Source organism: Pseudomonas sp. SDO524_S393, from assembly GCF_054071875.1.
Window position 1 is genome coordinate 227,619 of sequence record NZ_JBSVVZ010000001.1, and the last position, 96,769, is coordinate 324,387.

The following is a 96,769-nucleotide window of genomic DNA, read 5'->3' on the forward strand; positions in this document are numbered from 1 at the left end:
CCTGGACCAGATGAAAGCCCACAACCCCCATGAGCTGATGCGCGCGATGGAAACCAGCGTGATCCGCGACTGCGCCGAAATGGCCGCCCGCGCCTCGCTGTATCGCGCCGAAAGCCGCTGGGGCCTGTACCACCACCGAGTCGATCATCCGCAACGCAATGACGCCGACTGGTTCTGCCATTGCCACCTGAAAAAGGGTGAAGACGGGCAGATGGTCAGCTTCAAGAGACCGGTGGAGCCGTATGTGATCCCGCTGGATGCCGAGGAGTTGCAGGCCTATGACCGTTTGCGGGTCGGGGCGGATGCGGCGTGAAGCATTACATCGATTGGCCGATGGGTTGACAAGCCCGCTCACCACAAAAAATGCCAAGCCTGCGAATTCCAACACCCCGCACAGAGAGCGCACAAAGCGCCAAGGACACCGTGAAATGGCCTACCAGCCCCAGGAAATATTTTTCCGCTCCAACGCGCCGGTGACGATCGACGAAGACAAGTGCATTGCCGAGAAAGGCTGCACGGTGTGCGTCGACGTGTGCCCGATGGACCTGTTGGCGATCAATCCGGCAACGCAGAAGGCCTACATGGCATTCGACGAATGCTGGTACTGCATGCCCTGCGAAAAGGATTGCCCAACCGGCGCAGTCAAGGTCGAGATCCCGTACCTGCTGCGCTGAGCGCTTCGACTCCAAGCCATCCGCCAACCCCGGACGCCACTGCCGTACCCCCTCGTTTCCCACCGTGCCCGATCACGGCGGAGACGACTCTAAAACATGATTCGAGGGGAAACACCCAATGTTCTTGCGCGCAACCTTTGCCAGCCTGGTGCTGGCTTCCTTGAGCCTGTCGGTACAGGCACAAACCATCCGGGTCGCCATCGGCACCCAGGACACCACCATCAACTGTGTCGCCGGCGGCTTGCTGATCCGTGAGCTGGGCCTGCTCGACAAGTACCTGCCCCATGACGGCAAGTACAAGGACGCCACCTATGACATCCAGTGGAAAAACTTCACCAGCGGCGCGCCGCTGACCAACGAGATGGTGGCCGGCAAACTGGACTTCGGTGCCATGGCCGACTTCCCGGGCGCGTTCAACGGCGTGGCGTTCGAAGGCGCCGGCAAGCACAGCCTGTTCATCAGCGTGCTGTCGGGCAATATCAAGGGCAGCGGCAACGGCATCGTGGTGCCGACCGAGTCCACCGCGCAGTCCCTGGCCGACCTCAAGGGCAAGACCATTTCCGTGCCATTCGCCTCCACGGCCCACGGCATGCTGTTGCGCGCAGTGGCCGCCCAGGGCTGGGACCCGCTCAAGGACGTGAACATCATCGCCCAGGCGCCGGAAGTGGCCGGTTCTGCGCTGCAAGCCAACAAGATCGACGCCCATGCCGACTTCGTGCCGTTTGCCGAGCTGTTCCCCAACCGGGGCTTCGCACGCAAGATCTACGACGGTTCGCAGTCCGACACGCCGACCTTCCACGGCGCCCTGGTGGATGAAAGCTACGCCCGCCAGTACCCGGAAATCGTGGTCGCTTACCTGCGTGCGAGTCTGGAAGCCAACCAGTTGCTCAACGCAGAACCCGAGAAATACAGCGAGCTGATCGAGAAAGTCACCGGCGTGGAAGCCGAGGTCAACTACCTGTTCCACGGCCCGCTGGGTGTGCAGACCCGCGACCTGAGCTGGAAGCCGGAATACCGCCAGGCCGTCGGCACCGCCATCGACACCCTCAAGTTGCTGAAAAAGGCCGACCGTGGCCTGGACCTCAACACCTTTATCGACGACCAGTACATCCGCGCCGCCTTCAAGGCGTCGGGCCTGGACTACCAGGCGCAACTGAGCAACTACGCCCAGACCCCGCTCAAGGCCAACGATGCGTTGACCGGCCAACCGATCACCGACTGGAAACACGTGGCGCAGATCTGGGTGAAAGGCGAACCCAAGGTCCGTGACTACGCGTCGGCCGAGTCTGCGTTCAGCGCATTGGCCAGCCTGAAAAAAGACGGCAAGGCCGTGCGCGCGGTGTACGCCCAGGCCGAAGACAGTGGCATCAAGCTGCTCGCCAACCAGGCGTGGTTCGCCACTGACCGTCAGGGCAAGTTGAGCGCGTTCCTGCTCAAGGGCCAGGCACAACAGTTCGCCGACGCCCAAGGCGGCCAGGTGTTCGACTTCACCCGCGCCGGCGCCCAAGCCGTCGCCGGTCGCTGACAGGAAACCCGCCGATGACGACGCCTGCTTATCGCTGGCTGCCGCGTGCCGCTTCGCTGCTGGCATGCCTGCTGTTCTGGCAACTCGCCGCCAGCCATCACTGGAACCTGTGGCTGGTGACCTTCGCCAATGTGCCCACCCCAGGCGCGGTGGTGGAGGCAGCGCTGGGCCTGATGGACTCGGGCAATCTGGCCCGTCACCTGGGGGCCAGCCTGACTCGGGTGTTTGAGGGTTATTTGGCGGCGGTGCTGGTGGGCGTCGGCCTGGGCATTGCCATTGGCCGCTCGAAATGGGCCGAGGATGTGCTGCTGCCGCCGCTGGAAGTGATACGGCCGATTCCGGCGGTGGCATGGATTCCGCTGGCGATCCTGATGTTTCCTTCGTCAGAACTGTCGATGGTGTTCATCACCTTTACCGGCGCGCTGTTTCCGATCCTGCTCAACACCGTCCATGGCGTGGAAGGCGTCGACCCACGGCTGATCGCTTCGGCGCGCAGCCTCGGGGCAGGGCGCCGGGCAATCCTGCAGGAAGTGGTGCTGCCGGGAGCCGGGCCGAGCATCATCACCGGGCTGGCCATCGGCATGGGCACCTCGTGGTTCTGCCTGGTGACGGCGGAGATGATTTCGGGACAGTTCGGCATTGGCTATTACACCTGGGAGTCGTACACCATCCAGAACTATGCCGACATTGTGGTCGGCATGTTGTTGATCGGCGTGCTGGGCATGGGCAGCAGTTGGCTGGTCAAGCGCCTGGGCGCCGTGTTCACCCCTTGGCATCGCCCGCGAGGTAAAGCCTGATGAGTGCACGTGAAGGTCGCGTCGAAATAAGTGACTTGTCCATCGTCCTGGGTGAACACGCCCAGGCGTTCGAGGCGGTCAAGGCGCTCAATTGCAGCATCGAGCCGGGGCAGTTCGTGTGCATTCTAGGCCCGTCGGGCTGTGGCAAGTCGACCCTGCTGGGCGCGCTGGCCGGCCACCTGGTGCCCAGCCAGGGCCGTTTGCAGATGGACGGGCAGGCGGTGGTCGGGCCGTCTCAACAACGCGGCATGGTGTTTCAACAGCACACCCTGTTTCCGTGGCGCAGCGTGCGCGAGAACATTGCCTTCGGCCTGAAGATGCGCGGCGTGGCCAAGGCCGAACGCCTCGCTGCCGCCGATGAAATCCTCGCGCTGGTGGGCCTTGACGGGTTCGCCGACCGCTGGCCGAACCAGCTGTCGGGCGGCATGCAGCAACGGGTAGAGATTGCCCGGGTGTTGGTCAACCGCCCGAGCCTGTTGCTGATGGACGAACCCTTCGGCGCGCTGGACGCCCTGACACGCATGAAGATGCAGAGCCTGTTGCTGGACATCTGGACGAAGATCCGCACCACGGTGGTGTTCGTCACCCATGACATCGACGAGGCGCTGTTCCTCGCCGACCGCATCCTGGTGATGAGCCCGCGACCGGGGCGGATCATCGAAGACTTCCCGCTGACCTTTCCACGGCCACGTCACACCGAGCTGATGACGGCGCCGGAGTTCACCCACCTCAAGCGCCACTGCCTGGAGCTGCTGCACCATGAAGATGGCCGCCAGCTGCCTCGCCTGAACCCGCTCGGGCTGCCCACTGATCATTCCAGACCGCGATTTGCCATATGACCTATAACCCTGAAATAGAAACCCTGCGTCCACGTCTGCAAGCCGCGGACGCGGCCACGCGCCGTATTGCGCTGATCGACCTTGCCGACCTGGAAGACCCCGACGGTCTGGAATGGCTGGTGGACAGCCTGCGCAACGATCCGGCCGTCGACGTACGCGCCCAGGCCGCCGCGTTGCTGGAAGCCTGGGAAGAGGGGGAGGTGGTACAAGCGCTGTGCGAAGCCCTGACCGACGCCGAGCCCTCGGTGCGCGAGGCCGCCGCCCAGAGCTTGAGCGTGTTGAAGACGGCAGAGGCGGGCACGCTGCTGCTGCCGTGGACCGAGCATGCCGAGGTCAGTGTGCGTACCGCGATATTCCGCGCCTTGCGCGAGTTGCGCCTGGCAGCGGCGGCACCGGCGGCACAACGGGCGCTGGACGATGACGATGCGGGTATTCGTCGTGAAGCGGTCGGCGTCCTGGGTTGGCTCAAGCACTTGCCAGCCCTCGACGCCCTGGCGGCCCTGGCCAGCGGCGACCCCGACACCGACGTGCGCCGCGCGGCCACCGGCGCCCTCGGGCTGGCCAGCGATGACCGGGTATTGCCCGCGCTGTTCCAGGCGCTGTCGGACCCGGCCTGGCAAGTGCGTGAAGAGGCCGCGACCACGCTGGGCAAGGTCGGCAGCGCCAGTGCCGGCAGTGCATTGGTGCAGGCGTTGGCGGACGACTACTGGCAAGTACGCCTGCGTGCCACCCGCAGTCTCGGACGTTTGCGCTATGCGCCGGCCCTCGACGCCTTGATCCAGACCCTGGCGCACAGCATCAGCAATCTACGTAAAGAGGCCGCACTGGCCCTCGGTGAGTTGGGTGACCGCCAGGCGCTGGCGGCGTTGCAGGCTGCCGCCGACGATGGTGACCCGGAAGTACGCAAGGCGGTGCGTATTGCCCTGGTGCAACTGCAATGAGCGTCGCCCCGAAAGCCATCGGCAAAAGCGTCGAAGGGCGCCTGCGCCTGGAGTGGGCAGAGGGCACGCAGTGGATTCACCCCGCGCGCCTGCGTCGCGAGTGCCCGTGTTCACAATGCCGGGCATTCCGGCTGCGGGGCAGCCAACCCCGCGTGTCGGACACCGTGCGGGTGGTGGAGATCCACCCGCAGGGTTATGGCGTGCAACTGGTGTTCAGCGACGGACACCAGCGCGGCATTTACCCTTGGGCCTATCTGGCGCAACTGGGCCGCGATCAGGAGGAGGGCGGGGCGCTCGCCGGATGAGCGGGCAAGCGCCGCAGCGTCCACATCACCGTGAGCATCGCGGCGATGGCACACAGTGCGATACCGATCAGCATGGGGGCCGGCGTGTGATCGGCGAACACCCCGACCAGGGTCATGCACACGGCGGCGGTGATCATCTGGATCGCGCCAAGCAGGGCCGAGGCCGAGCCGGCCTCGGCGCCATGTTCTTCCAGGGACAGCACTCCGGCGGCCGGCAACAGCAGGCCGAGGAAGCCGAAGCCGATGAACAATAAGCCCATCATCAGCGCCAGGCTGTCGACCCACAGCGTGGTCAGTGCGAGCAGGGCCATGATCGCCGCCACGGCTTTGACCGACGCACGTATCACCGGGGCCAGGCCATAGCGTGCGCTCAGGCGCGCGGTCAGTTGACTCATGGCGAAGAAAGACGCGGCGTTCAGCGCAAATCCCAGGCTGAACTGGGTGGGCGTCAAGCCGAAGTATTCGATATACACGAAGGGCGCGCTGCCGATGAACACGAAAAAAGTGGCCAAGCCAAACCCGCTGACCACCGCCAGGCCGGTGAATACCGGATCGCGCAGCAACGCGCCGTAGCTGCCGAACGCACTGCCCAGGGTCTTGCCCAGCCGCCGCTCGGGCGGATGGGTTTCCGGCAACTGCACAAAGGTCATCAGCAGGCACAGCAGCGCGACCACGGCGAGTACCCCGAACACTTCGCGCCAACTCCACAACGAAATCACCAGGCTGCCGGCCAGTGGCGCCAGAATCGGCGACACGCTCATCACCAGCATCAGCAAGGCCATCAGACGCGCAGCTTCATGGCCGGTGTACAGGTCACGCACCACCGCACGCGGGATCACCATGCCGGCGCAGGCACCGAACGCCTGCAACGCGCGAAAGCCGATCAGCACTTCAATGGTGGGCGCCAGGGCACAGCCGATACTCGCCAGGATAAAAATCCCCAACCCCGCATAGATCGGCGGCTTGCGCCCGAACACATCGCTGACCGGCCCGTAGAACAGCTGGCACACGCCGATGATCATGAAGAACACCGTGAGGCTCATCTGCACCGCAGACGCCGAAGCATGAAGGCTCGCGCCCAGGGTGGGCAGGGCAGGCAGGTAGATGTCGATGGCGAACGGGCCGATGGCGGTGATCAACCCCAACAGCACGGCAAGGTGGGCAATACTTCGAGACATGAGGGTTCCGGGCCGCGTCTAAGGATCGGCCAGCTTAGAGAGCGGCCCGGAGGTGCACAAGGTGTGGGTTACAGAGAGGCTACATTTGTCATCTTGGGTTGTGGCCTTCGTGTCGTTGCGCTTAGCTGACTGGTAGTACCCCTATGCCTAGCTTCATTGTTGGCAACAAAGCACCCGGCACGATGGTACTGCTGACGACGTTTTTTCAGCCACTACAAGCCCCCTGTGGGAGCTGTCGAGCCCCGGCGAGGCTGCGAAAGCGTTGGGGCAGTCGACATCTCTATCGACTGTGCCGCAGTCATCGCAGGCAAGCCAGCTCCCACATTGGATCTGTATTGTTGGTGGGAAAGTGCCCGGCGCGATGGCCCTGCTGGCAGTGTTTTTTCAACCACTGCCAATCCCCAAGATGACCCAGGCATAGGGCATAACTTTTTTGTACGCCTAGTCGCCCTGGAACGTCGGCAAGTCTTTCTCCTCCGGCGTCAGGTAGCCATAGCCCGTGACGTAGGTGTGTTCCTTGCCCTCGTCATCGATGAATTTGTATTCGAAGCCGCTGGCCCAGCCCACGCCGCGTGACAGCTCGTTCAAGCCGTCGCCGATGTAGTCGTTGTGGGTCTTGTCTTCGCCGGTGAATTCCTTGCGCCGGAAGTCGAAGACGCTCTGGCCCACGGGCGCGTCGCGCTGGCGGTAGTTGGCCAGGTAGGTTTGCAGCCACACGTAGTTTTTCGCGCCGTCGGGCTTGAGCAGTCCATCTTTTTCGAATTGCTTGAGCTGGTCCCATTTCTGCCCGGAAATCTTGTGCAGTTTCTTCGATTTGATGGTGCCCAGGATCGCGCCGATAAAGCCCAGGGTCGCACCAACGACAAACCCCACCGGGCCGAGGGCGCCGATGACGCGGCCGGCGGTACCGCCGATCAAGCCCCAGGCACCGTTGACGCTGGCCACACCGGCAACCACGCCGCTGGCGCCACCGAACACCCCGAGGAACCCCGACGCGGTTTGCAGCGAGTCATGGTTTTTCAGGCCGTCACGGATACCGAAGGCGCCGAGCACGATACCGGTGACCGCGCCGGCGAGGTCGGCGGAAGAGCCAATGAAGCGTGATACCGAACCGGCGATGCGACTGGCGTTACCCGCACCGGCGATGCGGTATTTGGTGTTGTATTCGCCGTTCAGATAACCGGCCTTGAAGGCTTCGGGATCATAGTTGGCGTAGGTGGACGCCTTGTCCAGACCGGTACCGCGAACGGCATTGCCGCCTTTGGCATCGGTAATCCACGACCCACCGCTGTTGCCACCGCCGGACTGAACACGGAAGCCACCTTTGCCGTCCGGTACTCTCATGTCCGGCTTATCCGGCAGGAAGCCCTGGTCGGCCAGATGCGCGGCGAGATCCGACTTGATATCGATCGGCGGCACAGGCGCGCCCGGCGGTTTGCGCCACATGTCAGGAATGGTCTTGCTCAAGCCCAGGTTGTCATAGATGTTGGTCTTGAGGATGAGGTCGGCGGTTTTCGAGCCCAGGGTCATGAAACCGTTGGAGAAACTGGCGAAGGTAATGAAGTCGGCGGCGATACCCAGCCGCCCTTCAGGCGTCGATGCCATGTGGCCCGGATCGCCGTGCAATTGGTAGATGCCCCGCGCCAGGCCGAACATGCCGGACATGGAGCCCAGGGTGCCGGTGTCCTTCATGGTGGTGAACATCTTGGTGAGGCTGTCTTTCTCGGTGGAGGAGAGCGACTTGAACGCGTTTTTCTCGGCAGCGAGTGCGTCCTGGATGTCCGCTTGGGTGATGGTGCCGCTGCGCATGTATTTGTCGCCCAACTCCGCGTAGATCTTGCTGAACGCTGCGGCGTCGGCCTTGTTGTTCATGAACTTCTCGACCGTGGTTTCCCAGGTATTGATCAACTGGGTCGGGATGTCGGTCATGCCCCGCGCAGCGCGCAGCCAGTATTTGGTGGTGTCGATGGCCGCCAGTGCGCTGTTGTCCTCACTGATCTTGCTCGGGTCACCGAGGATCGTGTCGAGGTCCATGATCATGGTGTCGCGGCTCAGGTCGCCCTTGAACTGCTCGGCGGCCTTGGGGTCGATCTGCGCGAGGCCCAGGTAGGTCTGCTGGATTTCCTGCTGGGCTAGCTCGGTCTTGCCGCTATCGTTCAGGGCCTTGATGTAGTTGCGAAAGCCTTCGGAGTTGGCGCTGCTTTTGAGCTTGTCCTCAACCTCGGTGATTTTGCCTTCGCCGCCTTCCACCTTGCTGCGGGCGTCCTTGTCGAAGCGCTCCATGTCGGCGGAGATGGTTTTGTCGGTGCTGAGCTCGGCCAGGGTCTCGTCAATGGCCTTGACGTCGAAAATCTCTTCGCGCACATCGCGGCTGGTAACGTCGATGGGGTCGCTGGCATCGGACTTGTAGCCGCGGCCATGCTCCGGAATGACGGTCATGCCGTTGTCGGCCATGCTCTTGGCTTCCATCGCCCGCAGGAACTTGGCGCGCGGATCGTCGGTGCCGATGCTGCCGTTCTCGATGCCGGCGCGGTACTCCTTGATCATGTTTTGCAGCATCAGGTCCTGGACGCTCAGCGGCTTGCCTTCATCGTCCTTTTCGGTGGTCGGCAAGTCATTGACGTTCAGCTCGCTGGAAGGCGGCAGGCCGTATTGCTTGCGCAGCTCGTCGACGTCGTTGATCTGCGTATTGACATCGCCGCGGTACCCTGCGATCTGCACGAACATTTCCGGATTGTCGGCCTGGCTGACCACGATCTTTTCTTCCTGGCCGCCGGGCTTGCGGTAGGTGAAGGCGATCAGGCCAGGGCCATAATCCCCAACGCCACCGACGCTGGAAATATCCTCGGTGGAGGGCAGGTAGTCGTCCTTGGTCGCCAGGCGATAACCGTCGCCTTGGGCGCGGGTGATGCCATCCAGGGTCTTGCCGGCTTCGCCGTAGGCTTGAAACGATTCGGGTGCCAGGGCTTCGATCACGGTGATGGTCTTGCCGTTTTTCAGGGTGACCACCTGCACGCCGCCCTCGCTGTAGGCGTGGATATTGGCGATGTCGGAGACCGATGTCGGTGCCTCGGTGTCGTGGGCCAGGTAGTCCTTGTTCTTGATCGCGTTGACCAACGCGTCATGGGCCACGGTGCCCTCGGTCTTCTTGAGGGCGTCGAGCAGCTCATACAAACGCGTGCCACGCAGTTCCAGGCTTGGGGATTTGTCGTTGGCGCCGGCCAGGCCGATACGAATGCCCGGCGGCAGGCTGACTTCGGCTTCACTGGCGTCGCCCGGCGGCAACAGGTATTTCTTGCCGTCGTACTGGAACTGGATCACACCGGTCTTCTCATCGATGGACTCGACGCTCAGTTTGGTGATGTCGTAATCGCTGGGGAGCGAGGAGACCAGCTCATAACCGTTGGCCTTGCCCTTATCGAGGAGTTTCTGCACGTCTGTCTGGTAGCCCAGTTGTGCTGACAGCTCGGGGTTTAGCGATTCGGAGATGGCGAAGCGCTTGCCGTCCTTGGTTTCCACCAGGGTCACGCCATTGTCCTTGTGTTCGATGCTTTTGTATTCGCTGCTGCTGGCCGGCAGGGTCTGGGTACCGCCCACCAGCTGATAACCGTCCTTCTTGAACGCCAGCGCGTCCTTGGCATGTTGCAGCCGCTTGAAGGTGTCCGGGGTGAGGGTGCTGTTGACTACCCACTGGTTGGCGCCGAACTTGTAGGTGATCACGCCCTGGTCGGCACGGCTGGTGTCGATGTCGGTGATGTGGTCGGCGTAACTGAGGGTGTCGCCGTTGTCCACGGAAAGGGTGTAGCCGCCAGCCTGAGCCTGTTGGGTGAGCTGGTCCTTGAGTACCTGCTCATACAGCTTGGGTGCCGTGGCTCGGTTGACCTGTACTTCCTGGCCGTCGCGGGTGGTGTAGCGGATCGTGTCTTTGCCGTGTTTGCCCGGGGCTTCGATACTTTTGTAATCGGTGAAGTTGGGCGCTGCGTCACCCTCCTTGGCTTCTTTCGGGGGCGTGGCGTCGGGCTTGCCCTTGGCCAGTACCCGGGCATGCTCCAGCACCGACTCGAAACGCGAGCCAGGGGTGGGATTACCGGAAGAAGAGGGGGTGTCGTTTTGTATCTTCGCCATCGTCTGCGCCTCGGGGGGCGGGTCGGAACTGACACCAGCGTATGACAGTACGACGGTGAAGACGCCGAAGTTCACAAGGGTTCGCAACAATTCGCAGCATGATGTTGTTGTGATGCTACGGCGTTTTCCGGCGGGTATCCGGACGTTTTGATGGAGGGCGGGGCAGGCATTTATATAACTCAACTAAATAGATATTTAGTTGAGTTATGCTATTTTTGCATTAAAGGCTGGGTGAGGGCGGCCATGCGCCGTTCGCTGATACGCTCGACGGCCTGCATATGTTCCGTGCCCCAGGCACACAGCGGGCCCAGGGCCTTGGCCAGCGACACGCCAAAGGGGGTGAGGGCGTACTCGACCCTTGGCGGGATTTCCTGAAAGTCGGTGCGGTCGATCACACCGTCGCGTTCCAGTTCTTTCAGCTGCTGGATCAGCACCTTGTCGGTCACGCTGCCGACAGCACGTCGCAGCGCGCCATAACGGTGAACATCATGGGCCAGGTGAAAAAGAATCAAGGGCTTCCATTTGCCGCCAATCACCGCCAGGGCTGCGTCGAGCCCGCAATTGAAGGTGCCTTTTGCCATGGATTCGCGCTCCAGGTTGGGTACTTACCAAAAGGTGCATACTATTCAAATTAATAGCGCGGATCTAGGCTCTGAACCTCAACTTTTCGAGGACAGGTTCATGAGCAGACTCAACGGCAAAATCGCAGTGGTCACTGGCGGCAACAGCGGCATTGGCCTGGCAACCGCCATTCGTTTCGCAGCCGAAGGTGCCCAAGTCATTATCGTGGGGCGCAGGCAGGAAGAATTGGACAAGGCCGTGGCGCTGATCGGCCACGGTGCGATCGCCATCCAGGGCGACATTGCAAACCTAGACGATCTCGATCGTGTTTATGGGCAAATCCAGCAGGTGGATATTCTGTTTGCCAACGCCGGCCTGGGTGATTTCCAGCCGATAGGCGCCGTGACGGAGGAATCGTTTGATCGTACCTTCGGCGTCAACGTCAAAGGCACGCTGTTCACCGTGCAAAAGGCGCTGCCATTGATGAAGCCTGGCGCCTCGATCATCCTGACCGGCTCGACGACGGCGTCCATGGGCACGCCGGCATTCAGCGTGTACAGCGCGTCGAAAGCTGCATTGCGTAACTTCGCCAGAAGCTGGGCACTGGACCTGAAAGGCAGCGGCATTCGCGTCAACGTCCTTTCACCCGGGCCGATCTCGACACCCGGCCTGGACACAGTACTGTCCAGCACAGGCCAAACGGACGCCATCGTCGACGGCATGATTGCAGCCTTGCCACTGGGCCGCATCGGCCGCCCGGAAGAAGTCGCAGCGGCCGCCGTGTTCCTGGGTTCGGATGAGAGCAGCTTTATGACGGGGAGCGAAATGTTTGTGGATGGTGGGTTTGCGCAGGTTTGAAATGAGGTAGAGAGCCGAATCACCAGGGAAGGTGTTTTGGTGGGTTGTCAGGGATTGAAATGTGATGGGGAGTTGGGCTGATGAGGCTATATGGTGTTACGCATAATGTATATTATGTTAAACCAGATGTCATGTCAGATGTGTTCATGAGCTGCTTAAGCCATTGATTCGACAAACCCGCTTCTGGCGTCCACTCTCTCAACGGGCCATGTCACTTCGTGTTCATGGCGAATCATTGTATGAGGTGGCTGCCGATGAAGCTGATTCAGTGTCGTTTCTCTTCAGGTCAGCGTGTACCGCTGCTCGTGCAAGCTGGTAACGCCGCGCCGTTGCCCAAACTCATTCCGTTCATCTACGTCCAACTCAAGCTCAGACACCGCGCTTACAGCACTGCTGCGGCTCATCTACGCGCGATTCAGGCTTTCTACAGCTATGCCGAAAGTCGAAACCTAGATATCGATGAGGCCATCGTGGCCTGCCACTTCGAGGCGATTCTGGCGCTACTGGACGGTTACGCCATCTGGCTTCAAAGTGGCCGCCAGGCCGATAATCTGGTCGCCCGAATCGGCACAGCTGCAATGGCATATTTTCCACAGATCGATTCTCGCACCCGTGACCAGTACCTGCGGTTGCTGAAGCAGTACCTGTCGTGGTGCGTCACCCGTTACATTCCGCGCGCTCGTCAGAACTCAACCACTATGGCTTACATTGAGGTGGCATTTGCAGATGTCGCCGACGTCATTGAACGACGCTTTGAGAGCCATATCATCAATGTTCGTCCCGACCATGCTCGTTACCGCAGCCTGACAGATACGCAACTCCAGATCATTCGCACAATGATTCGCCCGGGCGCTTTGGAAAATCCCTTCCCGAAGCGATTGCAGTTGCGCAATTGGCTAATGATTGAATTGTTGCTGGAAACCGGTATCCGCCGCGGGGAGCTTCTGAAGCTCTACACCACGGATATTAATCAGGGCTCTCAGCACGCCTATGTCAGCATCAACGATCGCGAACATGACCCCGGCGACCCGCGCGCTGAAGAGCCTGCACTGAAAACACACGGACGAACCGTAGGTATCTCCGTACAGTTGTATGAGGTCTACGAGCACTATATCCAGAGCGAACGGCGACCTCTACGTGACGGCAAACCGATGAAATTGCTGTACCGCTATCTGTTCATCTCTGACAGAGGTCGCCCGCTGTCGATTCGCGCATTGTCTAACGTCCTCGATCGACTGTTTCTGAGCATTGAACTGGCGAATCCGGGGTTGTTGCCTACTCTTTCTGCGCATGACTTTCGTCACACCTTCGCCGACCGTTTCTTGGCTTACCTGGTCGAGCAGCGTGGGCACGACCTGGAGCGCGCCACAGACGAACTCCGGCGAGTCTGCGGTTGGGCTGAGACTTCGGCGATGCCACGTCGTTATGCAAGTCGTTATTTAGCCGAGTCAGCCAACCGCCATAACGCGCAGCGTGCCTCGGCAGCTTGGGGCCGACTTGACAGTTAAGGAGGTTCGTCTTGCCTAAATCAGCCGATCACGAACAGGCATCACCCTCCTCCTCTCTTTCGGCCTACGTGTTCGAGGGCCCGGCTCTGGTTGCGATTCGAACTCGCACCAATGATCAGCCAAAGTACGTCGATACCCGTTTGCCGGTGTGGACGTGGTACGACGGTGGGCTCGCAATGACAATCGATTGGGCTTCGCTCCATCTGAATCCTGACATCATGCAAATTGCCAAAGCGTTCGTAGCATACTCACTCGAAAAGTACGCACCGTTAACGGCATTCAAGGCATCCGGAGTGTTTGGACAGCTAGCTGAAAGCGATATCTCATCCAAATTTCCTTGGACGATGCAAGAAGTGGTCACGACAGTAAGTACATGGCAAAAATTTCGCGAAAGCATCATTTTTTTTAGGACTTTCTATCGCTGGGCCCTTGATCGAGGAATATTAGGCTTCAATAAAGAAACATATCTCGCACTTAAAGAGATAAAGACAAGCCGCGTTGATCCGTATGAACGTATATTCCTATCTCAGTCCGGCTTAGCCCTTGATGAAGAGATTCGACTCCTTAAGCGCATTGAGCGAGAGCTTTTATCTGATTCCTGGGAGGAACTCCAGTTTAACATTGTTCTTCACTTGGGATTCGAACTCGCACCAAGGTCGATTCAATTTCATTCACTAGATATTACGGATTTTGAGTTCGTTGAAAGCGCTGATCATGAGAAGTACTACACCCTATGGCTACCTATGGCTAAAAAGGTCGGCCAGCGCAGACCTGAGCGGCGCCCCCGTAAAATAACCACCCGCCTGGGTGAGAAAATCTCACGGCACGTTGCAGAAGTTCAACGGCGCTTTGGTAGCGACTGCAAACCATTATTTGTCAGCCGTCATGGAAAGCGCCTTTCGGTTCAAAAAATCGGTTTAGGCCTCAAGCATGAGCTTCTTGAAGCAGGGGTAGAAAAGCCGAACCAGGTGAGCATGTTGCTGCGCCATCATCTTGGACAAGGGTTGGCGGATCAGGGAACTCCGGCAGACATGATTGCAGATCTACTGGGCCATAATAGCACTGTTGCAGCGCGTGCTTATGTGACAGCAACTCCCAATATTGCTCGGGTTAAAGAGAAAGCGCTAGGTAAGAGCCCTTCCTATCAGCGCATAATGCGGAGTTTGTTAACCGGGGAAGTCGTGCAACGTAGAGATACGGTTCCCGAAAGGGCGATCCGCGGCGTCATCGATACGCAATACATCGGGGATATAGGTGCTTGCGCCCTCCCTGTCCACACTCACTGCCCCTACAATCCCGTCTATGCCTGCTACACCTGCAAGAAATTTCATCCCTTTGCTGACGGCCGTCATGAGCAAGTGAGAGAGGCACTGCAACGAGAAGCTCAGCGATTCATTGATATGGCAGAACAAGCCGGAGACCTCATCCACAACCGGCCCCTCGCTCAGCATCAGATCACCATCCTGGCGGTAAGCGCTACGATTGAGCGCTGTCGGCAGCACACAGAGGATGACGCAGATGGCGCTGTCTAAGGCGAAGCAGAACCTCGAAAGCTTTATTACACAAGAACAGGCTATTTTTCGGTCATTACCGATTTCAACTCCGTGGTCGGAAGCATTTTGGAGAGTCGAAAATTGGCTACCGCAAAGGGATCCTGGCAAACATACACTTACCTTCGAGACCCACCGACAGTCCCTCGAGAAGACAGGTTATTCTGCCCCGAACAAAGGGCCACTCCCCTTAGCATTTCAAGAATTCAGTAAGGCCTTGATTGTATATCTGCAACGCACGCGAAATCTGAAGTTTTCAATGGTGGCTGCATACAACATTGCCGTCCGCCGACTCTATAATCCATTATTTGAGCGCGGCGTATCTGACCCCGCACTATTGACACAGGGCGATTTCGATCGTGTCGTAGGTTTTCTCCGTGAGAGTGGCTACAAAAATTTTTATGACGCAGTTTCTCATCTGCAAGTAATCGCGGATACGATTGATAGCCACCAGTTAACCGAGATCGCAATACATTTTGAGCATGATGCGAGACCAGAGAAACGCCGCCACGATTATATTTCATTACATGATCCCGATCGTGCAGAAAAACAACGAAAATCTAATGACCGACTACCTTCTCGCGAGGCGATGGAAGCGTATGCCCTATGCTCGAATAACCCCTTCAGTGAGGGCGAGGAAATCTTGCTGCGTGTGATCGATTTATTGATCGCAACAGGGCAGCGGGGTAATGAGGTTGCTGTCATACCCTTTGACTGCTGGGTCGAAAGAGAGATCAAAGATACAGAGGGAAATATTGTAGTTGATGCCCACGGCAAGCCTATACTTGAGTGCGGAGTAAGATATTTTGCAGAAAAGCAATTCCAATCTCGAGTGCATTGGCTAGCAGAGAGCGATATTCCCCTAGCGAAGCGTGCCATTGAGCGATTAAAAGCACTGACTTCTGAACAGAGGGAGATTGCGGCGTGGCAAGAAAACAACCCAGGACGTATATGGAAATATTCGCAAGACGAGCTTTTGACGGACGATCAGGTCATGGAGTGGCTGGGATTCAGTAACGAACAAGAGTACGGAAGAAATCTCTATCTGTATCTGACCCGAAATGGGATTTCCCCCCAAGATGGTGCATCCTCGTCGAAGGCGGGAAAGATAAAACGGCACAGATATTTGGCAGGTGACATTGAGCGCCTTATAGCTCCAAAACTCAAGGAGCACATGGCACTTACGGAGTACAATGCAGGCAAATATACCATTTTACTCAAGACCAGCGAAACACTCGCTATCGCTTTTGATGGTCAGTTTCGTTTCGGGGGGCGCGATGAGAATGTGTTTCGAGCGATTCCGCGGCGTGTTACGCTTATTGATATCAATCGAGCCTTGGGAGCTGAACCTAGGTATCCGTCGATATTTACGCGTCGCTCATTGCTCGAAGCAGATGGATCGCCAATTCGTTTGACCAGCCACCAACCACGCCACTGGCGCAATACCATCTATCAGCTAACAGGGATGAGCGACGTCCAACAAGCTCTGGCGCTGGGCAGGAAGAATTTAAAGCAAAATAAGTATTATCAGCATACGACTATTGAAGAGGATGTCGCTGAGCATCAGGAATTCTTAACGTTTAATAGTTATCGTGACCGCATTGACTTTCTTCATACAGAAATTAGAAGGGGGACGATGCAAGGGGCTCTGACCGATAGCTATCATGCACTCTTACAGAGCAAGGGTATTACTACCGCTGAAGCTTTTTTGACTATCCACGCCACGGCATTGCATGTGACTCCATTTGGTGGTTGTGTCCACGACTTCTCACAGGCTCCCTGCCCTAAGCACCTGCAATGCTGGAATGACTGTTCACATCTCCACCTGCTAGGGACACCATCAGAGAAGAATAATCTTCAACAGCAAGCGGATCGGCTAGCGGAATCCATCATCATTATGCGCGAAGCTGGTAGTGGTGAAGCTGGCAGTGACGTCTGGCTAGAGGATCAGGAGCACAAGCTTAAAAATTTGCAGAAAGCACTTGCAACTGATGTTGGGAAGGGCGTACGCCCGGTTTTTCCTTCAGGTCGCCCTATCACCGCTTCCAGGGTTACCCATCGGCGAAGCTCAGTTTCAGAGGAGTAGAAGCATATGGTAAAGAAGAAATTGTTGAGAGGAGCTCTTCTAGATGAGGCTATTGATGCCCTCCTCGCCGAGATGATCAGTTTGGGACTTGAATTTGCGCCTATATCACGCTCGGAGGTACAAAAGCGCCTAGGTTTAACGAGTCGTGGGACCTTGGTAGGTGAGCGAGGTGAGCGTATAGACCGAGCTAGAATTGCACAGCTTAAGGAGAGCGGAAAGGATCCTGATCACGAACGCCGTCGTAGAACATTTGAAGAGCGGATAAAGCACCTGCAGGCTGAAAATGCTGAATTGGTAAAGCAGCGCGACAAACTCTTTGAAGCCCTATGTTTTATTTCAAATATCTGTCTGGCGAAAGGATTAGATCTAGAGGAGGTTCTCATTCCGCTGCGCAAGAAATTCGACCAGGACTCCCTATAAAACTCGAATTACTGAGCGATGCTGCAAACAATTTTGTGTATGTGGTCTCGCTATTCTGAGTAACCATTTTTTTTGCCTGTAGTTGCTGCAAAGTGCCGGGTCTGATATTCGAGCAGGCTTTTCATCTGTATAGTTATATCTCCTTGAAGCCCCCACTCAAAAGCTTTTTTATCTAACTTATGCTCTCTAAATAGGCGCTCAGCTCTTTTTGAGGGCGCATGAATTTTTAGTCGAGCCTCTTGCAGCTTAACTATGCTCCTTAGTCCTTTTGCCTTACTGCGACTCAAACATGGAAAACTGATCATTCTATCCACCAGATATGTGGCCCTCCTTGCTTGCAAAGGACTCAAATCTTCACTCGACAATTCTTTGTTGACTAGTTTTTCAGTGTCAAGGTCCCCATACCAAAGCTCCAGTGCGAGCTTTTTCAAAAGCTCAACAGAAGCGTTGCTCGGAGGGTTCCTATAAAATTTTCTGAAAAGGGAGAGAAACTCCCCATCTGTTTTGCACCCTACCCCCATAATTCCTCCATTGTTTGGATTAGGCTTTTTTGTATATCACCCTATATTTTATGCGAATTTTCTTTTGGATTTGGCCCTCGCAGTACTTATGACCATTAGCCGTTCCATATACGTACGCTAGATGCTTATCATGATGATCCTGCGCCTCGCTCAAACTAATTAGATCTTCCATTTTCCAGTTCGCACTTAGATTTAACCAACCAGGGCTTACTAGCTGGACGCTATAGATCACCGTACGGACACCGGTATCTTGTCTCAGGAATTCCTCAAACAGATGGATATCCGCAATTAGTAGCATTCTACGCATTGGCAGCTCAGTATCTGGCTCAAGGCAGGATACATATAGCCACGGACAATGAAGAGCCTGCTCAATGTAGCGCCATACCTGGACCCCCTCCCCAGAGAGCGTAGCGACGTCAAATCCGCTTATCTCAGCCTGCTTGTGCGTTCTGAACATGGCCATCGTCGCCCAAAATGAACACTATAGATTGTAGTCCTAAAGGGCGCGAGAGGGCTTTATCACTCATTTTGCGAGATGAGCAAAATGGAGCTGAGGAAGGCCTTTGGCCAGGCTTTGAAACAAATCCGTACCAGCCGCGGCCTGACGCAGGAGGATTTCTCCGAGGTGAGCAGCAGAACCTACCTGAGCACCTTGGAGAGAGGACTAAAAAGTCCAACGCTGGACAAGCTCGACGAGATCGCGAGGGAACTGGATATCCATCCAGCATCCTTGCTGCTTCATACCTATGCTCTCCATCGCCCTGATCAGAGCATTGATCAGATTCTTTGTCGCGTTCGCGAGGAGCTTTCAGAGCTTTCGTGAGCCCAGCGCTGGATGCATTCAACAGCTGTTGTAGAACCGCAGGTATAGGTGCAGGCCTATGATGTCGTTGGCACTGGCCTAGTAAGTCGTAACCGATTTGTATCAGTCCTTTGAGCGAATTCGAGAAGCGATTTCCAACAAGTCGCGGATTTGTGCAGGATAGGCATTCCCGGCAGCACAATGCTCCTGGATGGTCTGCAGGCTTTATCGACCTTCGGATTTGGACTGGATGTGTCCCACGACACGCTCGAGCTCGCTTACTTCCAGCGCTTTCGCAATCAACGCATCAATCGCCAGGTCAGGCAGGCTGGTAAACAACTTGTCCTCCAGGGCACGCCTCTGTCCCCAGGTCATCGCTTGTCCGCCCCGCACCAAGAACGCTTGGGCGACTTCCGGGGTGCACACGGTAACCGAGAGCCAGTAATGCGGGACGCCGATTGTAGACGCTATCCGTGATACCGCCCCCGGCGTTTACATAGGCACACCCCTTGGCCAGAAATGAATCATGGTTAGCGGCGCTTCAGAACTGATCGAGCCCTCGAACCAGACCCACCGCGCTCGCCCCTTCACACGCGATGACTTGCTTCGCCAGAAAGGCCTCAGGGCCAGCTCGCAGGGTGCTCTGTACGTCGTTGCTGGTGCCAGCAACCAATATCAGGTGTCGGCCGGCTACTTTACGCACGACATACAGCTGGTCACCCGAGAGTTCGCGCAGGGCGACTGGGGAATGCGTGGTGATGAAAACCTGCAGGGGTTGCTTTGTATCCTTGGCGCCCATGGAGTCTAGGAATCGCAACAGGCGGTGAGGCTCAAGGGCACCAAAGCTATGGTCGCAGCGCCGGCGGCCATGCGCTGAAGACCCGCAACCAGTAAGCGTGACGAACCCGTGCCACGAGATCGAAGCGGTATGCCTACACTGTCATGCAGCGCAATTGCGCCACCACCGATTGAAACCGCATGGGCATCCAGCAGAGTCTTCATGGCCTCTACGCCATGATCATGACGGGGTCGTCGGGCATGATCATGGCGTCAAGTTTTCGCTTTATAGCAGTTAGTTGTCAGATGGCCTTATAGATGCCCTAAAAGCCTAGCGCGATTAGAAAAATCAGTGAGGTTCTACAAGGATGAAACGTTACACCGCCATTACGGCGAGTTAATCCGTTGCAGGCCGACTCCAGGGACAGGGTGTAAAGGCCAGCAAACACCGCAAAGAACTCGCGAATACAGGCCCGACGAACTGACCGCGCCATGGGTAGTCGGAAAGCCCACCATGTAGTAGCTTTAAGCTATCACGGTAGGTATACATTGTGCCATGTGTATCGCCCTCGTTTGCGCTCTCAACCTGCTGAGCCCCTTGGGATGCGTGTTCCGAAGCTGGGCAGGTAAGCCATCAATTTCATCCGATATGGATATCAAATGCAAAATTTGATTTTAGCTGTAGACGTTGACCGCTCTTTGATTGATCAGTTCTCCTCCGATGGTCTTGGGTTCCCTGACCAAACGATGTTAGATCCCGAGACCGGTGAGGCTGATTCGTCTGTGCTTGAGCATATGATTGGTATGACCCGTGCAGTCCGCCGGCGGGAACAGGCGAATGTGAAGCCTGGCTATCGGGTGATGGACTTCCAGAAGACGTCTATCGGGCGCTTGAAGCTGCTGCTCAAGGACATGTACAACGCTCAGCAGCGCTTGCTAAAGAAATCGAAGAGCATTGATGGTTTCCGAAGCTGGGAAAGGCTGATCTTCAACAAAATCGACGAGACATGGCCCGATCCGAAGGGGCCAGTTGTTGATCGGTTCAACAACCTGTCCCAAGAAGATCAGGAAGCCCTGGAACGCATGCTTGAATCGCGGCTCACGTGGGTTGATAGCGCCAAAAAGTGGGACGCAGCTCTGCGTGAGTTTGTTCAAGGCCGCTCGTATATCAAGCAGTTCGGTGGTCTGGTCGGGCTGCTGCTTGACCAACTGGCGAACTGGAATGCCTTCAGCGAAGAGGAGCGAAGCGCACTTGCCGACGGTGCCTACGCGGTTGCGACGCCGTTCGGAAACGACTTGCTGGGCATCTTCATCACTCTTCAGCCCGAGTTGATGGAGCACTACTCAACGCTGCTCAAAGATGAAGCGAGAGCAAGGCAGATCGGCGAACAACATTTGCTGGATGAAGCGGAGGACGATCAGGCTGTCGGCCCCCCCGAGGTTGACGCCCCGTTAAGTCTGTTTGGACTGTACAGCGAATTGTTCCAGCTAGCTCAGCAGGCGAAGACGGACTCAGGAAATCTCCACTACGCAGAGCAAATCGAGGCGCTCATCACCGCCAATCTTCCCCGCCTCAAGCAGGAGTATGCGCTGAGCGAAGACGCGGTTCGTAGGATTCTCGCTGAATGCATCGATGTTTTGATCAGTATCGGTAGTGATCTCTCACTCCAGTATTTCCAAGACGAATCGTTCCTGAACGCCTTCAGAATGGCTTGGCTGGAATACTTCAACGAGCGGCTTCAGGGAGAGGTCGCTGATAGCTTCCTGGTCGACTTGACCGAGGAGCGAGAAACAGAGTCGACCGACATCAAGACCCGTCTGCAAGAGGCAGAAGTGGTTACTGCCCAAATCGAGAGCGACCTTTCAAATTTCTATGAAAAGCTCAAGGTGGCTAACTTTCGCGAAAAAAGTGAGCTGCGCAGCAACATCGCCGAAGCAGAAGAGTCTCGGGTCAAGATCAACAGGCAACTTCAGGAGGTTGAACAGGAAGGCTGCGACCTGCTGCTGCCACCAGGTTATCGTCTTGAAACACTGGATGTAGACGCCCGTGATGTCTTGCTGACACCGGGGATTTATCACCCGTCGGCCAAGGCAGCGATTGAGGCCTGGTCGAGTCAACGGCCCATCGCAGCGGCTATTGCTGAGCACGCTCGTCCAATTGAGATCGAGCCTGAGCAGCAACCTTACGAAGCCTTGACTTCGCCTACTTCTGCGGAATGCACGCCAGATGTTGAGGCGACGCTCGACTTGCGACTCGGCGAGGCTGCACCGGAGGTAGAAGCGAAGTCGGTAATCGAGCCAGAACCAGAACCGATCTGTGACGGCGGTGATGAAGGCACTCAGCAGCCCGTCCCAATTCAACCAGCTCAAGTTGAAGCTGAGGATGACCACACCTCTGAGCCGGAAGTTGATACTGAATCACTTGCTGAGCCTGACGAACCTATCTCGCCTGATCTGGCGGAGGATGAGGTAAATGTCTCGCGGTTTTTCAATAAACCAACGGAAGCCATAGACCGACTCGAACACTGTCAGCAAACGATGGATGTTCTACCCGCGATCGCCGTTGAGAACATCGCGTTACTCTGGCTCAAGCGTGGTCACCTGCCGCTGGCTAGCAAGACATTGGAAATCGGACGGCGAATGGAGCTTGCTGGTGACCTGCTGTCGCTGTCGCTTGTGCAAGCGGCTTATCATGGCATGCACGTCTGGCGAGGAGACTCGGCAACCGTCACTCGGGTTCAGCAGCAGCTGCACCAGCTGTCTTCAGAGATCATTGAGAGCTGGAGCTATCGGCGCCCTGGAGGCCGCCTAGTTCCCTACTTGGTGCTCGCCGCTACCCTGCAGCCCACGCTGTTCTGCGGGATGATGACTAATGCCTCGCGCTTGCTCGCCTCCGTTGCCGGCAGCTTTGATGGGCCTGTCGCCAAGCTGATTGATGAGGTCGTTAGCTTCTCCAGTCACAATATCCGTTTGGACGTCGACACCCTGCGGGAGCAGCCTGCCAGCAACGACAAGGACGTACGTGAGAAGCTCGCTGCGCGCCTGATTGAGTGGCAAGACCGCATCCAAAACAAACAGACAGGCTGGGCACCTGCTCGTAAAGCGATGAAAGAATGCCTGGCGCGTGACGATTTTGAGTCGACCTATCAAAGTATCGTCAGAGACGATGCATCGCGGCTGGATGAGGTGCGAGCTTTTGCTGACATATACCGCGACAAGGATGAGCAGTCGCGCCTAATGACGGCTGAAATCCATAGGATGATGAACGAAAGCACTGCCGCACCTCAGATCGAAGGCAATGCTCGAAACTGGTTCCTGCGTTCAATCGATGAGATCGTCAACGTCGCTGACCTGTGGGTCGAAAACCACAGCTTACTTGGACAACGCACCAGCGAAGTCACCAAATTCGCACCTCGCCTGCTCACTATGCTCACGGCAGCTTCAGCTCATTTGGAACAACGATTCCAGAGCACCGAAGACCCAGAGCACCAGGCCGGTTTGCTGCTCGCCATTACAGTGCTCCAACGCATCAGCAGAGTTGGAGAACGCCATGAGGAGATCATCTGGGAGGTCTCGCGAATCAATGGCTGGCTACAGTGGCCTACAGAGTGGCTGGCCAGCAGCACTGACGACGACGCCCGTGCCCAACTAACGACGCTCATGGAGTTACTCGACCAGGGCTTGAATGAACTGGCGCTCGCCGACGAGGCGCTGAAACGCAAGAACTTCCGGCACGCCCTTCTTCTGACGCTCAACCACCAAGATGGTAACAAGAGTTCGAAGGCGGACAGCATTGAGGCAATCAAGCGTTTTTTCCTCGAAGAGGTTCATCGTTGCAACATACGAAGCGATCAGATGCGGGGGCTGCTGGACAACGCCAACATTGCATCCTTGATTGATGACGAACGCCACTACCAATTGTGCGGCGAATTGGAGCATCTGCAGGATCAGCTCAAAAGCCTGCGAGCGTTAGACGACCTCAGCGAAATTCACAGCAGCCTGGACGACCTCGAATCCGGCGTAGTGAATAAATTCACGGCCAAAAAAGAGCAGCTTGAAGCTGCATTGGAGGCCTTGGTTAACCAGGCTCTGGTTGACCGCGGCGTGGACTGGGTCCCCGCTACATGGCTGGAGCAGATCCGAGCGGCGCTCAATTCCCACGATACGACCGTAGCAGAGGAGATGCTTGAGCATCTCAAGCACTCCTTGGACAAAGGAGAGCCGCTGCAGAGTGATACCGAGTCTGGAACAGAACTCCTCAAGCGCTTCCTCACGCTTGAGCCCCAGCTCCATAAGCTGTTGAGTGGGAATCACAATCCCCGAGAGGTTGTCCGTCAGCTTTCCGGAGCTACCGTAGAGGGTTTGTCTCTGGACAGCTTACCCAACCACTTCAAGCTAGCCCTTGAAGGTTTGATCGACTTGCGTCGCCGGGTCAAGACACTGGATAAAGCGGCCTACGACGAATTGGTGCACGTCCTAACCGCGCTGGGTTTAGAGGCTGTCAATCCAGTTTTCAGCAATGCTGTTGCTCAACGGGCAGACTTTTCTGCACGCAGCCGCATCGCGCAACTTACCCTGAACGTGAAGCGCCACGACACGGGCCGCGGCATTGTGTTCTTCAGCGAACGATCCGATGAACAGCCCATCAACGTATTGCTTGGGAATGGCGAGTGGACGATGTCGGAACTCAAAGCACTGCTCACCGAGCAGACCCAGTTCCTTCACGACCGCACAGTGTTTATCTCAGCCAAAGAGCTGTCGAACGACGAGCGTAATGAGCTGGCCAAGTTCACCAAGCAGACGAAGCATGTGCTGCTGCATGTTGATCCTGTCTTGTTGACCATACTCGCAGGACTTGGCGTATCGGATCACCAGCGACTCAAGACGTTCCTGCAACTGAGCTTGCCCTGGACGTTCAGCAATCCGTACACCGGCAACCAGATGCAGCCAGCACCGCCCGAAATGCGGTACGGACGCCAGAATGACATCAAATCATTGACCACGATGCGCAACGGCGCCGCCATGATCTTTGGTGGTCGTCAGCTGGGTAAAACGACGTTGCTCAATGAGACGCAACGCCGCTTCAACAACCCTGATCAGCGTCATCATGCGTACCTCTATCAAATCGACGGCGATCTGGATCGGGCAAACCTGTCTGGCAATGAGCTGGACAAGCATCGTTATCGTGTTTGGCAGTTGATCTACCAATCTGCAGTTAGCAGCGGACTGGTGAAGAACTCCTACCCTTCCGATGCTGACCGCATGGTGGATGAACTGAGAGCGTACTTCTCCAGGGACAACTCCGACGCGCTCATGGTATGCCTCGATGAGATCGACCTGATTCTGGGGCTTGATGCGGCGAATGGCTTCCGCATTTTCCGGGAGCTCAGTGGCTTGGTGAACAACAGCAATGGCCGGTTCAAGATTGTCATTGCGGGGCTTGAAAACGTTCGTCGTTTCGCTGATGCGCCAAACTACCCCCTGCACCAACTGGGCAGCGCAATCCAGGTCTCGATCATGAGCCCGGCTGAGGCCCTGCAGCTCATTCGCGAACCGTTGAGCCATCTGGGTTATGAGTTCGAGTCGCCTTTACTGGTAAACCGAATTTTGGTGGAAACGAACCGCCACCCTGGCCTGATCCACATCTACTGCCATGAGCTGATCAAGACATTGAACGCTCGACATAACCGCCGGGTGGGCTCAGTCTCCATCAGCGCCGATGACGTTGAGCAGATCCGCAAGGATCCGGGCATTCGACAACTGATCTGCGACCGCTTCGACATTACGCTGAACCTGGATCTTCGCTACAAGCTGATCGCTTACAGCCTGATTTCTCAGAGCACCAACAGCTACTCAGCCAGTCGGGCGAAAGTGGTGGTACAGGAATGGGCACCGCATATCTTCGGGCCGATGACGGACGCACAGTTTGAAGCGTTCCTGGATGAGCTGTGTGGCCTTGGCGTACTCCAGTACATGCGACGCACCGAAGGTGGTAAGGAATACGCGCTGCGCAATGCCAATATTCTAAATCTCGTGGGTGGCCAGAAGGACATCGAGGATAAGTTGCTCGCCGCGGTGGACGCGATCAACGAGAACGACCCGTTGTCAGCACACGCATTCCCACTCAGCGCGACACGCCCTTCACCACTCACGCTGCGTGATGAGAAGCTGCTCATCAGTGAGGAGATTGGAGAGAAGCCTGCGCTGGGTGCCATTGAAGCGCGCTCCTCCAATTATTCTGTCGGCATCATCACGGGGTCTGAAGCGCTGGGGCTCGACCCTCAGTGGATGGTCGAATCACTCCTGGCCATAGGCGAGGAGGAACCTCCACTGAGCAGCAACCAGAAACCTGGACGCTACTCTCCGTTTCATCGACGTGATACCGACCTCGGCTCGGCCAGTGAGTTCAAGAAACTCCTCGTAGACGTGATCCTAGACGTTCAATCGCTGCGCAAAAACATCATGCTCTTCGTGGAGATCACAGGTACGCAACCTGTCAGTACGATGCTGGATCTGCTCGACATTGCTCACGAAGCGCGACTTAACACCAACGTCAAACGCCATCGCGTTCGCGTCATCTTCCTCATGTCGCCCCGCGCGCTGTGGCAGTGGGAGTCGAACCCACAGCTCACACAAGCTCGCGAAACGATGCAGCCCTTTATCGCCCTGGATATCTGGAAACGGACGGCGCTGGTTCACCTTCTGAACAAGCTCAACCTTGAGAACACGTCGACGTCCACCGACATCTTGGAAAATCACAGTCAAGGCTGGTACTTCTCCTTGGATAGGCTGCTCGCGGCGAAGACTAAGAAAAACGACGTGATGAAGGTAGATGGCTTCGGCCCAGCCTACACCCCCTTGCTTCAAGCCAAAGCCAAGAGCATGGAAGAGTTTCTCGGCAAGACAGGCCTGACCGCAGTCAACTGGGCACGCCCGGTGTTGAGCGCACTCTGTGGGCAAGAGCGTTTCGATGAAGAAGACTTTGCGATTAGCCTCTTGTGCCACCATGCGGACATTGACCCGCAGCAAGCCCTGCAGTGGCTGACCCGCTTGCGGCTCGTCATTCCTTGCCCAGGTGGGATGAAGCAAAACGTCTATCGGCTACCTGAAAGCATCAAGGCGGCCCTGCTGATCAAGGCCCCCCAAGAAGCCAAGGCCTAATCATGACCCAGCATACAACTACTACATTTGGGTGGGTGCAGGCCATGCAGGGCGCTTGGGGCGCGGTACCAGCCAGCGAGCTGCTCCAGCCCGGCGCCGATGCCTGGTCACCGCTCAAGTTATCGCCACCCGACGCAGCAGAATCGGCAAGTTTTGCGCTGGCGGGCCGCGCCCTGAAATACGGGAAGTCCGTGGCGATTGCACTGCCTTTGATGGGCGGTGAAGGACTCACGCGACTGATGGTGTACCTGCATCGCATTCGCTGGGATGCCTTGCAGGGTGGCATCCGCTCGCCCTGGCTCAATCCTGGCAACATGGAGACCTGCCCCGACATCGTGTTCATCTCCAGGCCTCGCGCCGGGTTCAATGATTTGTCGCGCGTCCCCGCTCTACGTGCCCGGGTGCTCCGGGCTTCCGACCAGAAGCGCAACATGAAATCCGCTTCAGAAACCTTGGTGGTTGATGGCTCGCTGGATGTGATGGAGCTGGTTGAGATGATCGGCAGAGCAAGCAAACCTTTCGTTCTTGTCGTCGACGGGACACGGGGGGGTAATGACAACGCTGCTGCCTTGGACAGCGCTCTGTCCGAGAGCTTCCCTGAGATTCCTCGGATCACTCTGCTTTCACTGGGTGACAGTGAATCCTTGGACAAGATCCGATCCAATGGAACACTCAGCCATCTGTGGCTGATGCGGCTGGGTGACAAATCCTCACTCGCCCGAGATGCCAAGGCTGCTACCCAGTTTCAGCTATTGGTCACTGAGGATCGGAGAGCCAATCATGAATTGGCACAGTTGGCAGATCGGTTTTTTGCCTTGCGACGAGATCTTGATCGTAAGGACGTCGTGCTCAAGGAGCGCCTGGCCATCATCGGAAAGGTGTTTCGAAGTCTGAATGAGCTTCCGGTGCCCTTGCCGTTTCTGGAAAGCGCGCTTCAGTCAGCGACCCGTCCAGGCCTCTACCCCGTTCGGTGCTTGGAGCGATGGCTTCAAATCGCCGGCAACGGCAGTTGCTTGTACGGTGAGTCGGATGTTGCTTCGCGCAATTTGATCAAGCAGCTCACCAATGTCCATGAGCTTTTCTCACAATCGGTCACGGGCAAAGCTGGATGGCTGCTGAAACATCTGAGGGCTTCCTTTAGCACGAAGCAGAACACCTTAGTTCTGTGTGGCAGCCCGCATGAGGTTGCTGCACTGGAAAGTTGGTTCGACAACGAGCTGGACGAAGGATGGAACGCGACCGTTCACATCACGGCGATGGACGGGGTGAAGGCTTATCGACAGTTTCGAGGTGCGGTAGACGAAGTCATCATCACCGGCATGCTGTGGCCGAGCCGCCAGCACTGGTTAGCGACGCCCTGCCGCCGAGTGGTCGTTCCTGCATACGATTACGAGAAGCCCTTTGTAGAACGAATGCTTCATCAATGGTGGTCAAAGCATGGAGTGCAGAGCTGTCCTGACGGTGACAAGCTTGCGCAATGGCAGCTCGCCTGGACTGATCGCAGGTACGAGGATTCTGTAACACAGGCGCAAACGCTGGTTTTGGAAGCGGCCAACGTCGCTGACTGCTGCACCTATCCGGCCAAGGAGCGTCAGGTTTCCATTCCACTTGCGATGGAGTTCGATCATTGGCTGGAACTGCTGATGGAAGAGCCAGTGGAGCCTTCCACACCGTTGCACAGCGGCGACCCGCTAATGCCTGACCTGATTTGGGTGACCCTTGAAGGTACGCAGTCCGAGATTCCTTGGAGTAAAAACCGCCCCGTACTTGTGCTCCGCGATGACGAAATTCACCCAACAGTTGCTGAGGAATTGACCGAAGGCGACCAGATCATCCTGCTGCGACATAACGATGAGCGTATAGCTACACAGGAGAAACTCTTCGATATGGTGGCGCTTTCTGAAGGCATGCAGCAGTTCCTGCGCGCAGCTGGGCGCTGGAAAACCATGGTCGACAGCGTCGCAACACGGCTGACGGTAAAGCAAGTGCAAGCACAGCTTCGCAAGGAAAAAGTAGAGGTGTGTGACGCGACAGTTGGTAACTGGTACCGGCACAAGGTTTATGGGCCACGTGACCGAGCGGCAGTTGCAGTTTTCGCACGTCTTTCCGGTGCCAAAAACCCGGAGAGATCCGCTCTACTCATTGCCAATGCCATCGAACAAGTTCGAATCGCACATCAGCAGATTGGCAAGCAGCTTCGTAAAGCGATCCTGGAGCGCGGCAAGGGCGCAACCACCATTGAAATCGGGGAGTTGACTCTCGATGCCAAAACTTTCGACGATATGATCGAGATTGGCGTGGTGACGTCAATCAGGGTTACGGCCACTCATGTGATGGTTGAGAAAGAGGACGGACTCGTTGACATCGCCAATGAGGTTATTGGCGCTCACCCAGGGCGTATCTGCCTGACCAAACCTGCCATCAGGTCGATGCGCGATTCGGTTTATCGTGATCATAGGAAATTCCGCTCCTGCCTCAAGCTCATGGCCACGAGGCTCTACGAGCACTACAACGACAAAGCTGAACGCTTGCATGACGTACTTAAGCATTTCAAGCAGGAGACCATTGAGTTTGAGCCGAAGATGTCCCCCGTCACCATGGGGATGTATGCGGATAAACGCCTGTACAAAGGAAAACCTGCGGACATGAACAGACATTTCTGTCTTGGCAGGGCCCGAGATCCATCACGCACATTGCGTATTCATTTCGATTGGGATGCCGAGGAAAAGCTGCTCGTCATCCACCACGCTGGCAAACACCTGGAAACTACACAATCCTAAGGACGAACCATGGCTCTCAACTACCGAGAAGAAATGGGCCTGACAGCTGCATTTCTAGAAGAGATGCGCCTGCGACTGAGTGACAAGGAAGTCGATGTACTCCCACCAGACGGCAAGCTATATGACGGAATAGAACCTGGCCGTGTCAGCTTGGTTGGCTGTCTCGGCCCAGCTCCTGATCCTAACTATACGGGCCCGCAACCGCCGAATTCGATCGGCATCGTCCTCTTGGTTTCGCCCAATGAAGAGGGTTGGATCGAATGCGAGCTTAGCGGCCAGTTCGACTTGGTGCACCGTTACATTCCTGATCTTTGCAGCGTCGAAGCCAATCTGGTGCTCGATGGGGGCTCACCCAAGAGGGCACAAAACCTGCCGATCGCGTTCAAACGGTACACAGTGAGCTTCTCATCCATCAAGCTCGAACTTGATCCCAGCAAGCCCAATGAATGGGTATCTGCAAAGGCAGCGCTTACCGCGGTACTAAATGCTGAGCAACAGCGTTGGATTGCTGATCCGCGCGTCATGCGCCGCTGCCATACCAATGTGAATGGGAACGCACGGTTCGGCTTCGACTGGAGCGAGACCGCACTTGCCGACCAGGCAAGCCTGAATCGTACCGTCCTTGAGCAGATCGCCAGCGACCGCAATGCGATCCTGAATTACGTCATCAACCTCAGAGCACGTCTACGCCCTACCCCGTCCGCCTTCGGCGCCAGCGCCGCTGGGAGTTTCCTCCTCGAAGTGTTCCTGGAAAACCAGACAACTACCGAAGATGCTCGGACCTTCGGCGTCGACGCCCCATACCTGTTGGATGCCCGTCTGATCACCCGGCTCGTTGCGGGTGAAAGCTACAAGGTGCCTCATCGTCTCCAGCCGGAAGAGTATCGATACCGTGATGATGACGGCCTTCCCGGCTATGGCATTAGCTGCGCAGTAGTACAGGTCGAGAAGAAACTGTTCAAGACAGACGGTATGCCAACCTTCGCTCAGCCGCGGGTTGATGCGCCTTCGCCGGCCGAAGTAGACATGGCCTTCGCGCCTAACTACGAAATGCTTGCCCGCGACCCGCTCCTGGTGTGTGACAGCTTCCTGAAAACACAGGAGCGCTACCTTGATGAATGGGCAGTACGCATCAGCGCCCTGGAGTCCGCAGGGCTCATGGCGGATTGGAATGTTGCTATTGCAGACCGTAATGCCTTCCAGGAGGAAACCAGCCGCATACGAGACGGCGTGGAGCTCCTAAGAACACATCACGACCTTCGCCGCTGTTTCCAATGGATGAACGAAGCCATGGGCGAAGCTATCAAGATTCAAGGCAAAAGGTTCACCGGATGGCATCTGTTCCAGCTCGGCTTCATTCTTACCCAGATTCGTTCGGTCTACGAGCGGCACGCGACCTCGGCAGAGCTAAGAGGCAGCATGGAGACGGCGGACGTACTCTGGTTTGCCACCGGCGGAGGTAAGACCGAGGCTTATCTGGGTATCATCAGCATGGCGCTGCTCTATGGCCGGATGAAGGGACGTGATTACGGCACGACTGCTTGGCTCCGGTTTCCCTTGCGGATGCTGTCTGTTCAGCAGTTCCAGCGACTCTCCTACGTGCTGGCCCAGACCAACATGCTGCGCCAGCGTGAACGTCTTGGTGGGTGGCCCTTTACGATTGGCTACTACACTGGCGAAGGCACACCCAACCGCGTCAGCAGCACGTACGGCGAGGACGTGCAGAAAGGCTTCCTGCCTTCATTCAGCGACGAGCGCCTGAAGTCCTACCAGTTCATCTCAGACTGCCCTTACTGCGGCGTCGGCGGCTCTATCCGCATCGCGACCGACATGACACGTGCCCGCATCAAGCATGTCTGTGACAACCCAGAGTGCTGGTCGAACTGCGAGGCCGAACCAGGCGAGCACGGGCAAGGTATCCGGGGTGAGATCGGCATTTATGTTTCGGATGAAGAGTGCTATCGATACCTGCCCTCGGTACTGGTCGGAACAGTGGACAAGCTGGCCGTCATCGGCCACAACCAGCGTTTCGTGAACTTCTTCGGTGGGGCTCGATTCTTTTGTCCTGAGCACGGTTTCACCCAAAAATCCAAGTGCCAGCACCGCCGCATTGAGCAGCGTGGCGAAAAATGGGAAGCCATCGACTGCGGCAACAATACTCGTACCAGCGTGGTCAGGGTGGTGCCCACATCCCCGATGAAAGACCCTGGTTTTTCACTGTTGGTACAGGATGAGCTGCACCTGCTTCGCGAATCCTTGGGCAATTTCGATGCTCATTACGAAACCTTGCTCAGCACCTTGCAGATAAGCCACGGCGGTCGCGCACCCAAGGTGCTTTCTGCCACGGCCACCATCAAGGATTTCGACGACCATATCCATCACCTCTACCTGCGCAATGCTGTTCGATTCCCAGCGCCAGGGGTCAACCAAGGCGAGTCATTCTATGCCCGTAAGGCGAAAGATGATGAAACCGGCTCGCAACTGATCCGCCGCTGGTTTGCCGGCATTCTGCCCATCGGTCGCGGACGCGTGGCCATGAAATCCGTGGCTGAAGCCAGCTCCCGCTTCCTCGATCAGGTCGATGATTGGCGAAGCAAACTCGCCGCCGGCGATGCTCGGTTGCTCAAGGCAATGGGGTTGGCCAGCGGGCAGGCCCAGGAAGCCCTGCGCTACATCGAGAAGAACCTGAACACCGATCTCGTTTACGCGAACAGCAAGCGCAGCATCACGGAAATCATGCGGTACATGGAAGAGGTCAACAGCAAGACTGGAGCTGAGCGCAAAGCTCGTTTGCTGGACGGCGAAACCCGGCTCGACATGATCCTCGATGCCATCCGCCACGTCGAAACCAAGGACGCAGATGACACCTGCCGGCACATCATCGCGACCAGTGTTGTGTCACACGGTGTGGACATCGCGGAGCTGAATTTTATGATCGTTGCAGGTTGGCCGAAGTCGACCGCCGAATACATCCAAGCTTCCGCTCGTAGTGGACGTGTGCACCCTGGCATCGTGCTTTGTATTCTCTCCTCCCACCAGCTGTTCGAGTCGGGCGTTTTCATGAACTTTGGTGACTACCATATCTTCCTGGATCGCCTGGTCGACTCGGTGCCCATCAACCGATTTGCTCCCAACATCATTGACCGAACGCTGCCTGGCGTGATGTCCGCGGTGTTGCTCAATTGGGCGCCGCAGCAGAGCTGGGGCGGCGATCTGAGCCATAGGGTCAACGACCTGGTCACGCTGCTTCGAAGCGACCCCGGTAAAGCCGCCGCCGCAGAGATCAAAAAAATCGTGGTCAATGCGCTGCGGATCCCCTCTGCGCTGAGCAACACGTTCGACTCCCGCGTGATCGCCGGCTTTGACGCCGCCCTGATCTCGCGTGTCGACAACGCGCTCTTCGAATTGGAACGCTGGCCGGGCAGCAAGAACGACCAGACATTGAGCGAGGCTTTGGGTGACATCTTCGGATATGCCCCTTTCCGCTCGTTCCGCGATATTGAAAACCAGATCTTGATCAAGCCCGTCAACAGCTCGGCTGATGAAGTGTTCATGGCATTGGCCAGGTGAGGTTGGAAGAATGGACAAGGAATATGTGAGCCGTAGTCGTCTTTTCAGGGAAGCCTTTCTCCCCGGAGCCTTTACAAGGCTCCGGAACCAGGCCTACGGGCGTGTCATGGGTATCCTGAATAACAGCGGATCGGCGCTCGAGGGCGTTGACAAGGAACAGCTGCGTGAAGCCGTCCTGACGTTTGTGCATGACTGGGAAAGCGCTGGAGGTCAAGTCGACCCGACCTTTTTGACGGCTGCGGAAAAAAAGCGACTGGAGATTCAATCGCCTTCCGAGATATTCGTCTCGCCCGCGCCGCTGATCCTCACGTGCAAGCGATGCCGTGTTCTGGATTTTTATGATTCGAAAGAGCCCGACGACCGGACATTGTCCAAGATGCAAGCTCGAATCCGGATGCACCATGGCCGCAGCTTCATCCCGTGCAAACGCCCAGGTTGCTCAGGCGAGATGATCCAGCTGCCTTACGTTTCAGTGCACCGGTGCGGGTTCGTGAACCCGGTTCACATTCCACACGCTGCGCGTCGCTCAACCAGTATCGGATACCGCGATGCCGGCTCGTTCTTCCATTCATCCTTCATCGACGTTGAGTCGGGCGACAAGCTTTCCGGCACTCACCAGGATGATTGCCCCGCGTGCAGCGCCGCGTTCGAAGCCGAGACTCAAAAACGAGGGACGCCTCTGACCAGCGGTGAGTCCTTCTATGCCCAGAGCACGCAGTACATCGCCCTGAGTGAGGACAGGGGCAAGCTCACTGCTAGCCTGCTGCAGTGTCTGCAAGGTGCTGCAGAAGGCGCTGAGGGCATGGCTCAGGATATCGCCGAGGGCGTAGCACTGACATTGCTCAAAAGAATGTCCGGGCGTGAGCTGGAGCAAAAGCTTTCCCTGATGCTCGCAGCGAACATTGGTGACGCGGATGAGCAGGCAGCGCTGCGCACACTGTTGGAGAGGAAGAAACTCAGCATTACCAAGCTCGAAGCGATGGCTGAAGACAATGAAGACCTGGCCGTCGTGCTCGATTCCGCCCGCAAGGAGGTCGCCCATATCGAGGGTCAGCTGGCAGCGGCTTCTGGCTGCTTCCGTGCAGTTCGCGACTTGGTTCCAGAGCTCACCACGCTGATTGAAATAGTCGGCAATCGGCGCACGCTGGAAGCCGTTTTTCTGCCTCACGATGTGCAAGGCAGGACGATCGAGCAGGAAATCCAGGAAACGGTCGACATCGCCCAGAAAGATCTGCTCGCAGATCAATGGCAAAGCGTTCAGGAGCGTTACGGCATTGACTCGATCACGCACATACCTGACCTGCGGGTGGTATTGGCCACGCTTGGCTATTCACGAGAAAGGAGCGCCCCGTCGATCAATCCTGAAGCTCCTCCGGTAATGCTCAACGCCTTCGCCGACCGTGTCGACGAAGCGATGAAGGGTAAGACCTCCATCTATGCGATGTCCGCGAAGACCGAAGCGCTGTGGGTACGTCTGGATCCGCGCAAGGTGCTCCGCTGGTGTATCGACTCAGCGTTCCTTGAATCCCCCAGTGAAGCGGTGCTACAAGACAAAGCACGTAGCCATGCCTACCTGCTGAGCCACTACCACGTACTGGCAATGCATCCTGGGAAGGCAGCACGGGAAATACCAGCGCGCACGCCTGAAGACGGTGCCCCCTTCAATCTTCTGCATTCGATCAGCCACTCGCTCATGTTGACCGCACGCCGCCATACCGGGTACGACTCCAAGAGCATTCAGGAATACCTGATCCCCATGGATCTATCGGTCGTCCTGTACGTGTCTTCTGTCCAGAACTACACCGCAGGCGGCTTGTTGACGCTGTTCCAGCACTACCTGCAGCCGTGGTTCGATGACGCGAGCATGTTCGCCTTCAACTGCGCGTTTGACCCAGTGTGCACCGACGTCGGTAATGCCTGCAGCGGCTGCGTTCAGATCGAGATTGGTTGCGAAACTTTCAACCAAGGGCTGTCCAGGGCCTATATTCACGGAGGGCCAGCTAACCGCGAAGGCTCGCTGATGATTCGCAAAGGTTACTGGGACAAGGTCTAAGCGATAATTATGATGGGCGCAGCGGCATGCGCCCCTTCCCTTCCCGAATCCCGAGGGCCTAGAGGTACCCTTGCAAATCGCCCCAGGTTTCCTAGACACCTCCAAGCCTCATAGACCGGCCCAGGTGTCGCAGACTCCTCAGTGCGCAAGCCATTGAGACAATTGCAGCGAAACTTTTCACGAGCTTGTCATTGCGTACGACGATGCGGCGGTGCTCTTTCAGCCAGCCAAGCATGCGCTCGATCATGTTACACTGCCGTTACTTTGGGCGGCCGAACAGCTTAGGTAACTTAGGGTTAGGCATATTCCTGATAGTGCTCTGCCGGCGTGTGCAGTCACTGATCGCTGAGTAAAAACCAGGGCACCCGATTCGGGAAAAGCAATGATGCGCAGATGGCACCGATCCGCGTTGCTGGGTCCCGAAGCGATAGGTCGTTATCCATCTGCGGTTTGCACACCTTCGCCCAACGCTCAGCAACATCTGCCACCGTCCAAACCTTGCGGCCGATCTGGAACACATGGTTTATGCCATTAGGAACGAAGGGCTGGCTGAACTCCAGGTAGCTTTGCGGGATGAAAATGTTGAGGTGCGCGTGATCGAGACTCGCCAGGTTGTGATCCAATTCCTCCTCCAGCGAGTGTCGCCCACTAATGAGCAGGACAAGCGCCAATGTTTCAGAGGGTGAGTTGCTCAAGGGTTTCAAAGCAGTTGAATCCTTGTCTGCGCGTGCCTTGAGATACGCGTACACATCCGCTGCCGGCAGCAGGGGCCCGGCAAGCCGACCCTCATGCTCAACGAGCGCATTGATCAGCGTGCTGACGACCAATTCTCCAAGGCCATTAAGGTCATCGGTTTTGATGGCTGTAAGGAACGCTGCCCAGTACGGTGCTTCGTCTTCGCTCATGCCAGCACACGTGCATGCGTAGTGCTCCAGCAGAAGGACGCTCAGTTGCTCCAGTGCTTCTCTAAGTGGAGCGTCACTGATGCCGAGCTCCCGAGCCAGGTGTATCGCTGCGCCGGCCCAACCCAAAATCCGCGATATGCGCTGCGGAAGGTAGAACAGGTCGGGAATGCCATGGCGGCACAACGAGCCGGGGTTCTCACGAAGTTTATGGACGATGTCGCAAAGCAGGTACTCAACCTCTCTTACGATCTCGCGGGCAAGCCCCCCCATACAGTCGCGCGCGGTGCTGTCCTTTTGGGACGACTGAAGGAGCAGAGCCACACACGTCGCGCTCAGCTCTACCCGTGAGAAGCTATTGGCGTGACGCCCCGTGCTCTTCTCCAAGGATTGCCAGATTCCGCCAATGAAAGCCCCGACTGAGTTGGGTATGGCGGCCAAGCGATCAACGAATTTGGTGAGGACAGGAAATAGCTTTTCCGGAGTGAGCTCGTGCTCCGGGGCGAACATGAGCGTGTAGAGCTCGGCAGAATGACTGCTGATGGCTTGTCCAGCTGGGGATGCAGGTAAAATCCCAGTGAGCCACAGCAACGAGGATGTTGGGTTGTCGGTAGCATGCGGATTGCCAAACAGTGGCATGTGACCGTAAAGGTTGACGCCCCATACGGATGGCATTTGCCCTCCGCAGGTCTGCTCTGCCACATACTGTGCAGCGGGTCGGCCTATATCCACCAGATCGAGCATTCTGGCCCGAGAACCCGTGTCGATCTCTCCATCCAGTACCTTGAGTAACGCGAGGGTTCCGTACCCACCATGGCCGGTCTCGCCGGCGTACTGATCTGCCGCAGACGACACAAAAAATGAGACGCCGAATGTCTTGGCCTTACCGATCACTTCAGGCTTCAGCAGGATGCCCAAGTTGGAAACTATGCCGCCGGCGTTGCAGGCATCGATGATGACGTTACAGTGCGCAGCTTTGAGCTCGTTGAAGTATTCGAACAGACGACTGAGGGCAAAGCCAGTGGTTGAAAGTCGATCAACTCGGGTGTCGCTCAGGCACAGGAAATAACTGTCATTGGCTTCTCCGCCATGGCCCGCAAAGAAAAACGTGAAACTCTCAATTTCATCGTACCGGTCTTGGATATCAAGCAGCGCCGCGTCCAGCTGATGCCGGGCCGGAGAGTTAAGCAGATAGGCGTCCGCTGGCTGGATACTGCTCAATGGCCCCTTGGAAAGCGCGGTATGAATAGAAAGCGCGTCACGTTCGGCCCCAGAAAGCCTATTGAGGGACTGATAATCGTCACAACCAATGCACAACAAAACCTTGGCCATCACTGCTCCCTGCTACGAAATTTGGATTTGCGCTCGGCTTCCTTTGCCAACGCCTGGGCGGTTTTGAGCTTCTTGATCTCTTCTACCCTCGCCAGCAGTGCGGGTTCCTGGAGCGAAGGGTCAGAGTGGAGGCGTTTGGCAACGCTGGGGTGCATGCGAAACTCTGGAAGCGATACTTGACCATCCCGATCCACCGAGTATTCGATTTGCTCGATGGCCTTGAGCATCTGCTCGCCCAAGCTCCCTGTGGAGCCATCAATGACATTGCCGCTCTCTTCGCACGTATCTGACATCATCTGGTAAAACGCTTTGGCAAAGCTGTCCGCCATGCTGTTGGAAATCTCATCGACTGTGCGCTCAATGACGTCGAGCCGGCCTTCCATGATGTCCTCGAAGCGCAACCTTGTTTCGTGCTCGATCGTCTGCATCTGGTCGACGCGGTCAGGGGCGTAGCTGTGATGTGACTGCCACGATCCCCCGTGGCTGAAGCGCTGGACCTCATCGCTGCCACCCACTTGTCTACGCGCTTGATCGAGCCTCTCCTTCGTAGCGTTCATGAACGCTTTCATGACGAGCTCGGCCTGCGTATCAAACGGGAAAGGATGCGCTTTATCCTTCATGTGTAACTCCTCATTGATCAAGCTCGTAGCCAGACTGCGTGAGCATTCGCATTGGTTCCTACATCAATTCGCATGCCTACAGGAGATGCACCTAATCGCCAAATAGGCCTTTCATCCATAGCGGATCCCCAGGTTGCACATGGGAGCCTTGAAACATCGGCAGCCCCTCCTCAATCAAAACCTTTTGGCCCTGCCGTTCATCTCGAACACCTGCTCACGGCCAACGCCTTCCTGTGGCAGGAAAAGCCCTTCCTTCCAGAGCGCCAGGATCTCCTGAGCTTGTTCAGGGAGCCAGTCTTCTACCTGCTCAGCTGCAGCGCCAACAACCGCGTCTAAGGGCCTCGCCCGGCCCAAATCCTGAAGCAGCCTGTAGAGCCAGGTAGCAGGCCTTAGCTGGATGCTGTGATCGCGGTTGTACCGAAGCGGGATGCTGATGCCCGTCGGATCGAGATCGCCGAAATATTCGGCACCAGCACCCTCGACTTCAAGCAGAACCTCATCCAGCGCGGTTCCCGTTGACGTGAACGCATTCCCGCTGCCGTACACGACCGCTGCATAGCGGCCCGTTTCGACGTTCCAGGCGCCAAGGCTGGCAAAGGTGTGGTGATTCTCGATCACCAGTACAGGGCGACCAGGAAGGCCTGGGGATGGCCGGTACGCAAGCGGCATATCGACCCTCTCAGCACCTATGACAGCGAGAGACAGACGCCCGCTGAAAAGCGACGAGCCCTTAACCCGGAGGTCGAGGAATTTCTCGTTGCCGAAGATATCCAGGGAGCGCTCCCGCATCGGAACCATCTGAAAGCATCCATCGCGCTGGATCAGCCAATCATTGATCACCTTGGCGGTCGCCTTCTCTGACCCGGTCAGGTTCATCCAAAACCCGAGTTCAGGGCGCCAGGGGATCGCTGCCCAGTCCATTTTGATGGCCGTGATTGTTTCGATATTCATCGTCACGAACCTAGGCATCGCCGGGGAGCCAAAGCTCTCGAAGCTGCGGGGTGCAGGAAGCTTTAGGAGCCCACGGTGCGCGGCTACATGCAGAGCCTTAAGGATCAGGCTGTCGCGGTTAGGGTGTTCCTGTTGCTCAGGATGCAGCTCCAGCCAAAGGGTGCGCAGGTAGAGGAGTTCTACACGCTTACTGCGACTCTTCTTAAGCACCTCAAAAAAGGATTCCACGGTTAAACACTCCAGGCAGGTTGTTGGATTTCCGTGTTGACGGTCGACTTGACCATCTGGAGATGCGTCCGCTTGGTGACTGAGTTAACCCCTCCCTTACGCAGGCGGATGACCTTCTGGAAGCCGGCCAATGTGTTCACCTCTTTAGTCGCCGTGAAGAAGATCAGTTGCACGCCGACAGCTTTAGCCAGCATCAGCTGAACATCGATCAGGGCTCTGGTCTGCACTTTGGCAAACGGATTATCGAGGATCAGCGGGCAACCACCATCCACCCCGGAAGAGACCCTTGAGTCAGCGCGGAGCTTCGAGATCAGCAGGTACAGGAAAATGGCGATCACCACGCTTTGGCCGCCCGACATTTTCAATGAGTTGGCGAACTGGTACTGGTGGCTGACGTTCTGCTCCATCTGCAGGATCTGCAGCCCGAACGCATGTTGCGGCGCGAAGAGGACAAGCCCATCAGACACCAGGTTCGAGCCACTCTCCGGGATGTGGTTATCCTCGATCAGCTTGTTGAGGTAACCGGCGATAATCACCTTGCCCGACTCCTTCACGATGCCCGTGATTTGCTCCTTCAACCGGATGATGGGCTTCCCGCCGATATACGGAGCATCGATAGGCACCGCGACCTTCGCCGCCCGGTTAAGCACCGAGGCGCCCTGCTCGATCAGCTGCTGCAACTCGCCTACGCAGCGGTCAAAATCAGGCACCATTTCACTCAATTGAGACTCGGTGACCTTAATGCGTTCGTCCACGAGCTCCTGCAGATCGTCATAGTCGTTGCAGGCCTGATCGAAGTTGAATTCATAGAGCTTCACCGATAGCTCTGGAGCCAGTGCCCTGAATTCCGGTAATGATGCGACACCTTGATACAACCGGTACCTGGTATTAGCATCCGACCTTTTTGTTTCTACGACGGCACTGATTTCTCGATTGCGCATCAGGAGTTCACCAACCTGGTCTTTGCCGCTGTCGATCAGCTCAATGTACTCGCCGGCCACGGTGTCGACCGCCATGGCATTGCGGAGCATCTTGAGGTTGTCGTTCAGATCCTTGAGTAGAAGTTCTCGCTCTACCTTCTCTCCTCTGGCTTTTTCGTAGTCCACGCTATCAGCATCGACAGTGCGCTGTAGGGTCGAAATATCTTCGGCAAGCGCTTCAATTCGCAGATGCACATCGTCATCTGAGAGCTGCAGCATGGCCTCAGAAATCGGCGCTGGTTTGTGCAACTGAATGAACTGAGCACTGTTACTCTCAGCCACCGCAAATTTACCGTTCAGCTCGCGATTGACCTCCTCAAGCCGATCATTCTCGACCTCCTGGATTTTCCGCTCCTGCACAAGCTCAAGGCCGAGCAATGGCTCAACCTCTGACTTGTCCACGCCGACATGGTCTTGATCGAACGCCTTACGCGCCTCACTTTCCTCGCGGCGATAATTTTCGACACTCGTCAGGCGGACGCCGATTCGGTCTTTTTCCGCATACTCGTAAACCGATTTTCCGCTCTCATAGAGGCTGATCAGCACATCCAGGCTAAAGCCAGGCTCGAGCGCGCTACCCGGCCCACCCTGCGCATAAAACTGAACAGCAGACTTCTGCGTTTCCAGCGTATTTAACCGCTCACTGAGGCGATGAAAATTCGCATGGGCGTCATAGATGATTCGGCTATTGGCTTCGACCAGGTCATCCAGAACCTGCTTGCGGGCTAACAATTCCGCGAGCGCGCCCTGCACAACAACAAGTCGTGCAACCTTCCCTGCAAGGGGCCGCTCCCAATCGTTACGGTAGTCGATCAGCCGGGTGATCAACAGATTGATCTTGGTGATGTCAGCCGGGATTGTCCTCAGCTTCAGGTTAAGCTGGTTAGCGAGCTCCATTTCCTTGGCAGCGTCTTCCACGCATTCCTTTTCACTCGCCCTGAGGGCTTCGACTTGGTCGTGGAGGAGATTCTTCTCGCGACGCATCTCAGCCATACGGGCTTGGCCGTAGAGCTCCAGATAGTGGTCAAGCTTTCGGCGGGCCGTACTGGCTTCCGAAAGGTTGCGCTTATAATCCCCTTGCTCTTCTTCTACCCGGTCGATATTGCGTTCGAAATTCTCCAGAACACTTTTCGCAGCCTCATGGTTGTAGGCGGCATCATCAGCGGCGCCGATGACCAGCAAATCGTCGGTAGTCGCTGTTTGATCCAGCGTCGCGACGGCAACAGCGACCGGAGCAGCAAGGCTAAGATTCGCCTTCGATAGCAGGTTGCGGGTCTTATCCCACTCACCCTGTGCGACACAGACGCCGAGATAACGAGCAGGATCAGACATCACCAGATCGCGAGACTTTTGGGCATCGGGGACAAGCTCGGCCAGGTAGGTGTTGGCCGCTCGGGCTGACTGCACCCGATTCTCCGTCAGAAACCGGACAACAGCCTCGACATCACGGTTATAACCACCCAACCCGGTTTCCGATATCGACTTTTTGGCCACTTCAAGATTAGCCAGGAGGATGTCACACCGACGGATTTCATTCGTCAGTGACTGCTCGTAATCGTTAAGCAGCCTCGGCAGCGTTTCAGCATCCGGGTCGGCAAGATCCAACTCCTGAAGACGGGCCAGGACGCTGGATTGCTCGAGATCCTCCTTTAGACACTCGGCAGAATCCAATCGGCCTGCGACAGCTTGCTCTTCCAACTCCGTAGCCTGAGCTTTAAGGCCCAGGTCTTTTGCTTGTTCAGAAAAGCCCCTGGCCTTGGCCTCATGCTGGGCCTTCTCAGCCTCAAGACGCTCCTGGTTACCGTGCAGGACTTCTACCTGAGCTTCGTGCCTGGTGATGGCTGATTCAGCATCTGGATCATAAGGATCGATGACCCCTTCATTGCGCAGCCGCTTCTGCTGCGCCGCTTCACCCTTAATAAAGGCGGCAAGATCGCTTTCCTCCCGCGTCAGAGCATTTTGCTCGGAACCATTCGCGGTGATCTCTTGCTTGGCTTGCTCGGTGGAGGCTTCGGCAGCCTTGCGTTTGTCTACAAAGCCATCTTTTTCAGTCGTGGCAAGCTCCAGGTGATGGTCGTAGCCGGCGCGCAGAAGTGCTCCCTGCTCATCAACCTTTTCCCGGATCGGCTTAAGACCTTCCTGCTCCTCTTTTAAGGATTCCTCTTCGATACGCAGCTTTTGCTGAGCCTCGAGCACCTTCTTGTGCGCGGTGGCGGCCTGTACCAGGCGCAAGCGTTTACGACCATGCTCAAGGTCAGCGGCAGAAGCCTCATACGCCGATTTGGCGCGTTCGCTGAGGCGGGACAGCTCAAGGGCTTTATAGGTCAGGGACTGCGCCTGGGAGCTTTTGATCATCCCCTCATTTGCAGTGATCGTATCCTTTAGCGATTCGAGGAACAGCTTGAGCTCGCCCAACGCTTTAGAGACCTCGCCCGTCGCGGTCTCGATGGCAAACGCAAGGCCCGAAGCACGGCTAAGCAGCCCTTGTTGCTCAGCCTTCATGGCCAGATAGGATTTCGAGGCATGACCGAATGGCACCATCTGAGCCGACAGCCGATTAAGCAGCGCCAGGGTTTGATCCATTTGCGGCTTGTTCTTCATCTTGTCCGCCACGTTGGCGACCATCTGCCTGACGTCAGCAACACGATCCGAAGGCAGGGTGAGAATCATTAGCTTATTGACCAGGTCGGCCTCATCTTTGAAGGCCAGGAAGCCCTCATCGACACCACCCTCCTGGGAGTTGAATTTGACCTGCATCTTAAGCAGCTCAATGTCGATCTTGCGGACTTCGGTTAGGTGCTTGACCCAGTCGTTATTTTGCCTCGTGTGAAAAAAATCACCCTTGGATCTGCGCGCCGCCTGGTGAAGCCAACCGGTGAACTCCGCGAACGTTTTAATACCAGCGGTCAAGCCCAGACCGGGCGCAGGAACATCCTCGAAGGCGAGACCGGCCAGTGATTCGAAGGCGAAAAATACCCGCTGCAGATTGGCTTCGCGGTCGAGACCTTCTTGAACCGCGACAGCCTGCCCCAAGATCACCTTTATGTTAGGCGCGCCTGGGTGGCGCGAAGGCATCGACCACTCCACTAGGATGAACGACAGCTCGCCACCCTGATCGAAGTAGTCCTGCATCTTGTGGTTCGACTGCTGGATGTGCTGAATAAACCTCGACTTGTGCGGGTCGAAAAGGCTGAACACATAGGACAACAGGGAGGTTTTACCACCCATGTTTTCCAGATTGATGATCGCGTTGACTGCCTCGCGCGTCACCGGATCGGTCAGATCAAAGTCATGTGAGTCATACCAGGCAGTGTTGGTACCGAAACTGCTGACGAAGAAGCGGCTGATGCAGTTCATGGAAAGCCTTCCTTATGCGTTGACCTGGCCGCGGATGTAATCAAAAAGACGCGGCAGCGTGCGCTCGCGCAGATTGATCCTTAACCGGTGAGTTGGGGTGAAATCCCGCGAATCATCATCGTCATCACCGCGTGTGGCGGTGACCAGACCGCTTTCCTTCATTTGCCGCAAGACCATCCTGATGAGCCCATCGACTGAGCTAATCGAATTAGGTCGGTCAGGCTGCATAGGGGCGATTTGCAAGATGTAACCCCAGCCTGGCCGCATCTCTTCAATGACCAGATTGTCATCACCATCCTGCTCCTTCATGCGCTCGGCAAGCACCAGCAGCGAATCGCGAAACTTGGGTACCCTCGCCGGAATTGGGAATCGCGACTCGTCGTCGAGCAACTCCTGGGTGGGATAGAAAACCGCCGAGATGGCCAACATGCATAGGGCCGTTGCAACCTTCTGCTCCTCAGACATCGGTTGTTTACGCAGATCGCTCATGCGCAGGGAGAAGCGACTCTCTTTGCCAGTAGGGGCCACGATCAGCCCGCGCTCTGAAACATCCAGAACCTGCAGCTGTATGCCCTCCGCCACCTCGGCGAGTACCTGCTTTAAAACAGGGTTGCTTCGGTAACGCGCCAGCAACTCGCGATACTCGGCATCATTGGCCGGAGAAAGATTGATCTGCAGGGCCTTGTACAGCAGGCGTGAGGCATCACTGGCGTGGTTATCCATCAGAAGGTTCCTGGGATGCTGATTTAAGATCGAACCGAAGGTTGTCCCCGGACACGACAAAGGTTTCGAAGGTGCCATCGGCAACAGCGTGTCGAGCTGGGAATGCGGACTCGCTGTCCGGGTAGCTGAGGTACATCAGGATCCCGATGCACTGCAGGCGTTTGTGGTCAAAACCTTCTGCCTCCCCAGCGGCAATGAGCTCATCGAGCCTCCAGGGTCGGTTGGCCATGAGCTTCAGCTTGATCCAGGCGAGTACCTCCGCCACCAGCTGCTCTGGGAACGGATCCGGCCAATCCTCGAACTCCTCGATATGCCCATCCTTTTCGGGAGGCGCAGGCTCATTGTTGCTCCGGCGCTCAAGCAGCAGCGCCAGGAGATCAGATAGATCAGGAACCTTGGGAAAGACCGCAGGGAACACACTGAGGTAGATTTCCTCTGCAACCTGGGCGAAGTGCTTGATCGGAGCCTTAAGCACAGTCGGGAGGATGGCGGTTTCCAGATCCGGAAGCCCTGAGTGCTTCTTGGGCCGGAAAGCTGAAATCTGCGCATCCAAAAAATTCTTTTCGGTGCTTGTGATGTCTCTCTGCAGGCGTGCTCGCACGGCGCTTGACGCGCTGATGATTTCTTTAAGCTCAATCAGCTCATCTTTAGATGCCTGGGTCTCAACGACATCCAGCTGTGATTCAACGGCCATCTTCAGCTTTAGGTCTTCACCCTGTCGCTCGCTCACGTGAGAGCGGGCCGAATTGAGGCGCGGTGCCAGGTCACGCTCCCATTTAACGCTGCCCGGCGAGCGGCGCATCTGCAGGAGGAATTCATTGATCTGCTGGGCGTACTCGATGGACAAGACCCGCGCGTTCCGGGCGACTTCCTTGGCCTGCTGAATACGCCCGCGCTCAATCAGGATCTGGAGCATCCGCTCCATCAGAATTTGCTGGTCTTCGACGTCGATGTCGAGCATGCCGATGAGCAGCAGGTAGCCTTCTTTACTAGGCCGGTACCGGTAGACGCTCTCCATGTCTGGCTCAAGGATCACGAGCCGAAAGCGGAAGGTCAGCATGGTCATGCTCGGAGCATGGAAATAGCCTGAAGCGAACTCCTCATGGTTGTTGTGAATGGCCTCAAGCACTACATCGGCTGCTTGTCGGCAGGTCGCATCGCTGTTTTCTGGACGGATCCGGCTAATGGTCGCTGTCAGGGAATCCCGCACATCATCCATAGTGCAGCCGGCGGCCATGGCCGAACCTTCCATGATAAAGTTCAGAGCCCACAGAAACAGGTACTGGGTGTCCAACCCATCGAATAGCGGCGTTTCACCCTCGGAGACGAACCGATTCCGGGAGAAATACAGCTGACTCATGGGCTGGGTCAGCAGCATCTTGCGCTGCTGAGAGCTCAGGTCGGTCAGCTCGCTGATGACTCCTTTGGAGGGAGCCTCGAGCATTTTTTGCGCTAAATCGCTCATAGGGCTGGCTAGTGTCCGTGCCAAGTTTTAAATTTGGTCATCATTTTGATGACAATGCTCGCAGTCTATTGATGATCGTGTAGTATGGCAACTGTCATCACTACCGAATTTTCAGCGCGCATGATTCACGACCTAAGCCAGCCGCAAAGAGACCGCCTAGCCTTCATCGACCTTCGCTTGCGGCTGCTAGGCGAGCTTCGGCGCCAGCACCTGATTGATCGGTTTGAGATCCAGGCTGCCGCGGCGACGCGAGATATCGCCCTGTACAAAGAGCTGGCCGGGGACAACATCGACTACGACACGAGCAGCAAAACCTACGTCGCGAGCGAAACCTTCAAGGCCCTTTTCGACACACCCACGGCGTTGGCCATTAGCTGGCTGATGACGGGATTGGGGGATGGGGAGCCGCGCCAGCAGGCCCCCGGCATACCGATTGATTTCCCCGACCAGCTGTCGTGGCCAAAGATCGACATTCTCAGCGTGGTCACGCAAGCGATTAACAAGCCCTGCCCGGTTTTGATCAACTATGAATCGCTCAATGGCTCGAGCACGCGGGTCATCTCACCCTTTGCCCTGATTGACAACGGTCTGCGCTGGCACGTACGGGGGAACGATAGAAAGACCGGTCAGTTCAGGGACTTTGTGCTGACACGCATCAGCAAGGCCGAGCTTTTACCGGATGCACCTGTCTTGGATCACGAACGCGGCGACCAAGACATCGAGTGGGTGCATATCGTAGAGATCATCCTGGTACCTCACCCCGATCAGCCCAGGCCGGAGGTCACTGTCTTGGACTACGGCATGGTCAACGGCTATCTGAAAGTGAATCTCAGGGCCGCAACCGTCGGCTATACCCTCCGAAAGTGGAGCGTCGACTGTTCGCCAGACCACAGCCTGAGAGGCCACGAGCACCGTCTGTGGATGAAGAATTGGCGGGTGTTGTATGGCGTAAGGAACGCCGTGCTGGCCCCAGGCTTCAAAAAGCCTGAGGACTGACAACGTCAATGCAACCGCCATCACAACGCTTCTCCTGTCTGAGCTTAAACCTGAAAAAGTTCGGATGATGGGGATTGCAGCGGGCCGCCGTAAAAAAACTGAGCCTCAGTGAAGTCATTTTGTCCGAACGCGTTGTGTACTACGAAGGGGCTGCAGCACTCGCCGGTGGCAAGGTTGCAGCGCGACCGGAGTTGCCGCGACCTGGGCTTTCCATCCAGCAAGACCTCAATGCTTACTTCGCGACCGGCTCCCTACCCGATCGCCTGCTAGAGCATGCGAACAGACTCGGTTTTGCAATGCCGACAGAGTCCAATGCAGGCGAAGTTGCTGCCAGGTTGATGGTGTCACCAGCGACCATTGCTTCCGGCGAACTACTGATTCGAGATCGGAAACTCTTCGAAGGATTCCAGGGTCTTCACGGCAAAGCTATTGTCGCAGAGGTGGAGGCTTACGGAGTATTCGACGCTTGTGACAGGCAGAACGTGCTTGTCTTGGTCGTTCGCGACATCAGCGATTACGGGGACACGACCAAGGACATGAAGCCGCAGCCATTGTGCCCCTTGATTACGCCACTTATGGATGGAGCCGAAGACTGGCTCAGTAAATTGGAGGGCAGCACGAGGCTCGCTGCGTAGGATACAAACACTCCCTCGACAGAGGAGGCATGAGCTTGCTTGCCTGATCACCGCATCAAACCCAGAGTGGCACCGCCATGAGGGAGTCCGTTTGCGGAACAAAGAGCGCCGGCGACTGCAGTAGCAACACCTATACTAATTGCAACGAACGGGCCGCGCTCAGGGGAGCCATTGAGAGTTACTCGGGTCCCAGCACCTCATTCTCCTGCTGAAGCAAGCAGAAGCCAGGGGATGCTGAAAGAAACTTGCACCTTCACCACTTGTATAAAGCCCGTCGCATATTAGGATTGGTTAGAAATATCCAAGGACGGTCGAAATGGCTGAATTTTTCGTAGAGCAGGCGGGATCACTAAAGCTTTTTCAGCAAGCTGACGCACCTAATAGCGGCTTTCGGCCGGGCCAGCTTGGCGCAATTCATGCCACATTGGCCCATTTCTCTGTGCAAGACGACCCCGCGATCATCTGCCTGCCCACTGGCTATGGAAAGACATCATTGATGATGTCGCTACCGCTTCTACTTGGAGCAACCCGGATCCTCGTCGTCGAGCCATCAAGTGCTCTGCGCAAACAGGTGCACTCGCATTTTTCCACCCTTTCAACACTCAGGCGCATCGGTGCGCTACCTGAAGACGGGCCGCTACCTTCCGCTCACTTGCATTCGGGGCGGCCGATAACACCCGAGGCTTGGGAACAGTTGCGGGAGTTCGACGTCGTGATCTCAACCCCCGGTAGTTCTTCGCCAATGATTGCCCCGGGCGCTGCGCCCGACCTCTTTGACGTGATAATTTTCGATGAAGCTCACCATGCGCCGGCGGACTCCTGGGCAGCGTATCTTGATCACTACTCGACCGCTCGATTTATATTCTTGACAGCAACACCCTTCCGGCGCGATGACCGCGTTATTCCGGGCAAGCTAGTCTACCGATATCCTGTGATGAGAGCCGTATCTGAAGGGGCGTTCAACCCTATCGTCTTCCGGGAGGCCCCAATAGATAACGAGCTTGATGATGAGCATGTTGATCGGGTGATTGCCCAAACTGCAGTGGCACAGCTCGAAGAAGATATTGCTAACGGTTTTGATCATAGGCTTTTCGTACGCGCCTCGACCATATCTTCCGCGCAAGCGCTCGTCCCGATCTACGAGCAATTGGGCGTTTCCGTCGCCGCCATAAGCAGCCGACTGACCAAACGACAACAGGACTTAATTGAAGCCAAGCTCATTTCTGGTGAATTGAAGGCCATCATCTGCGTAGACATGTTTGGCGAAGGCTATGACTTCCCAAAACTCAAGGTCGCCGCGTTGCACGCACCCCACAAATCACTGGTACCCACAATCCAGTTCATCGGCAGGTTCGCTAGGATCGACAACGCCACGGGACGCCCAACCCTCATTGCACCGGCATTCAGAGTGCGTGAGGCGACCGCGACTCTGCTCAGAGAGGGAGTCGATCTGGCTCAGATGATTGATGATGCCGCGCTTGCTGAGATCCAGGGCGCAGTTGAAGCCCAAGAATTCATCGAAAGCTTGCCGGTGCGTCGGATGACTGAATCTGACTATGAATCCGTGTCTGCGTTGTCCTTCAATTTGTACGCGCACGTCCGAGGGTTTCACTGCAGTCGCAGGCCGGATTTCGACTTGCTGGGAGAAAAGGTCGGTCGAGTGCTTCGGATTGTGAAGCAGTGGGGAACGCCAGATGGCAATCTGTCTCTCGTATTGACAGCAGATGAAGCACCTCCGAACTGGTCGACCTCAAACACGCTCACTGATATTCGGCACGAGGCCTTCTTGCTGATGTATTTTCCTGAATCGAGCTACTGCTTCATCGGCTCAACCCTCAGGACAGAGAAGCTGTACCTGACCATCATGGATATCGTTTGCCGTGCCGGCAGCCGAGGGTTGAGCTATGAAGAAACGAGCCGAGCGAGGGCCGGACTGGAGGGGATGAGATTTTTTGCTGTTGGCTTGCAGAACACGACCTTCAATTCGCAAGTCGAAACTTATCGAACCCTAACTGGCCCTCAAGCCGAGCGCGCGGTCACTGCCGGTGACAGCCGCGCTTACGCTCAGGGTCACTACTTCGGGAGTGGCATGAACGGCCAGGTGCGTGAAACCATCGGAGCCAGTAGCAGCTCTAGAATCTGGAGCAATCAGCGCCTATCCGTTCCTGACTTCTTTGCCTGGGTGCAGACGCTTCATGGGCGCATCGTAGGAGATGCTGCGTTTAGCCAAACACACCTCGACTTGGTCAGAACCACTACGACTCTTCGGGAGCTACCAGAAGCGGTGATGGCAGCCAACTGGTCGCGGCAAGGCCTCACTCGCAATCCTCGTATTCACTTCAGGGCTACGCAGGAACAAGAATTACAAACCTCCAGGCTTGTGGAGTGGGATATCCAGGACTTTGAGTGCGATCCACAAGCCGGGCACTTGGATTTTTCGATCGTTCATGCTGAGGGGCAGATCCGTATGCGCCTGAGTCTTGAGGGTGGCCAACTGATTCGCTGCCTGGAACCAGATGCCACAATGACGATCGAGTCTAGCCAGGATGGCTGGATGCCATTGGCCGATTGGCTTAGTGAGTACCCTCCTATTTTCTATGCAACAGATAAGTCTTCGTTTGAAGGGCTAAACAAAATCGCTGCCCCTCTTCTCAGATCCCTCGCACTTGCTCCAGGTGATGCGGAGTCAATCGATTGGACAGGTTGCGCGATCGAGGTGGAGTTCCTGCCGAACAATCAGGAGCCTCGCACACTGGCGCGACGTGCAGAGCTCGATGGCCAAGCAACTGTGCAGGAGCACTTGGAGCAATACCTTCTGACGCTTCCAGATCTCCGGTGTTTGTATTACGACCATCGCTCAGGCGAGGCCGCCGACTACATCTGCGTTACTGTCAATGCAGCCCATGAAGTGAACGTAACCCTCTATCACTGTAAAGGTGCAGGAGGGCCAGCTAATGGCGGGCGAGTTGGTGATGTGTATGAGGTTGCGGGACAGCTGGTAAAGTCAGCTTACTTCTGCAACGTCGCGACCTTGCTGCATCATATGGAAGATCGCATGCATCGCAGACACACATCTCCTTCGTACTTTGTCAGCGGGGACAGGGATGAAACCTACGAGTTGCTGCGGTCAACACCTGCAACAGCTCTTACCTTCACGGTGGTAGGCGTTCAACCTGGTATTCGGCGCACCATGGTTGATGAGCGCATGAGCGATTTGATGGCGTTCTGCATAGGCTACGCACGTCAGGGGTCGGCAAAAGCTTACTGGCTAGTGAGTGAGTAACTGCAGCGGGTGCTGGAAGATGCGATGTGTCGAGGTTTCGCACCGCTAGGCTTGAGGGTGAACTAAAATTCTACTTGGCACTACCACAGATCGGCGCCCAGCCATTGCATTGCAATGGCCGGCGGATACCAGGAGGCCTCGAGAATTTGCCAAATGCACTCAATGGATCGCTGCCCTCCCCGATTCATCGCTGGTTGCTCGACGCATTTATTCAGTAACCCAGCACCTGATGTCAATCCGATCGTAAATGGCCCAGCATGGTCGAGCCCATCCAATTGATTACACGCTCAAGGACATATGAGCAACGCCCATGAGCGTACAGTCAGATAGATGAATGGTTCTGCTGCGTTGAATTGATGACGATGACTTTTGTGAGCCTACCCTCACTCAGATTCAGGGTGTGCGTTCGAGCATGCTGCTCAAGCTTGGCCAGGGTCAGAGGCGTACCATTGACCCGAATCTGGAATCCGGGGTCATGGATGAACTGTGCTGCAAGCACCGCGACGATCTCCTTCACATCCGGCATCTTGCGGGTACCTGATTGATTTACTCAGCTGAATCCGCGACAAGCACGCGGACGTGCTCACCTTCCCGTGCGTCTTCAATCTGGTAGGCCTGCGCGCCCGGAACCTATCATCTCAACGCACGTGTCCGCTCATGCAGGGCATCTCGGGCTTAGATAAAGGGTGTAAAAAAGCTAATTGACAGTCATAGGCCAGAACTGGCGAGCCCCGACGCTTCTTGGTAGCATCCTGCCATCAGAGGATGAAAATGATTACGGATGATTTTTGAGTGGACGTCAATACGCTATTCAGATTACTGCTGACCTTCAACGCGACGTCCCTGCTGGTGATTGTGTATCTGGTTCAGCGTGAAATCACGTTTGGTGGGTTTATCGCAGATCCGAGCTTGCCCGGGTTGAAAACTGCCATTAGTGGACTCTCCTATGCCCTGTATCTTGCCGTTCCTATCGTACTGACAGGCCTCAGCTTAAGACTATGCAGACGACTGGGAGGTGACACCTTTCAATCTGGGCAGGTTGTGAGCATTGAGCATGCGAATAATAGCTTTTTGCCAAGCTATTTGGGTTATTTCTTCGTGGCGCTCAGCATCAATAGCTTTCAGACTCTAGTGTTTGTGTATTTGATACTATTTATCTTCACATACCGATCGCAAGCGCTGTATTTCAATCCTCTATTCTTGCTATACGGATATGAGTTTTACAACGTGAGCACCTCGTCTCATGTCACGCTTTTCTTGATTAGCAAGGAAAACTTTCGGACTCCTAAGGAGGTCGTGATTGACAAGGTGTACCGCATTAATGACTACACTCTAATCGATAGAGGCTGAAAATGGACTTTGTCCTCGCTAAAATCAAACGTCTCCAAAAGAATGCCATCGTAAAGGTTCTTTCGGACAGTAAACTTTATGCAGAAATCGTTATCGACGCGGCAGCCTGCGTACCTTATGAGCCTGACCATAATCTGGATGAAGACTCCTGGTTTGTGATTCCTGGTTTTTCAGGGCAGCCGTTCTGCATCGATTTTCTGAAAGAGCCGTTCGACAGCAAAAATCATGTCGAACTCAAGAAAAGCCAGTTTGATAAAATCACATGGCTGTGTAGTGTCCAGAATGACTCCTTCTACTTTCAAAAAGTGACACCGTCCCTGCTAGTGTCCCGAAAAAGCATCACTTTCGGAGAGGTCGCGGAGCTAGACGACGGGCAGTTGCGAATTGTGATTAACGCAACGCCGGACGCTATTTACCTGCCCAAAACAGATTCGCTGGTTTTCAAGAGTCTGGCCACGATCTCTAGCATTTTTAAAGGGATCGGCCAGCTGTTCAAAGAAGCAACTCATGAGGAAGTGGAAAAATTCCTTGATGAGCCCTTTATTGAGCTTGCAAACAATTTTGAGGCGGCACGTGTGTCTACACCGAACAGGAAGCGCATTGGATTGGCGATGGCGACCCTTGCAGCGCTTCCGTCTAGCCAGCGAGCTGCGATGGTCAGCTACATCGACGACTACTGCGCCGGCCACCTTGATTTCGACAAAGCCAAAGGCGTCTTCGATATTGGCAGCGATCATCAGTTAAAGCTGCTGATCTACGGCATCGAGCAACGCTTTTATACAACGCTTTTCGGAAATGAGAGGCGCCTGGCAAACTCTGTACAACTGATGTAGGTGAGGTGTAGTGGTCACTAATCCCGGACACGACGTTAAGTTTTTCCTCGGCCCGCGCTGGTGCCAACCCCTCGTTGAATTGGTGAGGCCGAATCCAGTTGTAGCGATGCATCAAAAAATGGCTGATCTCGCGCAGTTCGATAGCCCTCCAATGCCGAGTGAACGGCTGGCTTCGATGTAGCTGCAGTTTTGTTTGAGCACGAGGTCGGCGGCCTCGCGCTTGAATTCAGGAGTAAAGGAGCGCCGTTGTTTGGCTATCTGACACCTCGATCTGGCGAGCACTCTCGCCTAAATGGGTGTCCGGTTTCATTAGACCACTACAGACACAATCGACTGAGAAAAATAAGGTGCTTGCTTCCTTTCATCATCTCGCTATGCTCGTTGAGCTTAACTGACCACCTCAAGGGAACAAAATGCATTACTCCGATAATCAGCAAATCGGTGACATGGGCGAGTTAATTGTAAAGAAGGGATTCATAAAGCTTTTCAAATGGCCGTGCCGTGGCCAGGAAATTGATTTAGGGATAGACGCTGAATTCGAGGTAATGCTCGAGGACAACTCCTCCTCAGGAAAAATCGTCAAAGTTCAAATAAAATCCACTGACACTCCTTTCAAAGATGGGACAAACACCATATACCCAGATCGAGAGCACATTGAATATTGGAAAAAAATAACAACACCAGTAATATTATGCGCAGTAAATGTAGAAAGCGAAGAAATCCTTTGGAAAGTCATAGATGCAGACTTCAACTATGACACGCCCAAAGGAGCAAAAATAGAACTAGATCGCACCACCGACAGACTAACCAAAGCTTCAAAATTAAAGCTCGAAAAGATCGCCGCTGATGGCAACAACGTCCTCGCCTCTCTAGCCAAAACCACAATGAACTCACTTCAAAGTTTTATAGACAGTTCGGGGGTCGCATGGTTATCAATAGACAGTCCAAAATCTTTAGAACAGCATGCCGCTAATGAAGAGGCCATTTTACTTATTCATAGAATGATTGCATTAAGCAATGGCCGACTCCCCGCATCATTCTCAAAAACCGCAGAAACCTTGAATCGTCTTTGGAATCAGATAGACATGTCACTTGATAGGCAAAAAAAGGAAGACCTTTACTAACTTTTGAGTATGCGAAAGCAAGCGGAGCGCGCAGGCCGACCCGGTCGAAGGCGTGCAGGATGAAAGCCCACAGGGCCGAGACCCGCGATGCGGGCTCGGTTCACGACAGCTTGTAGCGCATTTCCGAAATGATGAAAGCTCTGGGCGCGGTTCGGCGGCGCGGTGGTGGCGATCCGATAGCTGAGTCATTGGGAATGCCCGGTCTAAATGGCTGTACCAAACGGCTCGCTCGGTTGCCACCATCGGCCAGTATCAATCCCCCCAACGCGAATGCATGCCCATCTACCGCAGCATCCTCACCGCTGGAGTAGCGGCAAGAGGTAGGATCGACCAGACGAGCGGGAAGCCTAGTCCATGAACATGAATCGATGAACAAGCACATTCATTTAAAGTGTGTTGAACCAAGTGCAATTGGCTTGAGAGCGGCTTATGAACATCTGACATCGCCCACTTGTTAAATATTATATTATGTCAGAGATGCTCGTCATGCCTCGACCACCAAAAACTCTACTTTGCCTTAACTGACCATACACGCTCGAATCAACCCGTTACGCTCCATCCCTTCTCACAGTTCAACCATCTTCGCGGTTAAGCCAATCAGTATTTTTACCCCAACGCTCCCTTCGTCTATTCCGCTTGGCCCGCCTCGTAAAATCCGTGAGAATGTCATCTGGCCATTACCAACTGTTTGGAATACTCATATGCCACGGAAGCGCAAAGGGAGCGACGGCGGACCGATCGCTCTGTACGCCTTGTTATTCGTTGTTGCCCTTTTGGCACAGGTTCCAAAGCAAGTGTGGATCGCCCTTGGAGTCATCGTGGGCGTAAGTGTTTTGGTATGGGGCGTCAGACGCGCCACCCGGGCAAAACCCTACGTCCCTGAAGATAAAACTGTTGTCAAGGTCGCCGCGGCATCTCGACAGGCAACCTCCCCTAGCCTAACCGTCCAGTTCAGCGCCAATGCCCGCGAGCGAGACTTCCATACCGTCCAAGTCGGTTCGTCCAGAGATATTCAGAGCTACGCCATCCCGAAGCCAAGCGCTAAGCCCACAGAGATGCGTTGGCTTTCTAAAGGTGAGTCCATCAACGTGGCTGGGCTGGCCATTCCTGGCGGAATGCTCTACATCACCGAACGAGCAACACAGTTCGGTCAATCTGAACCGTCCTTGATTGATGCTACGCTTCGGGTCGCGCGCTCATCTATGAGTCTTACCGAGCGGCAGATGCCTTATTGGCCAAGCTACCGAAACATCACGCCCGAGGCGCGGCGAGCGTACCTGCAATGGTTGGCAGGAGGTCGTCGCCAGCCTGCTGATGCGGGTTACGTGTTCCTGTTTTTCTATGGGCTTGAACGCCGCGCGCTGATCGATGCACCGAGCGACCCTCAGGCCAAGGCAGAAATCCCGACCATCAAGGCCGAGGTCGAGCGTTTACTTGGTCTTTACGGCGATAACAATTCTTTCCGCGGTTACGCTACCCGTTTCCTCGCCCATATCGACGTGGGCGCTGTTCAGCCTCAGAGCTACCTAAGCGATCCCGGCGATAGCCCCGCAGATGGGTATGAGCTGCCCATGTCCCTGCGCGTTGCGCTGGGACAGATGGCCGTGGACAAGTATCCGCTTAATCCGAGCTGGGCATTGGCCTGGGCTCTTGCAGAGCCCAACATCTCCAGGCGTACACCTGTGACGCGGTGTCCCGAGCAATTCGCAGCGCTCTTCAAACACGAATTCGCGAAGCGCTATCCCAACGGCATTGTGCTTCCCCAGAACAAGACCAAGCTGAAGGTCGCCTATCGACCCGCTTCTGCCGGATTGAACACTCCGGCAGTGGCCGTAGGTGACCTCCCCGATGTCGCGGCAACCTCAGGAACACGTAACAAGCTGCAGGTTATTGTCGAAGAATGCACCACCGTTCTCGACGCTTACAGTCGGTACCTGGGACGCAACCCAGGCGCTGGAGATAGCCTGGAAGCCATCTTGCAGTTGCCAACAGAACTCTGGCCTGCTGAAGCAAAAGCAGAACTCGAACAGTTGGAACAACGCGTCGGCGGTGAAGCCATCTGCATGAGTTTCGCGGAGCTGGCAAGCCGTTTCAAATCCGCCGGCGCGCTTTCCCGCGACAAAGTTGTGGCACTCGCCCTGGCCTTGGAAAGCAAACGAATCGGATTGGAGCCCGATGTACTTTCTGGCAGCCGTACGCCCAAGGCAGAAGACACAATCGCGTTGTTCGCCGCGGACTCTGATGAAGGCACTCTTCGGTCGACCGATGCTTACAGCGCTGCAGCAGTGACTTTAGATCTTGCCAGTGCAGTGGCTGCGGCAGACGGTGACACCTCGCTAGAAGAGGTGAGTCTGCTGTCAGGCCACATTGACTCATGGGATCACCTCTGCGTCGCGCATCGAAAACGCTTGAAAGCGCACCTCCAGATTCAACTGAAGCAACCGCCGACACTGGCAAGCCTCAAGAAGAAGCTTGAGCCGCTGACGATCGAGGCCAAGCGAAAAATTGCAAGCTTCCTGGCCCACCTGGCACAAGCGGATGGCGAGGTGACGCCACAGGAAGTTAAGCTCCTTGAGCGCGTATACAAGTCGCTCGCCCTCGATCCGCAGCTCGTCTACAGCGACCTCCACAGTGTAGCTGTTCATCCCTCCCGTGGAGTGGAAGCATTGACTGCGAATTCCGCGCTGACCACTGCGACACAGACATCAGAAAGCACTGGTTCTGGCTTTGCACTGGACATGGAGAAGGTCGCTCGCTTGCAGCAAGAAACGGCAGAAGTGTCGGCGCTCCTGGCCAGCGTCTTCAATGAAGAGTCGCTGACTGAGACGCCTAGCGCTCTGGAGCCCGAAGCCCCCCAACGGCAGGAAAAAAGTACCGCCGAACAGCTTGCTACCGTTCATGGTTTGGACGTAGAGCACTCTGCGTTCCTCCGTCTGTTGGTTTCACGGCCTGAGTGGAGTCGTGCCGAGCTGGAAGACGCAGCCAGTGACATGGAACTGATGCTGGATGGCGCCTTGGAGCGGATCAACGACACAGCCTTTGAGCTGTTCGACATGCCCGTGACTGAAGGTGATGATCCCATCGAAATCAACCCCGAAATTCTGGATGAATTAGCCCTATGAGTAAGATACGAGCCAAGGATCGCGACGCGGTCATTCAATCGCTGCGTGCGGGCGTAGTGCCCCGTGTTGGGCAGCATCTCATCCAGGTAGGTCGAGCGGGTGAACTCGATTCGCTGCTCAAAGATGTGGATCGTCTCGCGGATGGCGGCTCGGCTTTTCGCGTCGTCGTTGGCGAGTACGGCGCGGGCAAAACCTTCTTCCTAAATCTGGTGCGCGGCATCGCCATGGAGCGCAAGCTCGTTACCATGCACGCCGATTTGAATCCAGACCGCCGGCTTCACGCATCAGGTGGGCAAGCGCGCTCACTTTACTCGGAGCTGGCCAAAAACATGGCCACTCGTACCAAGCCTGAAGGCGGCGCACTCCAGGGTATCGTCGAGAAATTCATCTCCCAGGCTAAAACGGAAGCCAAGACCAAGGGGGTCGAGAGCGAGGCGGTCATTCGTGAGTACCTGGCGGAGCTCACTGAGATGGTCAACGGGTATGATTTTGCCGATGTCATTTCTGCCTACTGCCGCGGCTTCGAGGAAGGTAACGAACAGCTCAAGGCTGACGCTATCCGTTGGCTACGTGGGGAATTTTCCACCAAGACTGACGCGCGCGCTGCACTGGGCGTGCGGACAATCGTCGATGATGCTTCTGTCTACGACCAGTTGAAATTGCTGTCACGGTTCGTACGCCTGGCTGGCTTCGGCGGCTTGATGGTCTGCCTGGATGAACTGGTCAACCTGTACAAACTGGCAAACACCCAGGCCCGGAATGCCAATTACGAACAGATTCTGCGCATCCTCAACGATTCGTTGCAGGGTTCCGCTGAAGGTCTGGGTTTTGTATTGGGCGGCACACCAGAGTTTCTGATGGATACTCGTCGGGGACTCTACAGCTACCCTGCCCTGCAATCGCGTCTCGCGGAAAACAGCTTTGCGAAGTCTGGCATGGTCGATCTTTCTGGGCCTGTCATTCGTCTCAGCAGCCTGACACCTGAAGACTTCTACGTGTTGCTGCAGAAGCTGCGCAACGTATACGCCTACGGTGAGCCTGAGAAGTTTTTGCTGCCGGATGAAGCCATCCCCGCTTTTATGGCGCACTGTAATCAGCGGTTGGGCGAGGCATATTTCCGCACGCCGCGCACGACCATTACAGCATTCATCAACCTGCTCGCGGTGATCGAGCAAAACCCTACCGCGGATTGGCGAACGTTGCTGGGCGCTGTTGAGCTGGCCAAGGATGAGGCCGGGCAGCAAGATCTTGAAGTTGAGGCCGACGATGAGCTCGCCAGCTTCAAGCTCTGACTCTTCTTCATTCGAGCGTCTACACCCGGAGGTTCAGCAATGGATCTGGTCACAGGGGTGGACGTCTTTACGTGATGCCCAGGAGTGGGCTGTACCGGCGTTGGTGGGCGCTGATCGCGATGTGATCATTGCAGCGTCCACAGCGGCAGGCAAAACGGAGGCCGCCTTCCTCCCCATCCTGACCAACCTCCTCAACGACCGCGAGCCCGTCGGCGCAGTGCTGTATATCAGCCCACTCAAGGCACTGATCAATGACCAATGGGACAGGCTCAGCAGGCTGTGCGAGCGGCTAGAGCTGCCCGTCGTTGCCTGGCATGGTGATGTTGCAGCAAGCAAAAAACAACGGTTCCTGAAGTCGCCTGAGGGCATCTTGCTGATCACGCCGGAGTCCCTCGAAGCCCTTTTCGTAAACAGGGGCTCGAGTTTGCCTGGGGCTTTTCAGAATCTGCGCTACATCGTCATCGATGAACTTCATGCCTTCATTGGCAGTGAGCGCGGGAAGCAACTGCAATCGCTCATGCAGCGGGTTGAGATCGTCGTAGGCAGGGCTCTGCCTCGCGTAGGACTTTCCGCGACGCTTGGGGAGATGTCGCTGGCCCGAAAGTTCCTGAGGCCGGTTCGCCCTGATGACATCGTCATCGTCGAGTCGAAATCCTCTGGCCAGGAACTCCAAGTGCAGGTACGCGGCTACCTTGAACAGCCGATGCAACAGATGGTGGCTGAATACCCTGGAAAATCTTCAACAGATGAAGGTGACGAGCAGGAGGAGACCTCTGGCACCAAGGTGGCAATTGCAGGCCACCTTTACAAGGTATTGAGAGGGCACAACAACCTGATCTTCCCCAACAGGCGCCAAGAGGTTGAATGGTTTGCCGACCGTTTGCGCTCGCTATGCGAGAACGATGGAGTGCCAAACGAGTTCTGGCCGCACCACGGTAGCTTGTCCAAGGAGCTGCGCCAGGATGCCGAGCGCGCGTTGAAGGCGGGAAATCCTCCAGCGTCTGCCGTGTGCACTACCACCTTGGAGCTGGGTATCGACATCGGTAACATCAGGACGGTCGCGCAGATCGGCTCCCCACCCTCTGTGGCGAGTCTCAGGCAACGGCTTGGCCGCTCAGGCCGTCGACCCGGTGAGCCTGCCATGCTTAGGGCGTACTGCCGAGAGCGCCCCTTAACGGATCAGTCTGACCTCTCCGATCAGTTACGTGAAGGCCTTGTCCAAACGGTCGCCATGATCCGCTTGCTGATCAGTGGATGGTTTGAACCGCCTCGGTCGGGAGGCTTGCACGCCTCGACACTGGTGCAGCAGTGCTTGTCGTCGATTGCTCAGCTCGGCGGTGCCTCTGCGGCGCAATTATGGGGAAATCTCATAGCAAGTGGCAGTTTTGCGAGCGTCACCAAGCCTGACTTCCTATCTTTGCTCAAAGATATGGGTGAGAAGGAGTTGATCGTCCAGGACAGTTCAGGACTTCTGCTACCAGGCGAACTAGGGGAGCAGTTAATCAACCATTATGAGTTCTACACTGCTTTCACGAGCGATGAAGAGTTTCGTTTGCTCAGGGATGGCAAGCCTCTTGGCTCGCTGCCTGTCAGCAAACCACTGACCAAGGGGCAACGTATCATCTTCGGCGGAAGACGCTGGCAGGTTCAGCATGTTGATCTTGAGGCGAAGGTGATCGTGGTCACGCCAGCGCGGGGCGGCGAGCCTCCTCAATTTGAGGGGCTAGGTGCACAGTTGGATGATCGCGTCAGGCTTGAAATGCGAAACGTGCTGATGGAAACAACCCCCTGTCCCTTTCTGGACAAACACGCTCAATCCCTACTGGAGGAGGCTCGGAGTAACTTCCGTGCCCTCGGCCTGAGTGACACGGCGATTGTTGGCTCCGCCAGTGTCAGCCACGTGGCAACCTGGCGGGGGGATTACACCAACGATGCACTGGCTTTGTTACTAAGGCACGTGGGCATTCAGTGTGAAAACACTGGGCTCTTCCTAGAAGTTGCGTTCAGTGAGGAGGACACGTTGCGGGCGCTACGCGTGGTCGGCGAAATGGACATTTCAGATGTAGAACCCATCTTGGAAAACGTCGAAAACATGATCCGAGAAAAATGGGATTGGGCCCTTCCCCGCTCACTCCTGATGAAGTCGTTTGCCTCGAGCCATCTTGATCTCCAGGCTGCAGTCTTAACAGCACGATTTCTTAGCGAGGAAGCGTAGAGCAAGGCGAATACCCATCGTTTCGCCAAGATCAATTATGACGGCACGCCATTGACTTACCTGCCAGTCATCGAACACGTGGCCCCCAGCGCTTGGTGTTGGCGCAATCCCGAGCGATGCACCCTTCACCAGTAGCCGCAGCGTTTGTCAACTGGGTGGCCAAGGCTTGGGAATGAGAGTGGTAGATCGGGACCCCGCTTGCCAGGAATGACGCGTGGTCAGAGGTTTCCGGGTTCATGGTCGAGACGCATCTGAAGTCGGGCGCCCTGATTTGCGTGCTGGAAGACTGGTCATTGGAACCGAACCCGATCTACATCGTGTACTCACCCAATTGTCATCTCAGCGCGCGGGTGCGGGTGTTCGTCGAATGGCTCGTCGAATTGTTCGAGGCGAAAGGATTACGCTGACACCATCGATCATTCAGTCCCACCGATAGCCGTCCAACGCTCACTCTTCGACGATTGCAGCACCGCTGCGACAATCTGCGCCGAGCGCAGGCCATCGGCAAATGTCGGCAGCCCTTCCCTGAAATGGCCATCGATGGTGGCGTAGGTGTCGCTCACAAAGGCCTCGAAGCAAGCCGCATAGCGTTGGCTATGGCCGACTGGCACGTTATTCGCGCGATGGTGTTCGGCTGAATCCTGGCGCGTGTCATTGGACCGTGATTCGAACCCATCGCGGGTGCCGAGCCACAATGGGTCCGGAGACTCCTGGTCGAACACCAGGCTGCGTTTGGCGCCATCGATTTCGAACCACAATCGGTTCTTCCGCCCTGCTGAAACCTGGCTGATAACCACATTTGCCAGGGTGCCCGAGCCTGTGCGCAGCAGCGCACAGGCAACATCTTCGGTATTCACCGTGCCCAGTGGGCTTGCGGCAGTCGGGCGGTCCTTGATCGTGGTGCGCAGGTCGGCGATCACAGTGGCAAACCGCTCGCCGGTGATCCATTCGACCAGGTCGCACCAGTGTGAACCGATATCGGCAAAGGCCCGCGAAGCCCCGCCCTTGGCCGCGTCGACGCGCCAGTTGTTGTCGAACTGATCCAGCAACCAGCCTTGCAGGTAACTGCCGTGGATCAATTGCAACGGCCCCAGTTCACCTCGTTGGATCAGGGCCCGGGCTTCGCGAACCTCCGGGTGATAGCGGTACACGAACGGTACCGTCGCGACCAGCCCGCGTTCGGTCGCCAGCGCTGCAAGGCGTTCGGCATCGCCGAGGGTGGTCGCCAGTGGCTTCTCGCACACCACATGCTTGCCGGCGAGCAAGGCTGCTTCGGCGGCGGCAAAGTGCGCGGCGTTCGGGGAGCAGATATGCACGACGTCGACAGCCGGATCCGCCATGACTTCTTCGATGGACGCGTAAGCGCAGGTGGCGCCCCATTTTTGCGCCATGTCCCGTGACCGCTCTGGCGACGAGGCCAACACGCCTTGCAAGCGGGCACCGGCCAGGCGTGCAGCGTGCAGGTGGACGCCGCTGATCTTGCCGGTACCGATAATCACAATGGCACGCTGGCCCATAGGCTCTCCCCTTTAACATTATTCAACGGCGTTTTGCGTGGCCTACTAAAGCATATATTTAAAAATAAAACATCGATTGAATCAGGCAGCGGGCACTTCAGTACAATTATGAATAAAAAAGGAATAATGCATTTACAAGGTTATTACTTTATGAAAAATAGGTAGCAAGACAATATCACCTAGATGAAATTTTCTTCGGAAAAACTTGCACCTTCTCTTCTTTCTTATGATGCGCGCCCGCGTGCCTTATAACACCACTATCGTCCTAATTACTGTTTCCTATTGCCAGGATAAATCGAGCGAGATAGCTCGCCGTATAGTTAGCGGTCACTCTTTTTGAATAAACCCAAAAGGAGAACCGCAATGTCTAGAACATTTTCCATGCTGCCACTCTGTGCGTTGATCGCCGGCCTCAGTTCCACGGTGTTCGCCGCTGACAACCTCACGCGTGACTCAGGGGCGCCGGTGGGGGACAACCAGAATTCGCAAACCGCAGGCCCCGAAGGACCTGTGTTGCTTCAAGACAGTCATCTGCTGGAGAAACTGCAACGTTTCGACCGTGAGCGCATCCCCGAGCGCGTGGTACACGCCCGGGGCACCGGCGCGTTCGGTGACTTTCAGGCATCGGCGGACATCAAGAACCTGACCCGCGCCGACGTATTCAACCCCGGAACCAAGACACCGGTTTTCGTGCGTTTCAGTACGGTGATGGGGTATCGCGGCTCGCCGGAACAGGCCCGTGATCCGCGTGGTTTTTCGATCAAGTTCTATACCACCCAAGGCAACTGGGACATGGTCGGGCTGAGTGTCCCGGTATTCTTCATCCGCGACGCCATCAAGTTTCCCGACTTTATCCACTCGAACAAACCCAGTGCAGTCACCGGCGTGCAGGACCCCAACCTGGCGTTCGACTTTTTCGCCCAAACTCCGGAGGCGACCCACATGCTCACTCGCATGTATTCGCTTGAAGGCATGCCCGACTCATACCGGCATATGAACGGCTCGGCGGTACATGCCTTCAAGTTCATCAATGCCCGGGGCGAAGTGCATTACGTCAAGTTCGCCTGGAAGAGCCAACAAGGCGTCCACGGTCTGGAGCCCAAGCAAGTTGCCGAATCCATCGCCAAGGACTGGAACATGATGACCAACGATCTCTACGGGGCGATCAAGCAAGGCGACTATCCGAAGTGGGACCTGTACATCCAGACCCTGACCCCGGGCGAACTCAACAAGTTCGCGTTCAATGCATTGGATGACACCAAGGTCTGGACCGGTGTACCCGAGCAGAAAATCGGCACACTGACCCTGAACAAGGTGCCGGACAATTACTTCGAGTCCACTGAAGAGTCGGCCTTCGCGCCGTCTCGTCTGGTGCCGGGCATCGAAGGTTCCGAAGACCGCATGCTACAGGGACGCTTGTTCTCCTATGCCGATACGCAGATGTATCGCCTGGGCGCCAACTACCAGCAGATTCCGGTCAACCGTCCGGCGGCCCGGGTGAACAACAACTCGCAGGATGGCGCGATGAACACCAGCGGCCGCAGCGGCGAAATCAACTTCGAGCCATCGAGCATTCATGAGATCGCGCAGGACCCGCAATACAAGTACGCCAGCGCTCCGGTCAGTGGCGTGACGCAGCAACTGGCCATTAAACAACCGGCCAACTTTCTGCAGGCCGGTGAGTACTACCGCGCCCTGCCGGTCAAGGAACGGGAGTTCCTGATCGAAGCCTTGAGCGGCGATCTGAATCGCGTGACCAACGAGACCAACAAGTACGCCATGCTTTCGTATTTTTACAAAGCGGACGCGGATTACGGGACTCGCCTGGCCAAAGCGACCCATACCGATTTGAGTCGTATCGAGACCGCCGCCAAGGCGTTTCAGGACTGATCGCAGCGCATGGACAACCCGCCAGGCAAAGCCTGGCGGGTTGCATAAATGGAGACTTTCAAATGACACGTTCACACAACAAGCGCTATGTGGCGACTCTGCTCGTGATCCTGCTATTGGTGGCGGGTTATCGAGCGATACACCTGCTCTTTCCCAATCTGTGGTTGCCGGACTCGGCAACGGCCCTGAAGCTCCCTGACCAGCAGCGAGTCAACCCGCATATCTACGACACCCAATGGTTCGACGCTGCGCGCGCGGGTCGTACCGATATCACCGATGCATTGCTCAACGCCGGTTTTCCGGTCAACTCCCGCACCGGCGCCGGCTACACAGCCTTGGTGCTGGCCACCTATCACGGTGATCTCGAAGAGGTAAACCTGCTGCTCCAGGCTGGCGCCGACCCTTGTATACCCGACAACGGCGGCAATAGCGCGCTGATGGGAGCCTTGTTCAAGGGCGAAATGCAGGTTGCCCAACGCCTGCTGGATCTCTGCCCGGTCGACGCCACCAATGGCAATGGTCAAACCGCACTGTCGTTCGCCGCCCTGTTCGGTCGGCTCGATATCCTCAAGCAACTGGTAGAAAGAGGTGCAGACCCCGAGCATCGTGACAGAAAGGGCAACAGCGCCAGGATGATCGTTCAGTTGCAGGGCAACGATGCCGCCGTTGAAGCCTTGGAAGCCGTGGGTGCACGGCATTGATGCGCGAGCGTCCAAAGGCGAATGATGTATTCATGGTTCAGGCTGTATCAGCCCATTGAAGTTGTTCGCAGGCCAATTTTATCTATACGACCAGAGCAACTCGCCAAGAACAGCACTGAGACACTTCAAATAATCAAAAGCAGTCAGGAAACTTTGAAGTAAGCAAAATAAACAACACCCTTAAATACTTTAACAATGATGGACACCCCATAAAAAACAAAATTGGATATTGACAAAAAACGCCAAAAATAAAATTTTCCGTATTTTAATTATCGACTTTACCGTGCATGAAAAGTCACCCCATACTCGCTCGCCCGATTATGTTCCTTGTTTTAATAAATTCCCTTTGGCACCCCGTTGCCGTATCGATAATGAGGTGTTTATGAAATGGCCCGATCCAGCGCAACTTAACCTGCCCTCCCTCCCCGAGGGATACACCATCGTGCAGCTTTCACGTCCGGACGTTGAAGAGTTGGCTCGCAGGGTGCTCGACTGGCACCCCAACATTCGCCACGGCGACGGCGCCCGCTTCACGCGCGCGGCGTACTACCTCGACTCGGTTTCCCTGAAGCACGAAGTGGAGCGCGACAGTGTCGTTTATGTAGGGCGTGAAGAAGGTGAGTTGGTGTGCATGGTCTGCCTGGAGCGCGACCCGGATACCCAAAACCTTTACGGACGCATCGGTATCGTTGACGCGCGACATCGACGTTCGGGCCTGGGCGTCGTGGTCATGGAACTCATGGAGCAAGCAGCCCTTTTGCAAGGCATGGCCAGCATCCATACCTATGCCACCCTGAATGACAGTGCCGTTCAGCACCTGTTGGAGCGTGTGGGCTTTTGCCCGGTCGGCATCGTGCTCGGGCGTGACCGCGAGTTCATTCCGGGCAGCAACGAGATCGTGCGTGTGCCCGAAGTGCTGTACATCAAATACCTGCCGCACCAGGAGCGTGATCTCACGCCGTCTCCCGAAAACATGACGCCAAGGGTGCAACGCTTGTGGCAGTCGATGAGTCAGTGAACCTTTTTTCGCCATCCATTACACCCACCCAGTGCAGACACTATCCGGAGATAGCGCCATGTCGCCTTACACACTTCTGCTCGCGACCGTCCTCAACGTTAACAAGGAACTCCCGGTACAGGCCGGCTTGACCCTGGAGGCCTGCACTGCCGCGGCGATGCAGGCCCTGCAAGAACACAGCAACTATGCCAAGTGCCGACCCGCGCAACCCGAAAAACCTATCGTTTTCTTGAAGTTACCCAGCGGCACAATTGTTCGGATGAAGCGTGAGCACGGCGGTTACTTTCTAGCGCCCGGGCACTCCGTCGCCGATCAGGACTTTGTGGCGACAGCATTGGGCAAGCCTTCGAGCGGAGTCCACAGCAGAGTGCATGGTCCGGAAAAAATGTTGAAAGGCACCAAGCTCGAAGCGGCTGTGGCGACGGAATGAGCCATCAAGCCCCGTCGCACATTTGACTTCACAGACAACCATCAGACCGTGCTGCATGGAAGTACACGTCTGATAGCGGCTCCTGCCCGCCTTGCATCCCCTCGGTAACAGCCCTCCCCCACACGCCCCACGATGTTGCATTCGGTAACGAATCGCGCCGCATCAGTGCTATCGCACGGCCTAAAACCGCGCTCCCAAGAACAAAAACCACTCAAATCGAGCTCTATTTTCGTAGTTGGCACGATACCCGCTAATACACAAATACAAGATTGTTGAACAATCTGGCATTCATAACGCACTTAACCGAGGGTACGAACATGCAAACAGGTCTGTCGAACACGAAAACCCTGCGTAACCTGGCACTCACGGTCACGCTGGCCTGCGTGGCACCGCTGGTGTCTGCTGCAGAGACCAAAGGCACGCTCAAGGCGGGTGAGTTGTCGGTCGGTTCCGACCTGACCTACCCGCCCTACACCTACCTCGAGGACAAGCAGCCCGCCGGCTTCGATCCGGAGTTCATGCAGTTGATCGGCAAACAATTGCACCTGGCGCCACGCTTTCTCGACACCCGCTTTGCCAACCTGATCCTGGGCGTGAATGCCCAACGCTTCGATGTGGTCGCGTCGGCGCTGTATGTCACCCCGGAACGCGCCAAGCAGGTGGATTTCGTCAGCTACCTGAAGACCGGTTCTTCGTTGATGGTACTCAGCGCCAGCGATTTCAGGCCGCAGCAGCCCGAAGACCTGTGCGGCAAGCGCGTCGGCTCGATCAAGGGCGCATCCTGGGTGCCCAAGCTCAACAAGGTGTCCGCCGAGTACTGCCTGCCCGCGGGCAAACCGGCGATCGAGTCGCGCGAATTCCCGACCTCGCCGGAAGCGGCGCAGGCCTTGTTGGCCAAAGCCGTGGATGTGCAGATGGAAGATCCCGCCGTCGCCAAGATCACCGTCGAAAAACTGCAAGGCAAAACCGTCATCAGTTCCCGCGAGCTGATCTATCCGGTGGTTATCGGGCTGGCGGTACGCAAAGGCAACCAGGCGCTGCTGGATGAACTGAACACCGCCCTCGGCCAGATCAAGCAGGACGGCAGCTACAAGGCGCTGCTCGCCCGCTACAACCTCGACGAACCGAGTGCCGACGATGTGAATGCAGCATTGGGCACTACCGCCCCCTGAGCCCCGGATCCCATAGCGGATTCATCGATGCTTTCCGCCCGGCGGAAAAATCCCAGCAATGCGGAGTCAGTACATGCAATTCGATTGGCATTACACCTTGGGCCTGTTGTGGAACGGCGATTTCTGGCGAGCCGTCGCCACCGTGGTCGAACTGAGCCTGGAAACCTGGCTGCTGGGGATCGTCTTCGGCTTTCTCCTGGCCCTGGCGCGACAGTCGCAGCGACGCTGGCTGCGGGACACGGCGGGCCTCTACATCTGGTTTTTCCGCAGCCTGCCGCTGCTGGTTCTGTTGATCTTCGTCTACAACCTGCCCCAGGTGTTTCCGTCCACCAGCGCCCTGCTGTCCAATCCGTACTCGGCGGGACTGATCGCGTTGGTACTCAGCGAAGCGGCGTACATCGCCGAGATTCATCGCGGCGGCCTGCTGGCAGTGGCCAAGGGACAACTGGAAGCGGGCAAGGCCCTGGGCATCGGGTATCGCGGCGTGCAACGCTTGATCGTGGTACCGCAGGCGCTGCGCGTCGCCCTCCCCACCCTGGCCAACGAATACATCACCATCGTCAAGCTCACCTCGCTGGTCTCGGTGATTTCCCTGTCGGAAATTCTGCTGGTGGGCCAACAGCTCTATACCCAGAACTTCCTGGTCATGGAGACGATGTTCGCGGTGGCCTTCTACTATGTGTTCATCGTCACCGTGTTCAGTCGACTGTTGCGCCTGCTGGAGAACCACCTGGACGTGACACGCCGCAAGCCCAAGCGCATCGCCACGGCGGAACTGGCGCAGGTGGCGACCACCCGTGCCGCCGGCCAGTCCGAACCCGGCGAGTTTGCCTTGCAGGCGCAAGGGGTGCGCAAGGCCTATGGCGAGCTGGAAGTCCTCAAGGGGGTCGAGTTGAACGTGCGCTGGGGCGAAGTGGTGTCGATCATCGGTCCGTCGGGTTCGGGCAAGACCACGCTGATTCGCACCATGAACGGCCTGGAGAGCCTGGATCATGGGCAAATCACCCTGCAAGGCCAACCGTTCCTGCGCGGCACCAAAACCCCGGAAGGTGCATTGGGTAACACCGTGCATATGCAGGGCATCGTGCACGTCGGCATGGTGTTCCAGGGGTTCAATCTGTTCCCGCACAAGACAGCGCTGGAAAACGTCATGCTCGCGCCGGTCTATCACGGCCATGGCGGCGGTGAAGAGCTGCGCTTGCTGAGCCTGGCGTTGCTGCGCAAGGTCGGCATGCTCGAACATGCCGGTAAATACCCGCACCAGTTGTCGGGCGGGCAACAACAGCGCGTGGCAATCGCCCGGGCACTGGCAATGCGACCTTCGGTGATGCTGTTCGACGAGCCGACCTCGGCCCTCGACCCGGAACTGGTCGGCGATGTACTGGCGGTGATCGAGGAACTGGCGCGTGAAGGCATGACCATGGTGATCGTCACCCACGAAATGAACTTCGCCTTCAAGCTCTCTGATCGGGTGGTGTTCATGGAAGGCGGCGAAATTATCCAGAACGCCGCACCACGGGAGATGCTGGAGCAGCGCAGCGAGCGCATGACCCGGTTTCTCAAAGACGTACAACTGGCCTGAACAAGAGGACACACGGTGAGCCCACCCAAGGAAAAAAGCCTGTCGCTGTCGGATCAGGTCGCCATCGAGTTGCGCGAAGACATCATCGGCGGGCGCCTTTTGCCGGGCATGCCGCTGGTGGAGAGCGAGCTGGTCAATGCCTACAACGCCTCGCGCAATACCGTGCGCGAAGCCTTGCACCAACTGGGCCGTGAAGGCCTGACCAGCTACGTGCGCAACAAAGGCGTGATGGTGCGCCGTCTGGGCATCGACGACGTGCGCGATATCTTCAACGTGCGCCGCACCCTGGAGTTGCAAGCCATCGCCATGAGCAAGCCGCTGCGCGAATACCAGTCCGACCTGATGCTGGAGGCCATCGAGGCGGCCCAATTGGCCCAGGACCGCGAGAACTGGCAAGCCTTCGGCACCCACAGCCTGCGCTTTCATCAGCACATCGTCGGCCTGATGCGCAGCCCGCTATTTGACGAATTCTTCACCCATGTCGCGGCCCAGCTGCGCCTGGTGTTCTCCAACGCCCCCAGCGAAGAAACCTTCCAGAAACCCTGGCTCGAACGGGACCGGCAGATTCACGACCTGTTGGGCGAAGGCCACAAGAAAGCTGCCGAGGAAGCCATGACCAGCTACCTCAACGACTCCGAACTCGTGCTGCTGGACATTCTCGGCAGCATGCCAAAACACTGAACAAGAGGACTCCCCATGTACAAAGACTATCCAGCGGCGTACCAGGTCAGCAAAGGCGCTGCACTGCAGGTCGACAAGCCCTTTTATGATCGCGTGCGCGAAGCCCGGGAACAGCGCACCCTGATCGAGCAGTTCGAAGTGCCGATCCGTACCGGCCGCGCCTGGAAAGTGCCCGCCGGCCATGTGTTTCGCGTGACCACACCGGTGGGGCCGCAGGTCGGCGACTTCAACGTGTGGAACGCCAACGATCCACGGGAGCGCATGTGGGCCTCACGCACCCGTCAATTGCAGGGCGCTCACGTCAGCACCTACGACCGCCTGTGGTCGAACCTGCCGTTTCTGCGGCCGATGGTCACCATCACCGACGACAGCCTGGCCGACTACGGCATCGACGAACACGGCGGCCGCCTGCACGACTTGCTCGGTACCCGCTGCGATCCTTACGTGAACAAGATGCTTACCGGTGAAGACTTTCACCATCACTGCCACTCCAACCTGACCCGCGCCGTATTGCCCCACGGCCTGACCGAGTTCGATGTGCATGACGTGCTGAACATCTTCCAGTGCACCGGCCTCAATCACGACGACATGTACTTCATGAAGGCGTGTCCGGCAAAACAAGGCGACTACCTGGAATTCTTCGCTGAAATCGATCTGCTGTGCGCCCTCTCCACCTGCCCGGGTGGCGACCTGTCGCTGCCGATGTGGGGCCCCGATGCCGAAGACCCGCTGAAAGTCTGCCGCCCGCTGGGCGTGGAAATCTACCGGCTCAACGAGGCGTTGCTGGAGGGCTGGAAACAACCTGAGCGTGCCAGTTACAACGGCAACCACGGTCTGTTGATTCCCAAAGCGGCGTGGGAAAAGTAACACCTGACTGAATCGGCCAGGGATGGCGCCAGGGTCAAGGATGAGGGGCCGTGTTGAACACCGGCTCCAACCTGGCCAACGGCCGCGCAACACTGCGATGTGCCTGCGCACACTGCCTGATCACCTCAAGCGGTTTGGTCCCCATGATGTACGCCACATCCGAAGCGCTGAAGCCTTCGACATGGGAGAGCAGGAACGCTTCGCGCTGTTCCGCCGGCAAGCGCGCCACCGCCTGTAGCAGCCGAGTATGCGTGCAGGCAACACCGGTCATGCGCAGCACGCGCGGCGTGTGCTGACAGCGTTGCAGCCGGTGCAACTCGTTGCGCCAGATGTGATGCAGCGCGCAGAACATCCAGGCACAAGGCGATCGATCTCCAGCGGCAGGATGCAGCCCCTTTTGCACCCGTCGACAGGCCAGTTCAACCAGCCGCTGCGCAATGTCAACGTCCCCGGACAACCGCCACGCGTGGGCCCAGAGCCGCGCAAGCATCTCCTGGGTCATTTCAGGCGCAAGCCCGTCATGCCGGACAGAATGGCCAGTGCGATCAATGCACTGAATACGGCACCGGCCCACCAAAGGCGGTTTGCCGTGCGGGTGTTCACGGCATGGGCCAGCAGTACGACGCGCAAGCCCGAAAACAAATGGGTCAACACAAAAAACACACCCAGCGCATAGTGCGGGACAAGGCGAATGTTCCATGGGTCTTTCACAAGGCCTGTCGGTGCGCCGGTCGCGAACGCCCAGTCGGTGGGAATATCCAGGAAGGTGCGGGCGAACACGAAGACCGAGTTCATATGTCCCAGGATAAACACCGACAGGAACACACCGGAGGCCAGCTGGAAAATCCGGTAGCGGTCCTGGGACGTTTCACTCCAGGTCCAGACCAGCTTCAAACCGCTGACAATCTGAAACAGCATGACCATCACCAGGATCGGTTCGACGATCTTCGCCCGGTACACCGTGCGACCTATATCCATGACGGCAGCATGGGCGTCCGGGCCGATCAGGCCAAACAGATGGTTGAACACATGGAACAACACATACAGCGCAGCGATTGAACCCGCGATGCCGTGAGCGACCCGCAGGGAAGCCGATGGGGTCGCGCGAGGCGCAATGGATTCGCGCCCTGCTTGCGCTGCCCAGAAGCCCAGCACCAACCAGGCCGGCGTCCACAGCCAGGTATCCGGAAGCTTGCTGCCGGCCATGTAGGTGAGTACGCCAAAGAATACATAGGTGGTGGGCGCCGTCATGGCCATCAGCGCAAACCGCCGCGCGCGTGTGATGCCGGCGGCGCGGCTTTGACGGCTGGCCAACAGCAGGCAAACCAGCGGCACTGCAAAGGCGATCACCAGCAACAGTGCGGCCAGGCCAAGTCGGCCGATCGATGCGGTGGCCGGTGTCACGGCCCAATGGAACCCGTCGAGTATCCACGGATAAACCGCTGCGCTCACAGCGGCGACCCAAATGACCCTTTGCGTCTCCAGCGATTGCACCGGCCTGCTCTCGGCGGTGACACCGTCCTGCCCAACAAGGCTGCTCATCGTGCGTCTCCCGTCAGCGCTCAACGCGCCTCATCTTGAAAAGTGCAGGCACGCTACCGTTTTTATGACATATCCTACAGGTACAAAAATCGTGAATTTGATTGGGACATAGCATGCGCAAAAATATGATCCGGAAAACCGGCGACCTACCGATGTTCCGGCAGATCTACCAGCGCTTTCGCGAGTCCATCAAAGAAGGCAAGCTCAAGGCCGGTGATCGCGTTCCCTCCATCCGCGCGCTGGCCTCCAACCTGAATGTGGCGCCGGGCACGGTCGAAGCGGCTTATCAGATGTTGATCAACGAGGGTTATTTCCTCTCGCGCGGGCCGGCGGGGACCATCGTCTCGCCGTTGATAAAACCCACCGGGCCCGCCCCACAGACGCCCTCGGCACCCTCCCCGCAACCCCGGATGATCCATGACGGTTCGCTTCCACTTCCCCTCCAGATGGGGCTGCCGGCGTTGGATGCCTTTCCAATGGCGCAGTGGAATCGTCTGGCCGCCCATGTGCTGCGGCATTCACAGCTGGAGGGCATGATTTACCCCGATGCCCGTGGTCATCCTCTGTTGCAGCGGGCAGTTGCCCGCTACCTGGGGGTGTCCCGGGGCATCACCTGCGCACCGGAGCAGGTGTTTATCGTGGCCGGTTACCGTGCCTGTCTTGATTTGATCTGCCGCAGCCTGTTGAACCAGAACGACCAATGCTGGGTGGAAGATCCCGGCTATTTCGCAGCCACCCGTTTCCTCAGCGAAGCCGGTGCCGAGCTGGTACCGGTGCCGGTGGATGTCGAAGGTCTGCGGGTAAGCGATGCCATCGAGCGTGCGCCGAATGCACGTTTTGCCGTCGTAACGCCCACTCACCAAAGTCCGCTGTGTGTGCACCTGTCCATGCCACGCCGCCAGGCCCTGCTGGAATGGGCCAATCAGCGCAAAAGCTGGGTGATCGAGGATGACTACGACAGCGAGTACCGCTACCAGGGCCGCATCCTGCCGGCCCTGAAAAGCCTCGATGAAGGCAACCGCGTCCTGTATTGCGGCACCTTCAGCAAAGTCCTCCTGCCCTCCTTGCGACTGGCCTACCTGGTGGTACCGAAACCCTTGATCGCGCGCTTCGCGCAGGTGGCGGACACGATGCACAGTCACTGCCCTCACCTGTGGCAAGTGACCACCGCCCAGTTCATCTATGACGGGCATTTCGGGCGTCATCTCAAGCGCATGCGCGAGCTGTATGCACAACGCCGCGACTTTATGATCGAAGCCATTGGCGCCGCATTCGGCCCCGAGTGGTCGGTGGATCATCAGGTCGGCGGCATGCACCTGGTATTACGTCATGCCGGGGAATTCGACGATCAACAAGCGGCCGCACTCGCCAAAAGTGCTGGGCTGAGTGTTCAGCCGTTGTCGGCATGGTATGTGTCTAGTGCACCTCGAAAGGCGTTGCTATTGGGCTTTACCAATGTGAAAGACCGTGAGCAGGCAACTCGTTTGGCCCAGCAACTTTATTCGGCAGTGATGAATAGCGCGGCTGGCAATAATACCAATTCCACGGCTTCCAGGTAGTCCATTTGTATTTGCTTGGGCAGCGTATTAGCGTTGGCCAATTCGGTTCAAATACCCCTGAGACTCAGCATGAAACTTTCACCTGCGGGACAACTTCCCCCTGCCATCAACACTCAAGCTAATCCCCTGCCTGCCGAGTCGGTCAGCGACAACGCGCTGGCCGAAGCGCCACCGCCCTTGTCTGTGCGCATCAATATTTCGAAAGAGGCGCGCGAAAAACTTGAAGCCGAAAAGTACGCCGATATTGATAAGGCACCGCTGCCGGACGACATCAAGGAAGTGCTGAAAACCATTCGAAAGTTGCAGGAAAAGATCGCCAAGGTCAGTGACGAACTTGCCAGTGTGATGAGCAATACCAGCCTTTCCGAAGACGAGCGCAAACGCAAACAACAAACCCTGAGCGCCGAACTGCAAAGTTTGCAGGGCGCCTTGAGCGATACGACCAGCGCGCTGAACAACGCCATGAGCCAGCACACTATGACCGGGGAGTCGCGACGTTTGGCGAAAAGTCTGATCGGTCTGAAATAGTCATCCAAACAATGCCATCGGCGAGCCTCGAGGGTCATGGCATGGCGCGGCTTTTTCCGCGAAATACCTCCAAGGCCACAATCACCGCCACCTGCCACGCCGCGCCCACGGCAAAACCTTGCCAGAACGCGCTGTCCACCGTCAGGCCGAGCAGAACCGACGCCATGATCGATAACAGGATTTCAGCCCGACGGCTCGCGGTCGTGCCAATGGGCTTGCTGTTCTTCATGCTCATGACGCCACCGCTCTCTACCGCACGACGGCTTGCGCGCCATGTGCCTCAAACCAATCCGCAACGTGGCCAACGGTACGGTCGACCACGTCCGGTTGTTCGTAATACTGGAAGTGATGGGTACCGTTCTCCCAGATCAGTTTTTTAGCGGCGGCGGGAATCGAGTCGAAATGACGGCGGGCGGCGGCCGGGTTCATGCAGGTATCCGAATGCACCACCAATGCCGGTTTTTTCAGCCGCGCAACGCCGGGTACGGTGGTGTACGCAAAATGGTCCAGGTCGCTCATGATGGCGTAGCGGTTTTCCCAGCCCTTGAGCGTCCAGGGACCGTACCAGCTCCAGACCAGCGGCCCCGGCAAGCCGGCATTCGAACCGAGCACAGGGTCGCCCAGCTCCGGGTTGACCAAGGGTTGATAGATGACTTCCCCGGTGGCGTCGTAGCGCGCCTTGGCCGCCCGTGCACGTTCCAGGCGCGCGGCGAGCAAGGCCTCCAGTTGTTCGGTGGTGGGCGCCGTGGCAGCGTCGAAAGGGTTTTCGCTGACGCCTGCGGCCAGCATGAACAGGTCGGTTTCACGGTCACGGTAATAACCGGTGACTGAAGCGACTGCCGTCACCCGTTCCTCATAAGAGGCGATATCCAGCATCTCGGGGCCACCCTGACAGATCCCCAGCAGGAACACACGCGTACGGTCGATATCGGGCCGGGCCAGCAAGGCATCGAGCGCGGCCACCACGTCCTGGTTTTTCATGCTCGGGTTTTCCAGCCGTCGCGGCATGCCGCCGCTTTCACCCACGGTACGCGGGTCGAAGGCCAGGGCCGCATAACCTTCGTCGGCCAGCCGAGTGGCGTACTGAGTGGGCGCCTGCTCCTTGGAGAATGAATACGGCCCCAGTACCACCACAACGGGAAACGGCCCTGCACCTTTGGGCCGATAAAGCACGCCGACAACAGCGTCGCCATGGGAATCGAAGGTGATTTTTTCTGCGATGTAATTACCGTGTTTGGACATATTCGCGCCTCCAGCGTCGTGAGTTTGCCGAGCTTATGGGATACTCACTGACGCGAATATGGCCACAATACTTGATAAATACATGAACACTGTTCAACAGTTCAAAGGCGTGGACTTCTTCACGCTCAGCGTCTTTCTGGCAGCGGCCAGGCACCTGAATTTCCGCGCAGCCGCACTGGAATTGGAAGTCACCCCCTCCGCCGTCAGCCATTCGGTCAAGGCCCTCGAACAGCGGCTGGGGGTGCGCCTGTTCAATCGAACCACACGCAGCGTGTCCCTGACGGATGCCGGCGAGCGCCTGGCCGGGAAACTCAACCCCGCTCTGTCGTCGATTGCCGATGCAATGCAGGAGACCGATGATCTGCGCACCGTTCCCGGCGGCACCATCCGGATCAATGCCAGCGAAGGCGCGGTGCGCATGATCTTTCGCCCGGTGCTGGCGCGCTTTCTGCGCGAACACCCTTCGATTCATCTGGATGTGGTCACCGATGGCAAGCTCAGTGACATCACTGCCGACGGCTTCGATGCCGGCATCCGCTTGGCGGAAGCCGTGCCCCAGGACATGATCGCCATTCGCCTGACCGACGACATCCGCTTTGCCGCCGTGGGTTCACCCGGCTACTTCGCCATCCAGGGTCGCCCCGACACGCCACAGGATCTTTACCGGCATGACTGCATCCGCTTCCGCTTTGACAGCGGCGCGCTCTACCGCTGGGAGTTTGAGCGTGAAGGTCGCAAGGAGGCCATCAATGTCAGCGGCCCGCTCACGCTGACCGACCAGCCGTTCATGGTCGAAGCAGCCATCGAGGGCGTAGGCATCGCCTTTGTTCCCGAACATCTGGCCCTTGAGGCTCTGGCCGATGGCAGACTGGAGCGGGTACTGGAAGAGTGGTGCCCGAGCATGCCAGGGCTGTGCCTGTATTACTCGGGCCATCGCCATGTGTCGGTCGCGCTTCGTGCGTTGATCGCCGCTATTCGCCGGGGTGAACCCTGAAACAACCCGACACCTGCCACAGGCGCCGGGCTGCCCGGCTCACAACCCCGTATTGATCGACTGCGCCGCCTCGAAAAGAATCTGCGCCACAAAGTCGATTTCTTCCCGGGTGATGATCAGCGGCGGCAGGAAGCGCACGGTCGCGCCGTGGCGTCCGCCCAGTTCGACGATCAAGCCATGCTTGAGGCACGCCTGCTGGAATGCCTTGGCCCGCGCCGTGTCCACCGATGGATGGCCCTGCACATCGACGCTGCCGTGGGGGTCGACGATTTCCATGCCGAGCATCAAGCCCCGACCACGCACGTCGCCGATCCAGGCGAATTCGCTTTGCAATGCGTGCAATTGCTCGCGCAAATGCGCGCCCACGGTCTCGGCATGCGCCGCCAGGTCATGGTCGCGAATGAAACGCAGCGTTGCGGTGCCGGCGGCCATGGCCAACTGATTGCCACGGAAGGTGCCGGCGTGTGCGCCGGGTTGCCACACGTCCAGGGATTCGTTGTACACCACCACCGACAGCGGCAGTCCGCCGCCAATGGCTTTGGACAAGGTGATCACGTCCGGCGTGATGCCTGACTGTTCAAAGCCGAACATGCGTCCGCTACGGGCGATGCCGCACTGGATTTCGTCGACGATCAGCGGGATGCCATGGGTTTTGGTCAAGCGCCGCAGTTCCTGCAACCAGCGGTCCGGCGCGGCAATCACGCCGCCCTCGCCCTGGATCGGCTCCAGGATCATCGCCGCCGGCAGGGTCACGCCGCTTTCCGGGTCGTTGAGCAGGTGTTCGAGGTAACGCACATTCAGGGTGATGCCCTGGTCACCGCCCACCCCGTACGGGCAGCGGTAATCGTGGGGATACGCCAGGCGTTGCACGCCGGGCATCAGGGCGCCAAGCGCGTTCTTGGGCGACAGGTTGCCGCTGATGGCCAGCGTGCCCAGGGTCATGCCGTGGTAAGCGCCTTCGAACGCGAGTACCGAGTGACGGCCCGTGGCGGTGCGGGTCAATTTGAGCGCGGCTTCCACGGCGTCGGCGCCGCTGGGGCCACAAAACTGGATGCGTGCGGTGCGCGCGAATTCGGGCGGCAAACAGCCGAAGATTTCCTGGACGAAGGCGTCCTTCACGGGCGTCATCAAGTCCAGCGTGTGCATGGGTAGGCCGGCGGTCATCAGTTGGGTGATGGCTTCGACGATGACCGGGTGATTGTGCCCCAGCGCCAGGGTGCCGGCGCCGGCCAGGCAATCGACGAACACTTGGCCGCGACTGTCCTGCACGTAGATGCCATGAGCGCGTTCGAGTACCAGCGGGATGCGTCTTGGGTAACTGCGGGCGTTGGATTCCTGCCGTTGTTGACGCTCCAGCATCGGCGTCGGGTCAAGGCAGTACGGCTGGGAAAGCCCGGTGTGCAACAGGCGCAGCTGTGGCGCGCCGCCCGTCGTGGCAGTCGAAAAAGCAGTCATGATGTCCTCCATGGAGGCTGGGTTCGAGAGCAAACAAAGCCGCCCGGACACGCGTGCGCCAGGCGGCGACAGCCTTGCAACCAGGCGCGGGGAAACCTTTTCCCCGCGCCTCTGGGTTTACATGTCGTAACGCAGCACCAGACCGAACGTGCGCGGGGCGCCCACGTCGATGATGTCGCCAATGCGGTTGCTGGTGACGTATTCCTTGCCGAACGCGTTTTTCAGGTAACCGGACACGGCGACGTTCTTGGTCACCTTGTATTCGGTGCTGAAGTTGGTCAGCACGTAGTTGTCACTGCGGCGCACCTTGCTCACATTGCCGTTGCTGTCGAACTCGAAGTCCGATGGCGCGGTGCTCTGGTAGGTGACGTCGGTGTTGAGGGTCAGGCGCTCGTTCCAGCGGTAGGTACCGCCCACCGACATCTTGTATTTCGGCGAGTAGAGGAACGGCTCGCCACTGCGATCGTTGCCGTCGCCGGTATTGAAGTCCTTGTACTTGGAGTCGGTCACGGCGCCATTGACGTTGAGGGTGAACTGGTCGCCGAAGTCTTTTTCGACCGAGACCTCCAGGCCCTTGATGTCACTGCGACCGGCGTTGTACACGAGGAAGAAGTCACCCGACGGGTCAAGCACGCTGACCTGCTGGTCCTTCCAATCGGTGTAGTACAGGTTGGCCCGGGCACGCAGGGTCTTTTCCATGAACGAGCCACGGTAGGACAGCTCGTAGTTGGTGGTGTATTCCGGATCGTACGCCTGGTGACCGCCACCGGCCCGCACGTTCACGCCGCCGCCACGGTAGCCTTTCTGCACCATGAAGCCGACGTACTGATCGGGGATGAACTGGTAGTCGATGCCGATTTTCGGCAGGAACGCGTTGAAGGTCTTCTTCACCTTGCCGGGGCTGGAGAAGTCGTCCTGCTTGATGTCGGTGTCGTTGATCTCGTAGTCGTAACGCAGACCGGTGATCAGGGTCCAGTTCGGGGCGAATGTCCAGTCGACCTCGCCGAACAGCGCGGCGTTCTTGATATCCACATCGCCCTTGGCCGCGCCGCGCTGAACGTTGTTGAACAGCAGGCGGTCGTGGAAGGCGTTGGTGGTATGGCCGAAGTACAGGCCGCCGAAACTGCGCACCGTGTCGGACTCGTAACCCAGGCGCAGCTCCTGGCTGAACATGTCGCCGGACTGCTCACGCAGGATCACGTTGTTGACCTGCGCGGTCTGGTCGAAGTCCTTGCGCGCGGTGTAGGCCGAATGGGTGTAGGTGGTCAGGTTGGTCAGCGTCCAGGCATCGTTGAGGCGCCAGTCGATCTTCGCGCTCAGGGTGTCCTGGTTGAGGTTGTCGAACGCCTTGGTGTTGGAGGCGATCTTGTAATACTGGACCTTGTCGCCGATGCGGGTGATCGAGTTGTCGCCCTGGCGGTGTTCGTTGTGCGCGTAGGTCAGCAGCACATCGGTGTCGTCGTTCGGGGTGATCAACAGCTTGCCGCGGTAGTTGCTGGTGCGGTGCGGGTTGGCGTCGTCGTGATTGGTGGTGTTGCGGATGTAGCCGTCGCCGTCCTGGGTGTCGATGGCGATGCGGCCGGCGATCTTGTCGTCGACGATCGCGCCACCACCGGCCACGGCCACGCCGTGCTCACCGTAGTTGCCGACGTTGGTCTGCGCCGAAAAGGACGGCTCGAACGTCGGGTTCTTGGTCTGGATCACCACCGCACCGGCCAGCGAATTGCGGCCCTGGGTGGTGGACTGTGGACCGAGCAGCACTTCCACTTGCTCGACGTCCCACAGGCCGACAGGGCTGAGGGTCAGCGCGCGGTTGGGTTGCTGGGCGCCGTCGACGAATACCGACACCGCGCCGTTGAGGGTCGCCGGGCCCTGGTCGTCGAAACCCGACACCGGCACGCCGCGAATCCCCCAGTTTTCGTTGCCGGCCTGGTTGTACACGCCAGGGGTGCGGGCAAACACGTCGATCAGGTTGTGATCAGCCTTCTCGCGCAGTTGCTGTTCGGTGACCACCGCTACACTGGACTGGGTTTGCTCCAGGGTGCGGTTGATTTTTTCACCGGTCACCGTGATGGGTGCAATCTCCATCGCGGTCGGCTGATCCTCGGCCCACGCCGTGTTTGCAAGGCACATCGCGGACCCGACTGCCAACGCAAGTGTAGTTTTCTTGAAATTCACGCCCCGCTCCCCTACCACAGATATTTGTATTTTTATCAGTTGGCAAAATGCTGTTTGAAGCCAGCCGGCCGGAGTCTAATCCAAAAAAAATATTAAAGGAACACTATTGATAATCCCTCTCATTCACACCTAGTATGCTGCGTGTAACGCATTCAACACATTTTTGCTTACATATTGGTGAAGGCCACTGCCCTGCTTCCACGGCCTGCTGTAACGCTGTCTCAGCGCCAAAAAAAACGAACAGGATGTACAAAGAATGACTGCAATCGAACACCCGTCTGGACGTTCCGAGTCTTTCTCCGCCGAGGCACACCGCCCGGCGTTACTGCCAAGGAAGGTAGAAGCGAGCCCAGGACAATCGATCCATGCGCTCGACCCCGCGATTCGCGACAGCCTGGACGAAACCCTGCGCACCGTCGGTGGCGTGCTGTTTCGCGGCTTCAACGTCGCCACCCCCATCGACTTCAAACGCTTCGCCGCCAGTTTCGGCGCGCCGCTGGCCAGCTACGAGTTCGGCTCCACGCCCCGCAGCAAAGTGTTCGCCGGGGTCTACAGCTCCACCGAATATCCCGCGCACCAGTTCATCCCCTTGCACAACGAACAGGCCTACACCCGGCCCTGGCCGTCGCGCATCTGGTTTCACTGCATCAAGGCCAGCGAGACCGGTGGCGAAACGCCGATTGCCGACAGCCGCCTGATCTACCAGCGCATGCCCGCCGAGATCCGCGACCTGTTCGCCAGCCGTGAATTGCTCTACGTGCGCAACTACAGCGGGGCCCTCGACCTGCCGTGGCAAAAGGTGTTCAACACCGAAGACCGCGCCCAGGTCGAGCGTTATTGCCAGGACAACGGCATCGAGTGGGAGTGGAAAGCCGACGGCGACCTGCGCACCCGCCAGCGTTGCGCCGCCGTCTTGCAGCATCCGGAGACCGGCGAGTGGGTGTGGTTCAACCAGGCGCACCTGTTTCACGTCTCGGCCATCGAACCCGCCGTGCGCGCCAGCCTGCTGGCCGCCGTGGGCGAAGAAAACCTGCCCCGCCACGTCTACTTCGGCGACGGCTCGGCGATCCCCGACGCCATGCTCGACAGCGTACGCGAGGTGTATCGCCAGACTGCCGTGAGCTTTCCCTGGGAGCCCGGCGACATCCTGATGCTCGACAACCGACTGGTCGCCCACGGGCGCAATCCTTATACCGGTGACCGCAAAGTCATCGTTGCCATGGCGTGAACCCCACCATGTTTGCATTCAATCACTGGATCCAAGTGCTGGAGGCCAACGCCCTGCACTTTCCGCAGCGTGCCGCCGTGCATTTTCTGGCGGATGGCGTCGAGATCGGCGAAAGCCTCACCTTCCGCCAGTTGCACGAACAGTCCCAATCCCTTGCCGCCGCGCTGCAAGCGCGCTACGCCCCGGGTGACCGGGTATTGTTGATGCTGCCCAGCAGCCTCGACTACGCCCGTGCCTTTTGCGCCTGCCTGTATGCCGGGCTGATCGCCGTGCCACTGTTCCCGCCGCCATCGCGCAAACCGCGCCACCTCGACCGCGTGCGCAACGTGGTGCTGGACGCGCAGCCCGCGCTGATCCTGGCGCCTGCCGACCATTGCGAAAACCTGCGCGAACTGGTGGAACAGCGCGTCGACGTGCTCACCGTCGGCGATCTGGGCACCCCCCCTGCCAGCCAGTGGCAGCGCCCCGAAGTGGACGGCGCCACCGTGGCGTTCCTGCAATACACCTCGGGTTCCACCGGTACGCCCAAAGGCGTGGAAGTGCGCCAACGCAACCTGATCGCCAACGTCGAACTCATGCGCCAGGCCTACGGCTTCGACGAACACGGCGCCATGGTCAACTGGCTGCCGCTGTACCACGACATGGGTCTGATCGGCGGCCTGCTGGCCCCACTCTACAGCGGCATGCCCTGCTACCTGATGGCCTCGCAGACCTTCGTCAACGCGCCGTCCACCTGGCTCCAGGCGATCAGTCGCTACCGCGCCACCGCCAGTTTCGCCCCCAACTTCGCCTACGCGCTGTGCAACCGGGTGGTCAGTGACAGCCTGATCGCCCAGCTCGACCTCAGCGCCTGGCAACACGCCATCAACGGCGCCGAGCCGATCCACCCCGGCACCCTCGAGGCCTTTGCCCAGCGTTTTGCCGCGTGCGGGCTCAACCCGCTGGCCATCAGCCCTGGTTACGGCCAGGCCGAAGCCACCCTGTGCGTCAGCGCCACTCCCGCCGATGCCCTGCCGGTGGTGTTGCGCCTGGACAAGGCCGTGCTGGAAACCGGCCATGTGGCGCTGGCCCAGGGCGATGCCGCCGCCGTGGAGTTTGTCGCCTGTGGCTACCCCCAGGCCCTGCACCGCATTGCCATCGTCGATCCCAACAGCCACGCGCGCTGCGCCACCGACCGTATCGGCGAAGTCTGGCTGCAAGGCCCGAGCAACGCCGAAGCCTACTGGCAAAACCCCGACGCCACGCGCACGGCCTTCCAGGCGCAGATTCTCGATGAGCCCGGCCATTACCTGCGCTCCGGCGACCTGGGTTTCATGCACGAAGGCCAGGTGGTGATCTGCGGGCGCCTCAAGGATTTGTTGATCCTCAACGGGCGCAACCTGTATCCCCACGACATCGAGTTCGCGATCACCGACAGCGAACCGGGCATCCGCACCGGACGCATCGCCGCTTTCTCGGAAATGGACCCGCTGCTGGGCCGCGAGAAACTGGTGATCGTCGCCGAGCCGCAGCGCAAGTACGTCGACCCGGCCCATCACCCGGCGCTGTTCGCATCCCTGCAGGACGCCGTGCGGGAAGCCGCCGACTGCGGCATCGACCAGATCGTGCTGGTGGAAGCCGGCACCATCCCCATGACCACCAGCGGCAAGATCGCCCGCCAGGGTGCCCGCGCCCAATTGGCCGCCGGCACCCTGAGCATCATCGCCCAGAGCGGCGGTCAGCCGGCCACGCAAGCCAACGCCCTGAACGCTGTTGAACTGCGCCAGCAACCCACGCCGGCCCACTGCCGCCAATGGCTGCAACGCACCTTGCACGAGGTCAACCCTTACCTGGCATTCGACCCGGCGCTGAGCCTGATCGGCGTCGGCTTGGACTCCATCGGCGTGATCGACTTCGCCGCGCGCCTGCACCGCGACCTGGGCTGGAACCTCGACACCCAACGCCTGTTCGGCGCACAAACCCTGGGCGACTGGACCCTGGCGTTGCAAGCGTTCCTCGCTGAAGCCACGCCGGGGACACGCCCCATCGCCAGCCCCCATACGCCGGACCACGGTCGCCAGTCCTTCGCCCAGAGCCGCCTCTGGTTCCTGCACCAGTTGAACCCGCAGGACACCCGCCACAACCTGGTGCTGCACCTTAGCCTGCAAGGCGCGCTGGATATCGACGCGCTGTCGCAGCGCCTGAACGTCCTGGTTCAGCGCCACGGCGTGCTGCGCACGGTGTATCGCGATGGCGCCGACGGGCCGCAGCAACAGGTCTTGCCCGCCACAACCGTGTCGCTCAACCGTCATACCAGCCTGCCGGAGTGCCTGGCCCAGGAACACGCCACACCTCTGGACCTCGAACACGGCCCGGCGCTGCGCGCGCATCTGATCAGCCAGGATGACCACCATGACCTGTTGCTGACCCTGCACCACATCGCCTTCGACGGGCGTTCTGCGCAGCTGCTGCTGGCCGAACTCGCGGGCCAGGGCGACGTATCCATGCCCGTGCAATACCTCGATTTCGCCCAGTGGGAGTCCACGCACTGGACGCCACAACGCATCGCGACGCACCAGGATTTCTGGCGCGAACACCTGGCCGGCATGCCGCAAACCCTGGCGCTGGGCGGCAGCGGCCACACCCAGGCCGAACACAGCCTGACGTTCAACGTGCCGCAAACCACCTGCGATGCCCTCGCCAGCCTGGCGCGGGAACACGGCATGACCCTGTTCATGCTGTTGCTGGCGAGCTATCAACTGGTGCTCAAGCAGTTGGGCGGCCAGCAGCGCTTCTTGCTGGGCACCGATGTCAGCGGTCGGCCTTTGGCGGCGCACAACGAGGTGATCGGCTTCTTCGTCAACCAGCTCACCTTGCGCTGCGACCTGAGTGGCAGCGCGACCCTCGCGACGTTCTTCGCGCAGGTCCGCGACGAGGCACGCCAGGCCTACGCCCATCAGGACCTGCCGTTCGATCTGGTGGTGGCTGCGCTGTCCCCGCAACGCCGCCCGGGCCATTCGCCGTTGTTCCAGGTCAAGCTCAACTATCAACCGTCGCGCGTCGCCGCCACCCATATCGCCGGTGCGCAGCTCAGCGCCATGGACGTGGCTCAGGCGCCGGGAGATTTCCACCTGGTGCTGGACCTGGTGCACGGCGGCAGCGGCCTTGACGCGACCCTCAAATACCGTGGCGAACATTTCGACCAGGCGCGCGCCCAGCGCCTGCAACAGCTGTGGACACGCCTGCTGGATGAGGCCCGCGACCTGCTCGACGAACCGCTGCCCGCTGTCGCCCAGCGGCTCGATGACTGGGACCAGGCAGTGCGCCGCGAACAGCAGCAAGCCCAGGCCCAGGCCGGTCGCAGCCAGTTGCTGCAAACCAAACGTCGCTCACTGACCCTTTGATCAAGGTGGATGCCTGTATGTCCAATGTGCCCCCCTCGCCGCGCGCCCTCGGCAGCGTGCGCCGCAAAGCCATGAACGTCGAACGGCAACTGGTCAGCGAACGCCTGCTCAGCCCCGACCACGCCTTGCCGCTGGTGATCGAACCGGCGGTGCCCGGCGTCGACCTGGTGGCCTGGGCGACCGCCGAGCGCGACGCGCTCGAGCAAAAACTGCTGCAGCACGGCGCCTTGTTGTTTCGCGGCTTCGGCGTGGCCTCGGTGGAACAGTTCGACCAGGTCATCGCCGCGCTGTCCCCCGGTGCGCTGGAGTACATGTTCCGCGCCTCGCCGCGCACCCGGGTCGGCGGCAACATCTATACCTCGACCGACTACCCGGCCGACCAGATGATCTTCCCGCACAACGAACACTCCTATTCACCGCGCTTTCCCCTGCGGCTGTTCTTCTATTGCCAGTTGCCCTCGCAAACCGGCGGCGAAACCCCGATCGGCTCCACCCGCGCGGTCAAGGCGCGGATCAGCCCGCAGATCGAAGCACGCTTTCGCGAAAAAGGCGTGCTCTACGTGCGCAATTACGGCGACGGGTTCGGCCTGCCCTGGCAGAGCGTATTCCAGTCCTCGGACCGCAGCGAAGTCGAAGCCTACTGCGCCAGTGTCGGCATCGAAGTGGAATGGAAGGAACACAACCGCCTGCGCACCCGTCAACGCGGCCCGGCGGTGGTGCGCCACCCGCGTACCGGTGAGGAAGTCTGGTTCAACCACGCCACATTCTTCCATATCAGCACCCTGCCCCCGTCTATCCGCGATTCGCTGCAAGGCAACTTCCACGACCTGGACCTGCCCACCAACACCTTCTACGGCGACGGCGAACCGATCGAGCCGCAGGTACTCGAAGCATTGCGTGCGGCCTACCTCGACTCGCTGGTGCGCTTCAGCTGGCAACAGGGCGACGTGCTGTTTATCGACAACATGCTGGCGGTCCACGGCCGCGAACCCTTCACCGGCCAGCGCGCAATCATGACCGGCATGGCCGAGGCCCTGCTGTCGACCGACGTAGCCGTCTGAGCGGCACTCCGTACAACCCCATTTTTGCAGTTGAGTTGAACATGAACGGACTTCAAGGCTTTCGTATCTCACCGCAACAGGCCGCGCTTTACCCGCATATCCATGGCAACACCGCCCACCCTTTCAGTTGCCAGCTGCAATGGACACTCAGCCAGCCGGTGGACGTCGACGCCCTCAACCGTCGCCTGCAAGCGTTGGCCACCGACAGCGAAATCCTGCGCACGCGGCTCACACCCGTGCCCGGCCTGCGCCACCCGGTGCAGGTGATCCACGAACAGTCCTCGCTGACCGTGGGCACGCGCGACCTGCGTCACCTCAGCCACGCCGAGCAACAGACCGCGCTCGCCCGGCCGCAGCATGACGGCAGCCTGCCGCTGGCCGTGACCCTGGCGCAGCTGTCCGACAGCCAATCGGTGTTGAGCCTGGTTGCCGCCAGCAGCCATTTCGACCTCGCCAGCCTGAAGCTGCTGGCCGTGGCGCTGTTGCAAGAAACACCGCCGGACCTGTCCGAAGCCCTGCAATACGCCGACTACGCCGAATGGCGCTGGAGCCTCACCGAAGACGAGCCCGAACACCCCGGCGCGCACTTCTGGAAACCCTCCACCGACAACGAACCCCACAGCCTGCAACTGGCCCTGGAAACCCCCACGGACAGTGGCTTTGCACCCGGGCGTATCGAACTGACCCTGCCCGGCCACCCGGCGCTTACCGCGGAATTGGCGCTGGCCGCCTGGGCCGTGCTGCTGGGGCGCTTGTCCGGGCAGCAACAGGTGCCAGTCAGCCTGACCCACGAGAGCCGGGGGCCGGAACTGGACAACGCCCTGGGGCTGTTCGAACAGCGCTTGCCGCTGCGCCTCGACCTGCATGCCGAGGCCACGTTAATCGAACAAAGCCGCCAGATCGCCCGCGCCGTCGAACAGGCCAGCGGTTGGCAAGACTATTACACCCAGGACCTCACCCAGGGCTATGCCTTCGCCTGGCGCACCGCAGACGCCCGCGAGCATCACGCCAGCGCCGTCATGGGCCCGGTCAAGGCGGGTCTGCAGGTGCATCAATATCCCGACCGCCTGAACGCTCAAGTCATCTACGACCGTCACCTGCTCAGTCACGACGCCGCCGCATGCCTGGCCGAACAATGGGCGCAACTGCTGCACGCGGCGTTGGCCGCACCGCAGCAGCCTTGGGCGCAACTGCCCATGGGCGGGCCGCTGCAAGCGCGGATCATCGCCGGGCAGCCCCAGGTGCCCGCCGTTGAATCGGTCACTCTGGTGGAGCTGATCGCTCGCCAGGTTCAGCGCAATCCCGGCGCGGTCGCCCTCAGCGATCAACAGGGCGACTTGAGTTACGCCGAGCTGGATGCCCGCGCGACCCGACTGGCGCACCAACTGGTGGCCGCCGGCATCGGTGCGAATGTGCCGGTGGGCATCCTGTTCCCACGCAGCAACAACGCCATCGTGGCCATGCTCGCCGTGTTGAAAGCCGGCGGCGCCTACGTGCCGGTGGACCCGACCTACCCCGAGGACCGTCGCGCCTACATGCTGGCCGACAGCGCCATCGCCCATATCGTGGTCAGTCCGGACCTGGCCGACAGCGTACCCGCCAGCCTGCAACGTTTTGTGCTGGACGACCATCAGCCCGATGACGCACAGGCACTGGCGCCCCTGCCGCTGCCCGCCGCCGATGACCTCGCCTACCTGATTTACACCTCCGGCTCCACCGGCGCGCCCAAGGCCGTGGAAATCAGCCACGGTGCCCTGAGCTTTTCCACCCAGGTGCGCATGGCGGCTTATGAAGCGCCGGTGCAGGCTTACCTGCTGCTGTCCTCCTTCGCCTTCGACAGCTCGGTGGCCGGGATTTTCTGGACCCTCGCCCAGGGCGGGCGCCTGGTACTGCCGGCGCCCGGTGAAGAACTGGACATGCCGCGCCTGGCCAGGTTGATCGCGCAACATCGCGTCAGCCACGGCCTGTCGTTGCCGTCGCTGTATCAGGCCTTGCTCGATCAGTTGCCACTCAGTGCCGCCGGCCACAGCCTGCACGCCTGGATCGTGGCCGGCGAGGCCTGCCCGCCATCGCTCATCGCCCAGCACCGCAAAGCCCTGCCCCAGGCCCAACTGGTCAACGAATACGGCCCCACCGAAGCCACGGTGTGGGCGACGTACGAGGTGCTCAACCCCGATCGAGCGCTGACCATCGGCCGCCCGATCGCCGGCATGGACCTGCGCGTGTTGAATGCGCAGGACTTGATCTGCGGCATCGGCGAGCCGGGGGAAATCGTGCTGGCCGGCCCGACCCTGGCCCGGGGTTACCGCCACAAGCCCGAAGAAACCGCCAAGGCCTTTGTCACCCTGGCCGACGGCACCCGGGCCTATCGCACGGGCGACCTGGCCTGCTGGCTCGCGGATGGGCGCCTGGCGTTTCTGGGGCGCAAGGACCATCAGGTGAAAGTGCGCGGCTATCGCATCGAGCTCGGCGAAATCGAACGCCAGCTGTGCAGCCACAGCGACGTGCGCGAAGCGGCGGTGATCGTGCAGGAACAGCCCGCCGGCAAGCGTCTGCTGGCCTACGTGCTGGCCGCCCATGGCTACGCACCGGATTCCGAAGCGCTCAAACGCTACCTTGGCGAACGCCTGCCGTCCTATATGGTGCCGGCGCGGGTGCTGACCTTGCCGGCGTTCCCGCGCACGCCCAACGGCAAACTCGACAGCCGCCAGTTGCCCGACCCGGATCAGTTCGACCAAAGCACCCATGTGGCGCCGCGCACGGCCATGGAAACCACCCTGCACGGCATCGTCGCCGGCGTGCTGAAGCTGTCCAGCGTCAGCGTCACCGACAACTTCTTCGCCATTGGCGGCGACTCGATCCTCAGCCTGCAAGTGGTGGCCCAGGCCCGCGAACAAGGCATCGCGCTGTCGGCCAAGCAGGTCTTTGAGCACCAGACCCTCGCCGCGATGGCCGAAGTCGCCCAGCCCCTGGATGCCAGCCACGTCGAGCCCCAGGTCGCGAGCACCGAATTCAGTGCCTCCGGCCTGTCGGATGACGAACTGCAGGCGCTGATGGCCGAACTCAACGACGCCGACCTGTAACCGCCGCGCCGCCTCACTGCGCTATCGCCGTTGCCCTTTTTCTGCAGGACGCTTTGCATGACCACCGAAAACACCGCCCGCAACCCGATTGAAGACATCTACCCGCTGTCGCCGCTGCAACAGGGGATGCTGTTCCACTCCCTGCTGCATGAAGACTCCGGTGTGTACCTGATGCAGGACCGCTACCGCATCGGCGGGGCCATCGACGAAGGGGCATTCCTGGAGTCGTGGCGTCAGGTGGTGGCGCTGCACCCTTCGCTGCGCGCCAGTTTCCAGTGGAAAACCCAGAAGCAACCGGTGCAGGTGATTCACCGCGAGGTCAAGGTGCCGCTGGACACCCTCGACCTGCGTGCATTGGCGCCCCATGAGCAGGAAGCGCGGATTCGCGCGTTGCTCGAAGACGAACAGAAAATCGGCTTCAACCTGTCGAAACCGCCACTGATCCGCTTCCGCCTGGTGCGCCTGGGTGACGAGTCCTACGAGTTCATCCGCAGCTTCCACCACATCCTGATGGACGCGTGGTGCATTTCCCTGGTGACCGTGGACTTTCTCAAGGTCTACGAAGCGCTGTGCAACCAGCGCACGCCACAGCTCAAGAGCCCACGCCCGTTCCGCGACTATATCCAATGGCTGCAACGCCAGGACGCGGCCAAGGCCGAACAATTCTGGCGCGGCCAGTTGCAGGGCCTGAACGCGCCGACGCCACTGACCGTGGACAACGGCACCAACCGTGACCGCTACACCGACGCGGTGTTGGTCGACGATCAACTGGTGCACCTCAGCGCGACGCAAACCCAGGCACTGGCAGCGTTCTGCCGCAGCCGACGGATCACCCCGAACACCTTCTTCCAGGGCGCCTGGTCGTTGTTGCTCTCGCGCTACAGCGGCCAGCGCGATGTGGTGTTCGGCGTCACCGTGGCCGGGCGTCCGGCGGAACTTGCCGGCGTGGCCGAAATGATCGGCCTGTTCATCAACACCCTGCCCCTGCGCGTCAGCGTCGACCCACAGGCGCCGCTGGGTGACTGGCTCAGCGACTTGCAGGGCCTGAACGTCGCCATGCGCGACTTCGAACACACGCCGCTGACCGATATTCAGGGCTGGAGCGACTTCCCCCGTGGCGAAACCCTGTTCGACAGCATCCTGGTGTTCGAAAACGCCCCCATCGACGAGCAGATCCTCGACGGCGGTTTCCAGTTCAGCCTCGACGGCATGGACCACAGCGTGCACACCCACTACGGGCTGACCGTGGTGATTCTGCCCGGCGAAGAGCTGGGCATCCGCGTGTCCTACGACCGCGAACGTTTCGACGCCGCCACCGTGGCGCGCCTGCTTGGCCATTTGGTCAGCCTGGTACACGGCATGCTCGCCGCGCCGCAAGCGCCATTGGGCAGTTTCGAACTGCTGGCGGCCGACGAGCGTCAGCAGTTGCTCCGCGACTGGGCGCTCAACCCCCACGATTTCCCTCTGGATAACAGTTACGCCGAACTGTTCGCCGCCCAGGTCGCGCAACGCCCTGACCAGGTGGCGGCGGTGTGTGACGGCCAATCCTTGACCTACGCCGAGCTGGACCAGCGCGCCACCCGCCTGGCCCACGCCCTGCGCGAAGCCGGGGCTGGCGAAGACCAACTGGTGGCGCTGGTGGCGCCCCGCGGGCTGACCCTGCTCACTGCCATGATCGCGGTGTTCAAGGCCGGCGCGGCGATGCTGCCGCTGGAGGTCAACCACCCGCCGGAGCGCCTGCGCGAAATCCTCACGCTGTCCCGTGCCCCGCTGCTGGTGGCGAGCGAGGCGTGCAGCGGCCTGCTCGACCCACTGCTCAGCGGCCTCGATCAGGTACCCACGGCGCTGTTCGCCGAAGCCTGCTGGAATACGCCGAACGACGCACCGCTGCCGCTGGCCGGCACGCCCCACAGCCTGGCCTACGTGCTGTTCACTTCCGGGTCCACCGGCACGCCCAAAGGCGTGATGATCGAACAACGCGGCATGCTCAATAACATCTTCGGCAAGGTCCCGTCCCTGGGCCTGAGCGCCACCGACCGCATCCCGCAGACCGCCTCGGTGGCCTTCGACATTTCCGTGTGGCAGTTCCTCGCCGCGCCGGTACTCGGTGCGACCGTGCACATTCTGCCGGATGAAGTGGCCCACGACCCACAACGCCTGTTGCAGGTGCTCGCCCAGGAACGCCTGGGCGTGCTGGAAATCGTGCCGAGCCTGATGCGCACCCTGCTTGCCGTGTGCCCATGCGACCTGCAACTGCCCGACCTGCGCTGGGTGCTGCCCACCGGTGAGGCCCTGCCGCCGACCGTGGCCCGCGACTGGTTCGCGCGGTTCCCCGACATCGCGCTGATGAATGCCTACGGCCCGGCGGAATGCGCCGACGACGTGGCGTTCCAGCCGATTGTCGAGGCGCCCGCCGCCCATATCAGCCACATGCCCATCGGCCAGCCCACCGCAAACAACCGTTTGTACGTGCTGGACGAGGCGCTGCGCCCCGTACCGATAGGGGTACCCGGCGAAATCTGCGTCGGTGGCGTCGGTGTGGGCCGTGGCTACCTGCACGACCCGCAGCGCACCGCCGAAGCCTTTATCGACCACCCGCAGCTCGACGGACGTCTGTACCGTACCGGCGACCTGGGCCGCTGGCGGGCCGACGGGGTGATCGAATACCTCGGGCGCCGTGACCAGCAAGTGAAGCTGCGCGGGCATCGCATCGAACTGACCGAAATCGAACACCGCCTGGCCCAGCACCCGAACGTGCGCGAAGCCGCCGTACTGTTGCGGGAAAACAGCGCGGGCGAAGCCTGGCTGGTGGCCTACTGGTCGGCCCATGACGACAGCCTGGGCAACGACGGCCTCACCGAACACCTGCGCACGCAATTGCCGCCGTACATGGTGCCCGCCGCGTTCGTCTGCCTGGAACGCTTGCCGCTGAACAACAACGGCAAAGTCGACCGCAAGGCCCTGGCAGCCCGGCAACTGGACTGGGCCGCCGACACCCGCGAAAGCATCGCGCCCCGCAACGCACACGAAGCTGCCGTGGCCAAGGTCTGGGCCGAAGTACTGGGCCGTGACAATGTGGGCGTGGAAGACAACTTCTTTACCCTGGGCGGCCACTCGCTGCTGGCCACCCAGATCGTCGCGCGCCTGCGCAGCCACTTCAAACTCGACCTGCCGCTGCGGGTGCTGTTCGAACAGCCCACCGTGGCCCTGCTGGCCGTGGCCATTGCCGCTCGCGAGGCCCAGGCCGCCGCGCCGCAAACCACGGCCATCAGTACGCCCAGAGCCCAGCCGCGTCCGGCCCTGCTGCCGTTGTCGTTCTCGCAACAACGGCTGTGGTTCATCGAACAACTGACACCGGGCACCACGCTGTTCAACATCCCGTTCGCCCTGCACCTCAAGGGTGAACTGAACGTCGCCGCGTTGCAGGCCAGCCTCGACGACCTGCTGGCGCGCCACGAAATCCTGCGCACCGGCATCCGCAGTGTCGACGGCGTGCCGAGCCAGCACATCAGCCCGGCCCTGAGCATCGCCCTGCCGTTCGAGGATTTGTCCGAGCTGACCGCCACCGCCCGTGAAGGCGCGCAGTTCAATGCCCTGCAAGATACCTTCGAAGCCCCCTTCGACCTGACGGAGCCGCCGCTGCTGCGTGCACGGCTGCTGAAGGTCGCGCCGGACGAACACGTCCTCGGCATTGCCCTGCACCACCTGGTCTCGGATGCCTGGTCGGCCACCATTGCCCTGCGCGAACTGGCCCTGGGTTACGAGGCCCGCTGCAATGGCAACGCCGCGCAATTGCCGGCGTTGCCATTGCAATATGCCGACTTCGCCCTGTGGCAGCGCGACCACCTGCAAGGCGCCGAACTGCAACGCCAACTCGACTACTGGACCCGCACCCTGGCCCGGGGCGACAGCGATGGCAGCCCGTTGCTCGCCCTGCCCACCGATCATCCACGGCCTTCGGTGCAAAGCTACCGCGCAGGCCTGGTCCAGCGTGAGCTGAGCACCGCGCTGAGCAGCCAGGTACAAGCCCTGGCCAGCCGCCTGGGCACTACCCCGTTCAGCGTGCTGTTCGCCGGTTTTGCCGTGCTGATGCACCGTTTGAGCGGCGATGCCACCGTGCTGATCGGTACCCCGGTCACCCATCGTGAACAACCGGGCACCGAAGGTTTGCTGGGGATTTTGCTGAACAACCTGGCGATCCGCGCCGACTTCAGCGCGCAGGCGGACTTCACCGCGCTGGTCACCCAGGTCGCCACCCGCCTGCGTGAAGGCTTGCAACATCAGGACCTGCCGTTCGAGCAACTGGTGGACAGCCTGCAACTGCCGCGCAGCCTCAGCCACGCGCCGCTGTATCAGGTGATGGTCGCCCAGCAGCTGGCCATGGAGTCGCGGTTGCAGTTCCCGGGCCTGACGTTCGACGCCCTCGACACGCCGCTCAAGCATTCCGAATGCGACCTGGACCTGCACGTGCTGTGCCCGGCAGGCGCGCCGATCCAGCTGGAATTGATGTTCGCCCTCGACCTGTTCACTGCCGACAGTGCACGCCAGACCCTGGCGCGCCTGGAACACCTGCTGACGCAGATGCTCGCCGAGCCACAGCGCGCGGTCGCGGCCCTGCCGTTGCTGATGCCCGAGGAATGGCAACGCACCGTGGTCGAGTGGAACCGCACCGAGATGGACGTGCCGCGCCACCTGACCTTCGCCCAGTTGTTCGAACAGCAGGCCGCACGCACGCCGCAGCGCGATGCGCTGTGCTTTGAAGGCCAAAGCCTGAGCTATGCCGAACTGAACCGTCGCGCCAACCAGCTCGCCCATTACCTGCGCGCGCAGGGGGTGGTTGCCAATCGCCCGGTGGCGCTGTGCGTCGAGCGCTCACTGGACCTGCTGGTCGGTCTGCTGGGCATTCTCAAGTCCGGCGGCGCTTATGTGCCGCTGGACCCGACCTACCCGGTGGAGCGCCTGGCCTACATGCTGGAAGATGCGCAACCGGCGCTGTTCCTCGGCCAACAGGGCCTGCTGGAACAACTGGGCAACGACCTGCCGCGCCTGCGCCTGGATACCGACGCGGCGCTGTTCGCCGACCAACCCCAGGACAACCCTGCGCCCCTGTCCGGCCCCGACGACCTGGCCTACATCATGTACACCTCGGGTTCGACCGGTAAGCCCAAGGGCACCCTCGTCACCCAGGGTTCGGTGGTCAACCTGGCCTGGGCACGCATCCACGGTCTGTACCGCCGCTATAGCGACCAGCCGATGCGTACCAGCTTCAACTATTCGTTCGCCTTCGACAGTTCGGTGGCCGAGCTGATCCTGCTGCTCGATGGCCACAGCCTGTACCTCACCCCCGAAGAGGTGCGTTACGACCCCGAGGCGCTGGCGCGGTTTTTCCACGACACCCGCCTGGACGCCTTCGAATGCACCCCGGCGCAACTCAAAAGCCTGCTGGAAAGCGACGGCGTACGCCGGGGCGACACCTACCTGCCGCGCTTCGTGCTGTTCGGCGGCGATGCGGTGGACGCGCAACTCTGGCAACGCCTGCCATCGATTGCCGGCAGCCGCTTCTTCAACACCTACGGCCCCACCGAATGCACGGTGGATGCCACCGGCTGCGCGGTGGACGACTACCCGCAACGGCCGATCATCGGGCGCCCCATCGCCAACGTGCGCACCTACGTGCTGGATGCCTTCCTCAACCCGCTGCCGGTGGGTGTGCCGGGCGAACTGCATATCGGCGGCGCCGGAGTGACCCAGGGTTACCTCAACCGTGCCGAACAGACCGCCAAGGTCTTTATCGACGATCCGTTCTCTGCGGTGGCCGGGGCGCGGATGTACAAATCCGGCGATCTGGTGCGCTGGCTGCCCGACGGCCAGCTGGAATACCTCGGCCGGATGGACCATCAGGTGAAAATTCGCGGTTTCCGTGTGGAACTGGGCGAGATCGAAACCCTGCTCGGCGCCCAGCCTGGAGTACGCCAGGCCGTGGTGCTGGCCCGTGAAGACGTGCCCGGCGACAAACGCCTGGTGGCCTACGTCACCAGCGACCGGCACGCCGAGGTGAATGCCTGGCGCCAGGCCCTCGGCGCCGCCCTGCCCGACTACATGGTGCCATCGGCCTTTGTGGTACTCGACGAACTGCCGCTGACCGACAACGGCAAGCTCAACCGCAAGGCCTTGCCGGCTCCGGACAGCCACGCCGAACCGGATGCCGAGGACCCGCCGCGTACCGCCGCCGAACGCCAGCTGGCCGCGCTATGGGCCGAACTGCTCAATGTGCCGCTGAGTGGCATTGGTCGCGACAGCCATTTCTTCTACCTGGGCGGTCATTCGTTGCTCGCGGCGGTGCTGTTTGCCCGCCTGCGCCAACAATTCGCGACGGTGCCGCCGCTGCGCGCGGTGTTCGAACACCCGACCCTGCAAGGCCTCGCCGCGCTGTTGGCCGAGCCGTTGCACACGCCCGCCGCCGCATTCGTCGCCGCACCACGCCCGGCGCGCCTGCCGTTGTCGTTCGAACAGCAACGCCTGTGGTTCCTCGAGCAACTGAGCGGCGCCAGTGAGTACAACGTGGTCAGCGCCGTGGAACTGACCGGCGAACTCGACCCACAAGCGCTGCAAGCAGCGCTCAACAGTGTGGTGCAGCGCCACGAAAGCCTGCGCAGCCGTATCGTGCGCGAAGCCGATGGCGAGCTGGCCGTGGTGATCGAAGCGCACGTGCAGTTGAATCTCGACCCGTCGACGCTGGATGCGATCACCGATGAGGACTGGCGTCGCCAGACCGACCGCGCGATCCACGCCGCCACCGCACAACGCTTCGACCTGGCCAATGAAGTGCCGATACGCGCCGCGCTGCTCCAGCGCAGTGGACACGCCCAGGCCCTGTTGCTGCTGACCCTGCACCACTGCGCCACCGACGACGCCTCCAGCCAGAACCTGCTGGACGAACTGGCACGTTTCTACAGCGCCCAACGTCAAGGCTATACAGCCCAAGTACCGGCGCTGGCCTTGCAATACCCGGACTACGCGCTGTGGCAGCGCGAACCGGCGCAACAGGCGCTGTTCGACGGCCAGTTGGCCTACTGGCGCAACCAGTTGGAAGACAGCGGCTATCAACTGGAACTGCCCACCGACCAACCACGTCCGCACACCCTCGATCCGCTGGCCGGCGCGGTGCAGCTGCAATTGCCTGCCGAACTGGCCGGGCGTTTGCGCGAGTTCGCCCATCAGCGCGGCGCGACCCTGTACATGCTGTTGCTCAGTGCCGCGCAACTGCTGCTGGGGCGCTACGCCAACCAGCGTGATGTACGTATCGGCAGTCCGGTGGCGCAACGGCCACTGGCCGAGTTGCAGCCGCTGATCGGGTGTTTCGTCAACACCCTGGTGATGCGCGCCGACCTCGACCCGCAGTTGGACTTCAACGGTCTGCTGGCGCAGGTACGCAACACCGTGCTGGATGCCCAGCAGCATCAGGATGTGCCGTTCGATCAAGTGGTCGAACACCTCGCGCCGGAACGCAGCCTCGGCCAGACGCCACTGTTCCAGGTGCTGTTCGTGATGCAGAACGCCAGCGCCGATGCCAGCCCCTGGCAGGCATTGCAGGCGCAGGAACGTGCGGTCACGGCCCATGCCACTAAGTTCGACCTCAACTGGGAAGTGCACGACGGCGAAGTGCTGTCGGTCCTGCTCGAATACCGCAGCGCGCTGTTCAACCAGGCCACCGTGCAGCGCTGGCTGAGCCAATGGCAAGCCCTGCTGGAAAACATGCTGGAGACACCCCAGTTGCGCCTGGGCGAGTGGTCGCCGCTGAGCGCTGCCGAACGTCAACAGCAGCTCGAATGGAACCGTACCGCCCGCGACTACAGCGGGCCGACCGATTTGCATACGGCCCTGGCCCAGCAGGCGGCCTTGACCCCGAATGCGCCGGCACTGGTGTTCGAAGACCAGCGCTTGAGCTACGCCGAACTGGACCATCGCGCGCAAACCCTGGCCCGCGCCCTGCGCGCTGCCGGTATTGGCCGCGAATCCATCGTGCCGGTGTGCATGCAGCGCTCGGTGGACATGGTGGTGGCCCTGCTCGGCGTGGTGCACGCCGGTGCCGCCTGGTTGCCGCTGGATCCGGAACTGCCGGCAGCGCGCCTGGCGTTCCTGATCAACGATGCCGATGCGCAAGTCACCCTGACTCAGCCCCAGTGGCTGTCGCACTTGCCCGCAGGCCATCCAGCCTG

At 58.7% G+C, this 96,769-nt stretch carries 63 protein-coding genes and 2 pseudogenes (1 of these 65 running past the window's edge); 43 read left to right on the forward strand and 22 right to left on the reverse strand.

Features of this window, described 5'->3' with window-relative positions:
• From ACW9IB_RS01075 to ACW9IB_RS01105, 7 genes are all read left to right on the forward strand, one after another.
• Nucleotides 1-313, forward strand: partial view of a fumarate reductase/succinate dehydrogenase flavoprotein subunit gene (locus ACW9IB_RS01075; RefSeq protein WP_457364466.1) — the final stretch only. It extends 1,418 nt beyond the left edge of the window; the window shows 313 of its 1,731 coding nt (coding positions 1,419-1,731); the start codon falls outside the window, past its left edge; the stop codon is at nucleotides 311-313.
• A gap of 115 nt (nucleotides 314-428) precedes the next feature.
• Nucleotides 429-674, forward strand: coding sequence for a 4Fe-4S dicluster domain-containing protein (locus tag ACW9IB_RS01080; protein ID WP_028616162.1), 246 nt, complete (start codon nucleotides 429-431; stop codon nucleotides 672-674).
• Nucleotides 675-792: 118 nt separating this feature from the next.
• Complete coding sequence (locus tag ACW9IB_RS01085; protein ID WP_457411885.1) at nucleotides 793-2,199, forward strand: ABC transporter substrate-binding protein; 1,407 nt, start codon at nucleotides 793-795, stop codon at nucleotides 2,197-2,199.
• Between the two features lie 14 nt (nucleotides 2,200-2,213).
• A complete protein-coding gene (locus tag ACW9IB_RS01090; protein WP_457411886.1) occupies nucleotides 2,214-2,996 on the forward strand; it encodes an ABC transporter permease in 783 nt (260 codons plus the stop codon).
• The gene (locus tag ACW9IB_RS01095) at nucleotides 2,996-3,835 is read left to right on the forward strand and encodes an ABC transporter ATP-binding protein (protein WP_457364469.1); all 840 of its coding nucleotides are present in this window, start codon (nucleotides 2,996-2,998) and stop codon (nucleotides 3,833-3,835) included. The genes ACW9IB_RS01090 and ACW9IB_RS01095 overlap by 1 nt, the downstream gene beginning before the upstream one ends.
• Entirely contained in the window at nucleotides 3,832-4,776 is a 945-nt protein-coding gene (locus tag ACW9IB_RS01100) for a HEAT repeat domain-containing protein (protein ID WP_457411888.1), read from the forward strand. Before ACW9IB_RS01095 ends, ACW9IB_RS01100 begins: the two co-directional genes overlap by 4 nt.
• The gene (locus ACW9IB_RS01105; RefSeq protein ID WP_457411889.1) at nucleotides 4,773-5,081 is read left to right on the forward strand and encodes a DUF971 domain-containing protein; all 309 of its coding nucleotides are present in this window, start codon (nucleotides 4,773-4,775) and stop codon (nucleotides 5,079-5,081) included. Before ACW9IB_RS01100 ends, ACW9IB_RS01105 begins: the two co-directional genes overlap by 4 nt.
• On the opposite strand, the gene ACW9IB_RS01110 is transcribed toward ACW9IB_RS01105, so the two are convergent.
• The 3 genes from ACW9IB_RS01110 to ACW9IB_RS01120 form a co-directional block, all read right to left on the reverse strand.
• Nucleotides 5,051-6,259, reverse strand: coding sequence for a multidrug effflux MFS transporter (locus tag ACW9IB_RS01110; RefSeq protein WP_457411891.1), 1,209 nt, complete (start codon nucleotides 6,257-6,259; stop codon nucleotides 5,051-5,053). The genes ACW9IB_RS01105 and ACW9IB_RS01110 overlap by 31 nt on opposite strands.
• 441 nt (nucleotides 6,260-6,700) lie before the next feature.
• Nucleotides 6,701-10,384, reverse strand: a complete 3,684-nt coding sequence (locus tag ACW9IB_RS01115) for a hypothetical protein (protein ID WP_457411892.1) — start codon at nucleotides 10,382-10,384, stop codon at nucleotides 6,701-6,703.
• 209 nt (nucleotides 10,385-10,593) lie between these two features.
• Nucleotides 10,594-10,965 (reverse strand): winged helix-turn-helix transcriptional regulator, encoded by a 372-nt coding sequence (locus ACW9IB_RS01120; RefSeq protein ID WP_457411894.1) that lies wholly within the window; start codon nucleotides 10,963-10,965, stop codon nucleotides 10,594-10,596.
• Between the two features lie 100 nt (nucleotides 10,966-11,065).
• On the opposite strand from ACW9IB_RS01120, the gene ACW9IB_RS01125 reads away from it, so the two are divergent.
• From ACW9IB_RS01125 to ACW9IB_RS01145, 5 genes are all read left to right on the forward strand, one after another.
• A complete protein-coding gene (locus tag ACW9IB_RS01125) occupies nucleotides 11,066-11,803 on the forward strand; it encodes an SDR family oxidoreductase (protein ID WP_457411958.1) in 738 nt (245 codons plus the stop codon).
• 254 nt (nucleotides 11,804-12,057) lie between these two features.
• Nucleotides 12,058-13,311: a tyrosine-type recombinase/integrase gene (locus ACW9IB_RS01130; protein ID WP_457411895.1), complete on the forward strand. Its 1,254-nt coding sequence runs from the start codon at nucleotides 12,058-12,060 to the stop codon at nucleotides 13,309-13,311.
• A gap of 11 nt (nucleotides 13,312-13,322) precedes the next feature.
• A complete protein-coding gene (locus ACW9IB_RS01135; protein WP_457411896.1) occupies nucleotides 13,323-14,843 on the forward strand; it encodes a tyrosine-type recombinase/integrase in 1,521 nt (506 codons plus the stop codon).
• Nucleotides 14,830-16,947 (forward strand): hypothetical protein, encoded by a 2,118-nt coding sequence (locus tag ACW9IB_RS01140; RefSeq protein WP_457411898.1) that lies wholly within the window; start codon nucleotides 14,830-14,832, stop codon nucleotides 16,945-16,947. The genes ACW9IB_RS01135 and ACW9IB_RS01140 overlap by 14 nt, the downstream gene beginning before the upstream one ends.
• Before the next feature lie 6 nt (nucleotides 16,948-16,953).
• Nucleotides 16,954-17,367: a hypothetical protein gene (locus ACW9IB_RS01145; protein WP_457411899.1), complete on the forward strand. Its 414-nt coding sequence runs from the start codon at nucleotides 16,954-16,956 to the stop codon at nucleotides 17,365-17,367.
• 50 nt (nucleotides 17,368-17,417) lie between these two features.
• Here ACW9IB_RS01145 and ACW9IB_RS01150 read toward each other — a convergent pair whose 3' ends face one another.
• Nucleotides 17,418-17,888, reverse strand: a complete 471-nt coding sequence (locus tag ACW9IB_RS01150; RefSeq protein ID WP_457411900.1) for a hypothetical protein — start codon at nucleotides 17,886-17,888, stop codon at nucleotides 17,418-17,420.
• A 544-nt stretch (nucleotides 17,889-18,432) separates the two neighbouring features.
• Between ACW9IB_RS01150 and ACW9IB_RS01155 the strand changes: the two genes are divergently transcribed.
• Complete coding sequence (locus tag ACW9IB_RS01155) at nucleotides 18,433-18,711, forward strand: helix-turn-helix domain-containing protein (protein WP_457411901.1); 279 nt, start codon at nucleotides 18,433-18,435, stop codon at nucleotides 18,709-18,711.
• A gap of 520 nt (nucleotides 18,712-19,231) precedes the next feature.
• Here ACW9IB_RS01155 and ACW9IB_RS01160 read toward each other — a convergent pair.
• The gene (locus ACW9IB_RS01160; RefSeq protein ID WP_457411902.1) at nucleotides 19,232-19,489 is read right to left on the reverse strand and encodes a hypothetical protein; all 258 of its coding nucleotides are present in this window, start codon (nucleotides 19,487-19,489) and stop codon (nucleotides 19,232-19,234) included.
• A gap of 869 nt (nucleotides 19,490-20,358) precedes the next feature.
• On the opposite strand from ACW9IB_RS01160, the gene ACW9IB_RS01165 reads away from it, so the two are divergent.
• From ACW9IB_RS01165 to ACW9IB_RS01180, 4 genes are read left to right on the forward strand one after another with little or no spacing between them, the layout of a single operon-like run.
• Entirely contained in the window at nucleotides 20,359-26,628 is a 6,270-nt protein-coding gene (locus ACW9IB_RS01165) for a hypothetical protein (protein WP_457411959.1), read from the forward strand.
• A 2-nt stretch (nucleotides 26,629-26,630) separates the two neighbouring features.
• On the forward strand, nucleotides 26,631-29,408 hold the full coding sequence (locus ACW9IB_RS01170; RefSeq protein WP_457411903.1) for a DISARM anti-phage system protein DrmE domain-containing protein: 2,778 nt from the start codon (nucleotides 26,631-26,633) through the stop codon (nucleotides 29,406-29,408).
• Nucleotides 29,409-29,417: 9 nt separating this feature from the next.
• Complete coding sequence (locus ACW9IB_RS01175) at nucleotides 29,418-32,978, forward strand: helicase-related protein (RefSeq protein WP_457411905.1); 3,561 nt, start codon at nucleotides 29,418-29,420, stop codon at nucleotides 32,976-32,978.
• 10 nt (nucleotides 32,979-32,988) lie between these two features.
• Nucleotides 32,989-35,031 (forward strand): hypothetical protein, encoded by a 2,043-nt coding sequence (locus ACW9IB_RS01180; protein ID WP_457411907.1) that lies wholly within the window; start codon nucleotides 32,989-32,991, stop codon nucleotides 35,029-35,031.
• Nucleotides 35,032-35,122: 91 nt separating this feature from the next.
• On the opposite strand, the pseudogene ACW9IB_RS01185 reads toward ACW9IB_RS01180, so the two are convergent.
• From ACW9IB_RS01185 to ACW9IB_RS01215, 7 genes and pseudogenes are all read right to left on the reverse strand, one after another.
• Nucleotides 35,123-35,332, reverse strand: a pseudogene (locus ACW9IB_RS01185) (hypothetical protein); the annotation flags it as partial.
• A 34-nt stretch (nucleotides 35,333-35,366) separates the two neighbouring features.
• Nucleotides 35,367-37,265, reverse strand: a complete 1,899-nt coding sequence (locus tag ACW9IB_RS01190) for a caspase family protein (RefSeq protein ID WP_457411908.1) — start codon at nucleotides 37,263-37,265, stop codon at nucleotides 35,367-35,369.
• Nucleotides 37,265-37,885, reverse strand: a complete 621-nt coding sequence (locus ACW9IB_RS01195) for a hypothetical protein (protein WP_457411910.1) — start codon at nucleotides 37,883-37,885, stop codon at nucleotides 37,265-37,267. Before ACW9IB_RS01195 ends, ACW9IB_RS01190 begins: the two co-directional genes overlap by 1 nt.
• A 174-nt stretch (nucleotides 37,886-38,059) precedes the next feature.
• Nucleotides 38,060-39,064: a Wadjet anti-phage system protein JetD domain-containing protein gene (locus tag ACW9IB_RS01200; RefSeq protein ID WP_457411912.1), complete on the reverse strand. Its 1,005-nt coding sequence runs from the start codon at nucleotides 39,062-39,064 to the stop codon at nucleotides 38,060-38,062.
• Nucleotides 39,065-39,066: 2 nt separating this feature from the next.
• A complete protein-coding gene (locus ACW9IB_RS01205; protein ID WP_457411913.1) occupies nucleotides 39,067-43,401 on the reverse strand; it encodes a hypothetical protein in 4,335 nt (1,444 codons plus the stop codon).
• Between the two features lie 12 nt (nucleotides 43,402-43,413).
• Complete coding sequence (locus ACW9IB_RS01210; RefSeq protein WP_457411914.1) at nucleotides 43,414-44,124, reverse strand: hypothetical protein; 711 nt, start codon at nucleotides 44,122-44,124, stop codon at nucleotides 43,414-43,416.
• A complete protein-coding gene (locus ACW9IB_RS01215; protein WP_457411915.1) occupies nucleotides 44,117-45,589 on the reverse strand; it encodes a hypothetical protein in 1,473 nt (490 codons plus the stop codon). Before ACW9IB_RS01215 ends, ACW9IB_RS01210 begins: the two co-directional genes overlap by 8 nt.
• A gap of 84 nt (nucleotides 45,590-45,673) precedes the next feature.
• Here ACW9IB_RS01215 and ACW9IB_RS01220 point away from each other — a divergent pair, with 84 nt between their 5' ends.
• The 3 genes from ACW9IB_RS01220 (at nucleotide 45,674) to ACW9IB_RS01230 (ending at nucleotide 50,503) form a co-directional block, all read left to right on the forward strand.
• Complete coding sequence (locus tag ACW9IB_RS01220; protein WP_457411916.1) at nucleotides 45,674-46,585, forward strand: WYL domain-containing protein; 912 nt, start codon at nucleotides 45,674-45,676, stop codon at nucleotides 46,583-46,585.
• Between the two features lie 74 nt (nucleotides 46,586-46,659).
• A complete protein-coding gene (locus ACW9IB_RS01225) occupies nucleotides 46,660-47,220 on the forward strand; it encodes a hypothetical protein (RefSeq protein WP_457411917.1) in 561 nt (186 codons plus the stop codon).
• A 316-nt stretch (nucleotides 47,221-47,536) separates the two neighbouring features.
• On the forward strand, nucleotides 47,537-50,503 hold the full coding sequence (locus ACW9IB_RS01230; protein WP_457411919.1) for a DEAD/DEAH box helicase: 2,967 nt from the start codon (nucleotides 47,537-47,539) through the stop codon (nucleotides 50,501-50,503).
• A 322-nt stretch (nucleotides 50,504-50,825) separates the two neighbouring features.
• On the opposite strand, the gene ACW9IB_RS01235 is transcribed toward ACW9IB_RS01230, so the two are convergent.
• Nucleotides 50,826-51,029, reverse strand: a complete 204-nt coding sequence (locus ACW9IB_RS01235) for a hypothetical protein (protein WP_457411921.1) — start codon at nucleotides 51,027-51,029, stop codon at nucleotides 50,826-50,828.
• Between the two features lie 266 nt (nucleotides 51,030-51,295).
• Here ACW9IB_RS01235 and ACW9IB_RS01240 point away from each other — a divergent pair, with 266 nt between their 5' ends.
• Both ACW9IB_RS01240 and ACW9IB_RS01245 read left to right on the forward strand, forming a co-directional pair.
• Entirely contained in the window at nucleotides 51,296-51,853 is a 558-nt protein-coding gene (locus tag ACW9IB_RS01240; RefSeq protein ID WP_457411923.1) for a hypothetical protein, read from the forward strand.
• A gap of 2 nt (nucleotides 51,854-51,855) precedes the next feature.
• The gene (locus tag ACW9IB_RS01245) at nucleotides 51,856-52,686 is read left to right on the forward strand and encodes an ATP F0F1 synthase synthase (protein ID WP_457411925.1); all 831 of its coding nucleotides are present in this window, start codon (nucleotides 51,856-51,858) and stop codon (nucleotides 52,684-52,686) included.
• Between the two features lie 16 nt (nucleotides 52,687-52,702).
• On the opposite strand, the pseudogene ACW9IB_RS01250 reads toward ACW9IB_RS01245, so the two are convergent.
• Nucleotides 52,703-52,819 (reverse strand): annotated as a pseudogene (locus tag ACW9IB_RS01250) (IS3 family transposase); the annotation flags it as partial.
• Entirely contained in the window at nucleotides 52,798-52,968 is a 171-nt protein-coding gene (locus ACW9IB_RS01255; RefSeq protein WP_457411926.1) for a transposase, read from the reverse strand. The gene ACW9IB_RS01255 and the pseudogene ACW9IB_RS01250, both read right to left, overlap by 22 nt.
• A 131-nt stretch (nucleotides 52,969-53,099) precedes the next feature.
• On the opposite strand from ACW9IB_RS01255, the gene ACW9IB_RS01260 reads away from it, so the two are divergent.
• From ACW9IB_RS01260 to ACW9IB_RS01280, 5 genes are all read left to right on the forward strand, one after another.
• Nucleotides 53,100-53,810, forward strand: coding sequence for a DUF4365 domain-containing protein (locus ACW9IB_RS01260; RefSeq protein ID WP_457411928.1), 711 nt, complete (start codon nucleotides 53,100-53,102; stop codon nucleotides 53,808-53,810).
• A 701-nt stretch (nucleotides 53,811-54,511) separates the two neighbouring features.
• Nucleotides 54,512-56,932, forward strand: a complete 2,421-nt coding sequence (locus ACW9IB_RS01265; RefSeq protein ID WP_457411929.1) for a tellurite resistance TerB family protein — start codon at nucleotides 54,512-54,514, stop codon at nucleotides 56,930-56,932.
• The gene (locus tag ACW9IB_RS01270; protein ID WP_457411931.1) at nucleotides 56,929-58,224 is read left to right on the forward strand and encodes an ATP-binding protein; all 1,296 of its coding nucleotides are present in this window, start codon (nucleotides 56,929-56,931) and stop codon (nucleotides 58,222-58,224) included. The genes ACW9IB_RS01265 and ACW9IB_RS01270 overlap by 4 nt, the downstream gene beginning before the upstream one ends.
• 43 nt (nucleotides 58,225-58,267) lie before the next feature.
• Entirely contained in the window at nucleotides 58,268-60,439 is a 2,172-nt protein-coding gene (locus tag ACW9IB_RS01275; RefSeq protein ID WP_457411960.1) for a DEAD/DEAH box helicase, read from the forward strand.
• Nucleotides 60,440-60,624: 185 nt separating this feature from the next.
• Entirely contained in the window at nucleotides 60,625-60,846 is a 222-nt protein-coding gene (locus ACW9IB_RS01280) for a LysR substrate-binding domain-containing protein (protein ID WP_457411961.1), read from the forward strand.
• 9 nt (nucleotides 60,847-60,855) lie between these two features.
• Here the strand turns inward: ACW9IB_RS01280 and ACW9IB_RS01285 are convergent, their stop codons facing one another.
• A complete protein-coding gene (locus ACW9IB_RS01285; protein ID WP_457411932.1) occupies nucleotides 60,856-61,956 on the reverse strand; it encodes a Gfo/Idh/MocA family protein in 1,101 nt (366 codons plus the stop codon).
• 363 nt (nucleotides 61,957-62,319) lie between these two features.
• Between ACW9IB_RS01285 and ACW9IB_RS01290 the strand changes: the two genes are divergently transcribed.
• The 8 genes from ACW9IB_RS01290 to ACW9IB_RS01325 all read left to right on the forward strand — a co-directional run bounded on the left by ACW9IB_RS01290 (nucleotide 62,320) and on the right by ACW9IB_RS01325 (nucleotide 70,297).
• A complete protein-coding gene (locus ACW9IB_RS01290) occupies nucleotides 62,320-63,846 on the forward strand; it encodes a catalase (RefSeq protein ID WP_457411934.1) in 1,527 nt (508 codons plus the stop codon).
• A gap of 62 nt (nucleotides 63,847-63,908) precedes the next feature.
• On the forward strand, nucleotides 63,909-64,547 hold the full coding sequence (locus ACW9IB_RS01295) for an ankyrin repeat domain-containing protein (RefSeq protein ID WP_457411935.1): 639 nt from the start codon (nucleotides 63,909-63,911) through the stop codon (nucleotides 64,545-64,547).
• 382 nt (nucleotides 64,548-64,929) lie between these two features.
• Entirely contained in the window at nucleotides 64,930-65,565 is a 636-nt protein-coding gene (locus ACW9IB_RS01300) for a GNAT family N-acetyltransferase (protein ID WP_457411936.1), read from the forward strand.
• A 58-nt stretch (nucleotides 65,566-65,623) separates the two neighbouring features.
• Entirely contained in the window at nucleotides 65,624-65,995 is a 372-nt protein-coding gene (locus ACW9IB_RS01305; protein ID WP_457411937.1) for a hypothetical protein, read from the forward strand.
• A 317-nt stretch (nucleotides 65,996-66,312) separates the two neighbouring features.
• On the forward strand, nucleotides 66,313-67,167 hold the full coding sequence (locus ACW9IB_RS01310; protein WP_457411938.1) for an ABC transporter substrate-binding protein: 855 nt from the start codon (nucleotides 66,313-66,315) through the stop codon (nucleotides 67,165-67,167).
• A gap of 73 nt (nucleotides 67,168-67,240) precedes the next feature.
• Nucleotides 67,241-68,749: an amino acid ABC transporter permease/ATP-binding protein gene (locus ACW9IB_RS01315; RefSeq protein ID WP_457368211.1), complete on the forward strand. Its 1,509-nt coding sequence runs from the start codon at nucleotides 67,241-67,243 to the stop codon at nucleotides 68,747-68,749.
• A 15-nt stretch (nucleotides 68,750-68,764) separates the two neighbouring features.
• Nucleotides 68,765-69,430: a GntR family transcriptional regulator gene (locus ACW9IB_RS01320; RefSeq protein ID WP_457368212.1), complete on the forward strand. Its 666-nt coding sequence runs from the start codon at nucleotides 68,765-68,767 to the stop codon at nucleotides 69,428-69,430.
• 15 nt (nucleotides 69,431-69,445) lie between these two features.
• The gene (locus ACW9IB_RS01325; protein WP_457411939.1) at nucleotides 69,446-70,297 is read left to right on the forward strand and encodes an urea carboxylase-associated family protein; all 852 of its coding nucleotides are present in this window, start codon (nucleotides 69,446-69,448) and stop codon (nucleotides 70,295-70,297) included.
• A gap of 34 nt (nucleotides 70,298-70,331) precedes the next feature.
• Here the strand turns inward: ACW9IB_RS01325 and ACW9IB_RS01330 are convergent, their stop codons facing one another.
• Together ACW9IB_RS01330 and ACW9IB_RS01335 are read right to left on the reverse strand one after the other, a co-directional pair.
• A complete protein-coding gene (locus ACW9IB_RS01330) occupies nucleotides 70,332-70,799 on the reverse strand; it encodes an RNA polymerase sigma factor (protein WP_457411941.1) in 468 nt (155 codons plus the stop codon).
• The gene (locus ACW9IB_RS01335) at nucleotides 70,796-71,839 is read right to left on the reverse strand and encodes a hypothetical protein (RefSeq protein ID WP_457411942.1); all 1,044 of its coding nucleotides are present in this window, start codon (nucleotides 71,837-71,839) and stop codon (nucleotides 70,796-70,798) included. The genes ACW9IB_RS01330 and ACW9IB_RS01335 overlap by 4 nt, the downstream gene beginning before the upstream one ends.
• A gap of 125 nt (nucleotides 71,840-71,964) precedes the next feature.
• On the opposite strand from ACW9IB_RS01335, the gene pdxR reads away from it, so the two are divergent.
• Nucleotides 71,965-73,398, forward strand: a complete 1,434-nt coding sequence (gene pdxR, locus ACW9IB_RS01340) for a MocR-like pyridoxine biosynthesis transcription factor PdxR (RefSeq protein WP_457411943.1) — start codon at nucleotides 71,965-71,967, stop codon at nucleotides 73,396-73,398.
• Nucleotides 73,399-73,467: 69 nt separating this feature from the next.
• Entirely contained in the window at nucleotides 73,468-73,926 is a 459-nt protein-coding gene (locus tag ACW9IB_RS01345) for a hypothetical protein (RefSeq protein ID WP_457368217.1), read from the forward strand.
• A gap of 34 nt (nucleotides 73,927-73,960) precedes the next feature.
• Here ACW9IB_RS01345 and ACW9IB_RS01350 read toward each other — a convergent pair whose 3' ends face one another.
• Both ACW9IB_RS01350 and ACW9IB_RS01355 read right to left on the reverse strand, forming a co-directional pair.
• Nucleotides 73,961-74,161 carry a hypothetical protein gene (locus ACW9IB_RS01350; RefSeq protein WP_457368218.1) on the reverse strand — a complete coding sequence of 67 codons (201 nt, stop codon included), beginning with the start codon at nucleotides 74,159-74,161 and terminating at the stop codon, nucleotides 73,961-73,963.
• Between the two features lie 14 nt (nucleotides 74,162-74,175).
• The gene (locus tag ACW9IB_RS01355; protein ID WP_457368219.1) at nucleotides 74,176-75,168 is read right to left on the reverse strand and encodes an alpha/beta hydrolase; all 993 of its coding nucleotides are present in this window, start codon (nucleotides 75,166-75,168) and stop codon (nucleotides 74,176-74,178) included.
• A gap of 82 nt (nucleotides 75,169-75,250) precedes the next feature.
• Here ACW9IB_RS01355 and ACW9IB_RS01360 point away from each other — a divergent pair, with 82 nt between their 5' ends.
• Entirely contained in the window at nucleotides 75,251-76,162 is a 912-nt protein-coding gene (locus ACW9IB_RS01360; protein WP_457411945.1) for a LysR family transcriptional regulator, read from the forward strand.
• A gap of 39 nt (nucleotides 76,163-76,201) precedes the next feature.
• Here ACW9IB_RS01360 and ACW9IB_RS01365 read toward each other — a convergent pair whose 3' ends face one another.
• Together ACW9IB_RS01365 and ACW9IB_RS01370 are read right to left on the reverse strand one after the other, a co-directional pair.
• Entirely contained in the window at nucleotides 76,202-77,617 is a 1,416-nt protein-coding gene (locus ACW9IB_RS01365) for a diaminobutyrate--2-oxoglutarate transaminase (protein ID WP_457411946.1), read from the reverse strand.
• Between the two features lie 117 nt (nucleotides 77,618-77,734).
• Nucleotides 77,735-79,795, reverse strand: a complete 2,061-nt coding sequence (locus tag ACW9IB_RS01370; RefSeq protein WP_457368222.1) for a TonB-dependent receptor — start codon at nucleotides 79,793-79,795, stop codon at nucleotides 77,735-77,737.
• A gap of 256 nt (nucleotides 79,796-80,051) precedes the next feature.
• Here ACW9IB_RS01370 and ACW9IB_RS01375 point away from each other — a divergent pair, with 256 nt between their 5' ends.
• The 5 genes from ACW9IB_RS01375 to ACW9IB_RS01395 form a co-directional block, all read left to right on the forward strand.
• Complete coding sequence (locus ACW9IB_RS01375; protein ID WP_457368223.1) at nucleotides 80,052-81,023, forward strand: TauD/TfdA family dioxygenase; 972 nt, start codon at nucleotides 80,052-80,054, stop codon at nucleotides 81,021-81,023.
• A gap of 8 nt (nucleotides 81,024-81,031) precedes the next feature.
• Nucleotides 81,032-84,406: a condensation domain-containing protein gene (locus ACW9IB_RS01380; RefSeq protein ID WP_457411948.1), complete on the forward strand. Its 3,375-nt coding sequence runs from the start codon at nucleotides 81,032-81,034 to the stop codon at nucleotides 84,404-84,406.
• Between the two features lie 17 nt (nucleotides 84,407-84,423).
• Nucleotides 84,424-85,467: a TauD/TfdA family dioxygenase gene (locus ACW9IB_RS01385; protein WP_457368225.1), complete on the forward strand. Its 1,044-nt coding sequence runs from the start codon at nucleotides 84,424-84,426 to the stop codon at nucleotides 85,465-85,467.
• Between the two features lie 41 nt (nucleotides 85,468-85,508).
• On the forward strand, nucleotides 85,509-88,550 hold the full coding sequence (locus tag ACW9IB_RS01390) for a non-ribosomal peptide synthetase (protein WP_457411949.1): 3,042 nt from the start codon (nucleotides 85,509-85,511) through the stop codon (nucleotides 88,548-88,550).
• 57 nt (nucleotides 88,551-88,607) lie between these two features.
• The coding region (locus ACW9IB_RS01395; protein WP_457411951.1) for an amino acid adenylation domain-containing protein at nucleotides 88,608-96,769 on the forward strand (8,162 nt) is incomplete at its 3' end.

Coding starts and splice junctions, on each gene's coding strand:
- ACW9IB_RS01080 (WP_028616162.1), top strand. CDS start 429: ATGGCCTACCAGCCCCAGGAAATATTTTTCCGCTCCAACGCGCCGGTG.
- ACW9IB_RS01085 (WP_457411885.1), top strand. CDS start 793: ATGTTCTTGCGCGCAACCTTTGCCAGCCTGGTGCTGGCTTCCTTGAGC.
- ACW9IB_RS01090 (WP_457411886.1), top strand. CDS start 2,214: ATGACGACGCCTGCTTATCGCTGGCTGCCGCGTGCCGCTTCGCTGCTG.
- ACW9IB_RS01095 (WP_457364469.1), top strand. CDS start 2,996: ATGAGTGCACGTGAAGGTCGCGTCGAAATAAGTGACTTGTCCATCGTC.
- ACW9IB_RS01100 (WP_457411888.1), top strand. CDS start 3,832: ATGACCTATAACCCTGAAATAGAAACCCTGCGTCCACGTCTGCAAGCC.
- ACW9IB_RS01105 (WP_457411889.1), top strand. CDS start 4,773: ATGAGCGTCGCCCCGAAAGCCATCGGCAAAAGCGTCGAAGGGCGCCTG.
- ACW9IB_RS01110 (WP_457411891.1), bottom strand. CDS start 6,259: ATGTCTCGAAGTATTGCCCACCTTGCCGTGCTGTTGGGGTTGATCACC.
- ACW9IB_RS01115 (WP_457411892.1), bottom strand. CDS start 10,384: ATGGCGAAGATACAAAACGACACCCCCTCTTCTTCCGGTAATCCCACC.
- ACW9IB_RS01120 (WP_457411894.1), bottom strand. CDS start 10,965: ATGGCAAAAGGCACCTTCAATTGCGGGCTCGACGCAGCCCTGGCGGTG.
- ACW9IB_RS01125 (WP_457411958.1), top strand. CDS start 11,066: ATGAGCAGACTCAACGGCAAAATCGCAGTGGTCACTGGCGGCAACAGC.
- ACW9IB_RS01130 (WP_457411895.1), top strand. CDS start 12,058: ATGAAGCTGATTCAGTGTCGTTTCTCTTCAGGTCAGCGTGTACCGCTG.
- ACW9IB_RS01140 (WP_457411898.1), top strand. CDS start 14,830: ATGGCGCTGTCTAAGGCGAAGCAGAACCTCGAAAGCTTTATTACACAA.
- ACW9IB_RS01145 (WP_457411899.1), top strand. CDS start 16,954: ATGGTAAAGAAGAAATTGTTGAGAGGAGCTCTTCTAGATGAGGCTATT.
- ACW9IB_RS01150 (WP_457411900.1), bottom strand. CDS start 17,888: ATGGGGGTAGGGTGCAAAACAGATGGGGAGTTTCTCTCCCTTTTCAGA.
- ACW9IB_RS01155 (WP_457411901.1), top strand. CDS start 18,433: ATGGAGCTGAGGAAGGCCTTTGGCCAGGCTTTGAAACAAATCCGTACC.
- ACW9IB_RS01160 (WP_457411902.1), bottom strand. CDS start 19,489: ATGGGCGCCAAGGATACAAAGCAACCCCTGCAGGTTTTCATCACCACG.
- ACW9IB_RS01170 (WP_457411903.1), top strand. CDS start 26,631: ATGACCCAGCATACAACTACTACATTTGGGTGGGTGCAGGCCATGCAG.
- ACW9IB_RS01175 (WP_457411905.1), top strand. CDS start 29,418: ATGGCTCTCAACTACCGAGAAGAAATGGGCCTGACAGCTGCATTTCTA.
- ACW9IB_RS01180 (WP_457411907.1), top strand. CDS start 32,989: ATGGACAAGGAATATGTGAGCCGTAGTCGTCTTTTCAGGGAAGCCTTT.
- ACW9IB_RS01190 (WP_457411908.1), bottom strand. CDS start 37,265: ATGGCCAAGGTTTTGTTGTGCATTGGTTGTGACGATTATCAGTCCCTC.
- ACW9IB_RS01195 (WP_457411910.1), bottom strand. CDS start 37,885: ATGAAGGATAAAGCGCATCCTTTCCCGTTTGATACGCAGGCCGAGCTC.
- ACW9IB_RS01205 (WP_457411913.1), bottom strand. CDS start 43,401: ATGAACTGCATCAGCCGCTTCTTCGTCAGCAGTTTCGGTACCAACACT.
- ACW9IB_RS01210 (WP_457411914.1), bottom strand. CDS start 44,124: ATGGATAACCACGCCAGTGATGCCTCACGCCTGCTGTACAAGGCCCTG.
- ACW9IB_RS01215 (WP_457411915.1), bottom strand. CDS start 45,589: ATGAGCGATTTAGCGCAAAAAATGCTCGAGGCTCCCTCCAAAGGAGTC.
- ACW9IB_RS01220 (WP_457411916.1), top strand. CDS start 45,674: ATGGCAACTGTCATCACTACCGAATTTTCAGCGCGCATGATTCACGAC.
- ACW9IB_RS01230 (WP_457411919.1), top strand. CDS start 47,537: ATGGCTGAATTTTTCGTAGAGCAGGCGGGATCACTAAAGCTTTTTCAG.
- ACW9IB_RS01235 (WP_457411921.1), bottom strand. CDS start 51,029: ATGCCGGATGTGAAGGAGATCGTCGCGGTGCTTGCAGCACAGTTCATC.
- ACW9IB_RS01245 (WP_457411925.1), top strand. CDS start 51,856: ATGGACTTTGTCCTCGCTAAAATCAAACGTCTCCAAAAGAATGCCATC.
- ACW9IB_RS01260 (WP_457411928.1), top strand. CDS start 53,100: ATGCATTACTCCGATAATCAGCAAATCGGTGACATGGGCGAGTTAATT.
- ACW9IB_RS01265 (WP_457411929.1), top strand. CDS start 54,512: ATGCCACGGAAGCGCAAAGGGAGCGACGGCGGACCGATCGCTCTGTAC.
- ACW9IB_RS01270 (WP_457411931.1), top strand. CDS start 56,929: ATGAGTAAGATACGAGCCAAGGATCGCGACGCGGTCATTCAATCGCTG.
- ACW9IB_RS01285 (WP_457411932.1), bottom strand. CDS start 61,956: ATGGGCCAGCGTGCCATTGTGATTATCGGTACCGGCAAGATCAGCGGC.
- ACW9IB_RS01290 (WP_457411934.1), top strand. CDS start 62,320: ATGTCTAGAACATTTTCCATGCTGCCACTCTGTGCGTTGATCGCCGGC.
- ACW9IB_RS01295 (WP_457411935.1), top strand. CDS start 63,909: ATGACACGTTCACACAACAAGCGCTATGTGGCGACTCTGCTCGTGATC.
- ACW9IB_RS01300 (WP_457411936.1), top strand. CDS start 64,930: ATGAAATGGCCCGATCCAGCGCAACTTAACCTGCCCTCCCTCCCCGAG.
- ACW9IB_RS01305 (WP_457411937.1), top strand. CDS start 65,624: ATGTCGCCTTACACACTTCTGCTCGCGACCGTCCTCAACGTTAACAAG.
- ACW9IB_RS01310 (WP_457411938.1), top strand. CDS start 66,313: ATGCAAACAGGTCTGTCGAACACGAAAACCCTGCGTAACCTGGCACTC.
- ACW9IB_RS01315 (WP_457368211.1), top strand. CDS start 67,241: ATGCAATTCGATTGGCATTACACCTTGGGCCTGTTGTGGAACGGCGAT.
- ACW9IB_RS01325 (WP_457411939.1), top strand. CDS start 69,446: ATGTACAAAGACTATCCAGCGGCGTACCAGGTCAGCAAAGGCGCTGCA.
- ACW9IB_RS01330 (WP_457411941.1), bottom strand. CDS start 70,799: ATGACCCAGGAGATGCTTGCGCGGCTCTGGGCCCACGCGTGGCGGTTG.
- ACW9IB_RS01335 (WP_457411942.1), bottom strand. CDS start 71,839: ATGAGCAGCCTTGTTGGGCAGGACGGTGTCACCGCCGAGAGCAGGCCG.
- pdxR (WP_457411943.1), top strand. CDS start 71,965: ATGATCCGGAAAACCGGCGACCTACCGATGTTCCGGCAGATCTACCAG.
- ACW9IB_RS01345 (WP_457368217.1), top strand. CDS start 73,468: ATGAAACTTTCACCTGCGGGACAACTTCCCCCTGCCATCAACACTCAA.
- ACW9IB_RS01350 (WP_457368218.1), bottom strand. CDS start 74,161: ATGAGCATGAAGAACAGCAAGCCCATTGGCACGACCGCGAGCCGTCGG.
- ACW9IB_RS01355 (WP_457368219.1), bottom strand. CDS start 75,168: ATGTCCAAACACGGTAATTACATCGCAGAAAAAATCACCTTCGATTCC.
- ACW9IB_RS01360 (WP_457411945.1), top strand. CDS start 75,251: ATGAACACTGTTCAACAGTTCAAAGGCGTGGACTTCTTCACGCTCAGC.
- ACW9IB_RS01365 (WP_457411946.1), bottom strand. CDS start 77,617: ATGACTGCTTTTTCGACTGCCACGACGGGCGGCGCGCCACAGCTGCGC.
- ACW9IB_RS01375 (WP_457368223.1), top strand. CDS start 80,052: ATGACTGCAATCGAACACCCGTCTGGACGTTCCGAGTCTTTCTCCGCC.
- ACW9IB_RS01380 (WP_457411948.1), top strand. CDS start 81,032: ATGTTTGCATTCAATCACTGGATCCAAGTGCTGGAGGCCAACGCCCTG.
- ACW9IB_RS01385 (WP_457368225.1), top strand. CDS start 84,424: ATGTCCAATGTGCCCCCCTCGCCGCGCGCCCTCGGCAGCGTGCGCCGC.
- ACW9IB_RS01390 (WP_457411949.1), top strand. CDS start 85,509: ATGAACGGACTTCAAGGCTTTCGTATCTCACCGCAACAGGCCGCGCTT.